Raw genomic sequence first — 113417 nt, 5'->3', positions numbered from 1 at the left:
TGATCGAAGAAGTACCCGTGCCTCGGCCAGGTCCGGGCGAAGTGCTGGTGAAGATCGAGGCATGCGGCGTGTGTCACACCGACCTGCACGCGGCCGAAGGCGATTGGCCGGTAAGGCCGGCGCCGCCATTCATCCCCGGCCACGAAGGCGTAGGCCACGTGGTGGCCGTCGGCGCCAACGTCAGCCACGTAAAGGAGGGCGATCGCGTCGGTGTCCCATGGCTGTATTCGGCCTGTGGCTGCTGCGAACACTGCCTCGGTGGCTGGGAGACGCTCTGCGAGCAGCAGCAGAACACCGGCTACTCGGTCAATGGCGGTTTCGCCGATTACGTCCTGGCCAATGCCGGTTATGTCGGACACTTGCCGAAGGGCATTGGTTTTGTCGAAATCGCGCCGGTTCTGTGCGCCGGCGTCACCGTCTACAAAGGCCTGAAGATGACCGACACCCGTCCCGGCGACTGGGTGGTGATCTCCGGCATTGGCGGTCTGGGCCACATGGCCGTGCAGTATGCGAAGGCGATGGGCCTGAACGTGGCCGCGGTTGACGTGGACGACGCCAAGCTCGATCTGGCGCGGCGGCTGGGCGCCACCGTCACGGTCAACGCACTCAAGACAGATCCAGCCGTGTTCCTGAAACAGGAGCTCGGCGGCGCGCATGGTGCGCTGGTCACCGCTGTCTCGCCGAAGGCTTTCGAGCAGGCTCTGGGAATGTTGCGTCGACGGGGCACGATGTCGCTGGTGGGCCTGCCGCCGGGAAGCTTCCCGCTGGACATCTTCGGCATGGTGCTCAACGGCATCACGGTGCGCGGCTCGATCGTCGGCACCCGCCTGGACCTGCAGGAATCGCTGGAGTTCGCCGCGCAGGGCAAGGTCTCCGCGACCGTGGCTGTCGACAAACTCGAAAACATCAACGGTGTTTTCGACCGCATGCGAAAGGGCGAGATCGAAGGCCGCATCGTTCTCGACATGGCGGCCTGAGGTGAGTCCGCAGGGACGCTGAAGCCTTCCGTCCACTCTGTCTTCACCGGAAGTCGCTTGTAGTGACCAGTCGTGGACGCACAAAATTCGCCTTGGTCGCCGGTCTGCAGCACGCCAGCTTTCCGCACGCTCGACGACCCCGTGCAGCACAATCCGCAAGCACCCATCGAGAGGCAGGCCCGTGGACAGCATCCGCAACCTACCCATCACCCGGCGCGACCTGCTCAAGGCGGGCGTGACCTCGGCCTCGGCCATGGCATTGCCCGCGCTCGCGGCTGAGGCCAGTGCAGTGGCGCCGGCGGCACCGCCCGTGCTGCACAAGGTCAAGCTCAACGTGAACGGCAAAGCGCACGAGCTCGAGCTCGATACGCGCACCACCTTGCTCGATGCGCTGCGTGAGCAGCTGCACCTGACCGGCACGAAGAAGGGTTGCGACCACGGTCAGTGCGGCGCCTGCACCGTCATCGTCGACGGCCGTCGCATCAATGCCTGCCTGACCCTGGCGGTGATGCACGAGGGCGACACCATCACGACGATCGAAGGTCTCGGCACGCCCGACAAGCTGCATCCGATGCAGGCGGCCTTCGTCAAACACGATGGCTACCAGTGCGGTTACTGCACGCCCGGGCAGATCTGTTCGGCCGTCGCCATGCTCGACGAGATCAAGGACGGGATTCCCAGCCTGGTCAGCGCTGACTTGACCGCGCGTCCGCGCCTGGGCACCGAGGAGATCCGCGAGCGCATGAGCGGCAACATCTGCCGCTGCGGCGCGTACTCCAACATCGTCGATGCCATCACCGAGGTGGCGGGGAGGTCGGCATGAAGGCCTTCGGTTACGAGCGCGCGAAGTCTCCCGCCGAGGCGGCCACTGCTGTCGCTCGCACGCCCGGCGCGAAGTTCATCGCCGGCGGCACCAATCTGCTCGACCTGATGAAGCTCGAAGTCGAAACGCCGGGCCACCTTGTCGATGTCAACGGCCTGGCGCTCGACAAGATCGAGAAGTCCCGCGACGGCGGGCTGCGTATCGGCGCGCTGGTGCGAAATACAGACCTCGCAGCCGACGCCCGCGTTCGCCGCGACTACGGCGTGCTCTCGCGTGCATTGCTGGCTGGAGCGTCCGGCCAATTGCGCAACAAGGCGACCACGGCAGGAAACCTGCTGCAGCGCACGCGTTGCCCATACTTCTATGACACCAACCAGCCCTGCAACAAACGCCTGCCCGGAAGCGGCTGTGCTGCGCTTGAAGGTTTCAGCCGCCAGCACGCGGTGATCGGCGCCAGCGATTCGTGCATCGCCACACATCCCAGCGACATGGCCGTGGCGATGCGCGCGCTCGACGCAACAGTGGAGACCGTGCGCGCCGATGGTTCGACTCGCAGCATGCCGCTCGACGAACTTTACCGGGCTCCGGGCGCTACGCCGCACCTGGAATACACGCTGGCCGCGGGCGAGTTGATCACCGCAGTGATGCTGCCCAAACCGGTCGGCGGGACGCAGATCTACCGCAAGGTTCGCGATCGGGCTTCCTACGCGTTCGCTCTCGTGTCGGTGGCGGCGATCGTGCAGCGTGATGGCACGGGCCGCGTCGCCATGGGCGGCGTGGCGCCACGACCGTGGCGGGTGGAGGCGGCCGACGCGGAACTGCCGCGTGGTGCCAAGGCTGTTACCGATCGCATGTTCGACGGTGCGCGTACGACCGCGCAGAACGAGTTCAAGACGCTGCTTGCCCAGCGCACGTTGAGTGCGGTGCTGGTCGAAGCGAAGGGATGAGCCATGAAATTCGATACCCCCGCCGGCACCAATCCCATCGACCAGCTCAAGGTCATCGGCCAGCCGCTCGATCGCATCGACGGACCGCGCAAGACCACGGGCACGGCAACCTACGCTCACGAGTGGCACGATGCATTTCCGAAGCCTGCGTACGGATACGTGATCGGCGCCGGCATCGGCAAGGGCCGGATCGCCTCGATGGACCTCACTGCCGCCGAGCACGCGCCCGGTGTGCTCGCCATAGTCACGGCAGCCAACGCGGGCCCGCTGGTCAAGGGTGACTTCAACACCGCCAAGCTGCTCGGTGGGCCGGACATCCAGCACTACCACCAGGCTGTCGCCGTCGTGGTCGCCGAGACGTTCGAGCAGGCACGCGCCGCCGCACAGCTGGTTCGCGTGCAGTACAACCGTGGCAGCGGCGCCTACGACCTGCACAAGGCCAAGGCCGGCGCGCAGGTGCCGAAGGAGCCCAAGCCCGACAGCGCGGTCGGTGACTTCGACGGTGCCTTCGCCAAGGCGCCGGTGACGATCGACGAGACCTACACCACGCCCGACCAGTCGCACGCGATGATGGAGCCGCACGCGTCGATCGCGGCGTGGGAAGGCGACAAGCTGACCGTGTGGACCGCCAACCAGATGATCAACTGGGGCCGCGGCGACGTCGCCAAGACCCTCGGCATTCCGCGCGAAAACGTACGTCTGATCTCGCCCTACATCGGCGGCGGTTTCGGCGGCAAGTTGTTCGTGCGTTGTGATGCGGTGCTGGCCGCGCTGGGCGCACGGGCCTGCGGCCGGCCGGTGAAGATCGCGCTGCCGCGACCGCTGATGGCCAACAACACCACCCATCGGCCGGCCACGATCCAGCGCATCCGGATCGGTGCGACGCGCGATGGCAAGATCACTGCGATCGGGCACGAGAGCTGGTCGGGCGACCTGCCCGGAGGAGGCCCCGAGAACGCGATCCAGCAGACGCGGTTGCTCTATGCCGGTGCGAACCGGATGACGCGCACGCGCCTGGCCGTGCTCGATCTGCCCGAGGGCAATGCCATGCGCGCGCCCGGCGAGGCACCGGGCCTGATGGCGCTTGAGATCGCGATGGACGAAATGGCCGCCAAGCTCGGCCTGGATCCGGTCGAGTTCCGCATCCTCAACGACACGCAGGTCGATCCGGAGAATCCCAAGCGCCCGTTCTCGCAGCGCCAGCTCAACGAATGCCTGCGCCAGGGCGCGCAGCGCTTCGGCTGGAGCCAGCGCCCCAAGGCGCCGGGCGAGCGGCGCGACGGACGCTGGCTGGTCGGCATGGGCGTGGCGGCCGGGTTCCGCAACAACCTGACGATGAAATCGGCCGCGCGCGTGCGCCTGGACCGCACCGGCCTGGTCACCGTCGAGACCGACATGACCGACATCGGCACCGGCACCTACACGATCATCGCGCAGACCGCGGCGGAGATGATGGGTGTGCCGATCGATCGCGTGGTCGTTCGCCTGGGTGATTCGTCGTTCCCGGTTTCGGCCGGATCCGGCGGCCAGTGGGGCGCCAACAGTTCGACGGCCGGCGTGTATGCGGCCTGCCAGAAGCTGCGCCAGACCATAGCCACGAAGCTGGGATTCAACGCCGACGAGGCGACGTTCGCCGATGGCCGCATCCAGGTCGGCGGGCGTGACATCCCGCTGGCGCAGGCGGGCGAGGGTGGGGATGTCGTCGCCGAGGACGTGATGGAGTTCGGTGATCTCGGCAAGAAGTATCAGCAATCCACCTTCGCCGCGCACTTCGCCGAAGTCGGCGTCGACATCGCCACCGGCGAGTCGCGGGTGCGGCGGATGCTCGCCGTGTGCGCGGCCGGGCGCATCCTCAATCCGAAGCAGGCGCGCAGCCAGGTGATCGGCGCGATGACGATGGGCATCGGCGCGGCACTGTCGGAGGAACTGGTCGTCGACAAGCGCCTTGGCTTCTTCGTCAACCATGACCTGGCCGGGTATGAAGTGCCGGTCCATGCCGATGTGCCGCACCAGGAAGTGATCTTCCTCGACGAGGCCGATCCCATGTCCTCCCCGATGAAGGCCAAGGGCGTGGGCGAACTGGGCATCTGCGGTGTCAGCGCCGCTATTGCCAACGCCATCCACAACGCCACCGGCATCCGCGTGCGCGAGTACCCGATCACGCTCGACAAGCTGCTCGCGAAATTGCCCATGCTGGCGTAATCGCGCAGTCGGCGGGGCGACGCTGGACGGGGCACCCGGCGATCGGCCTAGAATCGATCGCCAGCGGCGCGCAACGTAGGCGCGCCGCGACGAATCTCCAGGACCTGCATGACCCGAAGCACCTGGCTGTGGCTGGCCGTTGGCCTGACCGCGGCGGCGCTGGCCGCCACTTTCATCTTCGTGCCGACCCGTGAGGTCGCGATCGTGCCGACCGGGCCGGCGCCGACGCCGTTCGCGTGGAGGGCCAGGCTCGAACTGCTCGCCGGCGACGGTGTGGCGGGACTGCGCGAGGGCGCTGCGTTGCAGGCTCGCTTCGCCGATCCGTACGGCATTGCCCATGCCGCCGATGGATCGGTGTATGTCGCCGACGCCGGCGACAACAACCGCATCCGCAGGATCGCGCGCGATGGCTCGGTCACCACCGTGGCCGGGTCGGTGGAGGGCTTTGTCGATGGCGCGGGTGGTGCGGCAGCGTTCAACACGCCGTCCGGACTGGCCATCGATGGGGCGGGCAATCTCTATGTCGCCGACACCGGCAACCACGCGATCCGCAAGGTGTCGCCGCAGGGCATCGTTACGACCATCGCGGGCAACGGCAGCGCCGGCTTCCGCGATGGCCCGGCCGCGCAGGCGCAGTTCAACGGGCCCATCGGCATCGCGGTGGACAAGGACGGTCGCGTCTATGTCGCCGGCACTTACAACGATCGCATTCGCATGATCGCGCCCGATGGCATGGTCAGCACGCTGGCTGGTGGCGATCGTCCTGGTTACCAGGACGGGCTGGGTGCGCAGGCGCGTTTCGACACGCCGACGGGACTGGCGATTGATGCGTTCGGGCGGGTCTGGGTCGCCGATACGCGCAACAACGCGGTGCGACGCGTCACTCCGCGCGGCGATGTCGATACCGTGCTGCGTGGTGCGCCCGACGATGCCAATCCGGTCGTGCACCGCCCACTGAGCCTGGCCATCGCGCATGACGCCGTGGTGTATGTCGCCGAGAACAGCCGCGGCACGGTCCTGCAGTACACCCGCGACGGACGCTGGGCGGTGATCACCGGCGCCAGCCAGGACCAGCGTCTGTCGCGCCCGACCGGACTGGCGATCGATGGCGACGGTGCGCTGTATGTCGCCGATGCCGCCAGCCATCGCGTGCATCGCATCGTGCCCATCTCCACCGAAGCGACCACGCCGCCCGTGCTGACGGTTGGACCGGCCGCCGATGCGCCCCTGCCGGACACGCAGGGACGCTGGCCGCTGCGTCCGCAGGACGGCTGGCATGAAGTGGTCGGCACGCTTGGCGAGGTGCGGGGCAACTACCAGCACGAGAACCGCGATCACCTGCATGGCGGCCTCGACATCCGCGGTGACGTCGGCCAGGAGGTGCTCGCCATCGCCGACGGCAAGGTGTCCAGCCCGACCGCGAGTTGGGCCCTGGGCAAGCTCGGCGAAGGTCTCGAGCTGGACGGCATCGGCTACATCCACATGCGCGTGGGTCGTACCGCGCAGGGCAAGCCGATCGATCCCGCGCGCTTCAATCTGCTGCTCGACGAAGCCGGCCAGCCCGAACGCGTGCGCGTGATGCGTGGTACGCGCTTCAAGGCAGGCGACGTGCTTGGCACCATCAACGCCATGGCCCACGTGCATCTGAGCGTTGGCGCCCAGGGCTACGAGCGCAACGCGATTGCCCTGGGGTTCCGCGGCTACGCCGACAGTTACCCGCCGCGCATCGACCGGATCGAACTGTTCGACGTCGCCCAGCAGCCGCTGCTGCAGAAACAGGATGGCCGCGTGCTGCTGTCGCGATCGTTGCCTGGCGTGCAGATCGTGGTCGATGCCTGGGACCAGGTCGATCGCAACCTGCCGCGTCGCCGCCTTGGCCTGCATGCGCTGGGCTATCAGTGGCTGGATGCGACGGGGCAACCGTTGCCTGGCTACGAGGCGCCGCGCATGAACATCGCCTTCGATCGCATGCCCGCCGACAACGATGCGGTCAAGGTCGCCTATGCCCCAGGCAGCGGCATCACGGTCCACGGGAGCGCTATCACGCGCTTCCAGTATGTGGTGACCAACACCGTTCGCGACGGCGTGCTGGCCACCGGCCAGTGGAATCCGGCGGACTTCGCCGCCGGCGACTACATCCTGCGCATCACCGCCGAGGACTACATGGGCAACGCGGCAAGCACCGGTCGGGACCTGGCGGTGCGCGTGCAGTAGTGCCAGTGCACACCCTGAAACGTTGGCTGCATCACGTTTTCGTGGATCGAACATGACCAATGACGCGTGCCGCCGAACGAGCGCCGTCCCACAATTCACAGCTCATGCCTGGATCGTGCGAAGAACGACGTGAGGCAACAGGAGCGCCGATGTATCGCCATCTTCTGAAATCCACCCTGCTGATGGCAGGCCTGGCCGCGCAAGGCGGCCTCGCCGCCAGCGAGACAAGCCAACCGGCAACACTGCACGCACTGCTCGATGCGCAGACGCAGCGCACGGTCGTCCATGATCCCGAGCTGCGCAGCCTGCTCGGCATTTCCGGTGACGGCATCGACCTGTCGGCAAAGCTGACCGATGTCTCGCTGCCCAAGCGCGAAGAGCGCCGCGCCGAACTGCAGGCCAACCTCGATGCGATCCGTGCCTGGGATCGCAGCAAATTGGCCGGACAGGAGCGTTGGAACTACGACCTGGCCACTTGGTTCTACACCACCCAGATCGACCTGATGCGCTTCGACTGGGTACCGGCGTGGCTGCCCGTCGGCGCGACCACCTACGCCGTGGATCAGCTCTTCAGCATTCCGGTGACGTTGCCGCAGTTCCTCGACAACAACCACGCGGTCACCGACGAAACCAGCGCCCGCAATTACATCGCCCGCCTGGGCGCGGCGGCAACCAAGCTCGACCAGGTGCGCGCGAACTTCGACATGCAGGCCCGACAGGGCGTGGTGCCGCCGCAGATCGCGCTGGAAGGCGCGGCAACGCAGATCCGCGCATTGCTGAAACCTGCGCCGGCCGACAGCGTGTTCGTGCAGTCCCTGCGGCGCAAGCTCGGCAAGGTCGCCTCGATCGCGCCGGCGCAACGCGAGGCCTTGCTGGCCCAGGCCGCCAGCGCCGTCGGCGAGCAGACCAACCCGGCATACGCTCGACTGCTGGCGCGCCTGGACGAGGTGATCGCGACCCGGCCGGGCAATCGCGGGGTCTGGGCGCTCCCGGAGGGCAGGGCCTTCTACGACGCGGCGCTGCGCTGGAACACCAGCACCGACCTGGACGCGGACGCGATTCACCGCATCGGGCTGGAGGAAGTCGCACGAATCGACAAGGAGATGGACGCCTTGCTGGTGCGCCAGGGGCTGCGCGAGGGAACCGTGGGCGAACGCATGCGGGCGCTGAACAAGGACCCACGCTTCCTCTACGCCGACTCCGACGCCGGGCGGGCCGAACTGGTTGCCGACATCCAGCGCTCGCTCGACAAGCTGCAACCGCGCATACCCGACTACTTCGGCCGCGTGCCGACGCAGCGGCTGGAAGTGCGCACGGTGCCGGTGCAGGCGCAAGCCACCGCACCGGGCGGCTACTACTCACCGCCGGCCATGGACGGCTCGCGGCCGGGCGTGTTCTTCATCAATCTCGGCGACATGGCCGCCAATACGCGTTTCAGCCTGCCCACGCTGACCTACCACGAAGGCTCGCCGGGGCATCACTTCCAGATTTCGCTCGGTCAGACACTGACCGGCCTGCCGCTGTTGCGCCGCAGCCTCAATCCCAGCGCCTTCTCCGAAGGCTGGGCGCTGTACGCCGAACAGCTGGCAGCCGAGATGGGCCTGTACAAGGATGATCCCTGGGGCGACCTGGGGCGCCTGCGCGCCGAGATGTTCCGTTCGGTGCGGCTGGTGGTGGACACCGGGCTGCACCGCAAGCGCTGGACGCCAGAGCAGGCCATCGACTACATGCAGGCGAAAACCGGCATGACCGAAGCCGAAGTGCGCATCGAGGTCTACCGCTACCTGGTCCAGCCGGGGCAGGCCAGCTCCTACAAGATGGGGCACCTGAAGATGGTCGAACTGCGCCAGCGCGCACAGCAGCGGCTCGGCAAGCGCTTCGACATACGCGCCTTCCACGACCTGGTACTGGGCAACGGCGCGCTGCCGCTGTCGGTGCTGGAGAAAGCCGTGGACGAATGGGTGGCTACCACCGCTTCGGCTGGCTGATTCGACGGTGAACGTGGCGCGGGCCTGAACGTTTCATCAACCGGCAATCTGGATTTCACGAAGTATTCCCATTGCGATCGCCACCATGCCGCCTGTTTTTCCGGAAGAGGCGTCGACAAGGTGTTGACCATGCGGATGGATGTTTTCGTGGTGGGGAAGGACGACGGCTATGTAGTGGCGCCCAGCGGCGCGCCGTTGCCCGATGATGAGATGGCGGTCCTGGGCGAGGTCAGCTTCGGCTGGACGCTCGACAGCGAGATGGCGGCGCCGCGCCTGGACTGGCAGGGCATCGCCAGGGACATCGACGCGCGCGGCTACAGCATCGTGCCGCAGGGCGACGTCGACGGGTTGCTGGGCGCGCCTCAGCAGGAGCTGAGCGCGTTCTACCCGGAGTACCACCTGCGGTCCGCGGCCTAGCCCGCAACCGGCACGCAGCAGGGGCCAGTCTCGCTTGACGCGACGCCGCCCCGTAGAGTGGGCGGCATAACTCCCTCGCGTCGCCGCTCATGCCCAAGCCCGCTGCAAAATCCGCCTCCAAATCCCGCACCGCCTACGTCTGTTCCGAATGCGGCGCGGATTTCACCAAATGGCAGGGGCAGTGCGGCGAATGCGGCGGCTGGAACACGCTGAGCGAGTTCGTCGTCGAACCGGCGGCCAAGGCCGGCGCCAGCGTCGCCGCGAGCCGCCGCAGCAGCTGGGCCGGGCGCGCCGATGCGCCGGCGGTCACCGCGCTCAGCGACGTCCGCCATAGCGAGGAAGACCGCGTCAGCACCGGCATCGGCGAATTCGACCGTGTGCTGGGTGGCGGCCTGGTGCACTGCTCGGTGGTGCTGGTCGGTGGCGACCCGGGCATCGGCAAATCGACCCTGCTGTTGCAGGCCATCAGCAAGATGGCCGGGAGCCTGCCTGGGCTTTACGTCACCGGCGAGGAGTCACTGGCTCAGATCGCCGGCCGTGCCTCACGCCTGGGCGTACCCGTTGATGGCGTGCATGCGCTGGCCGAAACCGGCGTTGAGCGGGTGCTCGAGCATGCGGCGAAAATGCGGCCGGGCCTGATCATCGCCGACTCGATACAGACCCTGTGGACCGAGGAACTCAGCGCCGCGCCCGGTTCGGTCAGCCAGGTGCGCGAAAGCGCCGCGCGGCTGGTGCGTTACGCCAAGGAAACCGGAACCGCGGTGTTCCTGGTCGGCCACGTCACCAAGGAGGGCGGCATCGCCGGCCCGCGCGTGCTCGAACACATGGTCGATGCGGTGCTGTATTTCGAAGGCGAGAGCGGCAGCCGCTTCCGCGTGCTGCGCGCCTTCAAGAACCGCTTCGGTGCGGTCAATGAGCTGGGCGTGTTCGTGATGGGCGACAAGGGCCTGCGCGAAGTGCCCAACCCGTCGGCGATTTTCCTTTCCGGCAGCCACAGCCCGCAGCCGGGCAGCTGCGTGATGGTCACGCGCGAAGGCACGCGTCCGTTGCTGGTGGAAGTGCAGGCGCTGGTGGATGCCTCGCCGCTGTCCAATCCGCGCCGTGTCGCGGTGGGCATGGAAGGCAATCGCCTGGCGATGCTGCTGGCGGTGCTGCATCGTCACGGAGGGGTGGGTGTCGGCGACCAGGACGTGTTCGTCAACGTCGTCGGCGGCATCCGCGTGCAGGAGACCGCGGCCGACCTGCCAGTGCTGCTGGCGGTGCTGTCGTCGCTGCGCGACCGGCCGTTGCCAGAGCAGACGGTGGCCTTCGGTGAAGTTGGCCTGTCCGGCGAGATCCGGCCGGTGCCCAACGGCGAGGAGCGCCTGAAGGAAGCGGCCACGCACGGCTTCAAGCGCGCGATCGTGCCCAAGTCGAACGCGCCCAAGAGCGGGCGCGTCGGCGAGATGGAAGTGATCGCCGTGGAACGTCTGTCGGACGCGCTCGCGTCGGCGGTATGAGTCCGGGCGGATCGCCAGGCGAGGACGCCAGGGCGGTCTTAACGCCGTTGTCGTCGCGTGCCGGTTCGATGGCGCGATGGCTGTCGATCTTCCTGCATCCCTTCGTCGTCCTGACGACGCTGGCCTTGCTGGCAGCGTGGCGGCTGGATCCCGGTGGTTTGCTGCGCACTGCAAGCGTTGTCGCGACCATGGTCGCGGTGACCTGGGTATTCGTACTGTGGCGCAAGCGCAGCGGGCGCTGGTCGACGGTCGATGCGTCGCGGCGCCAGGAGCGTCCGGTGCTGTACGCGCTGCTGCTGGTGCTGGTCGCCGCCTGCTGGTGGTGGATGGGAGGCACGGCTTCGCCGATGGCGCGCGGTATCGCGATCATCGGCGCGATGCTCGCCACCGCGGCGGTCCTCAACCGCTGGATCAAACTCTCACTGCACATGGCCAGCCTGGCATTCGCCGGCGTCGCGTTGACCGCGCTCTTGCCGGTCGCCGGTGTGGTGGCGCTGTGCCTGCTGCCAATGCTTGCGTGGTCGCGCCTGCGCATGGCCCGGCACACTTTGCCGGAGGTCATTGCCGGTGCACTGCTCGGCGTCGCCTTCGGCGTTCTGACGCGGTGGCCGTGAATCGGCCTTACACCGCGAACACCACGGTGCGATGTCCGTTGAGCAGGATGCGATCGTCCAGCCAGTAGCGCAGCGCCTGCGCCAGCACGCGGCGTTCGATGTCGCGGCCGATGCGGATCAGATCGTTTGGCGTGTCGTGGTGGCTGACCCGCTGCGTGTCCTGCTCGATGATCGGACCTTCATCTAGGTCGGCGGTGATGAAGTGCGCGGTCGCGCCGATCAGCTTGACCCCGCGCGCGTGCGCGGCATGGTAAGGGCGCGCGCCCTTGAAGCCGGGCAGGAACGAGTGATGGATGTTGATGCAGCGCCCGGCCAGTCGCGTCGCCAGTGATTCCGACAGCACCTGCATGTAGCGCGCCAGCACGACCAGTTCGGTGCCGGTGCTCTCGATCAATGCCAGCAGCTGCGCTTCCTGCTCCTGCTTGCGGCCTTTGACGACCGGCAGGTAGTGGAACGGGATCCCGTCCAGTCCCAGGTACTGGTAGGTCTCGCGTGGGTGGTTGGAGACCACGGCGGTGATCTCCATCGGCAACTCGCCGATGCGCCAGCGATAGAGCACGTCGGCCAGGCAGTGGTCGAACCTGGAGGCGAGCAGCATCACCCGTCGCGGAACATCGCGGTCGCGCAGCGACCAGCGCATGCCGAAGCCGTCGGCCAGGGTCGAGAAGGTGTCGCGCAGCGCGTCGATCGCGCCGGGCTCCAGAGCGAACACCGTGCGCATGAAGAAGCGATCGGTTTCCAGATCGTTGTACTGCTGCGCGTCGAGGATGTTGCCCTCGAAGCGCAGCAGGTGCCCGGTCACGGCGTTGACGATGCCGGGCCGGTCGGGGCAGGAGAGGGTGAGAACGTAGTGGGAGGGCATCTGCGGGCCGCGAGGGAGGTCTACGCGATACAACGCGATCTGCGCTGCATTGCGGGCAACCTCGCCCGTCAGTGCCCGTCAGTGCCCGCCAGCCGCAGCCCCGCCGCCGATCTTCGCCGCGAACGGCGGCTTGGCGAACCACACGAACACGATCACCACCAGGAACAGGATCCCCAGCAGGTGGAAGATCTCGTTGAAGCCGATCTGCACCGCCTGCTGCGAGATCATCTGGTTCAGCGCCACCGCGCCGCGTTGCGGATCGCCCTGGCCCAGTGCCGTCACCGTCTGCTGCATCGCCGGGTCATAGGCGCTGATGCTTTCGGTCAGGCGCGCGTGGTGCACGGTACTTCGCTGGTTCCAGGCCCAGGTCGTCAGCGAGGCGGCGAAGCTGCCGCCCAGCGTGCGCACGAAGGTGGCCAGGCCGGAACCGGCGGCGATCTCGTGAGGCTCCAGGTCCGACAACAGGATCGTCAGTACCGGCATGAAGAACAGCGCCACGCCCAGGCCCTGCCACAACTGCACCTCGGCCACCCGTTCGAAGTTCACATCGAGGTTGAAACCGGCGCGTATGAAGCTGGTGCCGGCCATGACGATGAAGGCGAACGTGGCCAGGATTCGCAGGTCGAACTTCGGCGCGTACTTGCCCACCAGCGGCGTCAGCAACACCGGCAGGATGCCGATCGGCGCGCTGGCGTAGCCGGCCCAGATTGGCGTGTAGCCCAGGTTTCGCTGCAACCACAGCGGCACCAGCAGGCCGACGCTGAAGAACGCCGAATACGCCATCACCATCGCCAGCGTGCCGCTGGCGAAGTTGCGGTGGCGGAACAGGCGCAGGTTGACGATGGGGTCCTTCTCGGTCAGTTCCCAGATCACGAACACGACCAGCGCGACCGCCGCGACAATCGCCAGCCACACGATCTTGGTCGAGTTGAACCAGTCTTCGTCGTTGCCCAGGTCGAGCATGATCTGCAGCGCGCCGACGCCTAGCACCAGCATCGCCAGGCCCATGTAGTCCATCTTCGGCTTCTCGTGCCGCTCCGGCCGGCCCTTGAGCTGGCGGCCGACGACAATGCTGGAGAAGATGCCGATGGGAATGTTGATGAAGAAGATCCATTCCCAGCTGTAGTTGTCGGTGATCCAGCCGCCGAGGATCGGCCCTGCAATCGGCGCGACCACGGTCACCATCGCCAGCAACGCGATCGCCTGCCCGCGTTTGTGCGGTGGATAGATCGAGATCAGCAGCGCCTGCGTCACCGGGTACATCGGGCCGGCGACGAAGCCCTGCAGCGCACGCGCCGCGACCAGCAGGCCCATGCTGTTGGCCAGGCCGCACAGCAAGGATGCGATCACGAATGCCAGCGTGGCCCAGGTGAACAACGTGCGCTCGCCGAAGCGGCGCGTCATGAAGCCGGTCAGCGGCAGCGCGATCGCGTTGCTGACGGCGAACGACGTGATCACCCACGTCGCCTGGTTGGCGCTGGCGCCGAGGTTGCCTGAGATGGTCGGCAGCGAGACGTTGGCGATCGTGGTGTCGAGCACCTGCATGAACGACGCCAGCGCCAGGCCAATCGTCGTCAGCGCCATGTTGGGTGGGCGGAACGCCGCCGCCGCGGTGGCGGGCGGCGGCGTTACCGGCAACCCGGCGTTCTCTTCCTGTTGCGCAATGGTGGACATGGCGTGCTCAGGTTGCTCAGTTGCGAGCCGCGGTCGGCAGGTTCTGCTGGATGATCTTGCCGATCAGCGCGTTGGCGTTGTTGAGCTGCTCGTCGTAGGCGGCGGTCGTGAACAGCGTCTTGCCACCCTTGCGCGCGTCGGCCAGGACCGCGCCGTTCTGGTCGCGCACGGTGACGTCGACATGCATGCTCAGGCCCAGGCGAAGCGGGTGCTCGGCGAGCTGGCGCGGTTCGATCTCGATGCGCACCGGCACGCGCTGCACGATCTTGATCCAGTTGCCGCTGGCGTTCTGCGCCGGCAGCAGCGAGAACGCGCTGCCGGTGCCCATGCCGAGGCTGGTGACCTTGCCGTCGTACTCGACGCCACTGCCGTACAGGTCGGCATGTACCTTGACCGGCTGGCCGATGCGCATGCGCGAGAGCTGGGTTTCCTTGAAGTTGGCTTCGACCCAGATCTGCTCAAGCGGCACGATCGTCATCAGCGTCGTGCCCGGCTGCACGCGCTGGCCGAGCTGCACCTGGCGCTTGGCGACGTAGCCCGACACCGGTGCGACGATCGCGGTGCGCTGCAGGTTGAGGTAGGCCTGGCGGAGCTGCGAGGCGGCCGCTTCGACCTGCGGCTGGCTGCTGACCGTGGTCGAATCGACCAGGGCGCGGTTGCGCGACAGGTTGCCGTTGATCGAGCGCAGGCCGGCTTCGAGCACGGCCAGTTCGTTGCGGGCGTGGGCCAGTTCTTCAGCCGACACGGCGCCGTTGCCGACCAGGCCTTCGCGACGCTTGAGGTCGGCGCGTGCACGATCGACCGAGGCCTGGCGCGCGGCCAGGTCGGCGGCACCGGCATCGACCGCGCTGTACAGGCCGCGCACCTGGCGCACGGTGTTGGCGAGGTTGGCGACGGACTGATCGAAGGCGACGCGCGCATCGTTCGGATCCAGGTGCACCAGCGCCTGGCCGGCGACCACCTTCATGCCGTCGTCGGCGTCGATGCCGACCACCGTGCCGACCGTCTGCGGCACGATGCTGACGACATTGCCCTGCGCATACGCGTCATCGGTGTCTTCGTGCCAGCGTGCGACCAGCAGGTACCAGGTCGTCCACGACAGACCGGCCAGCACGACCACGGCGAGCAGGATCAGCAACGCGCGCTTGCGCTTGCCGTTGGACTTGGGCTCGGCACCGGCCTTGGCGTTGGGGGCGTTGGGATTGGGTTCGGTGGTCATGGCGTGGGGGCCTTGGCGAGATCGTTATTAGGGGCAGCGTTATTAGGGGCAGCGTTATTGGAGTCGGAGGAGCCGGGAGCGTTCAGAGCAAGACCGCCGCCGAGCGCGCGGTCGAGATCGATCGATGCGGCCAGTCGCTGGGCGCGCAGCACGGTCAGGATGCGGTCGGCTTCCAGCAGCGGACGCTGCGCTGCCAGCACGTCGAGTTGCGTGCCCAGGCCTGCGCGATAGCGCGCGGTGGCGATCTTCCACGCGTCCTGCGCAGCGTCACGCGCCTGCGTGGCCGAGACGATCTGGCCATCGAGCGAGCGCGCTGCATGCAGTGCATCGGCGACTTCGCGCAGCGCGCCGACCAAGGTCTGGTTGTAGGTGGCGGCGGCGAGATCGTAATCGGCATCGCTGCGTGCAAGCTGATTGCGCAGACGGCCGCCGTCGAAGATCGGCAAGGTCAGGGCAGGGCCGCCGCCATAGATCAGGGCATCGCTGGAGAACAGGTCGCCGAGATTGCCGGCAGCCACGCCTGCGATCGCGACCAGGTTGACGGTCGGGTAGAACGCCGCCTTGCTGGCCTTGATGCCCTGTTGCGTCGCTTCCACGCGCCAGCGCGCGGCGACGACGTCGGGACGATGGCCCAGCAGTTCGCTGGGCACCACCGACGGCACGCCCGGCGAGGCGGCAGTGAGCACGCCGGGCTGGGCGATGTCGCGACCGCGATCGGGACCCTTGCCCAGCAGGGCCGCCAACGCGTTGCGGGCAATTTCGATCTCGTGCTCGCTCGCCTGGATCTGCTGTTGCGCACTGGCTACGGCGCTCTCGGCCTGGCGGATCTGCAACTGGTTGTCGAGGCCGGCGGCGACACGCTGGCGACCCAGGTCAAGCAGTTCCGATGCACGCTCGTGATCGGCGAGCGCGACGTCGTGCGCGGCAAACGCCTGTGCCAGCGCGACATAGGTGCGGGCGATGCCGGACGACAGCGTCAGGCGCGCAGCCTGCGCATCGACTTCCGCCGCACGCGCCTGGCCGACGGCGGCCTGCCAGCGCGCGCGCTCGCCGCCCCACAGGTCGAAGGTGTAACTGAAGCTGAGGTTGAGCACGCCGACACCCTGGTAGCTGCCGCCAATCGGCGGTGGCGCGAGCGTCTCGGGCAACTGCACGCCCGAGTACTGCGCCGCGCCGCCGATAGTGGGCTTGCGCGCGGCATCGGCAAGGCCGGCCTGCGCGATGGCCTGGCGCACGCGCGCATCGGCGGCATCCAGGTTCGGCGTGCCGGCCAGTGCTTCGGCGATCAGCGCATTGAGCTGGGCGTCGCCGAGCGCGGTCCACCAGTCCTGTGCAGGGAATGCCGCATCGGACGCAGTGGCGCCGGACAGGCTGCGTTGCGCCTGCAGGCTGTCGGCATCGAGCGGTTTGCCTTCCGGTGCGAGACCGCGCGAACTCGCGCAGCCAGCGACGAGGACGGCAACGGCCAGTGCGGCGAGCACGGGCTTCAGCCCGCGATGCGGGCGCAGTGCAGTGGAAGTCATGGTCAGGTGTCGGAAAGGGAAAGGTTGTCGCGGACCTGCTCGAGCATCCGCATCAGCAGTTCGCGCTGGGCGTCGTCCATGCCGTCCATTGCGCGCTCGCGCACGCGCTGGCCGCACTGGTTGACGTCGAGCCACATGGCCTGGCCGGCTTCGGTCAGGTGGATGTTGATGCCGCGGCGATCGGCCGGGTCGGCCACGCGCGCAACGAAGCCGCGCGCCTCTAGCTTGTCGAGCAGGCGCGTCATCGCGCCGGGATTGAGCTCGGCATGACGGGCGAGGTCGGTTACCCCGGCGGAGCCGGAGGACAGCAGCTTGAGGGTGATGTACTGGCTGAAGGTCAGCTCATGGCCGGCCTTGGCCAGCTCGTACTCCATCCGGGCCCACATGGCGTCGCGGACCTGCCTGAACAGCAGTCCCAGGGTCGAACCGCTGCAGGCGGCAATCGGTAGCGTTTTCATGGGGCGAAATTTTCTTCGCCCGCGCAATAGTTGTCAATGCAAATATTGTTGCAGCAATGAAACGCCAGATTGCGTCAACTGAACAGGGTTCAGGCAAGGCGGCCGAGGACCAGCTCCAGGACGAACTTGCTGCCGAAGAAGGCCAGCACCAGCAGCCCCATGGCCGTCAGGGTCCAGCGCACGGCCGTGCCGCCGCGCCAGCCGTAGCGCCAGCGACCCAGCAGCAGGCCGCCGAAGACGAGCCACGACAGCACGCTCAGCACGGTTTTGTGGACGAGGTGCTGGGCGAACAGGTTCTCGACGAACAGCACGCCGGTCAGCAGGGTCGCGGTGAGCAGGACAAAGCCCACGGCGATCGTGCGGAACAGCAGGGTTTCCAGTTCCACCAGCGGCGGCAGGGCGCGCAGCCATTGGTGGAATTCGCGGCGGCGCAACGCGCGCTCCTGCAGCCACAGCATCACCGCCAGCAGCGCGGCGATCGCCAGCGTCGCGTAGGCGAGCAGGGCGAACCAGGCGTGCAGTTGCAGGCGCCAGTCCAGGCGCTCGGCGATGACGTGGCCGTGGTGCTGGTAGCCAAACAGGGTCAGGGCGGCGAGCGGGAACACGATTACGCCCAGCGCCGCCATGCGCCCGCCGGCGCCGACCAGTGCGGTCAGCGCGGCCATGCCCAGCCCGACCAGCGACAGCGCCGCATAGAAGTGCAGGTCGGCGCCACCGGCCTGGTGCCAGGCAATCACGTGGGCGAGGGCATGCAGCAGCACGCCGGCCACGGCCGGCAACAGCCACACGCGGGACTGTCGCGGCGGTTGCTGGCGCACTCCCGTGACGAGCAGGACGGTGGCCAGCAGGTACAGGGCGATGGCGATGAGAACGATTGTCATCGCCGCAGTGTCGCATAGCCGCGAGACGAACCGCAGCAGAGCTATACTTCGCGCCCCGCTTTGATCCATTCCGCGTCCGCGCGACCCGCAGGTATCCCCCGCATGTTCGAATCCCTGACCCAACGTCTCTCCGGCACCATCGAGCGCCTTCGCGGCCGTGGCCGGCTGACCGAGGAGAACATCCGCGAGTCGCTGCGCGAAGTCCGCATCGCCCTGCTCGAGGCCGACGTGGCCCTGCCGGTCGTGCAGGCCCTGATCGAGCGCATCAAGGTGCGCGCGGTCGGCCAGGAAGTGCTCAAGTCGCTGACCCCGGGCCAGGCGCTGATCAAGATCGTCCGCGACGAAATGTCGGCGGTGATGGGCTCGGCCGCGTCCGACCTCAACCTCAACGTGCCGGCGCCGGCCGTGATCCTGATGGCCGGCCTGCAGGGCGCGGGCAAGACCACCACGGTGGCCAAGCTCGCCAAGCACCTGAAGGAAAAGCGCAAGAAGAAGGTGATGGTGGTGTCGGCCGACGTCTACCGTCCGGCCGCGATCGAGCAGCTCAAGACGCTGGCACAGCAGGTCGACGTGCTGTTCTTCCCGTCCAGCGCCGATCAGAAACCCGAGGCGATTGTTCGCGCCGCCATCGACGATGCACGCAAGTCCTACGTCGACGTGCTGCTGGTCGACACCGCCGGCCGCACCAGCATCGACGAAGCGATGATGGCCGAGATCAAGGCGCTGCACGCCGCGGTCAAGCCGGTGGAAACGCTGTTCGTGGTCGACTCGATGACTGGCCAGGACGCCGCGGTCACCGCCAAGCATTTCGGTGAAGCCCTGCCGCTGACCGGCGTGGTGCTGACCAAGACCGACGGTGACGCCCGTGGCGGCGCCGCGCTGTCGGTGCGCTACATCACCCAGCGCCCGATCAAGTTCATCGGCACCGGCGAGAAGCCCGACGGCCTCGACGTGTTCCACCCGGACCGCATCGCCAGCCGCATCCTCGACATGGGCGACGTGCTGTCGCTGGTCGAGCAGGTCGAGCAGCAGGTCGACAAGGACAAGGCGCAGAAGCTCGCCGAGAAGGTCGCCAAGGGCAAGAAGTTCGACCTCAACGACATGAAGGACCAGCTCGAGCAGATGCAGAACATGGGCGGCATCCACGGCCTCATGGACAAGCTGCCGGGCATGGGCCAGATCCCGGACTCGGTGAAGAGCCAGGTCACCGGCAAGGAAGTGCCGCGGATGGTGGCCATCATCAATTCGATGACCAGGAAGGAGCGCCGCAACCCGGCGTTGCTGAACGGCTCGCGTCGCGCCCGCATCGCCAAGGGTGCCGGCCTGACCCCGGCCGACGTCAACAAGCTGATGAAGCAGTATCAGCAGATGGAAAAGATGATGAGCAAGCTGTCCGGCGGCGGCATGAAGGGCCTGATGCGGGGCATGAAGGGCATGATGGGCGCCCGCGGCGGCATGCCGTTCAGGTAGGCCGTTCACGTAAGTCCGGGGGGCTTTCCTGACCCGGATCAATGGCTTATACTTTTTCGCTTACCTCGCCATTCCGGCGACTGGGCAACACAGGAACTACCGAACCATGGTCAAGATTCGTCTCGCACGCGGCGGCGCCAAGAAGCGTCCGTTCTACCACGTCATCGTCACCGATAGCCGCAACGCCCGTGACGGCCGCAACATCGAGCGCGTCGGCTTCTACAACCCGGTCGCCCAGGGCGCCGAGAAGCGCGTCGAACTCAACGTCGAGCGCATCGCTCACTGGGTTGGCAATGGCGCGCAGCTGACCGACAAGGTCGCCGTGCTGTACAAGGAAGCGGCGAAGGCCGCGACCGCAGCCTGATCCGCCGGCCGCGCCTGACCGCGCGGCCGCTGCTTAGCGCAACTGCATGACTGGCTCCTCCGAGGAGCGCCCAGGGCGCCGCATCCTGCTAGGCAGGGTGTCCGGCGCCTTTGGCATTCGTGGCGAAGCAAAGCTCGAGTCCTGGACCGAGCCGCGCGCCGCGATTTTCAGCTACCAGCCGTGGATCCTGCGCGACCCGCAGGGCAACGAGCGCGAGCTGCGTGGCGTGCGCGGGAAGCAACAAGGCAAGTACACCGTTGCCAATTTCCCCGACGTCACCGACCGCGACGCCATCGAGGCGATGCGCGGCACCGAGATCTATGTTCCGCGTTCGGCGCTGCCGCCACCGAGCGAGGGCGAGTATTACTGGGTCGACCTGGAAGGCCTGCGCGTGGTCACTGTCGACGGCGTGTCGCTCGGCGTGGTCTCGCACATCTTCGCCACCGGCGCCAACGATGTCCTGGTCGCGCGCGACGACGAGCGCGAGCGGATGATTCCATTCGTGGTCCCGCAGTACGTCACGTCGGTGGATTTCGCCAACAACGTGGTCACCGTCGACTGGGATCCCGAGTTCTAGTTCGTGCGCATCGACGTCATCAGCCTGTTCCCCGAGTTCGTCGCCCAGTGCGCCGCGTTTGGCGTGGTCGGGCGTGCGGGCGAGCGCGGCCTGCTGTCGCTCCACGGCTGGAATCCGCGCGACTACGCCGAAGGCAACTACCGCCGGGTCGACGACCGTCCCTGCGGCGGCGGCCCCGGCATGGTCATGCTGATCGACCCGTTGCGGGCGAGCCTTCAGGCCGCGCGCGCGGCCGATCCGGCCCCGGCCAAGGTCGTCTACCTGAGCCCCCAGGGCGTGCCCCTGACCCAGGCCAAGGTCCGCGAGCTGGCCAGCCGTGAACGGCTGATCCTGCTGTGCGGGCGTTACGAGGGCATCGACGAGCGCCTGATCCAGGCCGAGGTCGACGAAGAGATTTCGATCGGCGACTACGTCCTGTCCGGCGGCGAGCTGGCCGCGGCGGTGGTCGTCGATGCGGTGGCCAGGCTGCGCGAGGGCGTGCTGGGCGATGCCGAGTCGGCCGTCCAGGACAGCTTCGAGGACGGGCTGCTGGACTGCCCGCACTACAGCCGGCCGATCGAGCACGAGCTGGGATCGGTCCCGGAGGTGCTGCTGTCGGGCAACCACGCCCACATCGCCGCCTGGCGACGGATGCAGGCGCTGGGGCGGACCTGGGAGCGGCGTCCGGACCTGCTGGACGAGGCCAGCCTGTCCAAGGCCGACCGCAAGCTGCTGGCGGCCTACAAGGCCGGGCTGGACGCCAAGTCCTAGCCACACAAGGAAAAAAGCCGTTATAATTCGCGGCTTCCATTAGCGTCACCCCTTAGTTCCGCCCTGCCAGACGCGGGTCCACGTGCACTCGCGCTATAACGAATCAAACAGGCCAAAGCCATGAACAATCCGTCGATCCACACGCTTCTCCAGAATTTCGAAGCCGAGCAGATCAAGCGTCAGCTGCCCGACTTCAGCCAGGGCGACACCGTCGTCGTCAACGTCAACGTCAAGGAAGGCACGCGTGAGCGCGTCCAGGCCTACGAAGGCGTGGTCATCGCGATCAAGAACGCCGGCCTGAACTCGTCCTTCACCGTCCGCAAGATCTCGCACGGCTTCGGCGTCGAGCGCGTCTTCCAGACCCACAGCGCCACGATCGCTTCGGTCGACGTGAAGCGCCGCGGCAAGGTCCGCGCCGGCAAGCTGTACTACCTGCGTGGCCTGAAGGGCAAGAAGGCGCGCATCAAGGAAGATCTCGCGGCTTACTCGAAGTCCGAGTAATCAGGTACGGGTAAATCCCGCGCAGGCCTCCAGCCTGCTGCGAACTGCAAACGGCCGCCCCAGGGCGGCCGTTTGCATTTGCGTCCCCGCATCGGCGTACGCTCGCAATCGCGACCGTTCGTTCCCATGGGAGGACACCTTGGCGAGCCTGCTTCGCCATTGCGAATTCCGCTTCTACGAGGAGCTCTGCGACTTCCTTGCGCCCGAGCGCAGGAAGCGCAGCTTCGTGCATGCCTTCGACGGCACGCCGACGGTCAAGGACCGCATCGAATCACTCGGCGTGCCGCACACCGAGGTCGACCTGATCCTGGTCGATGGCGCGCCGGTAGGCTTCGCCCACCGTCTGTACGGTGGCGAACGCGTGTCGGTGTATCCGATGTTCGAACGCTTCGAGCTCGGCGATGCCTGCAGGCTGCGCCCGAAACCCCTGCGCGAGCCGCGCTTCGTACTCGACGTGCACCTGGGGCGCCTGGCCGCCTACCTGCGACTGCTTGGCTTCGACACGCTTTACCGCAACGACTACGACGACGATGAGCTGCTGGCGATCTCGCGCGCACAGCGACGCACGCTGCTCAGTCGCGACAAGGGCCTGCTCAAGCGTTCGGCGCTGACGCATGGTGCCTTCCTGCATGCGACCGATCCGCGCCGGCAACTGCGCGAGGTCTGCGATCGCTTCCAGCTCGACGCGCGCATCGCGCCATTCACGCGCTGCGCGCGCTGCAACGGACCGGTGGAGTTGCTCGATGGCGACGCCGCCGAGCGCCTGCACGCGCGGATGGGTTGCCGGCACGACTCAATGAGCCAGTGCGCGCATTGCCACCAGGTGTATTGGCCGGGCAGCCATCTGCAGCGACTCCGGCAGCGACTGGCCGAAGTCGGCGTCGTGGTCTAGCAACGCTATGGCTTGGTGCCGGTGCCGGCACTGTCGGCTGTCGACAAGGCCAGGCCGGCGGCAACATCCTCGTCTGTTTCCGCGCTCGGGTCCGCCACCGGCGACGGCGGCGTGGCCGGCACTTCGGCCGGCACCGCGACCTCATGCGGATCCAGCGGCAGCATCCGCGCCTTGCGCCAGTTGCCCCAGCGGTAATACGACAGTGCCAACAGCATCGAGCACAGTGCGCTGACCGGAAAGCTCCACCAGATTGCATCCGGGCCAAACGTGGGTTGCAGCAGGTTGGCGAAGGGTACGCGGATGCCCCACAGCGCCAGCGCCAGGATCAGCAGCGGCGGTATCACCGCACCGGTCGAGCGCACCACGCCCGATACCACGAAGGTCACGCCGAAGAACAGGAACGACCACACCGAAATGTGGTTGAGATGACGAGCGACCTCGAGCGCGCTGCTGCCTTCGGGCAGGAACAGCGCCAGCGTCCAGCGGTCGAACACGATCAGCGGAATGATGATCGCGCCGGTCAGCAGGAAATTGAACAGCACGCCGGCCTTGGCGGTGGCTGACACACGGTCCCAGCGGTTCGCACCGACGTTCTGCGCGGCCATCGACGAACAGGCCGCGCCAATCGCCATCGCTGGCATCTGCACGTAGGTCCACAGTTGCAGTGCGGCGCCGTAGGCGGCCGTGGTGTCGGTGCCGTGGCGGTTGACCATGGACATCATTGCGATCATCGCCAGCGAGATCAGCACCATCTGCAGGCCCATCGGCACGCCCTTGACCACGAGCGCGCGCAGGATCGTCAGGTCGATCCGGAACATGTGGGCGTCGCGCCGACCGAGCCATAGCGGATGGCGCTTGTGGCGCAGGTACACCAGCAACGCGGTCAGGGTCAGCGCCTGCGCCAGCAGGGTCGACCATGCCGAGCCGGCAATGCCGAGCTTCGGGAATGGGCCCAGGCCGAAGATCAGCAGCGGGTTGAAGGCGATGTCGAGCAGCACCGACACCAGCAGGAAGCGGAATGGCGTGCGTGAATCGCCGGCACCGCGCAGTGCCGCGGTGATGAAGGCGAACGTGTACAGGATCGGCATCGCCAGGAAGATCACCTGCAGGTAATCCTCGGCAAGCTGCAGCGAGGCCGCCGGCGTGCCCATCGCCGCCAGCAGGTACCGCGACAGCCACCAGCCCAGTGCCGCGATCACGATCGACAGGCCGACGAAGAACGTCGCGCTGGTGCCCATCACGCGCCGCGCCTGGGTGATGTCGCGCGATCCGATCGCCTGTGCGATCAGGATGGTCGCCGCCATGCCGAAGCCGAACACCGACCCGAGCAGGAAGAACATGATGTTGTTGGCGTTGGCCGTGGCAGTCAGCGCTTCCTCGCCGAGGAAGCGCCCGACCCAGACCGCGTTCACCGACCCATTGAGGGACTGCGCGACGTTGCCGGCGAGGATCGGCAGCGAGAATGCCAGCAGGTTGCGACCGATCGGGCCCTCGGTGAGGTTGTGCTGTCTGGGCGGCATCGCGGCACCGGCGAAGGGAAGGGCGGCAAGGTAGCACCCGCGGCGCGACGTGGCTGTATGCCTTCGTACAGGCGCGTTTCAGGGGCGATTCGGTGATAATTGCTACAGGCCGGTGCAGTGGCCAGCCACGTTGGAAGATGCGGTGACACAACAACCCGATTCGATGCAGGCAGTGCGACTGGACGTGTGGCTGTGGGCCGCGCGTTTCTACAAGACCCGCAGCCTGGCCAAACAGGCGGTGGAGACCGGCAAGGTCGATGTCGGCGGCCAGCGGGCGAAGGCTTCCAGGGTGGTGCGCGTGGGCGACGCGTTGCGCGTGGCACGCGGTGAGGAAATCTTCGAGATCGCCGTGATCGCGCTCAGCGACACACGCGGCCCCGCCAGCGCCGCACAGAATCTCTACGCAGAGTCCGAAGCCTCACGGCTCGCGCGCGAGCAGCTTCGCGCCCAGCGCATCGCCGAGCGCAACGGCTACCGCGCGCCAGAGAGCAAGCCGGACAAGCGCGCACGCAGGTTGATCCGCGCACTGGGCGATATCGACGCGCTGTAGCCCGTCATGCCGCGCGCACAAACAAAAAAGGGCGCCAATCGGCGCCCTTTTGCACATCAGCCCTTCTTCAGCCTGCTGTGCCTGTAACCGTACATGAAGTAGATCAGGAACCCGACGGCGGTCCAGATCGTCATCAACATCCAGTTGTGCGCGGTCATCGTCGACAGCAAAGCCAGGCAGCTGAAAATACCGGCCAGGCAGACCACCCACGCGAACGGAATGCGGAACGGACGCGGCAGGTCCGGCTGGGTGCGGCGCAGGATCAGCACGCCGCCGCAGACCGCGGCGAACGCGATCAGCGTGCCCATCGAGGTCAGCTCGCCGAGCACGTCGAGCGGGAACAGCGCCGCCAGGATCGCGATGCCGATGCCCGTGATCACCGTATTGATGTGCGGCGTGCGGTACTCGGGATGGATCTTGGTGAACAGCGGTGGCAGCAGGCCGTCGCGCGCCATGATCATGAAGATGCGCGGCTGACCGATGATCATCACCAGCACCACCGACGACAGGCCGATCAGGGCGCCGATCTCGACCACCACGCGCAGCCAGCCCAGTTCCGGATGTGCCGCAACTGCCGTGACCACCGGCTCATCGGTGCCAAGCTGTGCGAACGGCACCAGGCCGGTCATGACCGCGGCCATGGCGATGTAGAGCACCGTGCAGATCGCGAGCGACAGCAACATGCCGATCGGCAGGTCGCGCTGCGGCTTGTGCGATTCCTGTGCCGCCACCGACACCGCCTCGAAGCCGATGTAGGCGAAGAACACCAGCGCCGCACCGCGCAGCACGCCCTCGAAGCCGTACTTGCCCGGGCCTTCGTTGGCGGGAATGAACGGGTGCCAGTTGGCCGGATCGATGTACTTCCAGCCGGCGAAGATCACCAGCAGGATCAGGCCGGTCTTGAGCACCACCATCGCCATGTTCATCGCCGACGACTTGCGGATGCCGACGTAGCACAGCCACGTCAGCAGCAGCACGATGCCGGCCGCGGGCAGGTTGGCGATGGCGCCGGTCGGCTTGAGCTGCGCGTCCAGCGGCGCACTCACGAGCGCGTGTGGCAGATGGATGCCGAAGTGGTCGAGCAGGCTGAGGAAGTAGCCGGTCCAGCTGACCGCCACCGCCGAGGCCGACACACCGTATTCAAGCACCAGCATCCAGCCGATGAACCACGCCGCCAGTTCGCCCAGCGTCGCGTAGGTGTAGGTGTAGGCGCTGCCGGAGACCGGCACCATCGCCGCGAACTCGGCGTAGGCCAGTGCGCAGAACGTGCAGCAGATCGCCGCCAGCACGAACGACAGCATGATGGCCGGGCCGGCGTGGTCCGCCGCGGCCTGGCCGGTGATGACGAAGATGCCGCCACCGATGACCGCGCCGATGCCCAGGGCCGTCAGGCCCCACGGGCCGAGCGTGCGATGCAGTTCCAGGCCTTGCGCGTCGGCATGGCTGGCGTGGGGGTGTTTGGTGGCCCAGAGTTGTCCGAACATCAGGCGATTCCCGAACCGGCAATAGGCCGGAATTGAAAAGAGTGCGAAACCTCAATGAACAAGGCCGACGGGGTCTCCGCCGGCCTTGAGTGGATCAGCGATCAGCGCTGAGCCTTGCGTACCTTGCTGTTGCGATAACCGTAGAAGAAGTAGATCGCCATGCCGATCGCGGTCCAGCCGGTCATCAGGTGCCAATGCTCGGAGAACGGCTGCCAGAACAGGTAAAGGCAGGCGGCCGCGCCGAGCGGGCAGATGATCGCTGCAGCCGGCACGCGGAACGGACGCGGCAGGTTCGGACGGCTCTTGCGCAGCACCAGCACGCCGATGGAGACGGTGGCGAAGGCGAGCAGGGTGCCCATCGAGACCAGCTCGCCGAGCAGGCCGATCGGCAGGAAGCCGGCCAGCAGGCAGGCGAACACGCCAACGATGATCGTGCCCATGTACGGCGTCTGGAACTTCGGGTGCACCTTGGCAAAGATCGGCGGCATCAGGCCGTCCTTCGCCATCGAGTAGAAGATGCGCGGCTGGCCCATCAGCATCACCAGGATCACCGAGCTCAGGCCGGCGATGGCGCCGATCTCGACGATCATCTTCAGCCAGCCCAGTGCCGGGTACGCTTCCAGCGCGGTCGCGACCGGCTTGGGCGTGCTCAGCAGGTGGTACGGCAGCAGGCCGGTCAGCACCAGGGCGACGATGATGTAGATGATGGTGCAGATGACCAGCGAGCCGAGGATGCCGATAGGCATGTCGCGCTGCGGGTTCTTGGCTTCACCGGCCGCGGTCGAGACCGCATCGAAGCCGATGTAGGCGAAGAACACCACGGCCGCACCGCGGATGACGCCCGACATACCGTACTTGCCCGGACCTTCGTTCTCCGGAATGAACGGCACCCAGTTGTCCGGGTTGATGTAGCTGGCCGCGAAGGCCACGAACATCACGATGACGACAACCTTGATGGCCACGATCACCGAGTTGACCATCGCCGACTGGGTGATGCCGACGTAGCACAGGCCGCTGAGCGCAGCGACGATGAACACCGCAGGCAAGTTGATCAGACCACCGGTGTACACGAGGCTGCCGTCGACCACGTTCAGCGGCGCCGCTGCCAGCGATGCCGGCAAGGCCATGCCGAAGTATTCGAGGAAGCTGTTGAGGTAGCCCGACCAGCCGACCGCGACGGTCGACGCGGCGAACATGTACTCGAGGACCAGGTTCCAGCCGATGAACCAGGCGACGAACTCGCCCAGCGTGGCGTAGGAGTAGGAGTAGGCGCTGCCCGAAACCGGCATCATCGCGGCGAACTCGGCGTAGCACAGGCCGGCGAGGGCGCAGGCGAAGCCGGCGATGATGAAGCTCAGGACGATGGCCGGGCCGGCATGCTCGGCGGCGGCGTGGCCGGACAATACGAAGATGCCGGCGCCGATGACTGCGCCGATACCCAGCATCACCAGTTGGGTGGCGGTCAACGATCGCTTGAGGACCGCCTCGCCTTCCAGGCTGCCTTCGACGGGCTCACCGGCATCGACGTGCCCGGCGGGCTCCACCGGCTTGGTGATGAAGAGGTTTTTGAACATCTGATTCCCCTGAAATGTGATCTGCCACCCATTCAGGCGGCGGGTGAAACGTATGGGCCGTGGGGGGCGGGCCACCTTAACCCACGTGGGAAAGAAGCGGCAAGCGTGAAAACCTCACGCCCCGGAGGCCTACGTCCATAGCGCCGACCCGCCCATGCCCGCTGCTGCGGTCGGGGGCGGGACGACGTGGTACCAGCTCAGAACGCCACGTTGACCGCCACTTGCGGCGACACCACTGCGGCACTGTTGCGGCCGTCGACGGAAACGAAGGCACCCAGGATCATGCCGGTATTGTCGGTCCAGTGATACTCGACTGCCGGCGCCAGCGACATGCGCCATGAGGAAGGCGAATCCCGGGTGACCGCGATCGCGCCCTTGGCGGTTTGTTGCTGGCCTCGCAGATGGGTGCTGCTTTCCTGTTCATAGACGATGTCCGATGCCAGGACCCAGGTGCGGTTGATGCTGTATTCCAGGCCAATGTTGGCCTGCGCGGCGCTGCCAAGCTCGGCGTGTCCCTGGAATCCGGCCGTGGTGCCGTAATCGCTCTGGCCGTGGATGCCGGCTTGCGCGCCCGGCAGCCGCCAGGAGAGTCCGGCGCGGCCACGCAGGTTGCGTCCGGGCAGGAAGTACGACTGCGCGATCAGCGCCAGGGTGGTCGACTCGGCGCCGCTGCCGGTGGCATTGGCGAGACGGCGCTGCTCGAGGCGGTCGTGCTGGCCGGTGGTGAGGTTGTGGAAGGCGGCCAGCGTCAGGCTCGGGGTGTGTTCGCCTTTGCCCATCGCGACCAGCCAATAGGCCGTCAGCGTGGTGTCACCGGCAGTGACGTGCCGCTGTGCGTCGTCGTCGGGAGCAAACACGGCATTGACGGTGGCACCGAGAGTCAGTCGATCGGTCACGCCGTACGTCATCGGCACCGTCAAGCGCCAGTCGTCGGCGACATCGTCGCTGTCACGGCGGTGGCCGTCGGCACCGTATTGGCCGACGACGTGGGTCTGGATCAGGTAGGGCTCGACGTTGAACAACCCTTTGGGCAGTGGCGGAGCGGGGCTGACCAGTGGACCGGTGAAGCGAGCTTCGTGGTTGGCATGGCCACTGTTGTCGGCATGGGCATTGCCGGCAATGATCGTCGCGAGTGCCAGCAGCGGGAGTCGATGCATCCATGAGAAGCGGGTGCTGCTTGCGAAACGGCGTTCGTGAAACGGCGGCGTGCCTTCCATTGCATCTCCAGCGTAGGGGCGAGCGCCGGAGAATGGTTGTACGCATCACGCGAGTACATCAGAAACGTCCGAAAATCAGCCGCCGCCTTCAGCAGTGATCAGTCGCATCAATGCAGGCGCGCGCGATTGGCAGCCGCACGTCAACAGATGCGCCGATGTATCACCCGCGCTTGCGGCGCACCTTGCGCATGCAGCTTCTGTCATTGAGCAGGTTCGACACGAGGATGAACCTCTGCGAGCAAGATCGGGACATGCCCGCGCCAAGCTTCGCAAGAAACTCCGGGTTCCTTTGACGAAGCTTCGGACACACGACGTCTGGCGAGGAAAATACAAGCGAGAGCAGACTTCCAGCGTTGCAGGCCGGCGTTGCCAACAGGTTCCAGCCTGTTGCATCGAACGGAGTCCTCCCCGGCCATCGGTGTCCAAACATGCAAGCGCTGGATCGCTCTCCTTCGAGCAACGCACTATCGTCTCGAACAGATGCCCTGTTCGATATCGCCGTCATTGGCGCGGGTGTTGTCGGTTGCGCCGTGACCAGGCGGTTCGCACTGGCCGGTGCAAAGGTCATCCTCATCGAGAAAGGGCCCGACATCCTGTCGGGCGCTTCCAAGGCAAACAGCGCCATCCTGCACACCGGATTCGATGCGCCGATCGGCAGCCTGGAGCGCGAGCTGGTCCAGGCCGGTCGTCAGGAGTACCTGGAGATCCACCGGTCGATGAACCTGCCGTTGGTGGAGACCGGCGCGTTCGTATGCGCGTGGAACGAGCTGGAGCACCAGGCGCTGCGACAGATCGCCGAAGAGGCCCGGTCGAACTCGGTCCTGAACTGCCGCATGGTCACACCAGCGGACGTCCGGCGCGCAATGCCCGGCATTTCGGACCGTCTCGTCGCAGCGCTGGAAGTGCCGGACGAGCACGTCATCGATCCCTGGTCGCCTTCCCTTGCTTACCTGACCCAGGCCACGGCTCTGGGTACCGTCTTTACGCGCGACACCGAGCTTGTGCAGGGTGCATTTGACGGCTGCCAATGGCTGCTCCGCACCAGCAAGGGCGTGATACGGGCCGCTGCGGTCGTCAACGCTGCCGGCTTGTACGGCGACGTGGTGGATGCCCGACTCGGATTCGAGCCGGAGTTCCAGATCCGCCCGCGCAAGGGCCAGTTCGTGGTGCTCGACAAGGCTGCCCGCGCCCACGTACCCCGCATCGTTCTTCCGGTGCCGACACAGGTCAGCAAAGGCATCGTGGTGTGCCCGACGGCGTTTGGAAATGTGCTGGTCGGGCCCACCGCTGAAGAGCAGGCGGATCGTACGCGGGCGCGGGTCGACCACGACACCCTGCAAGCGCTTCTCAAGCGAGCCGCGCAGATCGTCCCGGCGTTGGCGGACATGCCCGTGACTGCTGTCTATGCAGGTCTGCGACCGGCCACTGAGCAAAAGGCCTACCGCATCTTCTGCCGGCCTGGGCAACACGCGATCACCCTGGGTGGCATCCGCTCCACGGGTCTGAGTTCCGCGCTGGGACTGGCTCGTCATGCGCTGGAACTGTACGAAGGATTCGGCAGGACGCTGCAGGCGCCCGGTGCCATTCCCAGCGTGACCATGCCCAACCTGGCCGACGGCGCGGACCGGGACTGGCAGCGGCCAGATCACGGCGACATCGTCTGCCACTGTGAGCTGGTGACACGCCGGGAGATCGTGGCCGCGTTCGGCACGCAGGTGCCACCGGGTGATTTCGGTGGACTCAGGCGTCGCACTCGCGCCGGCATGGGCCGATGCCAGGGCTTCTACTGCAACGCCGAACTGGCAGCCATGACCCGCGGGCAGCTCGCAGCGCCGCTGACCAATGACCCGGTGACGCGGGAATGAGCGGCGCACAGATCGACGTCATCGTCATTGGCGGCGGCCCGTCGGGTGTGGCTGCGGCGGTCGAGCTGCGGCGACTTGGCGCGGGAAAGGTCGTTCTTCTGGAACGCGAGCAGGAGCTGGGTGGGGCAACCCGGCACTGCAGCCATTCGCCCTTTGGCATGGTCGAGTACAAGCGCATCTACTTCGGCTCCGCCTACGGCCGCAGGCTCACGCAGGAAGCGGTGGCTGCCGGCGTGGACATTCGCCTGGGCCACAGCGTGGTCACAGTGGGTGAGGACGCCCGCGTGCTGGTCAGCTCGGACAAAGGCGTCGAGCAACTTCGTGCGAAGCGGGTGTTGACCACCACAGGAGCGAGGGAAACGACCCGCTCTGCGAGACTGATCAGCGGCGATCGTCCATTGGGAGTCGTCACCACCGGCATGCTCCAATCCTGCGTCGCCTTTCATGGGCTCATGCCATTCCGACGGCCGCTCGTCGTGGGTTCGGAGCTTGTAACGCTCTCGGCGGTTCTGACCTGCCTTGTCCACGGAGCCAGGCCCGTGGCGATGATCGAACCGCAAGCGCAGGCGCTGGTTCGAGCGCCGTTGGCCTGGTTTCCGCGATTGATGGGGATTCCGTTCCATGCCGGCACGCGGATTGTCGACATCATCGGCTCGCCGCGGGTGTCGTCGGTAAAGATCGCCACGGGCGAGGTAACGCGCGAGATCGAGTGTGACGGCGTCCTGCTGACCGGTCAGTTCACGCCCGAAGCCTCGCTCCACATGCAGTCGCCTCTGGGCGTGCAGCGCGGCAGCGGTGGTCCTTGCATAGATCAGTTCGGACGACTGGAGAACTCCCTCTACTTTGCGGCCGGCAACGTCCTGCGCGGTGTCGAAACCGGGGGATGGGCCTACCGCGAGGGGCGGGCGGTGGCGCGCGCGTTGTCGAATGATCTGCAGCAAGTCGAACCTGCAGTGGGCGAGCGCGTGACTGTGGAGTTCGAGGCCCCGGTGAAGCTCGTCGTGCCCGGGGCGATCCGCACAGGCGTCGCCTTGGCCCCGGCAGCGTTCGAAGAATTCCAGCTGCGTGTTCAACGACGCGTGCAAGGCGAGCTTGTACTCGAGATCGACGGCGCTCCCGCATGGAAGCAGGCCGGTCATTGGCTGCCTGAGCGCCGGATCCTGGTGCCAATCCCTGCAAGTGCACTGAACGCGAAGAGCATCAGATTCCGTATTGCGGAGAGCGAAGGATGAAAGTAGCTGCAATCGATCAGGGAACGACGTCCACACGATGCCTGGTCGTGGACTCCGCAGGCACCTGGACTTTGGCTGGAAGCCGCCGGCATGCCCGGTATCACCCCGATGCCGGGTGGGTCGAGCATGATCCCGAAGAGCTGTTGGGGAACGTGCAGGCTGTTCTCGCTGCGGCCGGTCCGGTCGATGCGATCGCCATCGCCAATCAGGGCGAAAGCTGCCTGGCCTGGGATGCAAACACAGGGCGCGCGCTGTCTGCGGTGATTGTCTGGCAAGACTCGCGCACGGCCGAAGCGCTGGGCGCGTTGCCCGAACCCGATCACCGCAGGTCGAGGGAGGTCACGGGGCTTCCTTTGGACGCCTACTTCTCGGCGAGCAAGCTGGCTTGGTTGTTGAAGAACATACCGGCCGTTGCGCAGGCCCACGCCGACGGTCGGCTGCGGATGGGTACAACCGACGCATTCTTCCTCGATCGCTTGTGCGGACGCTTTCTCACCGATGTTGCCACCGCGTCCAGGACGGGTCTGCTGGACCTGCAGACCAGCCAATGGAGCGACGAGATGTGCTCGTTGCACGGCGTGCCACGCGAGTGCCTCCCCGAGATCGTCGATGTCGATGCGGGTTTTGGCGAGATCGCCGGCGTTCCGGTCAAGGTCTCCATCGTTGATCAACAGGCTGCACTCTTCGGCCACAGGTGTCATAAGCAGGGCGACTGCAAGATCACCTTCGGAACGGGGGCATTCCTGCTGGCCATCAGTGGAGAGCAGCCCATTGAAGCCGGGAGCCTGCTGCCAACGGTTGCGTGGCGCCGTCAGGGGCAAAGGATCACCTACGCGGTCGAAGGCGGTGTTTACGATGCAGGCGCTGCACTCGAGTGGGCCCATCACATTGGCCTGTACGCGGCGCTGGAGGAACTGGATACGTTCGAGGGGCCGTCGGCACTCAGTCGCGGGATCATCTTCGTGCCCGCGCTGTCCGGTCTCGCAGCTCCCTACTGGGACCGCGACGCTGCACCCTTGTTCATCGGAATGGGCCACTCGACGGATCGAAGGGACATGGTGAGGGCAGTGCTGGAGGGCATCGCCATGCTGACCGCCAGCCTGATAGAAGAAGCAACCCAGGTCGTAGAACTGGGCGACAGCGTCGCCATCGACGGTGGGCTCTCCCAGAGCACTTACTTCGCCCAGTACCTCGCGTCGGCTGCCGGACGAGCGGTGACGGTCCCGGCGATGTACGAGCTCAGCGCGCTTGGGTTGGCCGGATTGTGCGGCCAGGACGTCGACGCCATGCGCGGCGAGATGCGCCGATTCGAGCCCGATGGACTGGTCAGCGCGGAGGATCGCAAACGCTTCGCCAACGCCGTAGGTCGCGCACGCGGCTGGCGCGTGCAGCCCACCGGTGGCTGAGCAGCCCCGATTCTTTCCACTCCAGTCATTGAGGAATTGCAGATGCGCAGGATTTTCCTGGCCTGTCCCTACGGACACGCCGACAGCCAGGTCGTTGGCAGCCGGTTCGATTTTTCCAATGAGGTCGCGGCGATCATCGTCCGTAGCGGCAACGCGGTCTTCAGCCAGGTGTCGATGTCTCATCCGATCAACCAATGGTTGAATGACACCGACAACCGTCCCCTTGGCCAGCTCTGGGGGCCGATCGACGAGATCTTCATGGAGGCGATGGACGAGCTGATCGTCGCAGATGCGTCGGGATGGAAGGAAAGCGCGGGCGTCCAGCGCGAGATCGCGTTCTTCGAGCAACGCGGGCGGCGGGTCAGCCTCTGGAGCGAAGTAGCCGCCGAGTTCGTGCCCGGCGAAAGCCAGTCCGCAAACAATCGCCAAGGAAGGTAGATCATGTCCCAGTCAGTTCCGCACCGGACTGCTGACGATGTCGGTGGAGATGCAAAGTCTCTTCAACGAAGCGTCACCCCGTTCCAGTCATTCGCCGTTGCCTTCGGTTTCGTCTCCATCGCCACCGGCATCTTCTCCGCCTACGGGGCGATGCTGAAGACATCGGGTCCGATGGGAATCTGGACCTGGCCGGTGGTGGTGTTCGGGCAACTGATGGTGGCCCTGATCCTGGGGTGCCTTGCCGCGCGCATCCCGGTCACGGGATATGCCTATCAGTGGATGTCGCGCCTGGTGAATCCAGTGTTTGGCTGGGCCATGGGATGGATCAGCTTCTCCTTCCTCGTGGTCGTCCTTTGCGCCGTCGACTACACCATTGCCTCGGCTGTCCTGCCGGTTCTGGTCGGGTACGAGGGCACTCCGATGAACTGTTGGGCAATTACGAGTGTCGTCATCGCGATGCAGGCACTGATGATTGCAACGTCCACGAGGATCACCCAGCGGTTCAACTCCATCGCCGTCATGATCCAGCTCGTGGGCATGATTGGTCTGGTCGTCATGCTGTTCGGTGTGGGCTTCTACACCGACTCCCTGGACTTCTCCCTGCTTCGATCCACCGGATCACTGCCCGTCGACGGCTACTTCTCGCTGGGTGATCTGCAAACCGTAGGACCGTGGATGATGGGAATGCTCCTGGGGGCCTTCACCATTGTCGGCTTCGAGTCGGCCGCGAACCTGGCTGAGGAAACCCGCGACCCGGCCAGGGTGGTGCCCCGGGCGATGTGGCAGGCGGTGGTCAGCCTGGGCCTGATCGGCCTGCTGTTCCTGATCGCGGTCACCGCACTGCTGAAGGACCCCACAGCGGCAGCGCAGTCGGCTACGCCCATTGCCGATGTGATCACCCGCAACCTTGGCAATGCTGTCGGCAAAGCGTTGCTTGTGATGGTGGTCATATCGATTTACTCCTGCGGCCTGGTGATCCTGCTGAGCGGCAGTCGCCTGGTCTGGGCGATGTCGCGCGATGGCAGGTTCCCGGGTGGGTCCTTCTTCAAGCGCATCCACGGCACCCTCGGTACGCCGCTGAACTCCACCGTTCTGGTCGCCGTCGTCGGCCAGGTGATCCTGGCGGCCTTTTCCCGGCAAACCGACGCGCTCTTCACCTTGTTCTCCGCGGCAACGCTGCTTCCCGCGATCATCTATGCCGCTTGCGTCGTCGCATACGCGACCAGGCGTTCGAAGCTGCCGCCCACCCAGGGCTTCTCGCTGGGAGCGTGGGAATTGCCGGTGCTCGCCGTGGCGCTGGTCTGGCTTGCCTTTGAGCTCGCCATCTTCCGCGACAGCAGCTTCGTCAAGAGCTGGCTGTATGTGGCGGCGATGCTGGGCGTTGGCGGCGCCTACCTCACCTTCCTGCTGTTCACACGCGGCCGGTCGGCCATGCAGATGCCAGACCTGATCGCGATCGATTCGATCATGGATGCCAACGCGGGGCAGGCCCTGGTCGAATAGCGCCTATCGGGCCGATGCCCTGGGCGTCCTCGCATCAGGGCCGGTCCAGTGTCCCTCGGAAAAATCGGTTTGCCGGCCTAAAATGGTGACGCGACTTCTTCCAGGGCAAAACCGTTGAACATCGATCACCAGGCCAGCGCCACCATCGGCTCAATCGATTCGCTGCGTGCGGCACTGGCCGATTACGCCAGCCGTTGGCCGCGGGAAGCCGAAGCCGCGGGCGACTTCAGCCGCTTCCTGGAGTCGGCGGACACGGTCTTCGATCGCATCCACCTGATCGGCCACTTCACGGCCTCGTCGTGGCTGGTCGACCGCAGCGCGACGCGCGTACTGCTCACGCACCACCGCAAGCTCGAGCGCTGGCTGCAGCTCGGTGGTCATGCCGATGGCGACCGCGACCTGTCGCGCGTTGCACTGCGCGAGGCCGAGGAGGAGTCGGGATTGACCGGGCTGGACGTGGAGCCGGAGGTGTTCGATCTCGACCGCCACTGGATCCCGGAGCGCGGTGACGTCCCCGGCCATTGGCACTACGACGTGCGTTACGTCGTGCATGCGCGCGGAAGCGAGGACTACGTCGTCAGCGACGAGTCGCATGACCTGGCGTGGCGCGCGATCGACGAGATCCTCGCCGATCCGGGCAGCGACGAGTCGATGCGCCGCATGGCGCAAAAGTGGCTCGACCGCGAACGCTGACAATGCCGTCGTAGGAGCGAGCTTGCTCGCCATCAAGCGTCGCAGCACCTGCCAGGCCTGATCGCCAGCAAGCTGGCTCCTACAAATTCGATGGCCTCAATAGAGGATGCGCACCCGCAGCGTTCCCGGAATGCGCGCCAGCTCGTCGCGCACCAGTGCCGCCTGGGCCTGCGTCGCGGTGACGTCGATCACCACGTAGCCGACCTTGGGATGCGTGCGCAGGAACTGGCCGTCGATGTTGACGCCCAGCCGCGAGAACACGTCGTTGACCTGCGACAGCACGCCCGGCACGTTGCGGTGGATGTGCAGCAGTCGCAGGCTGCCGGTGTGCTCGGGCAGGGTCACTTCCGGGAAATTGACCGCCGACAGGGTCGAGCCGTTGTCGCTGTAGCGGATCAGCTTGGCCGCCACTTCCAGCCCGATGTTGTCCTGGGCTTCGAGCGTGCTGCCGCCGATGTGCGGGGTCAGGATCACGTTGTCGAGGCCGACCAGCGGCGAGACGAACGCGTCGGCATTGCCCTGCGGCTCGACCGGGAACACGTCGACCGCGGCGCCGCCAACCTGGCCCGAGGCGAGGCCCGCGGCGAGTGCATCGATGTCGACCACGGTGCCGCGCGAGGCATTGATCAGGTGCGCGCCCGGCTTCATCCGCGCCACCTGCGCGGCGCCGAACATGCCCTGCGTCGCGGCCGTCTCCGGCACGTGCAGGGTGACGATGTCGCTGCGCGACAGCAGGTCGTCGAGACTGGCGGCGGCACGGGCGTTGCCCAGCGACAGCTTGGTTTCGATGTCGTGGAAGATCACCTGCATGCCCAGCGCTTCGGCGATCACGCCGACCTGGGTGCCGATGTGGCCGTAGCCGACGATGCCCACCGTCTTGCCGCGCACTTCGTGGCTGCCGGCGGCCGACTTGGACCAGCCGCCGCGGTGGCATTGCGCGTTCTTCTGCGGGATGCCGCGCATCAGCATGATCGCCTCGGCCACGACCAGCTCGGCGACGCTGCGCGTGTTGGAGTAGGGCGCATTGAAGACCGGGATTCCGGCCAGTTCGGCGCTGTCGAGATCGACCTGGTTGGTGCCGATGCAGAAGCAGCCGATCGCGATCAGGCGGCGCGCGTGCGAGAGCACTTCGGCGTCCAGGTGCGTGCGCGAGCGGATGCCGATGATGTGCGCGGCGGCGATTTCCTGGCGCAGCAGTTCCGGCGGCAGTGATTTGTCGTACGTCTGGATCTGCGAGTACCCGGCGTTGCGGAAACTCTCCACCGCGGTCGGGGCGACCCCTTCCAGCAGCAGCACACGGATGTCGGACTTCGGGTACGAGGTCTGCAGGCTCACGGTGTGTCGGGGTGGTGGGGATGGGATTTGAATATGTCAGAAATCCGAGCGGTTTGCTGCGCTGCATCACTGGCGCCGGGGTGCCACTGCTGGCACGCTACCGGCTGACGCCTTTGTGACCGACTTCTCCATGACCGATCCGCTGAAGCGCCTTGCTGCCCGAGCCCCCGGCCTGCGCCTGAGCACCGACCCGGGCGACCTGGAGCACTACGGCCGCGACTGGACCCGGCGCTGGACGCCGGCGCCGCTGGCGGTGGCATTGCCGTCGTCGGTCGAGGAAGTGCAGATGATCCTGCGCTGGGCCAACGAAGAGGGCATTGCGGTGGTGCCGTCGGGCGGTCGCACCGGGCTTTCTGGCGGCGCGGTCGCGGCCAACGGCGAGCTGGTGCTGAGCCTGGAGCGGATGAACCGCGTGCTCGACTTCAATGCGGTCGACCGCACCCTGACCGTGCAGGCCGGCATTCCGCTGGAGGCGGTGCACAACGCCGCCCGCGAACAAGGCCTGGCCTACCCTGTGGACTTCGGTGCGCGCGGTTCGTGTTCGATCGGCGGCAACATCGCCACCAATGCCGGCGGCATCCGCGTGATCCGTTACGGCAACACGCGCGAGTGGATCGCAGGCCTGGCAGTGGTGACCGGCAAGGGCGACCTGCTCGAGCTCAATCGCGGGCTGATCAAGAATTCCAGCGGCTACGATCTGCGCCAGTTGATGATCGGGTCGGAGGGCACGCTCGGCATCGTCGTCGAGGCGACCCTGCGCCTGACCGATCCGCCGCCGCCGACCAACGTCATGCTGCTGGCGCTGCCGTCGTTCGAGATGCTGATGAAGGTGTTCGCGGCATTCCGTGAGCGGCTGGCGCTGGAGGCATTCGAGTTCTTCACCGACCGCGCGCTGCACCACGTGCTGGCGCAAGGCGCGCAGAAGCCGTTCGACGAGGTGCATCCGTACTACGTGGTCACCGAGTTCGCGGTTGGCGACGAGCAGCTCGAGGCCGCGGCGATGGCCGCGTTCGAGCATTGCCTGGAGCAGGGGCTGGTCAGCGACGGCGTCATCAGCCAGAGCGATGCCCAGGCCGCACAGCTGTGGCGCCTGCGCGAAGGCATCACGGAGAGCCTGGCGCGATGGCGCCCGTACAAGAACGACGTCTCGGTGCGCATCTCGGCGATGCCGGCGTTCCTGGCCCAGACCCAGGCCCTGCTCGGGCGCGAGTACCCGCAGTTCGACGTGGTCTGGTTTGGCCACATCGGCGACGGCAACCTGCACATCAACGTGCTCAAGCCCGACGGCATGGACGACGCTGAGTTCGTCGGCCATTGCGAACAGGTCACCAAGCTGCTGGCGCAGGCGCTGGAGCGCCACGGCGGCAGCATCTCCGCCGAGCACGGCATCGGCCTGGTCAAGAAGCCCTACCTGCTGGGCACGCGCAGCGAGGCCGAAGTGGAGGTGATGCGGGGTATCCGCCGCGTGCTGGACCCCAACGGCGTGCTCAATCCGGGCAAGCTGTTCGATCCGTGACAGCAGTGGGCGGATCGTGAATATCCGTTATCGCGACGGGGCCAGCCGTGCTTCAAACCCGGCGGCACCCGGTAATCTTTGCCGGTCCCACATTTCCTTCGGAGCCCCGATGAAATCCCCCGCCGTCCTGCTCTCCATCGCGTTCCTGGCCGCAGTACCCGCCGCCGCGCTTGCCTCCAGCTTCGCCGGCACGTCCGCGGGCGGCAGCTCCGCCTCCAGCGCCAGTTCGGACTCCTCGTCGGGCAACGACAAGGTGGTGCTGGCCGCACGCGATGACGCCGCCAGCTTCGTCGCCAGCGACGGCGCGATCCGTGGCGCCCAGCTCGAGGCCGCACTGCGCCACCTGCGCGAGAACGTGCCGCAGGCACGCCAGGCCAGCGACATCGAGCTGGCAAAGGCCATCCTGGCGCTGTGAACACCGGCCGCGGCCGCGGCCGGCGGGTCCGGTTGGCGGCCTGGCCTTTGCTGGTACTGGCCCTGTGGGTTGGACAGGCCCAGGCCGCACTGCAACTGCAGGCGGACGAAAGCGGCCTGGGGCCGGGCGAGATCGCCGCCACGGCGCAGTTGCTGGCGCAGGTGCAATCGCGACTGCCGCCGACGATGCAGGCCGCACTGGATCGGCCGATCGAGGTCCGCTGGAGCGAAGCGCTGGACGCCGGCGTAGTCGGGCATGCCAGCCGCAATCAAATCCTTCTGGACCGTGCGCTGCTGCCGGCCATCGCCGACGGTGACGATCCGGACGCTTGGAAACGGGCAGAAGCGACGCTGCTGCACGAGCTGGCGCACATATACGACCGCGTCGCGCCTGGCGACCCGATGTCGCGCGATCCGCGCCTGCTCGACCTGGCCGGATGGCAGGTCCGCGCGACCAGGCTGGGTACGAAACTCGCGGGCCGGCGCGAAAACCGCTTCGTCGATCGCAGCCCGGACCCATACGAGCTGACAGCGCCAGCGGAGTTTGTCGCGGTCAATCTCGAATACTTCCTGCTCGATCCGGGCTATGCGTGCCGGCGCCCGGCGCTGCATCGCTACTTTGCGCAGCGGTTGGGTTCGACGGGTAATACCGATCAGTGCGCGTCCGACTTCGTCTATGTCGATGCGGGCGATGGTGGCGACGAAGCTCTGGCCGCGCTCGATCCGCGTCGCGTGTATGAGGTCGACTACCTGCTGGCCGACAGCAACGACCAGGTGATGAGCCGTTGGGGCCACAGCATGCTGCGCCTGGTGGTGTGCGCGCCCGGGCGGGCGCCGGGGCCGGACTGCCGCCTCGATCTGCAATACCACCTGGTGCTGTCGTTCCGTGCGTTCGTCGACGACGTCCAGCTGTCGAGCTGGCGCGGGCTGACAGGACGTTATCCGTCGCGACTGTTCGTACTGCCGCTGACCCAGGTGGTCGACGAATACACCAAGGTCGAACTGCGCGGCCTGCGCTCGACGCCGCTGCGCCTTCAGCGCGACGAGATCGCGGGGCTGCTGGAGCGTGCCGCGCAACTGCACTGGAGCTACGACGGCCGCTATTACTTCGTCAGCAACAACTGTGCGGTGGAGACCTTCAAGTTGCTGCACGACGGCGTACCGCGGCTGGCGTCGGCCGGCATCGACAGCATCACACCGACCGGAGTGCTGCACCGGCTGGAGCGGGCCGGCGTCGCCGACCCCACGGTGTTCGACGATCCGGCCGAAGCGCTGCGCCTGGGCTACCACTTCGAATCGCTGCGCCCGCATTTCCAGCAGTTGTACGCGGTGGCGCGGGGGCAGCTGGATCTGCCGCAGTCAAAGGTCGAGGACTGGATGGCGCTCGATCCGTCGCAGCGGCGGCCGTGGATCGAACGCACCGATGTTCGCAGTGGCGCGGCATTGCTGCTGCTGGAACAGGCAGCGCAGCGCCGCCAGCGCCTGCAGGTGCAGGAGGCGTTGAAGCGGAAGTACCTCGGGGGCAATGCGAAGCCGGCGGAGGTCGCCGTGCTGCAGCGGCTGCTGAAGGAAGGCGCCTACCTGGGGCGGCCGGCGCAGTTGCTGGAAGGTACTGGTTACGGCCTGCCGCAAGCGCAGGAACGTGCGACGCTGGCAATCGAGAGCGGGCAGCGCCGCAGGCAGCTGAAGCAGTTGCGTGCGGACGTGGAAGAGGGCGCGCGCGAGTTGATGTCGCCGTCGCAGCGGGCATTGCTGGATGGCATTGCCGTCAATAGCGATCTGCTGGGACAACGGTTGCGTGCGCTGCACGCGGCCGAAGGTGGCGTTCGTCTGCCCTGACCAACGTCACCGTTCCCGTCACCGTTCCCGTCACCGTCATCCCGGCGAACGCCGGGATCCAGGCCCTCACGTCATCAGCACCATCACGTCATCCCGGCGAACGCCGGGATCCATTTTTGCTGTTGCTCGAGGCATCGAGCGCCAGCAGGAGCAGGAGCAAATGGATCCCGGCGTTCGCCGGGATGACGGTGAAGGGCGGTCAGGAACTGTTGCTGTCGGCGACTACGTCAGTCCGCGCGACCGGCAAACTCGCCCGTGGTGGTATTGACCAGCACGCGCTCGCCGTTGCCGATGTATTCCGGAACCATGATCTCGATGCCGGTCGACAGCTTGGCCGGCTTCGGACGCTTGGTCGCGGTGCCGCCCTTGAGTTCCGGCGGCGTCTCGATCACTTCGATCGCCACGCTCTGCGGCAGCTGCAGCGCCACCGGCGCGTCGTCGATGATCTGCACGTAGCAGCCGCTCAGGTCGGCGACGATGTAGCCGGCGAGGTCGCCGACGACATCGGCGTCGAGCGTGTACGGGGTGTAGTCCTCGTCGTCGAGGAACACGAACGCTTCGCCGTCCTTGTACGAGAACGTCGCCTGGCGGCGGCTGAGCTCGACTTCCTTCACTTCATCGTCGCCGCCCATGCTGACGTCGAGCTTGGTGCCGCCCGGGACGCTGTACATGCTGAAGCGGAACTTGACGTTGCCGCCGCGGCCCTGCGGCGAGCTGCGCTCGATGTCGCGGATCTGGTAGACGGCGTTGTTGTACTCGACAACGTTACCCTTCTTTACGTCGTAGGCTTTCATGCGTGACCTTTGATCTGTGCAGGATTACTTCGGCGCCAGGCGCGTGGCACCGTCGAGACGGATGGTCTCGCCGTTGAGGTAGGTGTTGCCAAGGATGTAGGCGACCAGGTCGGCGAACTCCTCCGGCTTGCCCAGGCGCGACGGGAACGGAATCGATGCGGCCAGCGACTGCTGCACCGAGTCGGGCATGCCGTCGACCATCGGCGTCCAGAAGATGCCCGGTGCCACCGTCATGACGCGGATGCCGAAGCGCGACAGTTCGCGCGCCATCGGCAGGGTCATGCCGACCACGCCACCCTTCGATGCGGAGTACGCAGCTTGGCCGATCTGGCCTTCGTAGGCAGCGACCGATGCGGTGTTGACGATAACGCCACGCTCGCCGTCGATGCCGGCCTCGTTGTGCTGCATCAGCGCGGCGGCGGCCTTGGCGACGTTGAAGCTGCCGACCAGGTTGACCATCACCGTTCCCTGGAACTGCGCCAGCGGCATCGCGCCTTCCTTGCCCAGCACGCGACCGGCGCCGAGGATGCCGGCGCAGTTGATGGTGGCGTTGAGGCCGCCAAGGAACTCGCTGGCTGCGGCGACATTGGCGGCGACGTCGGTCTCGCTGGTGACATCGGTCTTGAAGTAGCGCGCCTTGTCGGCGCCGAGCGCGGACACGGCGGCGGCGCCCTTGTCGTCGTTGACATCGAACAGGGCGACCTTGGCGCCATTGGCGACCAGGTGCTGGGCGACGGCGAGGCCAAGGCCGGAGACGCCGCCGGTGACGATGGCGCGGACAGTATCGAGTTGCATTGGGCTGGTCCAGGGACGCGGAAAGCGGGGATTTTACCGGACCGGCCCGCCCATCGCCGCCGTCCGGTAGACCAGCCTGAGCTCGTCGGGCATCAGCCCCGGCGCGAACAGGAAGCCCTGGCCGATGCTGACCCCCAATTGCAGCAGGAACTCCCGGTGTTCCTCGGTCTCAACGCCTTCGGCGACCAGGGTCAGGCCGAGGCTGCGGGCGATGCCGGCGACGGCCTGGCAGACCGCCACGTCGGACTGGTTGCCCGGTACGCCCTGGACGAACAGCTGGCTCAGCTTGAGGCCATGGATGGGCAGCCGGCGCAGGTAGTTGAGCGCGCTGTAACCCTCGCCGAAATCGTCGATCGTCAGCATCACGCCCATCTCGCGCAGCGCGGCGAAGGTGCGCAGTGTGTCGGGCGCATCCTCGATCAGCACGCGCTCGGTGAACTCCAGCTCCAGCGCGTTGCCGGGCAGGCCGTACTCGGCCAGGGCCGAGCTGACGCTGCTGGCGAGGTCTTCGCCGAGGAACTGCCGGTACGACACGTTCACCGCCACGCGCGGCACGGCCAGCCCGCCTTCCTGCCATTCGCGCAACTGCCGGCAAGCTTCCTGCAGCACCCAGTCGCCGATGCCGACGATGTCGCCGGTGGTTTCGGCGTGGTCGATGAACTTGTCCGGGCGGATCTCGCCCAGTGAGTGGTTGCGCCAGCGGATCAGCGCTTCCGCCGCGACCATCGCGCCGGTGGTGAGGTCGACCTGCGGCTGGTAGACCAGGTGGAACTCTTCGTTGTTGACCGCGCGGCGCAGGTGCGTCTCCAGCTGCAGCCGGTGCAGCTGCTGCTCGGCCAGCTCCGGCGTGAACGCCTGCCAGCCGTTGCGGCCACGACGCTTGCTGTCGTACATCGCCACGTCGGCGCTCTGGATCAGCTGCTGCGAGCGCACGCCATCGAGCGGCGCCTGGGCGATGCCGATGCTGGCGGTGATGCTGAACTCCTCGCCGTCGAGGCGGAAGCTGTCGCCGAAGATCTCCAGGATGGCATCGGCCAGACGCTCCGGCCGCGAGGGATCGCTGCCGGTGTCGCAGATGATCAGGAATTCGTCGCCGCCGAATCGCGCGATCAGGCCTTCGCTGCCGATCGCGCGCTGGATGCGGCGGCCGGCCGAGGCCAGCAACCGGTCGCCGGCAGCATGGCCGAGCACGTCGTTGACGACCTTGAAGCGATCGAGGTCGACATAGAGCACGGCCAGCGTGTCGCGCAGCGGATCGTCGAGGCGGCTTTCCAGCTCGGCCAGCACCGCATCGCGGTTGAGCAGGCCGGTCAGCGGATCGCTGCGCGCCTGCACGCGCAGCGTCTCCTCGTCGTGCTTGCGCTCGGTGATGTCCTGCAGCGTGCCGGTCAGGCGCGAGTTGAGCGGATCGGCCGCATCGGCCTCGCCGATCACGCGCAACCAGAAGCCGCGGCCGTCGGCGCGATGACCCTGGACTTCGAGTTCGAGCTTGCGCCCGAACGAGATCGCCTGGCCCAGCGCCGCGCGCAGGCGTTCGCGATCCTGCGTGCGCAGGCAGGCCAGCATGCCTTCGATGGTCGTGGGAGCCGGGCGATGGCCGAGGATGCGTTGCGCCTCGTCGGTCAGGTACAGCCGGTCCGGTCCGACCTCCCACTCCCAGCCGCCGATGTGCGCCATGGCCTGGGCGCGATCGAACAGCGTGCTGTCGCGCTTGAGGGTGGTGATGTCGGAGAACAGCGACAGAACCTGATGTGGCTTGTCGCCGCCGGGCGGGAACTGCGGCACCGCCGTCACCGACAGCCACATCAGCTGCTGCCTGGCGCGGTGGTACAGCCCCAGAACCGTGCTCTCGCAGATGCGTCCGGTCTTCAGGGCACGATGCGAAGGGTACATGTCGGGAGACAGTTGCCGGCCGCGATCGTCGACGACCATCCAGTTGTCCTCGCGCAGCGCGTCGTTGACCGATTCGTCCTCGCTGACGCCCAGGATCTTCATCGCCGCAACGTTGGTGTAGACGATCTGCAACTCGGCATCCTGGATCAGGATGCCGCGGTCCATCGCTTCCATCAGTTCGCGATACCGCAATTGCCCGGTGAGCCGGCTGCTGAGATCGCGCGCGACCGCGACCATCGCCTTGCGACCGTCGTACAGCAGTGGCCCGGTGTGGACCTCGACCGGAAAACGCGTGCCGTCGCTGCGCATGTTGGTGACCTCGACCATGTAGCTGCCGCCGCGGTTGAGCGTCTCCAGCACCGGAACCATGTGGTCCTGCGGCAGGTCGGGGTTGATGGTCTCGATCGGTTGGCCGATCAGCTCCTCGCGCGGGCGCCGATATGACTCCACCCCGGAGCGATTGAGGTCGAGCACGGTGCCGTCGTAGGCAATGATGCTGATCGGGTCGGGCAGGGCGTCGAACAGGTCGCGATAGCGCTGGCGTTCGGCATCGGCTTCGGCACAGGACTCCAGCAACGCCTGGCGCGCCTGTTGCAGGAGCGACCGAGTGTCTTCGGAAAGTTCACCCTCGCGGGCGAGCGCATGGTCGATTGCTGCCAGCGTGGCTCCCGCATCCACCGTTTCCGGTGATGTCGAAGGCCCTTCCGCTGGCGCCTTTGCCGTCATGAGGCCGCGAGTGCCTTGCCGACCCGGCTGCCGGTTTCGCGCCCCAGCAGGGCGGCGAGCCAGCGGCCGGTTTCCGCCAGCGCCGGCAGGTCGATGCCGGTCTCGATACCGAGCCCGTGCAGCATGTAGACGACGTCCTCGCTGGCGACGTTGCCGCTGGCGCCCTTGGCGTACGGGCAGCCACCGGTGCCGGAGACGGCGGAATCGACCACCGCGACGCCCTCTTCCAGGCAGGCGAGGATGTTGGCCAGCGCCTGGCCGTAGGTGTCGTGGAAATGCACGGCGAGCGCGCTGATGGGTACTTCCTGCGCCACCGCCAGCAACATCGCGCGCGCCTTGCCGGGCGTGCCAATGCCAATCGTGTCGCCGAGCGAGACTTCGTAGCAGCCCATGTCATGCAACGCACGCGCAACGCGGACCACGTCGGCCAGCGGCACTTCGCCCTGGTACGGGCAACCGAGTACGGTGGAGACATAGCCGCGCACCGCCACGCCGTCGGCGCGTGCGCGCTCCATCACCGGGATGAAGCGCTGCAGCGATTCGTCGATGCTGGCGTTGATGTTGCGGCGGTTGAACTCCTCGGACGCGGCGGTGAACACCGCGATCTCGTCGACGCCTGCGCTGCGGGCGCGGGCGTAACCCTGTTCGTTGGGCACCAGCACCGGATAGCGCACGCCGGGGCGGCGATGGATGCCGGCCAGCACTTCGGCGGCATCGGCCAGCTGCGGCACCCACTTGGGGCTGACGAAACTGGTCGCCTCGATGCTGCGCAGGCCAGTGGCCGAAAGACGATCGATCAGTTCGATCTTGTCGGCGGTGGCGACGTTGGTTTTCTCGTTCTGCAGGCCGTCGCGCGGGCCCACTTCGACGATGCGGACCGAGCGCTTCATGACGCCAGCGCCACCAGCACGGTGTCGGCCTCGACGAAGTCGCCGGCGGCCGCGCGCACTTCGGCGACCGTACCCGCACGCGGCGCCTTCAGGCTCAACTCCATCTTCATCGCCTCGATCACCATCAGCTCCTGTCCTGCTTCGACCTCATCGCCTGGCGCGGCCTTGACCAACACGACCCGGCCGGGCATCGGCGCGAGCAACCGGTTGCCGGTACCGACCGCGCTGCTTCGTTCCGGACGATACATCGGCACCGCCTGAAGACGGAGTCGACGCCCGCCGTCATGCACGACGATCCGCCCCTCTCCCGCGCTGTTCCCGGGGCCCACATCCATAGCCAACGTAAAGCGGCGGCCGCGGCCGTCAATGCGCAGGCTGAGACCGTCGCCGGCCTCGTTGCGGGCGCCTTCGATGCTGTGGATCCGGTCCGCGTGCTCGATGCGGTAGCTGCCGTTGCTGCCCTGCGCGTGCAGCTCCAGACGCCGTTCGCCGTGCAGGAAGGCCAGGCTGCGGCGGCTGCCGTGGCCCAGGCGCCAGCCATCGGTGATCGCCCACGGCGAGGAGGGGTCGGTGGATGTGCCGGCGCGTTCGAGGGACTGGCGCTCCTGGACCAGCAGTTGCGCCGTGGCGGCTGCCAGCACCAGGTTCTGCTCGGTGTCATCGCTGGCGGCGTCGCCGGCCTGGATGAATTCGTCCAGGTGACGATCGAGATAACCGGTATCGATGCGGCCTTCGACGACCGCCGGATGGCGGACCAGGCGCTCGAGGAACTCGATGTTGGACTTGGGCCCGGCGATGTCGCACTGCGCCAGCGCCGCGCGCAGGCGGGCGAGGGCGCGCGGGCGGTCGGCATCATGGACGATGAGCTTGGCGATCATCGGGTCGTAGAAGATGGTGACCGTGTCGCCCTCGATCACGCCCGAGTCGATGCGCACGTGCTGGTCGGTCGCCGGCAAACGCAGCCGCTCCAGTCGCCCGGAACCGGGCAGGAACCCGGCATCCGGGTCTTCGGCGTACAGGCGCACCTCGATGGCGTGGCCCTGCTGGGCGATCTGGTCCTGCGCCAGCGGCAGCGCTTCGCCGGCGGCGACCCGCAATTGCCATTCGACCAGGTCCAGGCCCGTGACGAACTCGGTGACCGGGTGCTCGACCTGCAGGCGGGTGTTGATCTCCATGAAGTAGAAACCACCGTCCTGACCGACGATGAATTCGACCGTGCCGGCGTTGACGTAGTCGATCGCGCGTGCGGCCAGCACCGCGGCCGAGCCCATCGCATCGCGCAACTGCGCCGAGAGGAACGGCGAGGGCGATTCCTCGAGCAACTTCTGGTAGCGGCGCTGCGCCGAGCATTCGCGCTCGTTCAGATGGAGGGTGTTGCCGTGACTGTCGCCGAATACCTGGATTTCGATGTGGCGCGGGCGCTCGACATAACGCTCCAGCAACACGCGATCGCGACCGAAGGCATTGCGCGCCTCGCGCTGGCAGCTTTCCAGGTTGGCGGCGAACTCGCCGCTGTCGCGGACAATGCGCATGCCCTTGCCGCCGCCGCCATGCGCGGCCTTGATCATCAGCGGGTAACCGATCGCATCGGCCTCGCGCTGGAGCACGTCGGGCGACTGGTCCTCGCCGGTGTAGCCGGGGACGACCGGCACGCCGGCGGCATGCATCAGTTCCTTGGCACCGGCCTTGCTGCCCATCTTGCGCATCGAGGCCGCCTTGGGCCCGATGAAGACGACGCCGGCTGCTTCGACCGCGTCGGCGAAGTCGGCGTTCTCGCTGAGGAAACCGTAGCCGGGATGGATTGCCTGTGCGCCGGACTTCAGCGCGACTTCGAGGATCGCATCGCCACGCAAATAGCTTTCGGCCGGACGCGGCCCACCGATCGGCCACGCCTCATCGGCCAGGCGCACATGCTGTGCATCGGCGTCGGCCTGCGAGTACACCGCGACGGTGGCGATGCCGAGACGGCGGCAGGTGCGGATCACGCGGCAGGCGATCTCGCCTCGGTTGGCAATCAGGATCTTGTCGAACATGGCTTGCTTCAAACGCTCCTGTTTATAAGCCCTCCCCTTCAAGGGGAGGGTTGGGAGGGGATGGGTTCCAGTCGCCGCAGCGCATCCAGAATCACCTCGACCACACCCTCGACATTCTCGATTACTTCGTTGTTCCAGAACCTCAGTACCACGAATCCCGCTTGTTCCAGCCGCTGTGTCCGCGTCAGATCGTAAGCCGTCTCATCGGCGTGCTGGCCGCCGTCGAGTTCGATGACCAACTTCCGTTCCAGGCAGGCGAAATCGAGTATGAAGCCGCCGAACGGATGCTGCCTTCTGAACTTGCAGCCCTGCAGCTGACGATTCCGCAAATGCCGCCATAGATGGCGTTCGGCATCGGTGGAATCGTTGCGCAACCTGCGCGGACGTTGCTCGCGTGCGATCTGCTTGTTTGTCTGTCCTTTCATGGGGGCTCCTCCTTGAGCCTGTTGCTTGACGGGATCCAACCCATCCCCTCCCAACCCTCCCCTTGAAGGGGAGGGCTCAGGACCAGTGCGGTTTGCGCTTTTCCAGGAAGGCGCCCAGGCCTTCCTGGCCTTCGGCCGATACTCGCAGACCGGCGATGAGCGCGGCATTGTCGGCGTCGAGGCGATCGCGGTCGCGTTCGCCGGTGACCCGGCGGACCAGGGCCTTGGCGGTTGCCGAGGCCACCGGGCCGGCCTTCAGCAGCAGGTCGATCTGGCGCTGCACCGCCTGGTCCAGCTCGTCGGCCGGAACGACCTGATGGACCAGACCGATCTGCAGCGCGGTGTCCGCAGCGAAGATCTCGGCCGTGGCGAACCAGCGCCGTGCCTGGCGCGGTCCGATGGCCTCGATCACGTAGGGCGAGATCACTGCCGGCAGCAGCCCGAGCTTGCTCTCGGTCAGGCCGAACTTCGCCTCGGGCGCGGCGATGGCGATATCGCAGCAGGCGACCAGGCCGACGCCGCCGCCGAAGGCAGCTCCGTGCACGCGGGCGATCGTCGGCTTGGGCAACTCGTCCAGGGTGCGCATCAGGCGGGCGAGGGCAAGCGAATCCTCCCGGTTCGCCGCCTCGCTGGCGGCGGCCATGCCGCGCATCCAGTTGAGGTCGGCGCCGGCCGAGAAAGAGGCGCCTTCACCCTCCAGCACCACCACCCGTACGCTGTCGTCGGCGGCCACCGCTTCCAGTGCGCCGGTCAGCGCGGCGATCACCATCGCGTCGAAGGCGTTGTGCAGGTCCGGTCGGTTCAGGCGCAGGCGGGCCACGGCCCCTTCGCGCACGTTCAGCAGGGGATGGGTCATCGGCCTGGGCTTGTTGGACTGTGGCGAATCATAGCCGCTGGCCCGCTGGACCCGTGCGTCCGCGGGCTGTGGTGTAGAATTGAGAACAATTCCCATTTGGCGCCTTGGCCCGAATTCGCCCCCGGGCCGGCTTGCAGGTGAACCTTGAAGCTGTCCGAATTGCCCCGCCGTACCGCCGCCACCGTTGAAAGCGTCGAGGACCACGCGCCGAACGATTCGATCGCGCGTCGCCTGCGCGAGCTCGGCTTCGTCCATGGCGAGCGCGTGGAAGTGATGGCGGCCGGTCCGGTGTCCGCGGAACCGCTGCTGGTGCAGATCGGCTTTACCCGCTTTGCCTTGCGTCGCAGCGAGGCCGCGCGCGTTCGCGTGCAGTCCGCCGGAGACGGCAAGCGCATCAACGGCTTCGACCCCGAAGAGGGCCAGGCATGAGCACTGCCGAAGCCATCCGCGTCGCCCTGGTCGGCAACCCGAACTGCGGCAAGACCGCGCTGTTCAACCAGCTCACCGGCAGCCGGCAGAAGGTCGCCAACTACGCCGGCGTCACCGTCGAGCGCAAGGAAGGCCGCTTCCATGCGCCGTCCGGCCGCCACTACGCAGTGCTCGACCTGCCCGGTGCCTACAGCCTGCACGCCGCCAGCCTCGACGAGGCGGTGACGCGCGACCTGTGCCGCGGTTTCTATCCGGGCGAGCCCGCGCCGGACGTGCTGGTGTGCGTGGTCGATGCGACCAACCTGCGCCTGCACCTGCGCTTTGCCCTGGAAGTGCGCGAGCTGGGCCGGCCGATGGTGGTCGCGGTCAACATGATGGACGCGGCCAAGCGCCGCGGCATCGACATCGACCTGGCCGTGCTCGAGCGCGAGCTCGGCGTGCCGGTGGTGCCGACGGTGGCCGTGCGCAGCGGCGGCGCGCGCGAGCTGGTGGCGATGCTCGACAGCGTTTCCGAAAAGCTGCACGAGCCGCGCGTGCACCTGCCGGCCAACCTCGCCGACGATGCCGACGCGCTGCACGCCGAAACCCGGCGCCTGCTCGAGCTGGCCGTGACCATGCCGCGCCGCACCGCCGAGATCGACGACGCACTCGATCGCTGGCTGCTGCACCCTGTGCTCGGCCTGTTGTCGCTGGCGGTGGTGATGTTCCTGATCTTCCAGGCGGTCTACGCCTGGGCGACGCCACTGATGGACCTGATCGAGGTCGGCACCGCCGCGACCGGCGACTTCGTCGGCGCGATGCTGCCTGACGGTCCACTGCGCAGCCTGCTGGTCGACGGCATCATCGCCGGCCTGGGCAGCGTGATCGTGTTCCTGCCGCAGATCCTGATCCTGTTCGCCTTCATCCTCGCGCTGGAGGAATCGGGCTACCTGCCGCGTGCGGCGTTCCTGCTCGACCGGATGATGGCGTCGGCGGGTCTGTCCGGTCGTTCTTTCATTCCGCTGCTTTCGAGCTTCGCCTGCGCGGTGCCCGGCATCATGGCCACGCGCTCGATCCAGGACCCGCGCGACCGTCTTGCGACGATCCTGGTGTCGCCGCTGATGACCTGCTCGGCGCGGCTGCCGGTGTACGCACTGCTGATCGGCGCCTTCATTCCGCAGAAGCAGGTGCTGGGTGTGCTCAACCAGCAGGGCCTGGTGCTGTTCGGCCTGTACGCGGCCGGCATCATCAGTGCGCTGGCGGTGTCGTGGGTGATGAAGAAATGGCGCCGCGACAAGAGCGAGCACGCGCTGCTGCTGGAGCTGCCGTCGTATCGCATCCCGCACCCGCGCGATCTGCTGATCGGCTTGTGGGAGCGCGCCTGGATCTTCCTGCGTCGCGTCGGCGGCATCATCCTGGCGCTGACGATCCTGCTGTGGTTCCTGCTGTCGTTCCCGGGTGCACCGGCGGGTGCCACCGGCCCGGCCATCGACTACAGCTTCGCCGGCCGCATCGGCCACGCGATGACGACGGTGTTCGCACCGCTGGGCTTCAACTGGCAGATCTGCATCGCGCTGATCCCGGGCATGGCCGCGCGCGAAGTCGTGGTGTCGTCGCTGGCCACGGTGTATGCGCTGTCGGCTGCCAATGACGATGCGGCCACGCAGGCGCTGACGCCGCTGATCAGTAGCGGCTGGTCGCTGGCGACTGCGCTGTCGCTGCTGGTGTGGTTCATCTATGCGCCGCAGTGCATCTCCACGCTGGCCACGATCAAGCGCGAGACCAACTCGTGGAAGCAGGTCGGCATCAGCGCCGGCTACCTGTTCGCGCTGGCCTACCTGGCCTCGATGCTGACCTACCAGATCGCCGTGGCGCTGGGGGCAGGGTGAGCATGGACGCCGGCCTGCTCGCGCAGTACCTGGTCATCGCCGTGGCGGTGGTGATCAGTGCGGGCTTCGTGGCGCGGCGGCAGTTTCCCAACGCGGTGCGCCGGTTGCGCATCGCGCTGGCGATACCGATGGTGCGTGAGGGGCAGCCTGCCTGGTTGCGCGCGCTGGGGCGCCGCATCGCGCCGCCGGCGAGCCTGGGCGACGCCAGTTGCGGTGGCTGCGATAACTGCGGGCCGACGCCGCCGCGAAAGCATCACTGATCGTCATCCCCGCACAGTCACGGCGTCATCCCCGCGTAGGCGGGGATCCATGGACGTTGGCTTCTGGTCGAAGGTCAACAGCAAGATGGATCCCGGCGTTCGCCGGGATGACGTGAGTTTGCTGGTAGGTTACGGGCCTGGGTCCCGGCGTTCGCCGGGACGACGTGATTGGCCGGGACGACGCTCTCAGTGGCGCCCGCGGCCGCGTCCGGCCCGATAGCCCTTTACTTCGACCGCCTCGACTTCCAGCGTAAAGGAGCGCTCTTCGCCGGCGAAGAGCGCCCCAACCCCCATGACCTGGCGATCGATCTCGACGCCCTCGTCATTGCGGATGGTCAATACCACCGAATACTCCAGGGCGTTGTCGCCCGGCGGTGGCTTGATCGTTCCTTCCACGCGCAGCGGCACCGACCGCTGCTTGGCGGACTCCACGGCATCGGGGTCGAAGCGCAAATGGTGCCGGCAAGACGGACAGACGGTGGCGCTGTCGAGGATCTTCGTCTTGCAGTGCGGACAGATGCGCGTCGCACCGGGTGTACCGGGGCGAACGGCACTCATGCGGCGGTGCTCGCCTCCGCCTTGCTGAAGTCGGCCTTGTCAGCCTTGTCGGCCTTGCCATTGGCCTTGGCCGCTTCCTTCTCGTCCCAGCCGAACTCGACCTGGCCGCGCATGCGCGCACCGGCCGCGACCGTGACCGTGCCGGCCTTGACGTCGCCGACGACCACGCCGCCTTCAAGCAGCTCGACGCGTGCAGCCGATTCGATGTTGCCTTCGAGCTCGCCGGCGATGACAACCTTGCGCGCACGCACGCCGCCGGTGACCTTGGCGCCGACTTCGACCGTCAGGTCTCCTTCGACCTGCACGTCGCCCTTGAAGCGACCGGCGATGCGGATATGGCCCGCGCCCTGGATCTTGCCTTCGATGGACAGGTCAGCGGCGATCAGAGACTCCTTGCCCTCGCGCTCGACCGGGCGCGGTGCTGCCGCGACGGCGGGCTTGGGCGTGGTGGAACCGAATGAAATTTCATTGCGCACGTCCGGCTCCTTGCCCAGTGCGGATTCGGGTTGCCCCGGCTGGGTCGGCGGCGGGTTTTGCTTCGGGGTGGACGACGGGGGGGAATTGAAGATCGCCATGGGGACTTCCTGATGTTGGGCAAGACACACTGAGCAGTGATGGAGTGCAACCAGTCGAGGCTACTGGCCGCTCTCCATCATCGGTGTGACGCGCCTCACCCAATCATCACGTCGGCACAGCCGTTTATCTGACGATCACCTGTCTGACTGCGCCAAGCATGCACTCAGACGCAAAAACGGCAACTGTGCCGTGCACTACATGCGGAACACGCCGAAGCGCGTGCGTTCCTCGATCGGTGCATTGAGGCTGGCCGACAGGCCCAGGCCCAGCACGCGGCGAGTATCTGCCGGATCGATGATCCCGTCGTCCCAGAGGCGGGCAGAGGCGTAGTAGGGATTGCCCTGGCTTTCGTACTGGTCGCGAATCGGCGACTTGAACGCTTCTTCCTCTTCGGCCGTCCAGACCTTGCCGGCGGCTTCGATGCCGTCGCGCTTGACGGTTGCGAGCACGCTGGCCGCCTGCTCGCCGCCCATGACCGAGATGCGCGCGTTGGGCCACATCCACAGGAAGCGTGCGCCGTAGGAGCGGCCGCACATGGCGTAGTTGCCGGCGCCGAAGCTGCCGCCGATGACGACGGTGAACTTGGGCACGTGCGAGCACGCAACCGCCGTCACCATCTTCGCTCCGTCCTTGGCGATGCCGGCGTTCTCGTACTTGCGACCGACCATGAAGCCGGTGATGTTCTGCAGGAACACCAGCGGTATCCCGCGCTGGTTGCACAGCTCGATGAAGTGCGCGCCCTTGAGCGCGCTCTCGGCGAACAGGATGCCGTTGTTGGCGACGATGCCGACCGGGTAACCGTGCAGGTGGGCGAAGCCGGTGACCAGCGTCTTGCCGTAGCGCGCCTTGAACTCCTGGAACTCGCTGCCATCGACGACGCGGGCAATGACCTCGCGGATGTCGAACGGACGGCGCGTGTCCTTGGGCACGATGCCGTACAGCTCGCTGGACGGATACAACGGCTCGCGCGCGGCCTGCACCGCAACCGGCAGCGTCTTGCGACGGTTGAACGTGGCGATGATGTCGCGGGCGATCTGCAGCGCGTGGCGGTCGTCCTCGGCGAAATGATCGGCCACGCCGGACACGCTGGTATGCACGTCGGCGCCGCCAAGCGTTTCGGCGTCGACGATCTCGCCGGTGGCGGCCTTCACCAGCGGCGGACCGCCGAGGAAGATCGTGCCCTGTTCGCGCACGATGATCGACTCGTCGCACATCGCCGGGACGTAGGCGCCGCCGGCGGTGCACGAGCCCATGACCACGGCGACCTGCGGGATGTTCTCCGCGCTCAGCCGTGCCTGGTTGTAGAAGATGCGGCCGAAGTGTTCCTTGTCCGGGAACACCTCGTCCTGCAGCGGCAGGAACGCGCCGCCGGAGTCGACCAGGTAGACGCAGGGCAGGTGGTTCTCGCGCGCGATTTCCTGCGCGCGCAGATGCTTCTTCACCGTCATCGGGAAGTAGGTGCCGCCCTTGACGGTGGCGTCGTTGGCGACGATCACCACTTCCTGTCCCATCACCCGGCCGATGCCGCAGACCATGCCGGCCGCCGGCGCGGCGTCGTCGTACATGCCTTCGGCAGCGAGTGGTGCGATCTCCAGGAACGGCGAGCCCGGGTCGAGCAGGGCCGTGATGCGATCGCGCGCCAGCAGCTTGCCGCGCTCGGTGTGGCGGGCCCGTGCCTTGTCGCCACCGCCCTCTGCGGCGCGGGCAAGTCGGGCGTCGAGCTCATCGACCAGGGCGCGGTGGTAGGCGACGTTGTCCTGGAAATCCTGGGAGCGCGGATCGATGTTGGAAGTCAGTGCGGGCATCGATGCAAGGGGTGCGGAAGATCCGGCATCAGACCACAAAGGCGCCAGACCGTCATCCCGGTGAAAGCCGGGATCCATTTGCCCTTGCCGCGAGAGCAAAAGAAAGGCCCGCTTGCGCGGGCCTCTCGAAATCGTTGCAGCAAACAGATTGCGCTTACTTCTTCACTTCTTCCGCGGCCTTGTCGGCCTTGTCGGCAACCTTCTCCGCAGCGTCGGCCGTGGCCTGGGCGGCATCGGCGGTGGCAGCGGCGGCGCCGGCGGCGGCATCGGATGCAGCGGCGGCAGTCTTGTCGGCAGCCTGGTCGACAGCGGCACCGGCCTGGGCGGCGGCGGCGTCAGTGGCGGCGGCAGCGGCTTCGGCGCTTTCGGTCGCGGCGGTGGAAGCAGCATCGGCAGCCTGCGAAGCGGCGTTGGCGGCTTCGGCGGCTTCGGTCTGCGTGGTTTCGGTCTTTTGGCAGGCCGAGAGGGCCAGGACGGCGGCGGCCAGGGCTACATAGAGCTTGGTGTTCATGAGTCTCTCCGTTGGGTTGTCCGAGAAGTGCCAGGTAAAAATTCACCATCAACAAGATCAGGCAACGCCGGCGCTCATTGCGATCCGGCCGGGCCAGTCCGATCGTTCACTGATCGGGTGTGGAGCTTACTGCGAACCACGTGAATTGGTATGGGGGCCCCGAAGCGCGTGACGTCGTAGCCGGCCCCACTACGGAAAAAGCCGCCGGGAAACCCCGGCGGCCTTTCCTGTGAGAGCAACACCTGGGCAGTTACCTGCCCAAAGTGATTACTTCTTCACTTCTTCCTTGGCAGCGTCGGCAGCCTGGGTAGCAGCGTCAGCAGCCTGGGTGGCGGCGTCAGCAGCCTGGCCAGCGGCGTCAGCAGCAGCGTCGGCAGCGGCCGGAGCAGCAGCGGCGGCGGTGGCGTCAGCCGAAGCGGCGGCAGCGTCAGCAGCCTGGGCAGCGGTGTCGGCAGCAGCCTGGGCAGCGTCGGCAGCAGCGGCGTCGCCGGTAGCAGCAGCGGTGTCAGCAGCAGCAGCGGCTTCGGTCGAAGCAGCGGCGGCGTCCGTGGCAGCTTCGTCAGCCTGCTTCTGGTTCGAGCAAGCAGCCAGGGCCAGGCCCATAGCCAGGGCGAGCAGCGCCTTGTTGAAAGTCATGGTTTATATCCTCGTCGTTTAGTTAGGCAACGCGCAATTGCGCGTCTATAACATGATGACAAGCCGGTGACGCGTGTCAAGCGGCTTGTCCGGTTTTTTTTAAGTAATACGTTTTTAACGTCTTATAGCACTTCTACAGCAATCGCCGTGGCTTCGCCACCGCCAATGCACAGGGAAGCGACGCCGCGCTTGACGCCGCGTGCACGCAGGGCATGCACCAGGGTCACGACCAGACGGGCGCCGCTGGCACCAATCGGGTGGCCCAGGGCGACCGCACCACCGTTGACGTTCAGCTTTTCGTGGGGGATCCCGAGGTCTTTCATCGGTGCCATGGCCACACAGGCAAACGCTTCATTGACCTCGAACAGGTCGACGTCGCCGACCTGCCAGCCGGCCTTGGCCAGCACGTTTGAAATCGCTTTCACCGGTGCGGTGGTGAACCATTCCGGTGCCTGCGCATGGCCGGCATGGGCGACGATGCGGGCCAGCGGGGTGAGGCCGCGCTTGCCGGCTTCTTCCGCGCTCATCAGCACGGTGGCAGCGGCGCCATCGGAAATCTTCGACGACGACGCGGCGGTCAGCACGCCTTCCTTGCCGAAGGCCGCGCGCAGCGTCGGGATCTTGGCCAAGTCGATCTTGCCCGGCTCTTCGTCGCCGTCGATGACGACATCGCCCTTGCGACCCTTGACGGTCACCGGAACGATTTCACCCTTGAACGCGCCACCGCTGACGGCAGCCTGCGCGCGACGCGCGCTTTCGGTCGAGAAGGCATCAAGCGATTCGCGGTCGAAGCCGTATTTCTCGCACGCCATGTCGCCGAATACACCCATCGCCTTGCCGTCGTACGGACTGGTCAGGCCGTCGAACGCCATGTGGTCGAGGAACTCGGCGCTGCCGTAGCGGATGCCGGTGCGCGAGTTGTTGAGCAGGTGCGGGGCATTGGTCATCGACTCCATGCCGCCGGCGACCACGACGTTCGCCGAGCCGGCCTTGATCAGGTCGGTGGCCAGCATGATTGCCTTCATGCCCGAGCCGCAGACCTTGTTGATCGTGGTGGCACCGGCCGAGGTCGGCAGGCCCGCGGCGAGCGCGGCCTGGCGCGCCGGTGCCTGGCCCAGGCCAGCCGGCAGGACGCAACCCATGATGACTTCGTCGACCTGGTCGGCGGCGACGTTGGCGTGCTCGAGCGCGCCGGTGATGGCGGCCGTGCCCAGCACTGGCGTCGGGACGCCGGTGAACTGACCGAGGAAGGAACCGATGGCGGTGCGCTTGGCACCGACGATGACGACGTCACTCATGGGGAACTCCAGGACAAAATCGGGCCAGCTCGAGGCCGGAACTCCCGGATTATGCGGCTGCATGCTGCACCGCCGCAAACCACCCGGGCGGCTCGCCCGTTCAGCCCGCGGGAGGGGTGGCAGGGGCCCGAAGCCAAATGGCGGATGAAGGGTGGGTGCCCGGTCCGGGCATGCGAGCCGTGCAAACCCGGCCGATCCGGGCGCGGCGACGGTGCCCGGCCGGCTCCTCGACGGATCGCCGCCGCGCAGTCCGGCGGACACCACTCGAGCGGTTACCGAATCTGCGGCATGTCGCGTGCGCGAGAAGCGACTTCGCGGTTGAAAGCGCATGGCGCAATTGCGACTGCTTCCGATTGTGGTGCGCTGCAGGTTGGATTAAAACAACCCTTGGACGCGCGCAGGATTCGCTGGGGAGCGAACGCGCCGTAGTCGAGGGCAACATGGCTTATCGCGAACGAGGACTGGTCACCGCGTTGCGCAGCGCACTGCTGCTGTCGGCGGTATGCGGGCTGGCGGCCTGTGGTGGTGGCGGTGGTGGTGGCAACGTCCGGGCTGGTCCGCCGCCGGCAACCGTGACGCCGCCCACGCCGCCTGCGCCACCTCCGCCGGCGCCGCCAGTGGTGTCCACGCCGGATCCACAGTTCAGCCAGCACCTGGTCTCGACGAATGCCGCCGCTGCGCGACAGGCCGGCATCACCGGCGCGGGTGTGCGCATCGGCGTGGTCGACAGCGGCGTGATGCGCAACCACCCGGCGTTGTCGCCTCGCGTGCTGGAAAACCTCAACTACATCTCGTCGCCGCCCAACAACCTGACCATCGACGACGTCGACGGTCACGGCACCGCGGTGTCGCAGATCATGGCCGGTACGCCCTTCGGTGCCTGGCCCGGCGGCATCGCGCCCGGCGCACAGATCGTCTCGGCACGCATCATCAGCGACCAACCCCCCAAGGACGACGGGTCCGGTTCGGGTAACGAGGTCAGTGGCGCGCTCGGACTGAAGGGCATCCACCAGGACCTGATCAACCGCGGCGTGCGGGTGATGAACAACTCCTGGGGCGGCCTGTACTGGACCAATCCGGCAGCGACCGCCGCGATCGCCGACGAGTACCGTCCCTTCATCATCGGCAACGGCGGTCTGGTGGTGTTCGCCACCGGCAACGAGTCCAAGCCCAACCCGTCGAGCATGGCCGCGCTGCCCAGCCAGCCCGGTAACGGCGGTAGCCTGCCGGCGGCAGACCTCGAGCGCGGCTGGATCGCGGCGACTGCGCTGGAAGGCACCAATGCACTGGCCAGCTACGCCAACGCCTGTGGCCAGGCGATGCGCTATTGCATGGGTGCGCTGGGCGAAGTGGTGGTGACCGGCAAGGACGACTCGCCGACGTCCCCGAGCTACTGGCGTTACCGGGGCACCTCGCTGGCAGCGCCGCAGATATCCGGCGCGGCCGCGCTGGTGTGGCAGGCATTTCCGTTCTTCAGCAACGACAACGTCCGGCAGACGCTGCTGGGCACGGCGACGGACCTGGGCGCGAGCGGCATCGATGCCACCTTCGGCAACGGCATGCTCAACATCGCCAATGCGATCCGCGGTCCGCAGCGGCTGGAGTTCGGCGACTTCGCGGTCCGCTTCGACAACAACTCCATCATCTTCGGCAACCAGCTGACCGGGCCGGGGCGGCTGATCAAGGAAGGCAACGGCACACTGCGGCTGGCCCAGAGCGGATTCCACAGCGGCGGCACGGTGGTCAACGGCGGCGTGCTCATCAGCAACCAGCTGTCCGGTCCGACCACCATCGGCGCGCAAGGCGAAGCGCGCATCGGCGCCAGCAGCGGTTCCTTCGAGAACCAGGGGCGCCTGGTCGCCGATGGCGACAACATCACCATCCAGGGCACCTACCACCAGACCGCGGGCGCCGAACTCGCGTACCGGGTCGGTGCGCCGGTGACGATCACCGGCGCCACCGCCATCGACGGCGGCGACGTCCACGTGCTCGGCGTGAAGTCTGGCTACACGTGGCAGGCGCAGGAGCGCGTGCTGTTTGCGATGGCCGGCTATACCGGCAGGTTCGACGCACTGACGGCCGCGCCCGGCGTGTTCCTGCAGGCGTCGCTGCGATACGAACCGCTGCTGGTGATGCTCGACATCACCCGACTGGATGTCACCGCTGCCGCGCAGAGCATGGGCCTGAGTCCGGCTTCCGTCGGCAGTGCCGAACGCGTGGAAGGCGCGTTCGACCAGATCGACGGGGGTGGACAGTCCGCAGTCGATGGCGAGTTCCTCGGCGCGGCCGGGGCCATCCAGCAGACCGCCAGTGCGGCCGCCGCCGAACGCACCCTGTCGAGCCTCTCGGGTGAATTGCACGGTGCCGACACCGCGTTCGCACTGATGGCAATCGAAGGCAACCGGCGCGCGCTGGAATCACGCGTGGATGCGTTGCAGGCGGCGCCCGTGGCGGGCGCATGGGCCGATGACCTGGATGCGCAGCGTGCGGTGTCGCGATTCGACATCGATGCCGATGGCTGGATGCTCGGCCAGGACCACCGCCTCGGAGATCGCCTGACCGTCGGCATGGCGCTGTCGGAGACCGAGGGTTACGCCCACCACGACCTGCGCGCCGACCACGAGCACAACCGCCAGGCAGAAGCGCAGCTTTACGGCGCCTACGACCTCGGCCGCGGCTACCTCCTGGGCAGCGTCGCGCTGGGCCGCATGCAACGCTGGACGCAACGCGACATCCTGCTCGGCGCCGAGTCGTTCCGCGTCGACGCCGACTATGCCCATCGTTATGCAACGTTCGGCCTGCAGGCCGGATTGCCGATTACCGTGGGCAGGGGCCGCATCACGCCGTATGCCGGCGTGCAGTCATTGCAGCTCGATCGCGACGGCTTCAGCGAAGCCGGTGCCGCAGGTTTCGGCCTGAGTACCGCCGCATCGACGATGAATTTGAGCCAGGCTTTGCTCGGTGCGCGCTTCGCCTACGATTGGTCGGTAGGGGCATCGCTGTGGAGCCTGCAGGGCCGCGCCGAATGGCAAGGACTGCTATCGCAGTCCGGTGGCGACATCGATGCGCGATTCACAGCGCTGGATGTGTGGACGCCGATCGTCGGCGACGCCCTGGACCGCGATGTCGGCGTGGTCGGCTTCAGCATCGGCACGCAGTTGCGCCGCGCCGGGCGCCTGTCGTTCGACATCGACACCCAGTACATGCAGGACCAGGCCTGGACGCGCGCGATGGCGACCTGGTCGGTGGGGTTCTGAAGCCAGGGAAGTGCCACAGACGGCAAGGTTGCTCCGCGCCGGCCATGTTTGAATAGGATCGTCATGACGGCCCCGCCGAGCCTGCTGGGGAGCAGGGGGGAGGCTGTCCGGGGAGAGTTGCATGCGTCGCAAGGAACTGACACGCGGGCCTCTGGCACGTGGCGTGATGCTGGGTTTGTGCGTCATTGGACTGGTCGGCTGTGGCGGAGGTGGTGGCGGCGGCAACGTCCGCAGCGATCCGCCACCGGTAGGCCCGTCCACGCCAAATCCGCCGGTTACGCCGCCGGTCACGCCGCCGGTCGATCCTCCAGTCACTCCTCCGGTGACTCCGCCAGTCACTCCCCCGGTTGAGCCGCCGGTTACGCCGCCGGTAGACCCGCCCGTGGTGCCGCCGCCGCAGCCGGCCGCCGATGCGCATCTTTACTGGATCCACGCCGATCGGGCGAGCAGCAACGGATACCGCGGCGATGGCGTGACACTGGCGTTCCTGGACTCGGGTATCAACTTCGCTCATCCCGCCCTGGATGACGACGTTTCGAGCACTTCGATCCTGATCGACGACACCGCCAAGGACACCACTGTCGCCGACAAGAACGGTCATGGCACGGCCGTTGCGCAGATCGCCGCCGGCACCTGGGTGGACCGGTTCCCCGGTGGTGTCGCCCAGGGCAACCTCAACCTGCACTCCTTGCGTGTCCTGGACGATGTCACGGCCGCACCAGGCACCAAAGCATTCAACGCCGACGCCATGGCGTTCCTGGTCTCGTCGCTGGGCAATGCACCGCGAACCATCCTCAACGTCTCCAGCGACGCGCTTGGTTGGGACCCCAGCACCACCGGGTACGTCGCATTCGCCAACGTGGCCAATCCCGCCGGGCGTGGTGCGCTGGTCGTCGTCGAATCCGGAAACTCGGGGACGGACCAGCCATCGATGCTGGCACGGCTGCCGTTCGATACCAGCGGCGACCCCGCCGGGCTGGGCAACGGTTGGCTGGTGGTGGGCGCTGTCGACGGTCTGGAACCGCAGACGATCGCCGCGTACTCCAACCATTGCGGCGTCGCAAAGCAAAGCTGCCTGGTGGCGCCCGGCGACGTGATCGTCAGTGGTGCCAACGACACGGCGACTTCGCATACCTACCAAGTCGTGCACGGAACGGACTACGCCGCGGCGCAGGCATCGGGCGTTGCCGCGATGGTCTGGTCCGAGTTCCCGTACTTCGACAACAACCTGGTCAGGCAGACCTTGTTGGGCACCGCGACCGATCTCGGTGCGGCGGGCGTGGATGACGTATACGGCTGGGGCTTGCTGAATGCCGAAAAGGCCGTGCAGGGTCCGGCCCGTTTCGCATGGGGCGACGTGCACGTCACCCTTGATGGTTCCCAGGACTCGGTATGGGGCAATGACATCAGTGGCGATGGCGGTCTGGTCGTCGACGGCGGCGGTGTATTCAGCACCCTGTCCTTGTTTGGCGACAACACCTATACCGGCAAGACGGTGTTGCGCAACAACGCGACCCTGGCCGTGTATGGCGACCTTGCTTCGTCGGTGGAGGTGCAAAGCCGCGGCTCGCTTGGGGCGATACAGGGAGAGCTTGGCGGCGACATCGACATCAAACAGAGCGGCCAGCTCTTCTTTGGCAACCACGAGAACGTGCAGCTCACGTTCGCTGGCGATATACGCAATGCCGGGTTCCTTAGCGTGGGGCAGTACCAGGATGCAGCTTTCCGCGGCAACTTCACGCAGGAGTCGACGGGAAATCTCATGATCCCGCTGGGCACCAAGCCGCTGCATTTCGAGGGGACGGCGAGCATCGACGGTGCACTGTCTGTGATGGGCATCGCCAATGGTTATACCGCGCGATACCGAACCGAAATCCTGATAGCCGACGAGGGCGTAACCGGCGTGTTCTCGTCGGTGTCGTGGCCCTCGTCCATGACGTTGAACGCGCAGGTCGGCTACGACGCCAATACGGTCTGGCTTGACGTGGTGCGTGCCGAGATGACCCTGGTCGCCAGCAGCCTTGGCCTGACGACGGCAGCACTGGGCAGTGCCGAGCGCGTGGAAGGCGCTTTCGACGCGATCGACCAGGGCCTTGGCGACTCCGTGAAACCGGATGCGGATGTCCTGGCAGGGGCCGCGGCAATCCAGCAGGTGACCAGCGCGCAGGAATACGAGCGCACGTTGTCGAGTCTTTCGGGCGAGCTGCACGATGCCGACGGTGCCATGGCGATGATGGCCATCGAGGGCAGCCGCCGTGCGCTGGAATCGCGTCTGGACGACCTGCACGGCAACCAGGCGCCGACCGGTGCCTGGTCGCAGCAGACAGGGGGCAGGCGCGGCTGGTCCTCGTACGATGTCGATGCGACGGGTTGGATGCTGGGCCTGGACCAGCGCCACGGCAACGGCGTCACCTTCGGCGCCGCATTGGCCGAAACCAACGGCAATGCCTGGCACTCGCAGCGTTACGATCGCGAGCGCAATCGCCAGGTCGAGGGCCAGCTCTACGCGTCGTGGAATGTGGACGAGGGCTACCTGCTGGGCAGTGCCGCTTTCGGTCATATGCAGCGCTGGCTGCAACGCGAGATCGTGCTCGGCGGCGATGAGTACCGCGTATCGAGCGACTATGCGCACCGCTACGGCAACGTGTCATTGCAGGGTGGCCGCCGGTACGTCTTCGGTGCGACCACCATTACGCCGTACGTCGGCGCACAGCTCCTCCAGCTCGATCGCGATGCCTTCAGCGAGCAGGGTGCGTCCGGCTTTGGCCTGACCAGTGAAGCGACAACGATGACCGCATCGCAGGCATTGCTCGGTGCGCGCATGGCGCATGCCTGGCGCGGGGCATCGATTCGCTGGGATCTGCAGGCGCGCGCCGAATGGCAGCACCTGTTGTCGCAGTCCGGCCAGGATGTCCAGGCCCGCTTCACCGGGTTGGACGCGTGGGCGCCGATCGTGGGCTACGGCCTGGACCAGGACGTCGGCGTGCTTGGCTTGAGCCTCGGCGCAGACGTGGGGCGCGACAGCCGCATCAGCTTCGACGTCGACAGCCGCTACAGCAATGGCGAGGCCTGGACCGGTGCGCAGGCGAAGTGGTCGACAGGTTGGTGATGCGGTTCGATTGACCCAGCCGCTCCCTCCCCCGCACGGCGGGGGAGGGAAGGTCTTCAGTGCTTGTCGTTGAACAGCTCGCGGCCGATCAGCATGCGGCGGATCTCGTTGGTGCCGGCGCCGATCGCATAGAGCTTGGCGTCGCGCAGGATCCGGCCGGTGGCGAACTCGTTGATGTAGCCGTTGCCGCCCAGTGCCTGGATGCCTTCCAGCGCGACCTGCACCGCCGCTTCCGAGGCATGCAGCAGGCAGGAGGCCGCATCAACGCGGCTGCTGTGGCCGCTGTCGAAGTCGCGCGCCACCTGGTAGGCGAAGGCGCGGCTGGACTGCAGCGAGGTGTACATGTCGGCGATCTTGCCCTGCATCAGGCCGAACGTGCCGATGGCGGCATTGAACTGCTTGCGCTCGCGCACGTAGGGCAGGGCGATGTCGAGGGCGGCCTGCATCAGGCCGATGGGACCACCGGTCAGCACCAGGCGCTCGGTGTTGAGTCCGCGCATCAGCACCTTGACGCCCTTGTGCACTTCGCCGAGCACGTTCTCGTGCGGGATCTCGCAATCCTCGAACACCAGCTCGCAGGTGTTGGAGCCGCGCATGCCCAGCTTGTCGAGCTTCTGCGCGGTGGAGAAACCCTTCATGCCCTTCTCGACGATGAAGGCGGTCATGCACTGGCTGCCCGCGTCCTTGCCGGCGGTGCGCATGTAGACGATCAGCACATCGGCCTCGGGGCCGTTGGTGATCCACATCTTGTTGCCGTTGGCGACCCACACGTCGCCCTTGCGCTCGGCGCGGCAGATCATCGAGCCGACCACGTCGGAACCGGCGCCCGGTTCGCTCATCGCCAGCGCGCCCTTCCATTCGCCGCTGCACAGCCTGGGCAGGTACTTGTTGCGCTGCGCCTCGTTGCCGTTGGCGTACAGGTTGCTGACGCACAGGTTGGAGTGCGCGCCGTAGCTCAGGCCGACCGAACCGGAGGCGCGGGAGATTTCCTCCATGGCCACCAGATGGGCCAGATAGCCCATCTCGCTGCCGCCGTACTGGCCGGGGACGGTGATGCCCAGCAGGCCCAGTTCGCCCAGCTTGGGCCACAGGTCCTGCGGGAACCAGTTGTCCTCGTCGATGTTCGCGGCCCGCGGTGCGATCTCCGCGTCGGCGAAGCGGCGGACCGCATCGCGCAGTGCATCGATATCGTCACCTAGTGAAAAACTGCGCATGCGGGCCTCGTTGTCGATTGCGGCGAATGGATCAGGTCAAATGAATCATTGGAAATGGACCAGCGGCCGCCCGTTGAGCGGCTGGATGTTGCGGTTGTTGCGGCGGTAGTGCGCCAGGAACGCGTCGATCTGCTGCTGCGACATTGTCACCGGTGCGGGCAGCACATACCACTCCACATTCTCGGTCAGCGGCGGCGTGGTCAGCGAACCCAGGTAGTGGTAATAGCCGCGCTGGCGGGGCAGCAGCCCGGCGATATCGATTTCAGGCTCCGCAGGCGCCGGCGTCTTGTGCGAAAGGTCATCCAGCAGGGTCTGGACCTGCGGATTGGCCGCGCCGGCCTGGTACATGACGCCGACCACGGCCAGGCGACCGTCCTGGGCCTTGAAGACGAAATGGCCCTCCAGCGGGTAGTGGCGGCCGTCGATGGTGTGCTCGCTCTGCGCGTGGAAGTGGAACTGCGCGAGCATGAAGTGGCGGCCGCGGATGGTCGCCTGCGTGGCGTGTGTCTCCACTTCCACGGCGTGGCCGTTGTCGACGACCGCCTCGACCGGTGCGCGGGTGTGGGTGAACGTCAGCGCGCCGGGCTCGTTGCCGGCGGCGGGGACGGCGTCATGGGTGACGATGTCGATCGGCGACTGCGCCTTGTCGTGCGCGGCCTGCCATTGTTCCTGGTGGTCGTAATCGATCTTGCCGTCGCCGGCGTGGGCCGCGATGGCGCACGTGAGTGCAAGGGCGAGAAGGACGATCGTGGCGCGCATGGCGATGACTCCGGGGGTGGGGCCGGTAGCTTGAACCGACGCATGCGCCGACACCCTAGGAGTCGTCTGAAACTGCAGATACGACGACGGGGCCAGCGGCCCCGTCGAAGTGCGTGCGTCTTAGTGACCGCCGCGGATGCGACCCTGGAAGCGCGGGGCGCTGCGGCCCAGCGGCAGCTTCAGCTTGCCGATGGCGTTGATGCGCTCTTCGGCCAGGCGGTCGGCGGCGCGGTAGGTCGGGATCGCGTCACGCTCGGCGATCTCGAAGATGCGCGCGAGGTTGTGGTAGATCGTGCGCATCATGCGCATGGCGCGCTCGCGGTTGTAGCCGTCGAGTTCCAGCGCCACGTTCATCACGCCGCCCGCGTTCACCGCATAGTCCGGTGCGTACAGGATGCCGCGCTTGGCCACTTCGTCGCCGATGGCGTTGTTGGCCAGCTGGTTGTTGGCGGCGCCGCAGATGACCTTCATCTTCAGGCGCGGCAGGGTGTTCTCGTTGACGGTGCCACCGAGCGCGCACGGCGAGTAGACATCGGCCGGCACGTCGTAGATCTCGTCCAGGCCGACGGCTTCTGCGCCGTACTCGGACACGGCCTTGTCGACCAGGCCCTTGTTGATGTCGGTGACGAAGATCTTCGCGCCGCGCTCCTTGAGCAGCTTCACGAACTCCATGCCGACATGGCCCAGGCCCTGCACGGCGTAGGAGTACTTGCCCACTTCCTCATCGCCGAAGCGCTTGTTCAGCGTCGCCATCAGGCCCTGCAGGGTGCCGTAGGCGGTGAACGGCGACGGGTCGCCCGAACCGCCGTGGACCTGGTGCACGCCGGTGACGTACTCGGTCTCGCGGTAGACATATTCCATGTCGTTGACGTCGATGCCGACGTCTTCGGCGGTGATGTAACGGCCGCCCAGGGCTTCGACGAACTGGCCGAACGCGCGGAACAGCGCTTCGGACTTGTCGGCCGCCGGGTCGCCGATGATCACGGCCTTGCCGCCGCCGATGTTGAGGCCGGCGACCGCGTTCTTGTAGGTCATGCCGCGCGACAGGCGCAGCACGTCATTGAGCGCGTCCTGCTCGGTCTTGTACGGCCACATGCGGGTGCCACCCAGGGCCGGACCGAGCACGGTGTTGTGGATCGCGATGATGGCCTTCAGGCCCGCGTCCTTGTTATGGCAAAACACGACCTGCTCGTGGCCGAAAGTGTCCAGAGTTTCGAAAATCATCGGGTGCTCCGCTGCTGGCGTCAGGATTCGCGCGTCGCGCTATACGCCAACTGTGATGTGTAAGTAGTTGAATCGAAAAGGATTCGCCTCCGCAGCAGAGGGGAACCCCTCGCCACAGGCGCGACAGTCTAATCCAATCGACGGATACGCATACGTACGCGCCATGACCGGCAAAATGGCGACGTCGCCCGGATGCCTGTTCAGAAATTGCGGTAGGGCGCCTGCCGCAGCCACAGCGTGGCCAGCCACTTCACCCCGCGTTCCACGGGCAGGCCGGCGTGCAGCGAATCGACGTCGGGCGTGCCGTCGGACTGCAGGTTGTCGAAGATGACCGCGCGGCCCGGGCGCGGGGCCACCTTGAGCCCGGACACCGGGAAATGCGTTTCGCCGCCGGCTTCGACCTCGTTGAGGTAGACGCAGATCGTGCGCAGGCGATTGCCGGCCTGCGGGCCGTCTCGTTCGATCGAGCCGGCCGGGCGATAGTCGCGGTGCGGGCGGTATTCCTGGCCGGGTTCGTAGCGCAGTACGGTCAGGTGTTCGGCATGCGACAGCGGCACGCCGGCGGCACTGGCCATGCGCAATTGCACGCTGCGCAGCGCCACGTCTTCAAGGATCGGATCGAGCGCGGCGTCGCTGCTGGTGCGGATCTGCATGGCCAGCGGCAGGCCTGTCTCGGGATCGACCGTCTGCGAGCGCTGCAGGCGCGACTCGGCATTGGCGACCAGCAGGCGGCATTCGTCGGCGCTGAGCAGGCCGTCGATCGTCGACACCCGCGGCCGCAATGACTGCCGCTTCGGCGCGACCGGGACGAGCACTTCTTCCAGCGACAGCGCGCCGGTATGGGTGCCTTCCGCGGCGTACTCGGGCACGGTGATCTCGGGCAGCGCGCCGATGCCGATGGCCGACAGCTGCGACCAGATGTCGCGCGCCGCCAGCGGCTGGCGGGCGCAGCCTTCGCCGCGCGCCAGTCGTTCGGCCAGCAGCCGTGCCGCCACCGCGTCGCCATGGCCGGCGGCCAGCTCCAGCATCTGAATGCAGCGGACCTGGTCGGCCTCGCCGGGCTTGCGGCCGAAGTGGATGGCAGCGGCGCGCAGCGCCGGTGGATAGTTGGCGCGAATCGCCCGCAACAGGCGTTCGTTGATGCGGCCATCGCGCGGCAGGGCGAAACCGCCCAGTGCCACCAGCGCCAGGAAGTAACTGGCGATCGGGCTGCCCGCGTGTTCGGCGCGCAGCAACCAGGCGCTGGCCAGTTCGGCATCGGCTTCGCAGCCGACGCCGTACAGCAGCATGCGCGCGCATTCGATCTGGGCATTGGCCAGGCCGGCTTCGGCGGCGCGGCGGTGCAGGACGAACGCCTCTTCGAGCTCATGCCGCATCACCAGCGCCGTCGCAAGCTGGTAAAGCGCTTGCGGCGAACCGTGGTGGGCCTGGCGGCGCAGCTCTAGGAGGACGGTGTCGTCTGACATGTTGGCAATGGCTTGGGAGTTGAGTGTAGCCATAACCCGTGGCGCCGCGCAGGGGTGGTCTGGGGGATGACGGGGGATGCGTGGAGGGTCGGCCAGTCATCTCACCCCGTCATTCCCGCGAAGGCGGGAACCCGGCGTCGTCGGGTTGCGGACGGCTCCAAAAGCCAACGTCACTGGGTTCCCGCCTGCGCGGGAATGACGGGACGTGGGGGGCCGAATGCCCGACGCGCTACAATCCGCATTCGATCGTTTCCGTATTGAGCGCGTCATGAGCACTCCTGCCAGCCCCCTCCCCGAAACCGCCGTCGAGACCAGCCCGCTGCGTTTCGTCACCGCCGCCAGCCTGTTCGACGGCCACGACGCCGCCATCAACATCATGCGCAGGCTGATCCAGGGGCAGGGCGCCGAGGTCATCCACCTGGGCCATAACCGTTCCGTCGAGGACGTGGTCCGCGCCGCGCTGCAGGAAGATGCCGATGGCATCGCCCTGTCGTCCTACCAGGGCGGCCACGTCGAGTACTTCAAGTACATGGTCGACATGCTCGCCGAGCGTGGCGCCTCGCACATCCGCGTGTTCGGTGGCGGTGGCGGCACAATCACGCCGGAGGAAATCCGCGAGCTGCAGGGCTACGGCGTCGAGCGCATCTACCACCCCAATGACGGCATGCACATGGGCCTGGTGGCGATGATCGAGGACGTGATCCGTCGCGCCAACGATGCCCGCAAGGGCGCCAAGACGCCCGAGCACGCGCCCGACAAGGACGATGAAATCAGCATCGGCCACATGCTCTCGGCGATCGAGGAAGGCCTGCTCGACGAATCGCAGCTCTCGCACCTGCGCAAGCAGTGGCAGCTGGCCGGCGGCAAGACCCCGGTGATCGGCATCACCGGCACCGGCGGCGCCGGCAAGTCGTCGGTGACCGACGAACTGCTCAACCGCTTCCTCGCCAGCTTCCCCGAGATGCGCATCGCCGTGATCTCGGTTGACCCGACCCGTCGCCGCACCGGTGGCGCGCTGCTGGGCGACCGCATCCGCATGAACTCGCTGCGCTCCAAGCGCGTGTACATGCGTTCGATGGCCACGCGTCGCCAGCACGCGGCGACCAACACCGTGCTCAAGGATTGCATCGGCTTCCTCAAGGGCCTGGGCTACGACCTGGTGATCGTCGAGACCGCCGGCATCGGCCAGTCGGACTCGGAGATCGTCGACCTGGTCGACTTCCCGATGTACGTGATGACCAGCGACTTCGGCGCGCCGAGCCAGCTGGAGAAGATCGACATGCTCGACTTCGCCGAGCTCGTCGTGCTCAACAAGTTCGACAAGCGCGGCGCCGAGGATGCGCTGCGCGACGTGCGCAAGCAGTGGAAGCGCAATCGCGTGGCCTTCCAGACCAAGGACGAGGACGTCCCGGTCTACCCGACCATCGCCAGCCAGTTCAACGACCCTGGCATCAGCTGGATGTTCGCCAACCTGTGCCGCCTGCTGCGCGAGAAGCTGTCGCTGCCGGCAGAGAAGTGGACGCCGGAAATCGACACCTCGCTGAAGGAGCCGCGCGCGACCGTGCTGATCCCGGGCGCGCGCGTGCGCTACCTGGCCGAGATCGCCGAGCAGGGCCGCGGCATCAACGCGCAGATCGAAACGCAGGCGGAAGTGGCCGACCGCGCGCAGAGCTATTGGCAGTCGCTGCATGACCTGGGCGACGAGAGCCTGCCCAAGGCGCTGGACCTGTTCGCCGCCGATGCCCTCACCGACGGTGGCGACAAGACCCTGCTGACGCTGCGCCAGCGCTACAACGACGCCATCCAGTCGCTCAGCTCCGACGCCCTCAAGCTGCTGCGCGGCTGGCCGGCGCGCCTGAAGTCGATCACCGACGAGGTCAACGAGTACCAGGTCCGCGACAAGACCATCCGCGTCGAGAACTACCGCGAATCGCTCAGCCACCAGAAGATCCCGAAGATCGCCGCGCCCACGTACAAGAGCTGGGGCGAGCTGCTGGTCTTCCTGCAGAAGGAGAACCTGCCGGGCTATTACCCGTACACCGGCGGCGTCTACCCGTACCGCCGCACCGGCGAAGACCCGATCCGCATGTTCGCGGGCGAGGGCACGCCCGAGCGCACCAACCGCCGCTTCCACTACCTGTCGGTCGGCCAGCCGGCCGCGCGCCTGTCCACCGCCTTCGACAGCGTCACGCTGTACGGCGAAGACCCGGCCGTGCGCCCGGACATCTACGGCAAGATCGGCAACTCCGGCGTCAATATCGCCACGCTGGACGACATGAAGAAGCTGTACTCCGGCTTCGACCTGTGTGCGCCCAGCACCTCGGTGTCGATGACGATCAACGGCCCGGCGCCGATCATCCTGGCGATGTTCATGAACACCGCCATCGACCAGCAGGTCGAGAAGTACCTGCGCGCAGACCAGTCGCGCTGGGACGTGGCGCACGACAAGATCGAGGCGATGTTCGCCGGCCGCCAGCGCCCGACCTACAGCGGCATGCTGCCGGAGACCAACGACGGCCTCGGCCTGGGCCTGCTGGGCGTGACCGGCGACCAGGTCGTCGACGCCGAGACCTACGAGAAGATCAAGGCGCACACGCTGGCGACCGTGCGCGGCACCGTGCAGGCCGACATCCTCAAGGAAGACCAGGCACAGAACACCTGCATCTTCAGCACCGAGTTCGCCCTGCGCATGATGGGCGACATCCAGCAGTACTTCGTCGACCGCAGCGTGCGCAACTTCTACTCGGTGTCGATCTCCGGGTATCACATTGCCGAGGCCGGCGCGAACCCTATCAGCCAGCTTGCCTTCACCCTGAGCAACGGCTTCACGATCGTCGAGTACTACCTTGCGCGCGGCATGAAGATCGACGACTTCGCGCCGAACCTGTCGTTCTTCTTCTCCAACGGCATGGACCCGGAGTACACCGTCATCGGCCGCGTCGCCCGCCGCATCTGGGCGCGCGCGATGCGCGAGCGCTACGGCGCCAGCGCCCGCAGCCAGATGATGAAGTACCACATCCAGACCAGCGGCCGCTCCCTGCACGCGCAGGAGATCCAGTTCAACGACATCCGCACCACGCTGCAGGCGCTGTACGCGCTGTTCGACAACTGCAACAGCCTGCACACCAACGCCTACGACGAAGCGATCACCACGCCGACCGAGGAAAGCGTGCGCCGCGCCGTGGCGATCCAGATGATCATCAACAAGGAACTGGGCCTCAACTTCAACGAGAACCCCTGGCAGGGCAGCTTCATCGTCGACAAGCTCACCGACATCGTCGAGGAAGCCGTCTACAAGGAGTTCGAGGCGATCAGCGAGCGCGGCGGTGTGCTCGGCGCGATGGACACCATGTACCAGCGCGGCAAGATCCAGGAAGAGAGCCTGTACTACGAGCACAAGAAGCACGACGGCTCGCTGCCGCTGATCGGCGTGAATACCTTCCTGCCGAAGGACCACGGCGGCGACATCGTCACGGAGATCGAGCTGATCCGCAGCACCGAAGGGGAGAAGGGGCAGCAGATCGAGAACGTGGCCGGGTATCAGGGCAACCGGAATGGTTATGCGGCGGATGGGTTGAAGTCGCTACAGGCTACGGCCCGCGAAAGGCGGAATGTGTTTGCCAGCCTGATGGAGGCGGTCAAGACGCATAGCCTGGGGCAGATCAGTCATGCGTTGTATGACGTGGGTGGCGAGTACCGCCGCAACATGTAAGTCAGGAAAGCCCGCTTCGGCGGGCTTTTTCTTGCGAGCCACCCGCGTGACCCGTTGCGAGCATCGAGGCCTTCCGGCTAAATAGCCTCGGGGAGAAAATGGAGTAGGGGATGGAGATTCAGCAGAAGCGGAATTCGAACCGCACCAGGTTCGAGTTCGGGGAAGAGGAACTGCGGTATCAAGTACAGGACAGCTCGGGCGGTCGGTCCTTCTCGGTGGCCTATACGGACATCAGTCGCGACCGCCAGACGCTGCAGGAACGCAATGCTGGCTGCGCAATGCCGGGTTGCTCTGGCTTGCGCTGGGTGCGCTGGTGACCGTCATGAGGTGGTTCGAAAGCCATACGGTTTCGCCGTCGATCTGGTTGCTGGTGGGTGCAGTCGCCTATGCGGCTTACCGGCTGCGAACGACCAGTTTCACCCTCGTGCCGTCCGGCAAGGGCAATCTGCTTGTGATTTCCGGTGTGGACGGCGAGCGGATTCTCACGGAGATCGACACGCGCCGCGCCAAGCAGTTCCGCGCCGAGTACGACTTCATGCCCGACGGCGACACCGCCGAGCAGCATCGCCGCCGGTTCCAGTGGTTGCACCGGGAAGGTGCCCTGTCTGACGAGGAACTCAAGCAGCGGCTGGCGTTGGTGGATACCACCGATCCTGCCCGGTTCGATGAGATCGCACCGGCTGCGGGTTCGCGGTTGAACTGACACGGCCGGCGCCAGGTTCCATGACAACTGACGCGATTGATTCGGGCACGGTGGATGCCGGCTCGGGCCTGGGTTGGCGACCTCCGCGCTGGGTCTTGCGGTCAAGCATGGTTGCGCAGTCCTGCCTGTGGATCGCGGGGTGGGCGGTTGCCGCTGGGTGCTTGATCACCGCGTCGAAGGCGTGGTGGTCGCTCATTGGTCCCGGGGCGCTGCTCGCGTTGCTGACGTGGCCGATTGCGGTCCTTTTCCATGAGCTGGGGCATGTGGCTGGCGCACGCATCGCCGGCATGACGGTCTGCTCGATGCAGGTGAGCCGGGTCTTCCTCCTGGCGCAGCGGCGTGGCTGGCGGATGCGGCTGCAGCGACCGCCACCGGGTACGTCCGGCTTCGTGAGGGCGTTCCCTGATCCATCGCGTCCTTTGAAGGACCAGATCCTGCTGATGATCGCCGGTGGGCCCGTCGCGAGCCTGTCGGTTGCACTTTGCACCGGCGCGGCTGGTGTCTGGTTCGTGCCGAGCGCAGCGGGGTTTGCGCTCATCGGCCTTGCGGCAATGAATCTCGCCACGGCGCTGATTGCGCTGATGCCTGCCGAGCGGTCGAGTCCGAGTGATGGCCTGATGCTTCTGTGCTGGTTGCGGGGGATCGACGAGACGTCGCCTGAGTTCTACATGCCGTACTTGAACGGCCTGGCAATCGCCGGAACACCAGCCGATGAGTTACCCGCCGACACAGTGGCTGCCTTGGCCACGCAACCACAGCCCGCGCCGTTGTTCGGTATCTGGCTCCGGTTGAAGGCGTATCAGAATCGTGGCGAATGGGCGCGAGCGTCTGCACTGGACTCGGAGATCCAATCGGCCGTTTCGGAGTTGCCGCCGAAGATGGCCGATGCGTTGAAGGACTTTGTCTCCATGCTTCGCTGCGAGGTCAGGTTTTCGTTGGCGATGATGGCCTGGTCAGCTGAGCATTCGCCGGCTGAATTGCTTTCGCCGTTTGCGGCGTGGTGCTCGCCATCGCTGACTGCCCGGTGCGATTCGCTGATGGCCGCAATGGCGGGGGACAGGACCGGGACGGTCAAGCACCTGGACGAAGCGGAGCTCTGGGCCTCCAGGTCGCTGGACAGGGCGCTGGCGATATCCGAAGCGAGGATCCGTAGCGCCGTGCTTTTGCGGTTGGATGGGAGCCAGACATGATTCCGAGGAAAGCGGCTGGACGGAAATGGCACTGAAGCCGGTAAGTCGCCGTCACTACGATGCGCTCGCGCGGGTCGACTGGGAACAGTTCGAAGTGCTTGTTGCCGGCTTTTACCGAAGCCAGGGGTACGAGGTCGAGCATGTAGGGACAGGAGGCACCCGTCGTGACTGCGATGGTGGCGTTGACCTGAAGCTCAGGCGCGACGACAGTTTCATTCTGGTCCAGTGCAAGCGATGGACGGCGATGAAGGTTCCGCACAACGCGGTACATGAGTTGCTCGGGATCATGGTCAATCAGGGCGCTACTGGCGCAATTCTGATCACCAGTGGCGAGTTCACGAAGGCCGCGATCGAGGCCGGGACCCGACAGCGGAATTTCCAGCTGATCGATGGGCATGAGCTCCGGGCCATGCTCGGGCCGGTACCGGATTCGGCGCTCGACTCGTTGGCGCGGCTGCGCGGCCCTGCGACAAAACTGGCAGCAAAGGCTTCGTCGGGTCTGGGGCAGGCGATAGTGGTGAAGCTGGTCATCGCGGGCCTGTTTCTGATCTTCGTGATTCTGGTGGCCCGGCATCTGCAGGGCGTCATTCAGTCGCTTCCGACGGCCGCTTCGTCTCGTTCAAATGCTGCCGCTCAAGGGAGAGGGCAACCTGCTCCGGTCGCTGCGCCTGCTGTGGGCGTGGCGGCGGATCCATGCCAGGAACTGATCGACAAACCGTCTGGTACGTACATCGATCACTGTGCCGGCGGCAAGGCACCGCAGCCGTTGACAGCAGCGCAGAGTCGCCAGCAACAACGCGGGGCCGACGAAGCCATTAAAGTCATTTCAGACGGCACACCGGAGCTTTGACCCTGTTACCTGCTATGACGGCTTGCGTTATATGACGCATGGCGTTATGGTGCGCCCGTGATCCGGACCTTCGCCGACAAGGAAGCGGAGAGGCTCTGGGACGGCATCCCGTCCCGGCGATTGCCGGCTGACATCCAGGCAGTGGCCCGGCGCAAATTGCGAATGCTGAACAACGCGTTCGTGCTGGAGGACCTGCGGATTCCGCCGGCCAACCGCCTGGAAGCGCTCAAGGGCGGCCGGAAGGGCCAACACAGCATCCGGATCAACGATCAATGGCGCATCTGCTTCCGATGGGCGGCGGGTGACGCGCATGACGTCGAGATCGTCGATTACCACTGAGGTTTCTTCCATGAAGACCCTGGCCAACGTTCACCCCGGTGAAGTCCTCCTTGAGGAGTTCCTTGTTCCGCTGGGAATAAGCCAGAACGCCCTCGCGCGCGCAGCTGGTGTACCACCGCGTCGCATCAATGAGATCGTGCTCGGGAAGCGCAGCGTGACCGCGGATACTGCCGTGCGCCTGGCCGCCGCGCTGGGCACCAGTGAGCGGTTCTGGTTGGGACTGCAGGCTGACTTCGATCTCGAAGAAGCCCATCGTGCGCTGGGCAAGGTTTTGGCGAAGATCGAGCGCATTGCTGCTTGATTCCCTCTCCCCAACCCCACTCCCGCAAAGGGGAGAGGGGCTTTGGCTTGATCGGGGTTATTGCTTCGCGTGCTGCTTCACCCACTCTTCGCCGCGACGTTTCATCTCGTCGTCGCTGATGTCCTCGACGTGGGTGCCCAGCATCCACTTGTGGCCAAACGGATCTTCGACCGTGCCGACACGGTCCCCCCAGAATTGATTCTCGACCGGCTGGATCACCTTGGCGCCGGCCTTCACCGCTTTCTCGACAGCGGCATCGGCATCAGGCACATAGATCATGAAGCTGCCAGTCGCGCCGCCGCGCGTCTTCGGGCCGAGGGCGTCCCATTCGGGCCATTCGTCCGAGAGCATCAGGCGGGAGTCGCCGATCTGCAGTTCGGCGTGGCCGATCTTGCCGTTCATCGGCAGGCGATAGGTTTCTTTGGCGTCGAAAGCGTTGTGGTAGAACTCGAGCGCCTTGGCGGCGTCGTTCACCACTACCGAAGGCGTGATGCTGTGGTAGCCGCGCGGAGTGGGGTTGGTGGTTGCCATCTCTCATGCTCCTGGGAATGACGATGCTCGAACATGCATCGCCCACCATTAGGCCGCGATGGCCGTAAACCCGGCGCATAAGTTCGGTTGCAGAAATCTAAACGGCGCGAACCGCGCATGACTGCGAGCAATAAAAGAAAACCGCCCGCTGTCAGGCGGGCGGTTCCCAGTTCATCGAAGCGCTGAATGGCGACTACTTGGTGCCGCCTTGTACGCCCTTGTCGACCACCAGCTTCACATCGACCTTGCGCGCGTTTGCATTGCTGCCCGAGCCTGCATCCGCTGCAACGCCCATGCCGGCCGGCGCGCGGACGCGTCCGGGCTGCAGGCCTCCCTGCTGACGCAGGTAGTTGGCGACTGCGGCGCCGCGCGCGGTGCTCAGGCGCTGGTTCGCTTCCGGGTTGCCGGTCGAGTCGGTGAAGCCCTGCATCACGATTTGGTAGTTCTTGGTCTCCTTGGCCTTGGCGGCCAGGGCATCGAGGTCTGCCTTGCCTTTCGCCGAGATCTTCGAGCTGCCGGATGCGAACAACACTTCGGCGGTGGCGAGGGCCTCGTACGTGCCGAAGTCGTCGATGCGCTGCGCGTTGGCGTTGGCCAGGGCGCTGGTCGGGGCCACGCCGGCCTCCACCTGCTGCGCGGTCTTGAAGTCTTCGGACTTGAACGAGATCTCGGTGGCGTTGAAGCCGCTGCCAGAGGCGACGACGTCGGCATTGATCGGCAGGCCGGGGATCAGCGCGCCGGGTTCGACCTTGGAATGGATCACGCCGGTCAGGCCTTTGGTCTTCTTCAACTTGGTGTCGGGCGAGACGGTGATGGTCTGCACGGCGTTGTTGCCGTCCTTGACGGTGAGGGTGTTGCCGTCGACGGCGGTGATCAGGCCCTTGATCTTGCTCTTGTCGCCGTCGGCGGCGAACGCCGAGGTGGCGGCAAGGATGGTCACCAGGGCGGTGGCGAGCATCATTCTTTGTGGCTTGCTGGTGTTCATGGACATTCCCTTTGAGTTGGATTGCGGCTGACGCCAAATCACCGTCCTTGCCTTGAATGCCGCCGGTTCCGCAGGGCCCGCGTCGGGAGCCCGATCGGCCGGGTCCGGGGCCCGGAAGGGCCCCAATCGGGAGCGGCGCGTCATTAGCTCCCTTGGGGGGTAAAGGGGGTGTGAGGTCTGGAATGCGAGGTTTGCGGGCGGGCCCATGTCGGAGCGGTGTTAAAGTTGCGGCCCCATTTGTGATTACTCCAGCGAGCCGCGCATGACTGTCCAGGCCTTCTATCCCATCGGCACTCCCGGGCAACCCTGGGGCGACGCGGAGCGGGGCGAATGGTTGTCGCGACAGGTGCGCCATCGCAGCTTCGACGCCGAAGTGCGCGGCAAGATCGAAGGCCTGGGTTCGCGTTTCGACGTGGTGCAGTACGGCGAGCTGAACTACGGCGCTGACAGCTACCCGCTGCTCGCGATCAAGAGCCGCAACTGGAACGGGGAGCTGCCAACCGTGCTCGTCACCGGTGGCGTGCACGGCTACGAAACCAGTGGCGTGCACGGTGCGCTGGAGTTCGTTGACCTGCATGCCGCCCATTACGCGAGCAAGGTCAATCTGCTGGTCGCGCCCTGCATCAGCCCCTGGGCTTACGAGCGCATCCACCGCTGGAATGCGAACGCCATCGACCCAAATCGTTCGTTCCGCGACGACAGCCCGGCGCACGAATCGGCCGCGCTGATGCAACTGGTTGCGCCTGTGCGCGAAAGCGTGCTGGTGCATATCGACCTGCACGAAACCACCGACAGCGACGAGACCGAGTTCCGTCCGGCATTGTCGGCGCGCGATGGCAAGCCGTTCGAGCCGGGCGAGATCCCCGACGGCTTCTATCTGGTCGACGACAGCGAGCACCCGCAGCCGGGCTTCCAGCAGGCGGTGATCGCGGCGGTGGAGAAGGTCACCCACATTGCGCCGGCCGACGACAAGGGCGAGATCATCGGTTCGACCGTGGTCGCGCACGGCGTCATCGAATACCCGCTGCGCAAGCTCGGCCTGTGCGCGGGCGTCACCGACGCGCGCTACAAGACCACCACCGAGGTCTACCCCGACAGCCCGCGGGCCACACCGGAACAGTGCAATGCCGCACAGGCGGCGGCAGTGTGCGCGGCGATCGACTACGCCCTGGCGCATCCGGCGGGGTAAAGGGCTCCTTCCGGTGGATCTGTGCCGGAACCTGCTGTCGGCGACTCAATCCCCGCGCTATCCTCCGGCCGGGGACGGGCCCTTGGCCCGGAGCAGTGCAACAGGGGGATGTCGCATGCAGCAGGGCATGTCTGGCGGGCGCCGCCACGGACTGATCGGTAAATGGCGGGCGCTGCTCGCTTTGGCGCTGTTGCTGCTGGCGCTGGACTGCGCCGCGATGCGCAAGATCGATCCGGGCGAGGATCCGAAGCTGGCCGCCGATGAAGGCCTGGTGGTGCTGTCGGTCGATGCCAGCGCGCCGATCCTGGCCGTGCGCGTGCGCGACAACGATGGCGTCGTCGCGGTGCTCAACTACATCGGCCTCGGTCGCAATGTCAGCCTGTATGCCGCCAAGGCCGGCGAGTACCGCTGGGCAGAGATGGACCTGGGGAGCTGGCGCTGGCGAATGCGCTACACCCTCACCTCCGACGAATACCGGTTCAAGGTCACCCCCGGCAAGATCGTCTACCCGGGCGACCTGATCCTGCGTCCCATGAGCTGGTCGTCGACGCGGTTCCATATCGCCAACCGCTCGTTGCCGATCATCGACTGGCTGGAGAAGGAACACGCCGCGCTGTACCCGCGCATGAAGTTCGAATACTCCGGCCTGTACCCGGATCCTTTCCCCGAGTTCTACCGCACCGCGCGCGCCGGCAATACCACGCCGTCCGACAAGCTCAATGGTGGCCGCGAACCGCCCAAGCCCATCGCCGTGCCGATTCCGGCCGAGGTGATGTGGAAGCCGAACCGCGTGAGCGAAGTCGCCCTCAATCCGGTCGGTGACCTGCTGGCCGAGTCGGTTTACGACGATGACGGCAAGTGGGGTGTCAACCTGATCGACCTGACCGAGGGCGTCGTGCAGCGCCTGACCACGTCGACCTTCGAGGCCGACGAACTGGTGTGGAAGGACAGCCGCACCTTGATCGCCGGCACCGGCGAAGACGAAACCAGCTACACCGTGTTCCGCGTGGGGGCCAGCAGCAACGGCAAGCGCAGCTTCAAGCGCCTGCCCATCGGCGGCACGGGCAACATCGTCGACCTGCTGCCGGGTGAGCCGGACTTCGTCCTGATGGAGGGCTATGACAGCCGCGGCGAGCTGGTCGTGCACCGGGTCGAGCTGGCCGGCGACCGGGAAATCTCCGGCTTCCGCACCGCCAAGAGTCGCGACCGCCTCAATGTCGGCGTCAGCAAGGACGTGGCGTGGTTTACCGACGGCAGGGGCCAGTTGCGCGCGGCCGTGGTCATCCGTGACGACACCGCCACGCTGGTGCACGGTGGCAACGGCACTTACCAGGAAGTGCTGCGTTCCCAGGCCGATGGCGGCTTCACGCCCGCCGGCCTGTCGTTCGACGGCAACACGATCTATGGCTATACCGATGACGAGCGTGGGCAGCGCGACCTGGTGGCGTTCGATCCTGCCACGCGCAAGGTCTCGCGCACGGTCTTCAGCAAGCCCGGCGTGGATATCCGCAGCGCGGTCTTCAACGAGAAGCGCGAGCCGGTGGCGGTGCGCTACTACCAGTCCGGTCGCCTGGTCACCGAGTACTTCGACGAGGCCAATCGCAACCTCGACAAGACCCTGCAGGCGGCGTTCCCTGGGCGCAACGTCGCGGTACTGAACCGAAACCGCGACAACCAGCAGCTGATCCTGTGGGTGGACGCGACCGACCATCCGCCGGAGCTCTATCACCTCGACATGGCGCACAAGCGTGCTTCGCTGCTGGAGGCGGTGGCGCCGCAGCTGAGCGAGCTGACGTTCGCGCCGGCGCACGTGCTCAACGTCAAAAGCAGCGACGGCCTGCAGGTCGAAGCCTTCCTGACGCTTCCGCCGGGCAGCGGCAAGCGCCCGCTGGTGGTGTTCCCGCACGGCGGCCCGATCGGCGTCAGCGATCGCCTGACGTTCAATCGCGAAGTGCAGTTCGTCGCCGCCCAGGGCTATGCGGTGCTGCAGGTGAATTACCGCGGCTCCGATGGCTACGGCAAGGCCTTCCGCGAGGCCGGGCACCGCAACTACGGTCGCCTGATCGAAGACGACATCGACGCGGCGATCCGTGCCGCGGTCGCGGCGTATCCGCTGGACGAGTCGCGCATGTGCACGCTGGGTGCCAGCTACGGCGGCTACTCGGCGATGGTCTCGGCCGTGCGCTGGCCGGGCCGCTTCCGCTGCGCGATCTCGCTGTCGGGGCTGAGCGACCGCGCGTTGTTCTTCACCGCCAGCGATGGCGCGCGTTCGGCAAAGGTACGGCCGATGCTGGAACGCATCATGGGCGATCCGCGCACCGACATGGCCGAGATGCAGGCCACCTCACCGCTGTACCACTTCCGCGAACTGACGCTGCCGGTGATGCTGCTGCACGGCCGCGAGGACGAACGCGTGGACTTCGAGCACACCCGTCGCCTGGTGCGCATGTTCAACCTCGAGCAGCATCCGCCGGTGTTGCTGGCGTTCCCGGACATGGGCCACGGATTCTCCGATCGCGTCGCCATCGACATCGCCTGGACTGGCATCGCCGGCTTCCTGCAGCAGAACCTGGGCAGTACGCCGGCCATTGCCGATGCCGAGGCAAAGGCCAAGGCGGCGCCGGTCGTAGCCGCACCCGCGGTCACGGTGTCAGGGCAGGGCGGCGGCAAGTAGCCCGCAGCGCATGCGGCAAGGGCCGGGGCGCGAACCCGGCACGTGGGCGCCCCGGCTGTCCGTGCAGGCGAACGCAGCACGTTGGCCGGGGAGTACCAGTCCCACGGGAGCGAGGCCAATGAGCGACACATACAGCGGAACCTGCTTTTGCGGAGCGGTCGGCCTCGAGGTGAGCGGGGCGCCGGAGGCGATGGGCTACTGCCACTGCGCGTCCTGCCGCAGCTGGTCGGCCGGGCCGGTCAACGCGTTCAGCCTGTGGAAGCCGGGCAACGTCAAAGTCACCCGTGGCGCCGAGCTGATCGGCCACTACGCCAGGACGCCGGTCAGCGATCGCCAATTCTGCACGCGCTGTGGCGGCCACCTGATGACCCACCACCCGTCGTTCGACCTGACCGACGTCTACGCCGCAACCATCCCGACCCTGGCTTTTTTGCCGACAGTGCACGTGAACTACGGCGAGACCGTGCTGCCGATGAAGGACGGGCTGCCGAAGCTGCAGGACTTTCCGTCCGAGCTGGGCGGTTCCGGGGTGATGCTGCCGGAGTAGGCGGTCGCGCACCAGGAGGGCCTGGGAGAGGGCTGCCGGGCACAGGGGCGAGGCGGAGCCGTCGTGGCGGATGAACGGGGCGACGCGCGGAGCGGCCGGAGGGCGCCCCGGGCCCTCGCGCATGCGAGAATGCCGCCCCATCGCGCCGCGCCCCCACCTGCGGCCACTCCACGGATTCCATGAAGACCCCCACCGCGCTGCAGGCGCTCATTGACGACGGCGTTATCGACGAGGTCCTGCGTCCGCTCAAGAGCGGCAAGGAAGCGGCGGTGTTCGTGGTCCGCAGTGGCGACGACGTGCGCTGCGCGAAGGTCTACAAGGACATGGCACAGCGCAGCTTCCAGCAGCGCGTGCAGTACCAGGAAGGACGCAAGGTGCGTAGCAGCCGCGAGGCGCGCGCGATCGGCAAGGCCAGCAAGTACGGCCGCAAGCAGCAGGAAACCGCCTGGAAGAACACCGAGGTCGACGCGCTGTACCAGTTGCGCGAGGCCGGCGTGCGCGTGCCCGAGCCGCACGGCTACTTCCATGGCGTGCTGGTGATGGAGCTGGTCACCGATGCGGAAGGGTTCTCGGCACCGCGACTGGGCGAGGTCGAGCTGAGCCCGGAGCAGGCGCGCGAGTTCCACGCGGTGCTGGTGCGCCAGGTCGTGCTGATGCTGTGCTGCGGCCTGATCCACGGCGACCTGTCGCCGTACAACGTGCTGGTCGGACCGGAGGGCCCGGTGGTGATCGACTTCCCGCAGGTGGTCAGTGCCGCGGGCAACAATGCCGCGCGGCAGATGCTGCTGCGCGACGTCAACAACCTCACCGCCTACCTGGGGCGCTGGGCGCCGGAGTTGTTCGACACCTGGTACGGCGAGGAGATGTGGGCGCTGTTCGAGGCCGGTGACTTGCACACCGATTCGGCACTCACCGGCAAGTTCACGCATGACGAGCGCCGCGTCGACCTCGACAGCGTCCGCGACGCGATCAACGAGGCCCGCGACGAGGCGCTGATCCGCCAGCAGGGCCGCGAAGCCGCGGCGCTGGCCGACTGAGGGCACGAGAATGATCAACAACGACGTACTGCGCAGCATCCGCTACATGCTCGACCTGAGCGACATCAAGGTCGTGGAGATCACCAAGCTGGCCGATCCGGATTTCCCGATCGAGAAGGCCGACGTGCTGGCGTTCCTGCGCCGCGAGGACGATCCGGAGTACGTGGAGTGCAGCGGCAAGGTGCTGGCGCACTTCCTCGACGGGCTGGTGATCTACCAGCGCGGACGTGACGAGAGCCTTCCGCCGCGCCCGGTCGAGAAGCGGGTGACCAACAACGTGGTGCTCAAGAAGCTGCGCGTGGCCTTCGAGATGAAGGACACGGACATGCATGAGACGTTTGCTGCGGCCGGTTTCCCGGTGTCCAAACCGGAGCTGACGGCGCTGTTCCGGCAGAGCACGCACAAGAACTTCCGCCTGTGCGGCGACCAGATGCTGCGCAACTTCCTCAAGGGCTTGACGCTGCGCGTGCGCGGCGGCTGACATGCCGCCATCCCGGCGAATGCCGGGATCCAGGCCGACAAGGCGTCAGTTCCGTCACGTCATTGCCGACAAGGTGTCAGTTTCATCACGTCATTCCCGCGAAGGCGGGAATCCAGGGACGTTGCTTTTGGCTGGAAAGGGTACGGGCCTGGATCCCGGCGTTCGCCGGGATGACGGTGCTGGGGGGATGACGGTGCTGGGGGGATGACGGTGCTGCGGGGATGACGGTGCTGGGGGGATGACGGTGCTGGGGGATGCGGTGCTGCGGGGATGACGGTGCTGCGGGGATGACGGTGAGGGCTAGAACTTCTCGCCGACCGGCAGGTAGCGCCATTCGCCCACCGGCATCTTCGCCAGCGGGATCTTGCCGATGCGGATGCGGCGGATCGCCACGACATCGAGCCCCACCTGCGCGCACATGTCCTGCAGCTGCCCGGGCCGCACGGCCTTGATCGCGAAGCGCAGGCGGATCTCGTTCTGCCAGCTGACCTTGCACGGTGCCAGTTCGCGGCCCTGGAAACGCAGGCCGCCATTGTTTAAACGATGCAGCCCGTAGGGCGCGATCTCGCCGGACACCTCGACCACGTACTCCTGCTCGATCTGGTCGGCGTCCTCGGTCAGGCGCCGCCACACGCGGCCGTCCTGGCTCAGCACCATCAGGCCACTGGCGTCGCGGTCGAGCGGCACCAGTGGCGTCAGGCGGATGAAGTGCCGCTGCAGCAGGCGCACGCCGCTCGGATCGTCGGCCCAGCGCGTGGCCGGCGTGACCAGCCCGACGGCTTCCGTGCGACCGCTGATCGCGTCCACGCCAACAGGCTTGTGAAACAGGATCGTGGCCGGTTGCGGTGGCTCCAGGACCGCGTCCGGGTCCAGCTCCACGTGCTCGCCCGACACCATGTGCTGTGGCGCTTCGATCACCACGCCGTTGACCAGCACCCAGCCGCCCTCGATGTAGCTTTCGGCGTCGGCGCGCGAACAGCCGGTCAATTCGGCGACGCGGCGGGAGAGGCGGACAGGTTCGGACACGGGACGGCCAGGCGGGACGGGTGCGTAGTGTAGGGACTTAGGCGCCGGGCAGGGGTGAGCGTTCATGCACTCCACGCGGGGATCACGCCGGGCTTCCAAGACTGCGCATTCATCCAGACCCATTGGAGCCGAGCCATGGAACCCAGCGCCATTACCAATGCCGCCTACACCGGCAGTACCTTCCTGTGGACTTGCGTGTTCATTTTCGCCCTGATCCTGTCGGTGCTGTGGATCCTGGTGCCGTTCGCGGTGTTCGGCATCAAGGGCCTGCTGCGCCGCATCGCCCGCAGCCTGGAAGTGATCGAGCAGCAGAACATCGACCTGCTCGCGCAGTCGCGGCTGCCGCCGCGGGCGGCGGAAACGGTGGTGTATCGCGATGTTCGCCCCGATGGAACGGTCGTGGTGCGGGAAGAGCGTACGGTCCCGCCGGTCTGAGCCTCAGAAGAACTCGATCCCGGGCCGCAGCAGCAGCTGGAAAACGAGCAGCAAGGCGACGACGGCCAACAGCAGCCAGCGCGCCGTTCCTGCGCCGGTGCCGCGCGCCTCGATCCCTTGCAGGCGCCATGCACTGGCCTGCATCCAGACCACGCCGATCCACGCCACCAGCACGGGCAGCAGCACGACCTCAAGTGCTTCGCGCGGCACGCGGAAGGGGATGATCAGCGCCGTGCCCACGATCACCGGCAGCGTTGCCACCTGGAACATGAAGCGCGTGCGTGAGCGCGGTGTGGCGATTTGCGTTGGCTCCTGCGCCATGGCGAGCAGCGGCCGCGCGAGCCACATCGCCGCCAGCGGCATTGCGACCAGCGCGACCAGCGCGGAGGCTGTTCTCGCCGCCTGGCCCATCTGCAGATAGTCCATCGCCATGCCAACGTCGCTGCCGGAACTGAGTGCGCCGATGACAACCTGCGGCAGCGCCATGAACAAGCCGCAATAAGCCATCCACACCAGGAACAGACGCAATGTCATTCCGCGCGCATGCCGCAGCAGGGCGATGCAGATCAACGCGGCCAGGACGGTCGCCAGCGCTCCGGTTCCCTGGAACAGGCTCGCCAGCGGGCTCTGGCCGACCCATTTATGGTTGTTGTGGAACAGCGTTGGTTCCAGCCCGGGCGTCAGTGCCTTGGGCAGCACCAGGAACAGTTCCTGGATGAAGAAGGTGAGGTTGAAGGCGAGGGTGTAGAGCAACGCCGAGGCGACGGTGAGTGACCGGTCCCAGGCGGGAACCGGTGCAGACGCCGCCGCCTCACGCGAAGACTTCAACAGGCCCGTCGATGCCAGCACCAGCGGGCCGACGAGCAGGACGATTGCCACTGCGACGACGATGACTGCCATGTTCTTCCCGTTCTGAGTGTCACTGGGCATTGCAGCATGGCGTCGCCGCCATCGGCGTGACCTCAGTCGCGGTCGGGCGCACCCAACGGGAAGAAGGAGCGATAAGGCCGGGCTTCATCGACTGCGCGCGCGAACGACGGCCGCGCCAGCAGGCGTCGACGGTAGGCATGCACCGTCGGGAACGCATCGCCGATCGCATGCGTCCAGTCGGCATAGAACAGGAACGGCGCCGCACCGCAGTCGGCCAGGGTGAAGTGCTCGCCTGCGGCCCATTGCCGGCCCTGCATCTTTTCCTCCAGCCACGCGTAGGAGGTTTCGAGCATGGCGCGGGCTTCGGCAACGCCGTATGGGTCGCGATCCTGCGGCTGGCGGATCGCGTCGAAGACGATCTTCTGCTGCGGCGTGGAGACGTAGTTGTCGAAGAAGCGGTCCATCGTCCGCACTTCCAGCGCTTCGCGCGGATCGTCGGGGATCAACTTCACGGGGCCGGGATGGTAGAGCGCAAGGTGTTCGATGATGCAGCTGGCTTCGATGACGGAGCGGTCGCCGTCGACCAGCACGGGGAAGCGACGCATCGGCCAGATCTGCGCCAGCTCGCGCATCGCCGGACCTTCCGGATCGTCGAGCAGGCGGAACTCGAAGGGCGTGCCGTTCTCGTAAAGCGCGGTCAGGACCTTCTGGCAATATGACGAGAACGGGTGGGCGTAGAGCTGGAGAGGCATCGAACGGGCTCCTGGGGCAGGGTGTTGATTGTGCGACGAATGAGCGGGGCCCAATTCGACAACTCGATCCGACAGCGCAAATCGACACTGCCGACGTCCTGGGCGCACTATGCACGCGCAAGCCATCCGAAGAGAGCATCGCCATGTGCCGACTCCTTGGGTTCCTGCTCGCTGGCGCGGTGCTGTACCCGGGCACGCCATTGCTGGCGCATGCCAACGATTCCGCTGCGCCGCCGGGTCGCCAGCTCATCGATCCGCTGACCACACGCGATCATCTGCCCCTGCGCCTGGACTGGGACACGCAGATCGGTGGCTTCGACGAGGGCAAACGGCAGACGCTTGCCATCGAGCCGGTGTTTTCGTTCGGCCAGGGCGGCGGACGCTGGGTGTCGCGGACATTGCTGCCGCTGGTCCGTCTGGAAGGCGTCGATCCGGACGATCGCATCCAGACCGGTATAGGTGACCTGCTGCAGACGCTCTACTACGTGCCTGCGTCGGTGGCGCGCGATGAGGGTCTTCATTGGGGATTCGGAGCCGTGCTGCGCGCGCCGACCGCCAGCGACAACGCCTTGGGCAAAGACGCATGGGCATTGGGACCGGCGTTGGCGGCGACGTGGGTTGGCCGACGCTGGAGCTGGGGTGCCCAGGTGCAGCATCTGCAGGCGTTCGGCGGGGATTCCGATGACGATCCCGATGACGACTCCGATGGCGACTACACCCTGCTGGCGCCTTTCGTCGCGCGTGACCTGTCAGACGACTGGAGCGTGGGCGTGCAGGTCGATGCGGCCTACGATTGGCAGCGCGACCGCATCAAGGGACCGTTGACGTTGTACGCGCGACGGGCTGGCAACGCTTTCGCCTTCGATGCGGGTTTCCGCTACTGGATCGACGGTCCAACCGAAGAACCCGAGTGGGGCGTGCGGCTGGGATTGACCTGGATCCTGGACTGACCGCAGCAGCGGGACTTCTCACGTCCGCTTGAAATAGAACCCGCTGTAGTGGTCGATCGTGCAGCCCGGTTCGAACGGCACCTTCAGGTGGCGCTCCCGCGATTGCCACTGATCGGTGACGACATAGCCCAGCTTGGCCATCGCCTCGATCAGTTCGGGCTTGGCCATCACCCGGTACGGCAGCACCGCCTTGCCGATGTTCTGCAAGGTGATGTAACCCTGCCTGGGATGCAGCGGCGTGAGGTTCACGAGCACGTGCGGTGGCGGGTTTTCCAGACGCGACAGCAGTTCTGGCAGCGTGTAATCCAGGTACTGCAGCGCGCCGCTGCTGATCAGCACATCGTGACCATCGGCGGCGTCGGGCGCGTCGGCAAAACGGAGCAGGCGTTCCGGGTCGTACTGCTCCGCCCACGCGCGGCCGGCGTCGATCACGGCCGGTACGTCGTGGACGCACCACTGCAGCGTCTGCGGGTAGGTCAGGTAGCGCCGGAAGCCGTAGTAGCTCACGCCGATGTGGCCACCGAGGTCGAAGATGCGGTGCCGGCCTTCGGCCAGCAGTCGCGCCAGCCAGTGCACCACGGGGTAGTCGCTGACGCGGATGGCGTCGTGGCGATCGAGGTACATGCCGCCGGCGGAGGGCTGGTCGTAGGTGGTGGGCAGCGCAGGTGCGGCGGCCAAGGCCTGGGCGCGCGTATCGAAGGCGCCGAAGTAGGCGTTGCCGCCACGATAGGGACGGCTGAACATGCGCCGGTAGAGGGGCTTGGCCAGGGTGCGCAGACCGGGTAGTTCCGCGCTCTCAGAGGCGATGCGGACAAGCTTGTTTTTCATCCATGCCAGGTCGTGCACCATTGTCTTCCCCGCGAGTCCCCGTCAGACAAGGCAAACGCAAAGGACCTGGAGAAAGGGACGCGCGCGCGGCCCAGGACGCCGGCATGACTACTGCCGCAGGCTGTCGAGCTGCCGCAGGTCGTCGAGCCTGGATCGGTTGGCGGCACGGGTGTCGCCGTCACTGAGGGCCTGCGCGCGGGCCAGGGCCTTGGCGGCACGCCGGGTATCGCCGGCGCCCACATAGGCGCGCGCCAATGCTAGGTGGAAGCGGGGCTCGTCGCCGTACAGGCGGATCGCCTTGCGGTAATGGCGTATCGCCAGCGGGTACTCGCCGGCACGCTCATGGTTCACCGCCAGCAGGAAGTGGTGGAACGGGTCCTTCTCCTGGATACGGGCGAGCCGTCGCCGGTACTCCGCTTCACGCTTGGCATCGCCACGGCGGTGGGCCAGGCCGGCCAGGTTGAACAGCGCGTTGGTGTTGTCCGGGTCGAGCGACAAGGCTTTGACGTAGTAGCGTTCCGCCTCCTCGGTTTCACCGTTGCGCACCGCGATCACGCCGGCGTTGCTCCAGTGGTTGGCGTATCCGGGGTCGAGTGCGATGGCCTGGTCGATGTCGCGCTTGGCGACGATCAGGTCCCCGCGCTCCATCGCGGCGATGCCAAGGTTGTTGTAGAAGTGGCCGTACAAGCGTGCCCGGCTTATTGGCCGTGGAGGAAAGCGGCCCATCACTGCATCGCGGGCAACGTCGACGCTGTACTGGCGTCCGGCAATCCGCACGACTGCGTTCACGTGGTTGCTTCTGTAGAGCGTGCCTTCCGCCTGGCGCCAGGAGAGTGTCTGAACCATCTCCTGCGGAGTCGCATCGAGTCCGGCTTCGTGGGCCAGTGCGAGGAACAACAGGGTGAAGGTCAGGCAGTTCGCCTCACGAGTGGCATAGGCCTCGGCGACGGTGGAGGTCGCACTTTCCCTGTAGGTCATGCCCAGGCCCTGCTCGCCGAACAGGAATTCGACGGTGCGTTCCAGTCGCGCGTGCTGCGAGGGGTGGCCGCTCAGGACTTCGGCTTGATAGCGCGATTGCAGTTCCGCGGGCAGAGCCATGATCTGCGCCGGCGGCGTTGCGTCGGCGACGGTGGGCGCCGGTGCGGCAAGTGCCAGCGTCGCGGCGATGACCCAGGTGAACATGGCCAGACCCTTCGCGCCAGACGGCGCAGGATGGGCTGGGGGCAGTGTAGACCCGGTCCGGTGGGGTGGCGTGAGTGCACAACGTCATGCTTGTTTGGGCACATTGGCGGGGCAGGCCTCCTCACCGCAGCCGTCGCCCCTCGTCACTGTCGCGGTAGCCGGACGGCACCGGCTGTGCCAGGTAATCCATCGTGAACTCGCTTCCGGCCGCCACGGCCTCGCAGGTGCGCATCGTGCGCCCGTCGGCGTCGATGGCGACATTGGGTCTGGCGCTGTGGTTGATGTAGCCGTAGCTGGTGCGGATGGCGCGCACGAGCAGCCGGGACGGATCCAGCGCGTTCCACTCGAGCGCGTCCACGACATGGGGGAAGGCGGCCACATCGACGGTCTGGCCGTCGAGCACGCACAGCACCTCGCCGGCACCGCGTGCGCGGGTCGAGAACAGGCCGCGGCCGTGGATGGCGCTGGCGCCCACCACCGCGCCCGTCACGGTAGGCAGGCATGGCGCGCCGCCAAGCAGCCGTGTCGCCAGCAGGTCGATGTCGTCAATCGTCATGGCTTCTCCGCGGCCGGATCGTTGTTTTCGGGAATTCAGGTCGCCGGCGCTATGCTCGCCCCTCGATCCACAGGAGACGATCCCATGGCCACCGGTTGGGCAGGCGACGGCGCCGTTCAGGACCAGATCGACGCCACCATCAAGGACGCCATCGAGCGCGCCCGCAGCCAGCTTCCACAAGGCCCCGGCCTGGTGCATTGCGAGGAGTGCGGGAAGAAGATCCCGGAAGCGCGGCGCAAGGCCGTGCCCGGTGTTCGCCTGTGCGTCGACTGCCAGCAGGCGCACGACGAGGATCAGTCCGCACACAGCGGTTACAACCGCCGCGGCAGCAAGGACAGCCAGTTGCGCTGAGGCGTCACTTCATCGAGTGAAGTCCGAACATGTTGCCCTCGGTGTCGATGGCAAGGGCGATGAATCCGTACTCGCCGATCGAGAACTTCTCCTTGAACACCTGGCCACCGGCAGCGGCCACGCGCGCGGCTTCGACCGCGCAGTCCTCGCTGATGAAATACACCAGCGTGCTGTTGCCGCCGGACGGGACACCTTCCATGTGCACCAGCGAACCGCCGGCGCCCGGCTGGTCGGGTGCCATCGGGAATGCCCACATCTCGATGCCGGGGCTTTCCAGCCGCTCCAGTTTTCTCGCCAGCACCGTTTCGTAGAACGCGCGGGCGCGGGGCATGTCCTGTACGTAGATTTCGAACCAGCCGACGGGATTGTTCATGCTGTGCTCTCCACGGAAGTCCGGCAATTTTGTCGGAGGCTGCGTAGGGCGGCGTGAACCCGCGTCGCGGGCGGCGTCGTCAGGCGTCGACGAGCACGCGCGAGTAGAAGCGAGTGCCGGGGATGTGCGTTGTGTTGTACGGCGCGATCTCGAGGAACCCCAGTTGCCGATAAAGCGCCTGGGCCGATTCCATGCTCGCCAGCGTGTCGAGCCGGAGCTCGCGATAGCCGGCGTCGCGCGCGGTTTCGATCACCGCTTCGACCAGTCGCCTGCCAAGACCCATGCCCTGGAATCCCGGGCGGACGTAGAGCCGCTTCATCTCGCCGGTTGCTGCGTCCAACGGCCGCAACGCGACGCAGCCGGCAACGTCATCACCGATGCTCGCGATAAGCAGCGCGCCGCCCGGCGGCATATAAGGGGCAGGCAGTGCCGCAAGTTCGGACGAGAACCCCTGGTACTCCAGGTCGGTCCCGATCGCCTCGGCATATTCGCGGAACAACATGCGCGCGGTGGCGACGAGTTCGGGACCTTGCACCTGCGCGAATGTCGGAGGAGGAGCTGGTGGTTCGCGCCGTTCCATCTGCCTGCATGGGTCGCGTGGTCGCCCACCGTCGGACGCGACGCTAGCACCTGCGCCGCAGGCCGGACAAGAACCACTGGTGTCCTCAGCCCAGCAGGGGCGCAGCCTGTTCCATGCGTTGCCGCAGCTGTTCGGCCAGGCGCAGGCTCAGGGCGATGATGGTGAAGGTCGGGAATGCCCAGCTGCCGGTCGGGAACACCGAGCTTCCGGCGATGTGCAGGTTGCCGATGCCGTGCACCTGGCAGTTGCGGTCGACCACGCCCAGCTCAGGCGCATCGGCCATGCGCGTGGTGCCCATGTGGTGCGAGGTGCCGAACACTTGCGGCACGCCGTTTTCTTCGTCCAGCCACGGCTCGGGCCGGAACTCGCCCTTGCTCACCCGCGCCAGTTCGTCACCGAACAGCCGGGCGGCGGTGCGGTAGGTGTGGCGGTCCAGTTCGGTCAGGCGCCAGTCGACGCTGACCTTGCGCAGTCCGAGTGCGTCGCGCTCCTCGCCCAGTGTGATCCGGCTGTCGCGGTTGGGAACCTGTTCGAAGTAACCGACCAGGTCGACGCGTTCGGTTTTCACCGTCGGCTTGCGGGTGAGCTTGCGGCCGAAGGCCTTGGCGATGTCGGCCGCGCCGAGGCCGGCGCGCAATGTCAGCGAGGCGATGTCGTCGTCGCTGGGACGCGATCTTGCGATGTAGTCGGGTTCGCCATTCTTGCGACCGCAGACGCGGGCCTTGATCGCCCAGTTCTCGTGGCGCCGGCGCGCGCGCATGATCGCGCGCAGGTCGCGCAATGCCTGCAGGCCCTCGGGCACGGGTTCTTCGAAGGCGTACGGCCGGACCCGGCCGCTGAGGATGCGGTGCTGGCGCTGCGCTTCGTCGGAGAGGCAGATCTCCGGATGCGCCTGCGGCTTGCCCTTGGGGACGTTGCGGTCGTATGGGCGGATCACCGAGTCCGGATCGCGGGTGTAGAGCGCGCCGAGCTTGCCGCTGGGGTGGTCCATGAAATAGCGGCCAACCAGATCGTGGTCGTTGCCCAGCCCGCCGGGTTTTACCGAGTTGGACGACAGCAGCAGGCGCGCATTCTCGATGCCGCCGCAGGCCAGCACGAAGTGACGGGCACGGACCACGCCGCGGTGGCCGTCGAGCGTGCCGATGCGCGCCTGCCGCACCGCCGCCCCAGACGGCAGTGTCTCGAGCTCGAGCAGGTTGGCGTGCAGCAGCACCGTGATGTTGAGAGCGCGTTCGAACTCGGTGCGGTAGGCCTCGCCGAAGATCATCGGGCTGCTGGCGAAGGTCTTGTGCACCAGTGCATCGGCGTCGAACGCCAGCGTCTGCCGCGAGGACGGCGTCAGGAAGGTGTCTTCGCCGAAGTCATGCGACTCCAGGCCACAGAACGTGCGGGCTTTCAGGTAGTGCGGCTCCAGGTCGGCGAAACCGATCGGCCAGCCGCTGTGCGGCACCCAGTCGCGCGCTTCCAGGTTGGCCAGCGGAATGCAGCCGCGCCCCCACAAATTGCAGGTGCCGCCAAAGGCGCGAAGTCGCGATGCGCCTGGGTCGAACTCGGGTATGCCAACCGAGGAGCCTTCGAACAGCTCCTGGTTGCGCTCGTCCGCATCGAGGCCGCCGCCTTCGACGATGCATACGTTCACGCTGGTGCCCAGGAACGCCCAGGCAATGGCGAGGCCAGCCGCACCTGCACCGACGATGCAGATGTCGGCCTCAACGTCGGCGGGCGACGCAGCTTTCCTGTAATCGAAGATCAACTGGAGCCCCTTGAGCGGATTGACGCCGGCGCAAGAAGACACGCTTGCCCCCGGCCTGCTGTAGCTAACCAACGCAGCGCGGGGCGGGGAGGGGACAGTGCGGGCACCGTTGGCGGCCGTCCCGCTCATGCCAAAGCGTTATGTCCCGCGACAAAAAGGACGGGGGCGGGCATGCATTGCCCGCCCCCGAGTCGCGAGGAATTACTGTGCGCTGTAGCCGGGAGCCGGCAGGGCCAGGCCCTTGTCGATGGCTTCGCTGATCAGCTTGCGCGTCTCGGCTTCGGCCTTGGCGACGACCTTTTCGTGCTGTGCGCCCAGCACTTCCATCTGCGCGCCCAGCGCTTCCATCGGCTTGCCCGCCTCTTCCATCTGGCGGCCCAGGGCCTCCATCGGTCCGGTGTTGGCATCGAGGCGGCGGGCCTCGGCGTCCATCACTTTGGACTGGTCTTCCATCTGTTGCGCCAATGCATCCTGTTGTTCCGATAGGGCGTCCATCTTGGCCGAGAGCCTGTCCATTTCCGCCCCACTGGCATCGTGCATGTCGTCGGCAATCCTCGACTGGCGGTCACCCAGGTCGGACTGCTGCCTGGCAAGGGCTTCCAACTTCCGCGTAGCCGCATCCATCGCAGGGGTCGGCGTGGTGCGCTCGCTCAGCTTCTCCATCTGGTCGCCGAGCGCCTCCATCTTGTTGCCATGCACTTCCATCTGGTCGCCAAGCACTTCCATCTGCTTGCCCAGCTTTGCGCTGTCGCGCCACGCCTCGTTCGCGCGGGCTACCGTCGGCGCGTCGACGATGACGTAGGACTTGCCGCCGCGACGGAACCAGACGAAGTCGCCCTGCAGGCTGTGCCTGGCCGCCTCGATCTGCGGAAGGTCGTCGGTCGAGCCGGACATGGTCACGCCGTCGCGGTCCTTGCTGATCAGCGCATAGGCGTCGCGGGTCTTGCCGGTGTGCAGTTGCAGGGTGTGGCCGCCACCGGAGAGTGTCGGCGCAGGCTTCGTTGCCGGCGCCGGTTTCGATGCCTGAGCAGCCGCGGCCGGTTGCGAGGCGACAGGCTTGGCGGGGGTGTCGCTCTTGGTGATCTGGGCGTGGGCGTAGAACGCCATGCACGCGGCGGCGATGCCGATCAGCGGGAAGGCGACGCGGCCGCTGGCGGCGCGGTGGCCGGGACGGACGAGTTGTTCGATGCGGGACATCAGGTGGCCTCCATGGGCGGCTTGGGCAAGGTGCGGATGTGCGGAGAACGAATGTGCGCAGTGCGCACGATCGAGGTGGCGCTGCTTGTGGCAGTGTTCGGAAAGTTCGGACAGGGCGAGGGCGAGGCGACGCGGCTCGCCCGTCACCTGCGCGGCCAGCTGATCGGCGATGTGTTCGCGTTCGATGCGGATCCGGCGTGACAGCCACCAGGTGACCGGGTGGTAGAACAGCAGCGCTTCGACCACGCCCTGCAGCAGGTTGACCAGGTAGTCGTGGCGGCGGATGTGGGCCAGCTCATGGGCCAGCAGTGCTTCGATCAGGTCGACCGGCATCCGCGTCAGCAGGGCCGAAGGCAGAAGCACCACCGGACGCAGCCAGCCGGCCGAGGCAGGGGAGTCGAGCGAGTCGACCAGGCGCAGGGCAACCCGCGGGCCCATTCCAAAACGGAAGGCGAGGGCATCCAGCCGTGCCTGCCAGGCGGCATGGCCGGCGCCTTGCGGCAGGCCGCGCAGGCGTTCGATCCAGATCAGTCCAGTCGCCATCCGCAGCGACAGCGTGCAGGCACCGGCCGACCAGATCACCACGATCCACGGCATCGCCGCGTCGATGCGTGCCGGCCATGCCGACAGTGCGGGCACGATGGCGACATCGCTCGCCGCCGGCTGCATGGACGCAGCGGCCATGGCGAACGGCGTGGCCGGTTCGAGCGCGGCTGCGACCATCATGGCCAGGTGAATCGCCGGCACCAGGACGCAGGCCAGCAACGCCATGCATGCCAGCGCGTAACGCGCTTGCGGTCGCGCGCCCTGCATCAACTGCAGCGCCAGCGCTGCGACCAGGCCGATCAATGCGCCCTGCCAGATGAAGTGCAGCAGTGCGCGCCCGAGCAGCGGTACCACTTCGGACGGATCAAGCATCGGGGTTCTCCTTGAGGAAGCGCTTGATCTCTTCGCGTTCCTTGTCGGTGACGTGGTCGCTCAGGGCGGCCATCACCAGGTCCTTGCCGGAACCGGCGAAGGCTTTCTGGATCAGGTCCTTGAGCAGGTTGGTCTGCAATGCGTCGCGCGCATGGGCGGCGGCGTAGACGTGCGAGCGCTGGCTTTCGTCGCGGGTCAGCAGGCCTTTGCCGTGCATGATCTGCATCAGCCGCAGCACGGTGGCGTAGGTGAGTTCGGGGCGTTCGGCGATCCGCTCCTGGTGGACGTCCTTCACCGTCGACGGACCCAGGCGCCAGATCGACCGCAGCAGGTCGAGTTCGGCGGCGGTGGGCTTGGGCGGTTTCGTGGGCTTGCGGGTCATCGGCGGCTGGTCGGTGATGTGGCTGGGAAAGAACGTATTCCAACTAGACCGGTTTGTCTAGACAGTTCTGTCTAGGTCATAAGTCATGGTGCCGGCCGTCCCGTGTGGCCATGGCGCGGTCGATTGGGCCTAGGATCTGCGGGGCCGAAACCTTCACCCACGAGGGAGTTCCGTGATGTCCTTGCATTCGCATCGCTCCGTTGAATGGCTGCAGGTGGTGATCGGGGGGCTGATCGTCGCCATCGGCGACATCTGCTTCGCGACCACGGTCTGGTTCTCCTGGGATGCAGCCGGGATCGAAAAGGTTTTCCAGACGATCGCGGTCGGCGTACTCGGGAAAGCCAGCTACGACGGTGGCATGCAGTCGGCGCTGCTGGGGGCCGGGCTGCATGTGTTGATGGCCACGTCGTTCGTGGTGATCTACACGCTGGTGGCGCGGCGTGTGCCGGCCCTGCTGCGCCATCCCGTCATGCTCGGCGCTGCGTACGGCGTGGTGCTGTACGTGGTGATGAACTTCGTGGTGATGCCTTTGTCCCGGGTGGGCCGCTCGCCGTCGTTCGAGCATCTGGACTGGATCATCGCCAGCGTGATCGCGCACATGGTGTTTGGCGTGGTGTGCGTGCTGTTCGCGCGGCGGGCTTTGGCGCGGCGGTAAGGTTCCGTCTGCGGACGACGCTCCGGCAATTCGTTGCCCAGTCTTCGGCGTTCGCAACCCGTCATTCCCGCGAGGGCGGGAACCCAGTGACGTTGCACTGATGCCCGTCATTCCCGCGCAGGCGGGAATCCATGGACGTTGCTCTCACTGGACGCAAGCGACGACGCTGGGTTCCCGCCTTCGCGGGAATGACGGCGCCTGGAGGGCGAGGGAGGGAACTGCAACCGTTGGTCCCCTGCGCGTCTCCCTGTCAGGCGATGGGCGATTCTCCGCCCCGCCAACGGAGTCCGCGATGAAGTCGTCACTGTGTGTATTTCTGCTTTCCGTTCTGTTCCTGTCGCCGATGGCCGCAGCGCAGGCGCCGGTCACCGTGCAGGGTCCGGAGGCATTCATAGCCGACTACGCCGGCAAGCACCGGTTCAATGGCACCGTGCTGGTGAAGCAGAAGGGCGAAGTGATCTATTCGCACAGCTTCGGCGAAGCCAACATCGCCCTCGCCGTGCCCAACACGCGCCAGACCCGCTACCGCATCGCGTCCATCACCAAGCTCTTCACCGCCACGCTGGTGATGCAGTTGCACGAGGAAGGGAAGCTGGATCCGGCCGGCACCATCGCCACCTACCTGCCGGACTACTCCGGGCCGGCCGCGCAGCGAGTGACCGTGCACCAGCTGCTCAACCACACCTCCGGCATCGACAACATGGACAAGGTGGCCAGCGCAGAGCAGGCCCTCACCGAGGGAATCCCGGCCTACCAGCACCCGTGGACCAGCGACCAGCTGCTGGCGCGCTTCGCCAGCGGGCCGCTGGTACATGAGCCGGGCAAGGTGTTCGACTACAACAACGGCGACTACATCATCCTCGGCAAGATCATCGAGCGACTGCGTGGCAAGCGCTTCGACGAGGTGCTCGACGAGCGCATCCTCAAGCCGCTCGGCATGGCCGACAGCGGCATGCTGCGCCAGTCCGACATCGTCGAGGGCCTGGCCAGCACCTACTTCATGCGTGACGACCTCGGGCGGCTGGTCAACGACCTGCCGGTGTATCCGGAGAACTGGTACGCCGCCGGCGCGATGTATTCCACCGTCGACGACGTGCTCAGGTTCTCCGATGCACTGTTCGCAGATCGCCTGCTCAAGCAGGCGACCCTGGCGAAGATGTTCACCCCAGGCCTGGACGACTACGGCTACGGCCTGTGGTCGTACACGACCAGGGTGGACGGCAAGCCGTACCGCGTGGTCAAGCGGCCGGGGCAGATCATGGGCGCGCAGGCGCAGTTGTACCGCTTCCTCGATGCGGACCTGACGGTCGTGATCCTCAGCAACACCGGCACCACCGATCTCGACGAATTCGTCGCCGCGATCGGCAAGCGCTACGTCGCTGTCCCGGCGGCGCGACGCTAGGCGTCCATCGCCCGGCGCAATTCGTTCACGTCGAGCTTCTTCATCTGCATCATCGCCTTCATCGCCTTGCCGGCGCGAACCGGGTCCGGGTCGGCGATCAGGTCGAGCATCTCGATGGGCACCACCTGCCATGACACGCCGTACTTGTCCTTCAGCCAGCCGCATTGCTGCGCGGCCGGATCGCCGCCCGCGGTCAGGTGCTTCCAGAAATGCTCGACCTCGTCCTGCGACCTGCAGTTGACGACCAGCGACACGGCCTCGTTGAACTTGAAGTGCGAACCGCCGTTGAGAGCGGTCATGTCGCAGCCATCAAGCTTGAAGTCGACGGTCAGCACCGAGCCGACCGGCTGACCGGAGCCCTGCGATGAGGCTTCGTCGTAGCGCAGGATCTTGCCGACGGATGAATCCGGGAAGATCGAGGCGTAGTAGTGGGCGGCCTCTTCGGCCTGCGAGTCGAACCAGAGGAACGGGGTGATTCGCTGGAAACGCTGGGTCATGATCGGCTCCTGTCGGGGCGGTGGGCGGACCGGCGCAGTGAGCGCCAGTCTCCTGTGTCGACGATTGGGCAAGCGTGAAATCGACATCACGGCATCACGTCGATTCAGGGCATTGACTCGGGGCGGGGCGGGGCGTAAGACCGGGCTTTCGTGTGCAGTCCCCACCCATGCGGGAGAGCCGGTCATGCTCAAGAAGGTCGCCTACACGATGTATCCCGTCGCCGACGTGGCGCGTGCGCGGGAGTTCTACGAGAACGCGCTCGGCCTCAAGGCCGGGTCGGTCGGCAACCAGGGCGACAAGTACTGGGTCGAGTACGACCTGCCCGGCGGTGGCTGCTTCGCCCTGACCAATTTCATCGCCGACGCTCCGAGCGAATCCGCGGGCGGCACGATTGCCTTCGAAGTCGAGGACCTCGACAAGCTGGTCGCCGACCTCAAGGGGCGAGGCGTCACCTTCCGCGGCGACATGATCCACAGTCCGGTGTGCCGCATGGCGGTGTGCCTGGACAGCGAAGGCAACTCGATCCTGCTGCACCAGCTCAAGGCCGCCTGAGCGCGCCGCGATGCGACAGACGGTGGACACACAGACACGCACGCGGCCACGCAGGACCGCGGTGGCTGCAACTGCGCGAGCGGCCACGCTCGAGCAGCGCCTGGACGATGCGATGCAGCAACTGCACAAGCGTGCGACCAAAGCCACGCTCGACGGCATGGCTCGCTACGCCATTCCTTCCGATCACGCGATCGGTGTGGCGATGAAAGACATCCAGGCCGTGGCCAAGGCAATCGGCCACGACCATGAACTGGCATTGGCGCTGTGGGGCACCGGCGTCTACGAGGCGCGCACGCTGGCGGCCTACGTCGACGATCCGGCACGGGTGACGGCGGCGCAGATGGACCGCTGGTGCCGTGAGTTCGACAACTGGGCCATCGTCGACACGATCTGCTTTGTGCTGTTCGATCGTTCGCCGCATGCCTGGGGCAAGGTCGTGCAGTGGGCTGGCCGGCGCGACGAACTCGGCAAGCGCGCCGCATTCGCCTTGCTGGCGAGCCTGGCCCTGCACGGCAGACTCGAGGATGCCAACGCCGTCGAAGGCCTGGACCTGATTGAACGCGCTGCCGGTGACGACCGCAATTTTGTGATCAAGGGCGCAAGTTGGGCGCTGCGTTCAATCGGCCGGCGCAATGCACGGCTGCACGCGCGGGCGATTGCGCTGGCTACGCGCCTGGCCGCGTCGGAGGTGGCGTGCGAACGTTGGCTCGGCAAGGACGCGCTGCGCGATCTGCGCAAACCGGCCGTGGTGGAGAAACTCGCCAAGGGCGGTCGAAAGAAATAGCCGGAATCGTGCCTCCCGGCCTTTGCTGCCGCGCCTGCGACCCGACTACACTCGGCCAAACCGACCGCCGAGACCCGCCTGATGAAGCTTCGTGCTGCAGTTGCCCTGATCGCACTGTCCGGCCTGTACGGCCACGCCATGCCTGCCGCCGCGGCGACGCCCAAGGTCGATGCGAAGACTCACGACAAGGCGGTGGAACTGCTCGGCAAGGGCGTCGGCTTCCGCACGGTGATGGGGCAGGGCCAGGTGCCGGCCTATGCGCAGTACCTGGCCGACCAGCTCAAGGCCGGTGGCTTCGCCGCTGAGGACGTGCAGGTGCAAACGTATGGCGACACCGCGGCGCTGGTCGCGCGCTATCGCGGCACCGGCGGCAAGAAGCCGATGCTGCTGTCGGCGCACATGGACGTGGTCGAGGCCAAGCCGGCGGACTGGACCCGCGATCCGTTCAAGCTGATCACCGAAGGCGGCTACTTCTACGGCCGTGGCGTGCTGGACAACAAGTTCGATGTCTCGGTGATCGTCGCCACGCTGCTGCGCCTGAAGGCCGAAGGCTTCAAGCCGTCGCGCGACATCGTCCTGGCGCTGTCCGGCGACGAGGAAACCGCGATGGTGACCACGCGCGCGCTGAGCAAGCAGTTCCCGGATGCCGAGCTGCTGCTCAACGGCGACGCCGGCGGCGGCACCCTGGCCGCGAACGACAAGCCGGTCGCCTACAACCTGCAGGCCGCCGAAAAGACCTATGGCACGGTCACCATCGAGGTGACCAATCCCGGTGGCCATAGCAGCCGGCCGCACGCCGAGAACGCCATCTACGACCTGGCCAAGGCGCTGGACAAGCTGGCGGCATACCAGTTCCCGGCCCAGGCCGATGAGCTGACGCGCGCCTTCTTCGCCGCCACCGGCAAGCAGACCTCCGGTGCGCTGGGCCAGGCGATGCTGCGCTTCGCCAAAGACCCCAAGGATGTCGAGGCGATCAAGGTCATTGCTGCTGATCCCGAGTACGTCGGCATGATCCGCACCACCTGCGTGGCGACCATGTTGTCGGGTGGCCATGCCGAGAACGCGCTGCCGCAGCGCGCCACGGCGACGGTCAACTGCCGCATCTTCCCGGGCGTCGCGGTCGAGGACGTGCGTCGCCAGATCGCAGACGTGGTGATCGATCCGGCGGCCAAGTACCCGGCCAAGGTGGAGATCATTGGCGATCCGACGCAGAGCCCGGCCTCGCCGCTGCGCGAGGACGTGATGGCAGCCGTGCGCAAAGCAGTCGATCGCCGCCAGCCGGGTCTGCCGATCGTGCCGCAGATGTCGCCGGGCGCGACCGACAGCCTGCATTTCCGCGCCGAGGGCATTCCGTCCTATGGCGTGTCCGGTCTGTACATGCGGCCGACCGATGACTTCGCGCACGGCCTCAACGAGCGGGTTCCGGTGTCGGCGCTCGATCCGGATCTCGATCACTGGCACACGCTGCTGACCGAGCTCGGCCGCTGACCTGCTGATGCTTGACGGCGTGCCCATGTGCAGTTGATGCACCGGGCACGCGCATAGCGATCGGCTATCGAATTCATTCGATCAAACGATTTCTCCTCTGGTTGAGCGAGGGCTAGCCTCGCGCCGGGACGCCGTGTCCGGCGTCCTGGCAGCAGCGTCAATCAACCAGTCAAGGGAGAATGACCATGAGGCAAACACCATTACCGCGGCTGTGGCCGCTGTGGTTGATCAGCATCAGCGTGCTCGGCATTTCGTGCATGGCGCTGGCGGACGATCCGCCCGCCACCAGCTATGCACCGGTGACGCCGAGCGACAGCTTCGCCAACGTCAAGAAACGCATGGAAGGCGACAAGGGCGGCGTGATGAAGCGCCACAACAGCCTGCTTGCAGAGCGCTACGACCTGTCCAACAAAGCCGCGCAGGGCGTGACGATGTCCGGTGGCAAGGCCGTGCAGGCCGGCGTGCGGGCCAAGCTGCCATCGGGCGTCAGCTGGGACCAGCTCGGTGGCATGAGCGCGGAGCAGATCAAGGAGCGCGGCGCGTTCCCGCTTGGCTTCCTGCCGCTGCCGCATCCCAACCATCCCGAAGGCGGCATGCTGTTCCCGCAGTTCCACATCGATGCGATCAAGAAAGCCGAACAGCGCGACCTGACCCGCTTCGATCTCGACTACGACCTGCCGGCGCATTTCCTCCCGGACTTTCCCGCGCCGATCTTCCTGACCACGCGGCCGGACCTGGGCGATGTGTCGAAGGGGCAGCTGGTCACCATCAACAACTACTACGAGCTGTTCAACGGCCTGCTCAACCCCAAGCAGCTCGAAGGCCTGCGCCTGCTGGTCACGCCGTTCCCGCAGCAGCAGTTCAACCAGACCGAGGATCGCCGTTCGGCGCAGCCCAGCCGTGGCGTGGCCTGCCTGGACTGCCACGCCAACGGCCACACCAACGCCGCCACGCACCTGGTCGGCGACATCCGGCCGCAGCAGTTCCGCCACCGCATCGACACCCCGCCGCTGCGCGGCGTCAACATCCAGCGACTGTTCGGTTCGCAGCGCGCCCTCAAGACTGTCGAAGACTTCACCGAGTTCGAGCAGCGTGCGGCGTACTTCGATGGTGATCCGGTGATTGCCACCAAGAAGGGCATCAACATCCTCGACCGCGGCCACCAGGTGCATGCGATGGGCGAGTTCCAGGCGATCCTGGACTTCCCGCCGGCGCCGAAGCTGGACGTGTTCGGGCGCCTGGATCCGGCCAAGGCCACCGAACCGGAGAAGCGCGGCGAGGCGCTGTTCTTCGGCAAGGCCAGGTGTTCGGGTTGCCACACGCCGCCGTACTACACCGACAATTCGATGCACAACCTGCAGGTCGAGCGCTTCTTCAAGCCGCAGATGATCAACGGCCGCTTCGCCAGCGCCGATGGCCCGATCAAGACCTTCCCGCTGCGCGGCATCAAGGACTCGCCGCCGTACCTGCACGACGGCCGCCTGCTGACGCTGGAGGACAGCGTGGAGTTCTTCAACATCGTCCTGCAGACGCGCCTGCAGCAGCAGGAGAAGGATGACCTGGTGGCCTTCCTGCGCCAGCTGTAATCGTCGACGCGCGTCGCGGGCGACCGCGGCGCGCGTTCTTCACGCGAACCGCCAGACGCGGTCAAGTAACACCATCGCCTCCACGCCATCACGGGTCATTCACTGCGCGGACACGACCATCGACCGCGTTGCATCCGTGGACGCGCCCCATTCAACTTGCGCCGGAATTCGCGGCGAACGTCCCCACGCCTGTCCGGCGCAAACGCTGCGCAGGACGGTCCTCATGTCGCCAGAGCAGGAGCGGGATGGACGGATTCTTGAACGATGTGGTGCGCTTCTATACCGACCTGATCGGGCGCACGCAGGGGCCGATGACGTTCCGGTTGTTCCTGCAGCCCGGCATGGCGCTGCTGCTGGCGTTCCGCGACGGCTTCAAGGACGCGAAGATCGGCCGGCATCCGTACTTCTGGACCATCATGCACGACCCGATCCGCCGCGAAGCCTCGCTGCGCGAAGGGTTCAAGGCCACCGCCAGGATCCTGGTGCTCGGCCTGGTGATGGACACGATCTACCAGTACAAGGTGTTCGGCACGTTCCACGTGCTCGAAGCGCTGAACGTCGCGCTGATCCTCGGCTTCATTCCCTACTTCCTGTTCCGCGGCCCGGCTGACCGGATCGCGCACTGGTGGTTGAAGCGCAAGGCCGGAGCCCTCTGAGCCATGTCACCGATCCTGCCCGAAGAACGCGATCCCGAACTGAAGCTGTCGGCCAACCTGCCCAGGCCGCCGTACGACACCACCGACGAGAAGTCGGTGGAACTGTCCTCGCGCCGTACCGGGATGTCGTTCCAGCGCACGCGCATGAGCGCAGACCGCACGCTGATGTCGATCATCCGCACGGCGCTGTCGCTGATCAGCTTCGGCTTCACCATCTTCCAGGTGTTCCAGAAGATGCAGGAATCGAAGCTCGTAGAGGGCAGCGGGCGCGAGCCGCGCAACTTCGGCATCGCCCTGGTCGTGCTGGGCATGGTGATGCTGACGCTAGGCATCGTCTACCACATCAACTACATGCGCGAGCTGCGCGCCGAGCGCGTGCGCATGATCGAGCAGGGCCTGGTCCACGGCGAGAGCAGGTACCCGGTTTCGCTGACCCTGATCACCGCAGCGCTGTTGTGGCTGCTGGGCCTGCTGGCCGCGGCCAGCATGGCGTTCAACGTTCCATTGCTGGGCTGAGCGGGCCCGCCTGGCGATCCCCATCCAGCGATTCGCCGACTGCAGGTGGCGTGTTGCTGCGACGCGATGTCCCCACTGGTTACTGGAGGAGTAGCAATGGCAACAGCAAAGAAGGCCGCGAGCAAGGCTGCGGCGAAACCGGCAGCCAAGCCTGCCAAGGCGCCGGCCAGCGGCAAGAAGCCGCCCAACATCCTCGTGATCTGGGGCGACGACATTGGCATCGCCAACCTGAGCTGCTACACCCGCGGCCTGATGGGCTACCAGACGCCCAACATCGACCGCATCGCCAGTGAAGGCATGTTGTTCACCGATTCCTACGGCGAGCAGTCCTGCACGGCAGGCCGCTCGTCGTTCATTACCGGCCAGAGCGTGTACCGCACCGGCCTGTCCAAGGTCGGCATCCCGGCCGCGCCGCAGGGCCTGCAGCCTGAGACGGTGACCACCGCCGACCTGCTCAAGGATCGCGGCTACGCCACCGGCCAGTTTGGCAAGAACCACCTGGGCGACCTCAACAAGTTCCTGCCCACGGTCCACGGATTCGACGAGTTCTTCGGCAACCTCTACCACCTCAATGCCGAGGAAGAGCCGGAGATGGCCAACTACCCGAAGGACCCGCGCTTCCGCGAGCACTTCGGCCCGCGCGGCGTGCTGCACTGCTGGGCCACCGACAAGGACGACGCCACGGTGCAGGAGCGCTGGGGCAAGGTCGGCAAGCAGAAGATCAAGGACACCGGCCCGCTCACCAAGAAGCGCATGGAAACCTGCGACGACGAGTTCGTCGAGGCCGCCACCGATTTCATCAAGCGCCAGCACAAGGCCGACAAGCCGTTCTTCGTGTGGCTCAACACCACCCACATGCACCTGTTCACCCACACCAAGAAGGAAAGCCTGGGGCAGGCCGGTCGCTGGCAGTCGCCGTACCACGACACGATGATCGACCACGACCGGAACGTCGGCCAGATGCTCGACCTTCTCGACGAGCTCGGCATCGCCGACGACACGATCGTGATGTATTCGTCCGATAACGGCCCGCATATGAACAGCTGGCCGGACGGTGGCATGACGCCGTTCCGCAGCGAGAAGAACACCAATTGGGAAGGCGCCTTCCGCGTGCCGTTGCTGGTGCGCTGGCCGGGCCACATCAAGGCCGGTTCGGTATCCAACGAAATCGTGCAGCACCACGACTGGCTGCCGACGTTCCTGGAGGCGGCCGGTGATACCGGTGCGAGCGACCGCCTGAAGAAGGGCGCGACCGTCAACGGCAAGAAGTTCAAGAACCACATCGACGGTTACAGCTTCCTGCCGTACCTGACCGGCCAGGCCAAGGAAGGACCACGCAAGTTCTTCTTCTACTTCAGCGATGACGGTGACGTTCTGGCGGTGCGCTACGACCACTGGAAACTGGTCTTCATCGAGCAGCGCTGCAAGGGAACGATGCAGATATGGGCCGAGCCGTTCACCAAGTTGCGATTGCCCAAGCTGTTCAACCTGAGGATGGATCCGTACGAACGGGCAGACGTCACTTCGAACACCTACTACGACTGGTGTCTGAACAATATGTACTTCCTGTACGCGGCGCAGGCGGCGGCAGCGCAGTTCGCCGCCACGTTCAAGGATTTCCCGCCGGCGCAGAGGCCAGGCAGCTTCACCATCGACGACGCCCTGTCGAAGATGGCCGAGGTTCCGTCCGGCGCAAGCTGACCAGCAACGCGTATCGAACCCCTCTCCCGTCCACGGGGGAGGGGTGAGGCATCGACAACGAGGACCCAGATGAACGACCCATTGCCGTCCTGGAACGAAGGCGCCAACAAAGCCGCGATCAAGTCCTTCGTCGAGCGGGTGACGACCGAAGGCGGACCCGACTTCGTTCCCGCCAGCGACCGCATCGCCGTGTTCGATAACGACGGCACGCTGTGGTGCGAGTATCCGTTGCAGGTGCAGGTGTTCTTCGCATTGGCGCAGGTAAAGCTGCTCGCAAGGCAGGACCCGAAGCTGCTTGAGAAACCCGCGTTCAAGGCGATGCTGGATTGCGACCTGCACGCGCTGGCCGCACTGCCGAAGAAGGAAGCCTTCGAGCCGGCCTTCGCCACGCACGCCGGCATGACCGTCGACGAGTTCCGCGCCAGTGCCTCCGAATGGCTCGCCGAGGCGAAGCACCCGACGCTGATGCAGCTGTTCACCCAGGGCGCCTACGTGCCGCAGCGCGAACTGCTGGACTATCTGCGGGCGAACGGTTTCAAGACCTACATCGTCACCGGTGGCGGCATCGAGTTCGTGCGGGTGGTTGCCGAGAAGCTGTACGGGATTCCGCCCGAGCAGGTCATCGGCTCCAGCATGCGCATGAAGGTCGAAACCGTCGAAGGAGCGCCGGTGTTGCGCAAGCTGCCGGAACTTGGCAGCTTCGATGACCGCGAGGAGAAGGTGGTCAATATCGCCCTGCATCTGGGGCGACGGCCCATGTTCGCCTTCGGCAACTCCGACGGTGACCTGGCGATGATTCGTTACACGCTGGCCGGCGACGGTCCGCGCATGGCCTGGTACCTGCACCACGATGATGCGGACCGGGAATTCGCCTACGACCGCGACTTCAAGCTCAGTGCATTGAGGGACGGGCTCGACCACGCCAAGGAGTACGGCATTGGCCTGGTCAGCATGAAGAACGACTGGAACCGGGTCTTCGCACAATGAGCATTCACGCTAAGCTCGGTCCGGCATTCGCGGCAGACGAGGAAAGCATGGGCCTGGAAGGCAGGACGTTCGACGACATGGTGCACATCCCCGGTGGCACCTTCCTGATGGGGTCGGATCACCATTACCCGGAGGAGGCGCCGGCACACAAGGTGTCGGTGCCTGCATTCCGGATCGATCGCACGGCGGTCACCAACGACCAGTTCGCGCGCTTCATCAACGCCACCGGTTACGTCACCCTGGCCGAGCGGCCGGCCGACCCGGCCGACTACCCGGGCGCCGATCCGGCGTTGCTGGTGCCTTCCTCGGTGGTGTTCATGCCTGCGCAGGGGCCGGTGGACCTGCGCAATCACTACAACTGGTGGGCGTATATCGCCGGTGCCGACTGGCGGCATCCGCGCGGGCCGAAGTCCTCGGTCGAGGGACTGGGCGACCACCCGGTCGTGCATGTCGCTTTCGAGGACGCGCAGGCTTACGCCGACTGGGCAGGCAAATCGTTGCCGACCGAGGCGGAATGGGAATTCGCCGCGCGCGGGGGGCTAGAGGCTGCCGAGTTCAGCTGGGGCGAGGAGTTCACGCCCGACGGCAAGTACATGGCCAACACCTGGCAGGGCGAGTTCCCCTGGCAGAACCTGCAGCAGGACGGTCACCTGTGGACTGCCCCGGTGGGTTCGTACCCGGCCAACGGCTACGGGCTGCATGACATGGCCGGCAATGTCTGGGAGTGGACCACCGACTGGTACCAGGACCACAACCGGATCCAGCAGCATTCGTGCTGCACGCTGGAGAATCCGCGCGGCGGTGAGCGCGATGCCAGTTTCGATCCGCGCCAGCCGCAGGTGAAGATCCCGCGCCGGGTGATGAAGGGCGGTTCGCACCTGTGCGCGCCGAACTACTGCCGGCGTTACCGTCCGGCGGCGCGGATGGCGCAGCCGATCGATACCTCGACCTGCCATCTGGGGTTCCGCTGCGTGGTACGCGAGTGACCGGCCCACCGTAAGGAGGAGGGCGCCATGAAGGAGTGGCTGATTACGATCACCGAGCCGGTGGTGGTGATGATCGACATCATCGCGCTGCTGGTCGTGCTCGTCGGCACGTTGCAGGCCCTGGTCGGCGTGATCCGGATGATCTGGCGTCACGACCACGACAATCACGCTCGTCGCCAGATCTGGATGGACTTTTCGCGCTGGCTGGTTGCCGGTCTGACCTTCCAGCTGGCGGCGGACATCCTGGAGTCGTCGATCACGCCCGACTGGGACGGGATCGGCCGCCTGGCGGCGGTGGCGGTGATTCGGACGTTCCTCAATTACTTCCTGGAGCGCGATGTCGAGGAGATGCGCAAGCGCGAGCAGGAAGCGCGCGAGCGGGCTGGCGTAAAATGACGGGCCCCCTCGGAACCCCAGACCAATGCCCAACGCTCCCGCCTGCCCGCAGTGCACCCTTGAGAACACCTACGTAGACGGTGGCAATTTTGTCTGCGCCGATTGCGGCTTCGAATGGTCCGCGTCCGGCGACACCGGCGCCGCCACCGGCACGGTCGTCCGCGACAGCAACGGCAACGCGCTCGCCAACGGCGATACCGTGGTGGTGATCAAGGACCTGAAGGTGAAGGGTTCCTCGATCCCGCTCAAGCAGGGCACCGTGATCAAGAACATCCGCCTGGTCGAAGACGACGCCGAGCACATCGAAGGCAACTCCGACAAGATCAAGGGACTGGTGCTGAAGACCATCTTCCTGCGCAAGGCCTGACGACACGACACCGTCACGGGCTGGTCACGTCGACGCTCCAAAAGTAGGCGGCGGACAATAACCCGTGGAGCCCGTTATGAGCCATTACCGCATCGCCGTGTTGATCGGCAGCCTGCGTCGTGAGTCGATCAACCGCCAGCTCGCGCATGGGCTGTTCAAGCTGGGGCCGGCGGATTTCGAGTTCCACGAGTGCCGCATCGACGACCTCCCGCTGTACAACCAGGACGACGACAGCCATCAGGCGGCGCCGGTGAAGCGGCTCAAGCAGGAGATCTCGGGTGCGAAGGGCGTGATGTTCGTGACCCCCGAGTACAACCGCTCCGTGCCCGGTGTGCTGAAGAATGCAATCGACCACGCCTCGCGGCCGTATGGCCAAAGCGCCTTCGCCGGTAAGCCGGCCGGCGTGATCGGCGCGTCGGTCGGTTCGATCGGCAGCGCGATGGCGCAGCAGCACCTGCGCAATACGCTGGCTTACCTCGACATGCCGACGATGGGCCAGCCGGAGGTGTTCATCCACGCCAAGGAAGGGCTGTTCGGCGATGACGGCCAGATCGGCGAGGGCAGCCGCAAGTTCCTGCAGGAATGGATGGACCGTTACGTCGAATGGGTGAAGTCGCACTCGTAGCGCCGTATCGCCATCACGAGCGCGGCTGGCACGAATGTGCGTTGCGCCTGCGTCGCGCACGGGTTCTGCTGCCGAGCCTAGAATCACCGGCAACGAGCCTGGAGTTGCCGCATGAACCTGGATGCCTACCTGCGCCGTATCGGTTACGACGGGCCGCTGCAGCCGACCGTGGACGTGCTCGATGCGCTGGCCTACCGCCATGCCACGACCATCGCCTTCGAGAACCTCGATCCCTTCGCTGGGCGTCCCGTCGAACTTTCGCCGCAGGCGCTGGAGCGCAAGCTGGTGGAGGAGGGGCGCGGTGGTTACTGCTTCGAACACAACCTGCTGCTGGCCCAGGTGCTGCAGGCCGTCGGATTCGAGGTGAGTGGCCTGGCCGCCCGCGTGCTGTGGACCCAGCCGGACGATGCGATCACTGCGCGCAGCCACATGCTGTTGCGGGTCGAGCTTGATGGGGATACGCGCCTGGTCGACGTCGGCTTCGGCGGCCTCACCCCGACCGCCAGCCTGGCCCTGCGCGAGGGTGACGAGCAGGCCACGCCGCACGAAACATTCCGCCTGCAGCTGCGCGATGGCGACTGGTGGATGCAGGGCAGGCTGCCGGATCGCTGGGCAACGCTTTACCGCTTCGACCTGCAGCGCCAGTACCCGATCGACTACGAATCGAGCAATTACTTCCTGTCGACCCATCCGACCTCGCATTTCGTCACCGGCCTGCGCGTGGCACGCCCCGTCGACGGTGGGCGCCATGCGCTGCGTGACCGCGAGCTGGGCTTCCATCGCCTCGACGGCACCAGCGAACGACGCACACTGGCCGACATCGACGAATTGCGGGCCACGCTGGAAGGCACGTTCGGCATCCGCCTGCCGCAGTCGCCACAGCTGCAGGCGCGGTTGGCCGGATTGTTCGCCACGTGAGTCACAATGGCGTGGCCCCCGCGAACCAAGACCCGTGCCGATGACCGTCGCGCTTCCACTGGACCTGCCGCCCGAGCAGCTCGACGCGCTGCAGGCCGCCTATGCTTCGCCGCCGCGTGCTTATCACAACTTCCAGCACGTGCAGGAAGTGCTGCGGCACTACCACGAGGTCGCCGCGGGCCCGGGCTGGCGGCAGCCCGCGGAAGTCGGACTGGCGGTGCTGTACCACGACGCCATCTATGAAGCCGGCCGACGCGACAACGAGACCCGCTCGGCCGAGCTGGCGGTGGCCCACGTCGCGCAGTGGTGGTCGAGCGCCGGCATCGATGCGCAGCGCGTGGTCGACCTGATCGAACTGACCGCGCGGCACGGCACCCTGCAGCCGGCGGATGTCGACGACGAAGCGGCGTTGTTCCTCGATTGCGACATGGCCATCCTCGGTGCCGAGCCGGCGCTGTTCGATGCCTACGACCGCGGTATCGCCGCCGAGTACCGCGGGCACGTGCCGGCGTGGTTGTTCAAGCTCAATCGGCGACGCTTCCTGAAGGCGCTGCTGGCGCGCCCGCGTATCTATCTCAGCGACTTCTTCCATCAGCGCTATGACACTCAGGCGCGACGCAACCTGCGCCGCGCGGTCACCGAGAAGCGTTGATGCGTGGCGCCAGCACGGCGCCAAGCAAGGCCAGCAGCGCCGAGAACGCGAATCCGGACAGATAGGCCCAGGACGGAGCCCGCACCAGCAGGGCGGCGAAGATCGACCCGCCCACGGCCAGCACGGTCGCGGTGAACAGCGAGTCGCACAGCTGCAGCGCCGATGCGTTGAGGCCTTGCTGCGTCGACGGCGACAGTTCCAGCGTCAGCACCGACAGCGTCGGGAACAGCGCGCCCATGCCGAAGCCGGCGGCGATCCAGCCGGCGATGCCGACGGCCACCGGCACCGACGGCGCGATCGACATCGCCACGCCGCTGACGCCGATCAGGATCAGGCACATGCCGATGCGCAGAAGCTGCGATGGCGTGAATGGCTGCGATGGCCGGCTGCGCCACCACGAACCCACCGACCAGCCGATCGCGCCGGCGGTGAGCACGGCGCCGGCGGCGGTCGGCGACAGGCCGCGCTCGCGCGACAGCAGCAAAGGCACGAACACTTCGGTGCCGAAGAACGCCGACGAGGCGATGCCGCGCATCGCGATCACCGTCGGCAGGCCGCGTGCGGCACGCAGCGTGCCGCGTGGCAGTAGTTGCCAGGCGCACGCGATCACACCGGCGACCGCCAGCACGAGCAGTGGCAGGGCTCCGGCATGGTGCTGCTGGCCGGCGTAGTGCAGCACCAGCGCGCTGGCGGCGGCGCCGACCGCCCAGGCGATGCGGTGTGGCTGCCCGGTCGTGACGTCATGACCTGCGCCTGGCGGCGCGCCCAGGCCACGCAGGGCCGGCAGCACGCACCAGGCCGCGACAGCTGCGATCAGCGGCACCGAAAGGAACACCCAGCGCCAGCCCAGGTGCTCGACCAGCAATCCGCTGATCGCCGGGCCGATCACTGCCGGCAACACCCAGGCCGCGGCGAACGAGGCGAAGATGCGTTGATGCAGCCGCGGCGGATACACGCGTCCAACGGCGACGTACAACGCCACCGACATCAAGCCGCCGCCGAAGCCCTGGACGATGCGGCCGAGAATCAGCACCGGCATCGACGGCGCCAGGCCGGCGATCACCAGGCCCAGGCAGAACCAGGCGATGCCCTGGCGCAGTGGTCGTGCCGGGCCATGCCGGTCGCCCCAGCGCCCGGCGACGACCATGCCGACGACCGAGGCGGCGAGGGTGCCGCCAAAGGCGAGTGCGTACAGCGGCAGGCCATCGAGCGCCTGCGCCACGGTCGGCATCGCGGTGGCGACGGCCAGGGCTTCGAATGCATACAGCGCGACGAGCGCGACCGCGCCCAGCGTGACACTTCGATAGCGGCGGTCGAGCAGGCCGCCGTCTTCCGCGCCGGTCGGGGAATCAGTTGCCGTGTCACCCGGATCGGCATGATCCGGCGGCAGGCGATCGGATGCGTCATTCACAGCGCATGCCCGAACGTGCTGTAGACCATCAGCACGACCTTGCCGCGCCCGTGCCCGTTCTCGACATCGCGATGCGCGACCACGGCATGCGACAACGGATAGATGTCGCGCACGTGCACGCGCAGGCGGCCGACGTCATGCAGGTCCACCAGCTCCTGCAGGCGCGCGCGGCTGCGCTCGCTGCGCACGCCGCGCACGCCCAGGCGCTGCACGTCCTCGAACGCCACTAGCGTGGCGATGCGGGAAGGTTCGACGCCCAGTGCGATGGACGCGTCCAGCGCACCGCGCCCGGCGGCATCCAGTGCCGCCTGCACGCCACCGGGGGAAAGTTCGCGCACGCGTTCGGCCAGGCCCGGGCCGTACAGCACCGGCTCGGCGCCGAGTGAGCGCAGGTAGTCGTGGTTCTCGCGGCTGGAGGTGCCGATCACGCGCGCACCGCGCAGGCGCGCCAGTTGCACGGCAATCGTGCCGACGCCGCCGGCCGCGCCGTGCACCAGCACGGTGTCGCCGGGAACGATGTCCAGCGCCTGCACCGCGGTATGCGCGGTCTGCCCGGATGCCGACAGCGACCCGGCTACGGCCCACGTCATCAAGACGGGCTTGGCGACCAGTTGGTCCGCAGGCACCACCACCGCCTCGGCGTAGGCGCTGGCCGTGGTCCAGCCCAGCACTTCGTCACCGGCGACGAGTCCGTCGACCTCGGCGCCAACGTGCTCGACGACACCAGCGAACTCGTTGCCGAGCTGGCGCGGGAACGGCGCCTGGCCGATGCCGCGCTGCGCGAACCAGCCGCTGCGGGTCGAACAGTCGGCCGGCTGCACGCCCGCTGCGCGTACGCGCACGCGGACCTCGCCCCGGGCCGGCTGTGGCAGTGGCAATTCGGCCAAGCGCAGGACATCAGGCGGGCCGTAGCTGTCGAACACCACCGCCTGCATCGTGGCCGCGGCCGGAACGGATCGGGCGACATAGCCGTCGCGCGCGTTGCGGGTATCCATGACTTGACCGGAATTGAACACGACGAGCAGGATAGAACCTCAACTTAAGTTGAGGTCAAGGGCAATGGCATCCCACGACGAGCTCACCGTCGGCGAAATGGCGCAACGCAGCGGGACGACGGTCTCGGCACTGCACTTCTACGAGACCAAGGGTCTGATCCACAGTCAGCGCACCGCCGGCAACCAGCGCCGCTACTCACGCGACATGCTGCGCCGGATCGCGATCATCCGCGCCGCCCAGCGCGTGGGCATGCCGCTGGCCAGCATCCGTGAAGCCCTGGCGAGCCTGCCGGAGGCGCGCACGCCGACGCGACGCGACTGGACGCGGTTGTCGGCGAAGTGGCGCGAGGAGCTCGATATCCGCATCCAGCAGCTGATCCAGATGCGCGACACGCTCGACGACTGCATCGGCTGCGGCTGCCTGTCGCTGGAGCGCTGCCGCCTGGCCAATCCGGGCGACGTACTGGGCGAGCATGGCGCCGGACCGCAGCGCTGGACCGACGTCCAGGAGGGCTGACCGCAGTTCCGGAACCCCCGTCCTGCAAAGGAACCGCGACTTTGTGACAAAACGGTAACGTTGAGCCTGTGGAATCGTCATGGCGCGGGCACGGGCCCAGGCGAGACCGGCATGAACATCCTGATGTTGTCCGACGTGTACTTCCCGCGCATCAATGGCGTCTCCACCTCGATCCGCACCTTCGCCCAGGGCCTGGCGCGGATGGGGCACGCG

The 113417-nt window shown here is 66.5% G+C and carries 107 protein-coding genes (2 of these 107 cut by a window edge); 63 read left to right on the top strand and 44 right to left on the bottom strand.

Translation table 11 applies throughout. The features are described from left to right. The 9 genes from adhP to AC3A3Q_RS08765 form a co-directional block, all read left to right on the top strand. Positions 1-977: the 3' portion of an alcohol dehydrogenase AdhP gene (gene adhP, locus AC3A3Q_RS08805; RefSeq protein ID WP_487585886.1), read on the top strand. Its footprint begins 52 nt before the window's first position; only the last 977 of its 1029 coding nucleotides appear in the window; its start codon lies beyond the left edge, outside the window; its stop codon occupies positions 975-977. A gap of 190 nt (positions 978-1167) precedes the next feature. Further along, complete coding sequence (gene paoA / locus AC3A3Q_RS08800; protein ID WP_487585978.1) at positions 1168-1800, top strand: aldehyde dehydrogenase iron-sulfur subunit PaoA; 633 nt, start codon at positions 1168-1170, stop codon at positions 1798-1800. Next, positions 1797-2747, top strand: a complete 951-nt coding sequence (locus tag AC3A3Q_RS08795) for an FAD binding domain-containing protein (RefSeq protein ID WP_487585885.1) — start codon at positions 1797-1799, stop codon at positions 2745-2747. The genes paoA and AC3A3Q_RS08795 overlap by 4 nt, the downstream gene beginning before the upstream one ends. A 3-nt stretch (positions 2748-2750) precedes the next feature. After that, a complete protein-coding gene (paoC, locus tag AC3A3Q_RS08790; protein WP_487585884.1) occupies positions 2751-4949 on the top strand; it encodes an aldehyde oxidoreductase molybdenum-binding subunit PaoC in 2199 nt (732 codons plus the stop codon). 108 nt (positions 4950-5057) lie between these two features. Further along, positions 5058-7163: a gluconolaconase gene (locus tag AC3A3Q_RS08785; RefSeq protein WP_487585883.1), complete on the top strand. Its 2106-nt coding sequence runs from the start codon at positions 5058-5060 to the stop codon at positions 7161-7163. Between the two features lie 149 nt (positions 7164-7312). Further along, entirely contained in the window at positions 7313-9151 is a 1839-nt protein-coding gene (locus AC3A3Q_RS08780; protein ID WP_487585882.1) for a DUF885 domain-containing protein, read from the top strand. Between the two features lie 129 nt (positions 9152-9280). Next, positions 9281-9568, top strand: a complete 288-nt coding sequence (locus AC3A3Q_RS08775) for a hypothetical protein (protein WP_487585881.1) — start codon at positions 9281-9283, stop codon at positions 9566-9568. Between the two features lie 89 nt (positions 9569-9657). Next, positions 9658-11067, top strand: a complete 1410-nt coding sequence (gene radA / locus AC3A3Q_RS08770; RefSeq protein ID WP_487585880.1) for a DNA repair protein RadA — start codon at positions 9658-9660, stop codon at positions 11065-11067. Continuing rightward, positions 11064-11681, top strand: a complete 618-nt coding sequence (locus AC3A3Q_RS08765) for a hypothetical protein (protein WP_487585879.1) — start codon at positions 11064-11066, stop codon at positions 11679-11681. The genes radA and AC3A3Q_RS08765 overlap by 4 nt, the downstream gene beginning before the upstream one ends. Positions 11682-11688: 7 nt before the next feature. Here AC3A3Q_RS08765 and purU read toward each other — a convergent pair whose 3' ends face one another. The 6 genes from purU to AC3A3Q_RS08735 form a co-directional block, all read right to left on the bottom strand. Then, positions 11689-12543, bottom strand: a complete 855-nt coding sequence (gene purU, locus AC3A3Q_RS08760; RefSeq protein ID WP_487585878.1) for a formyltetrahydrofolate deformylase — start codon at positions 12541-12543, stop codon at positions 11689-11691. A 78-nt stretch (positions 12544-12621) separates the two neighbouring features. Then, the gene (locus AC3A3Q_RS08755) at positions 12622-14217 is read right to left on the bottom strand and encodes a DHA2 family efflux MFS transporter permease subunit (RefSeq protein WP_487585877.1); all 1596 of its coding nucleotides are present in this window, start codon (positions 14215-14217) and stop codon (positions 12622-12624) included. Between the two features lie 16 nt (positions 14218-14233). Next, entirely contained in the window at positions 14234-15436 is a 1203-nt protein-coding gene (locus tag AC3A3Q_RS08750; protein WP_487585876.1) for an EmrA/EmrK family multidrug efflux transporter periplasmic adaptor subunit, read from the bottom strand. Continuing rightward, positions 15433-16959, bottom strand: coding sequence for an efflux transporter outer membrane subunit (locus AC3A3Q_RS08745; protein ID WP_487585875.1), 1527 nt, complete (start codon positions 16957-16959; stop codon positions 15433-15435). Before AC3A3Q_RS08745 ends, AC3A3Q_RS08750 begins: the two co-directional genes overlap by 4 nt. A 2-nt stretch (positions 16960-16961) precedes the next feature. Then, positions 16962-17417 carry a MarR family winged helix-turn-helix transcriptional regulator gene (locus AC3A3Q_RS08740; protein ID WP_487585874.1) on the bottom strand — a complete coding sequence of 152 codons (456 nt, stop codon included), beginning with the start codon at positions 17415-17417 and terminating at the stop codon, positions 16962-16964. Between the two features lie 89 nt (positions 17418-17506). Further along, positions 17507-18298, bottom strand: coding sequence for a cytochrome C assembly family protein (locus tag AC3A3Q_RS08735; protein WP_487585873.1), 792 nt, complete (start codon positions 18296-18298; stop codon positions 17507-17509). Positions 18299-18400: 102 nt separating this feature from the next. Between AC3A3Q_RS08735 and ffh the strand changes: the two genes are divergently transcribed. From ffh to AC3A3Q_RS08705, 6 genes are all read left to right on the top strand, one after another. Then, positions 18401-19768 (top strand): signal recognition particle protein, encoded by a 1368-nt coding sequence (ffh, locus tag AC3A3Q_RS08730; RefSeq protein ID WP_487585872.1) that lies wholly within the window; start codon positions 18401-18403, stop codon positions 19766-19768. Positions 19769-19874: 106 nt separating this feature from the next. Continuing rightward, the gene (gene rpsP, locus AC3A3Q_RS08725) at positions 19875-20132 is read left to right on the top strand and encodes a 30S ribosomal protein S16 (protein ID WP_158731452.1); all 258 of its coding nucleotides are present in this window, start codon (positions 19875-19877) and stop codon (positions 20130-20132) included. Positions 20133-20178: 46 nt separating this feature from the next. Next, entirely contained in the window at positions 20179-20709 is a 531-nt protein-coding gene (gene rimM / locus AC3A3Q_RS08720; RefSeq protein ID WP_487585871.1) for a ribosome maturation factor RimM, read from the top strand. Positions 20710-20712: 3 nt separating this feature from the next. After that, complete coding sequence (trmD, locus tag AC3A3Q_RS08715) at positions 20713-21459, top strand: tRNA (guanosine(37)-N1)-methyltransferase TrmD (protein ID WP_487585870.1); 747 nt, start codon at positions 20713-20715, stop codon at positions 21457-21459. A gap of 120 nt (positions 21460-21579) precedes the next feature. Beyond that, positions 21580-21960, top strand: coding sequence for a 50S ribosomal protein L19 (gene rplS / locus AC3A3Q_RS08710; RefSeq protein WP_487585869.1), 381 nt, complete (start codon positions 21580-21582; stop codon positions 21958-21960). 139 nt (positions 21961-22099) lie between these two features. Then, positions 22100-22852 (top strand): Mut7-C RNAse domain-containing protein, encoded by a 753-nt coding sequence (locus AC3A3Q_RS08705; protein ID WP_487585868.1) that lies wholly within the window; start codon positions 22100-22102, stop codon positions 22850-22852. Between the two features lie 5 nt (positions 22853-22857). Here the strand turns inward: AC3A3Q_RS08705 and AC3A3Q_RS08700 are convergent, their stop codons facing one another. Next, positions 22858-24372 carry an MATE family efflux transporter gene (locus tag AC3A3Q_RS08700; RefSeq protein WP_487585867.1) on the bottom strand — a complete coding sequence of 505 codons (1515 nt, stop codon included), beginning with the start codon at positions 24370-24372 and terminating at the stop codon, positions 22858-22860. A 163-nt stretch (positions 24373-24535) separates the two neighbouring features. On the opposite strand from AC3A3Q_RS08700, the gene AC3A3Q_RS08695 reads away from it, so the two are divergent. Further along, complete coding sequence (locus AC3A3Q_RS08695) at positions 24536-24922, top strand: RNA-binding S4 domain-containing protein (RefSeq protein WP_487585977.1); 387 nt, start codon at positions 24536-24538, stop codon at positions 24920-24922. Positions 24923-24978: 56 nt separating this feature from the next. Here AC3A3Q_RS08695 and AC3A3Q_RS08690 read toward each other — a convergent pair whose 3' ends face one another. The 3 genes from AC3A3Q_RS08690 to AC3A3Q_RS08680 all read right to left on the bottom strand — a co-directional run bounded on the left by AC3A3Q_RS08690 (position 24979) and on the right by AC3A3Q_RS08680 (position 29137). Next, the gene (locus AC3A3Q_RS08690; protein ID WP_487585866.1) at positions 24979-26406 is read right to left on the bottom strand and encodes an amino acid permease; all 1428 of its coding nucleotides are present in this window, start codon (positions 26404-26406) and stop codon (positions 24979-24981) included. A gap of 101 nt (positions 26407-26507) precedes the next feature. Beyond that, a complete protein-coding gene (locus AC3A3Q_RS08685; RefSeq protein WP_487585865.1) occupies positions 26508-27980 on the bottom strand; it encodes an amino acid permease in 1473 nt (490 codons plus the stop codon). Between the two features lie 197 nt (positions 27981-28177). Further along, on the bottom strand, positions 28178-29137 hold the full coding sequence (locus AC3A3Q_RS08680; RefSeq protein ID WP_487585864.1) for a hypothetical protein: 960 nt from the start codon (positions 29135-29137) through the stop codon (positions 28178-28180). A gap of 488 nt (positions 29138-29625) precedes the next feature. Here AC3A3Q_RS08680 and AC3A3Q_RS08675 point away from each other — a divergent pair, with 488 nt between their 5' ends. The 6 genes from AC3A3Q_RS08675 to AC3A3Q_RS08650 all read left to right on the top strand — a co-directional run bounded on the left by AC3A3Q_RS08675 (position 29626) and on the right by AC3A3Q_RS08650 (position 36334). Beyond that, the gene (locus AC3A3Q_RS08675; protein ID WP_487585863.1) at positions 29626-31062 is read left to right on the top strand and encodes an NAD(P)/FAD-dependent oxidoreductase; all 1437 of its coding nucleotides are present in this window, start codon (positions 29626-29628) and stop codon (positions 31060-31062) included. Then, complete coding sequence (locus AC3A3Q_RS08670) at positions 31059-32294, top strand: NAD(P)/FAD-dependent oxidoreductase (protein ID WP_487585862.1); 1236 nt, start codon at positions 31059-31061, stop codon at positions 32292-32294. The genes AC3A3Q_RS08675 and AC3A3Q_RS08670 overlap by 4 nt, the downstream gene beginning before the upstream one ends. Next, positions 32291-33700 carry an FGGY family carbohydrate kinase gene (locus AC3A3Q_RS08665; RefSeq protein WP_487585861.1) on the top strand — a complete coding sequence of 470 codons (1410 nt, stop codon included), beginning with the start codon at positions 32291-32293 and terminating at the stop codon, positions 33698-33700. Before AC3A3Q_RS08670 ends, AC3A3Q_RS08665 begins: the two co-directional genes overlap by 4 nt. Positions 33701-33742: 42 nt before the next feature. Beyond that, entirely contained in the window at positions 33743-34138 is a 396-nt protein-coding gene (locus tag AC3A3Q_RS08660; protein ID WP_487585860.1) for a DUF1937 family protein, read from the top strand. A gap of 3 nt (positions 34139-34141) precedes the next feature. Then, positions 34142-35641 carry an amino acid permease gene (locus AC3A3Q_RS08655; RefSeq protein ID WP_487585859.1) on the top strand — a complete coding sequence of 500 codons (1500 nt, stop codon included), beginning with the start codon at positions 34142-34144 and terminating at the stop codon, positions 35639-35641. A gap of 114 nt (positions 35642-35755) precedes the next feature. Next, complete coding sequence (locus AC3A3Q_RS08650) at positions 35756-36334, top strand: NUDIX hydrolase (protein WP_487585858.1); 579 nt, start codon at positions 35756-35758, stop codon at positions 36332-36334. Between the two features lie 96 nt (positions 36335-36430). Here the strand turns inward: AC3A3Q_RS08650 and serA are convergent, their stop codons facing one another. Beyond that, positions 36431-37669 (bottom strand): phosphoglycerate dehydrogenase, encoded by a 1239-nt coding sequence (gene serA / locus AC3A3Q_RS08645; protein ID WP_487585857.1) that lies wholly within the window; start codon positions 37667-37669, stop codon positions 36431-36433. A 130-nt stretch (positions 37670-37799) separates the two neighbouring features. Between serA and AC3A3Q_RS08640 the strand changes: the two genes are divergently transcribed. From AC3A3Q_RS08640 to AC3A3Q_RS08630, 3 genes are all read left to right on the top strand, one after another. Continuing rightward, the gene (locus tag AC3A3Q_RS08640) at positions 37800-39185 is read left to right on the top strand and encodes an FAD-binding oxidoreductase (RefSeq protein WP_487585856.1); all 1386 of its coding nucleotides are present in this window, start codon (positions 37800-37802) and stop codon (positions 39183-39185) included. 109 nt (positions 39186-39294) lie between these two features. After that, positions 39295-39600, top strand: coding sequence for a DUF2388 domain-containing protein (locus AC3A3Q_RS08635; RefSeq protein ID WP_487585855.1), 306 nt, complete (start codon positions 39295-39297; stop codon positions 39598-39600). Beyond that, entirely contained in the window at positions 39597-41438 is a 1842-nt protein-coding gene (locus AC3A3Q_RS08630; RefSeq protein ID WP_487585854.1) for a DUF7844 domain-containing protein, read from the top strand. Before AC3A3Q_RS08635 ends, AC3A3Q_RS08630 begins: the two co-directional genes overlap by 4 nt. Before the next feature lie 227 nt (positions 41439-41665). Here AC3A3Q_RS08630 and yeiP read toward each other — a convergent pair whose 3' ends face one another. From yeiP to AC3A3Q_RS08595, 7 genes are all read right to left on the bottom strand, one after another. After that, complete coding sequence (yeiP, locus tag AC3A3Q_RS08625) at positions 41666-42232, bottom strand: elongation factor P-like protein YeiP (protein ID WP_487585853.1); 567 nt, start codon at positions 42230-42232, stop codon at positions 41666-41668. Between the two features lie 24 nt (positions 42233-42256). Next, on the bottom strand, positions 42257-43027 hold the full coding sequence (locus AC3A3Q_RS08620; RefSeq protein WP_487585852.1) for an SDR family NAD(P)-dependent oxidoreductase: 771 nt from the start codon (positions 43025-43027) through the stop codon (positions 42257-42259). 33 nt (positions 43028-43060) lie between these two features. Then, positions 43061-45598 carry a sensor domain-containing protein gene (locus AC3A3Q_RS08615; RefSeq protein ID WP_487585851.1) on the bottom strand — a complete coding sequence of 846 codons (2538 nt, stop codon included), beginning with the start codon at positions 45596-45598 and terminating at the stop codon, positions 43061-43063. Between the two features lie 44 nt (positions 45599-45642). Continuing rightward, positions 45643-46536 (bottom strand): hydroxymethylglutaryl-CoA lyase, encoded by an 894-nt coding sequence (locus AC3A3Q_RS08610; protein WP_487585850.1) that lies wholly within the window; start codon positions 46534-46536, stop codon positions 45643-45645. Further along, positions 46533-48569 (bottom strand): acetyl/propionyl/methylcrotonyl-CoA carboxylase subunit alpha, encoded by a 2037-nt coding sequence (locus AC3A3Q_RS08605; RefSeq protein ID WP_487585849.1) that lies wholly within the window; start codon positions 48567-48569, stop codon positions 46533-46535. Before AC3A3Q_RS08605 ends, AC3A3Q_RS08610 begins: the two co-directional genes overlap by 4 nt. Before the next feature lie 38 nt (positions 48570-48607). Next, positions 48608-48994, bottom strand: a complete 387-nt coding sequence (locus AC3A3Q_RS08600) for an endonuclease domain-containing protein (protein WP_487585848.1) — start codon at positions 48992-48994, stop codon at positions 48608-48610. 76 nt (positions 48995-49070) lie between these two features. Continuing rightward, the gene (locus tag AC3A3Q_RS08595; protein ID WP_487585847.1) at positions 49071-49850 is read right to left on the bottom strand and encodes an enoyl-CoA hydratase-related protein; all 780 of its coding nucleotides are present in this window, start codon (positions 49848-49850) and stop codon (positions 49071-49073) included. A gap of 144 nt (positions 49851-49994) precedes the next feature. Between AC3A3Q_RS08595 and AC3A3Q_RS08590 the strand changes: the two genes are divergently transcribed. Genes AC3A3Q_RS08590 through AC3A3Q_RS08580 form a run of 3 tightly spaced genes read left to right on the top strand, consistent with a single transcriptional unit; the run spans position 49995 to position 52407 of the window. Then, positions 49995-50279 carry a FeoA family protein gene (locus AC3A3Q_RS08590; RefSeq protein WP_487585846.1) on the top strand — a complete coding sequence of 95 codons (285 nt, stop codon included), beginning with the start codon at positions 49995-49997 and terminating at the stop codon, positions 50277-50279. Further along, on the top strand, positions 50276-52147 hold the full coding sequence (gene feoB / locus AC3A3Q_RS08585) for a ferrous iron transport protein B (protein ID WP_487585845.1): 1872 nt from the start codon (positions 50276-50278) through the stop codon (positions 52145-52147). The genes AC3A3Q_RS08590 and feoB overlap by 4 nt, the downstream gene beginning before the upstream one ends. A gap of 2 nt (positions 52148-52149) precedes the next feature. Next, the gene (locus tag AC3A3Q_RS08580) at positions 52150-52407 is read left to right on the top strand and encodes a DUF6587 family protein (protein WP_487585844.1); all 258 of its coding nucleotides are present in this window, start codon (positions 52150-52152) and stop codon (positions 52405-52407) included. Between the two features lie 186 nt (positions 52408-52593). Here the strand turns inward: AC3A3Q_RS08580 and AC3A3Q_RS08575 are convergent, their stop codons facing one another. The 6 genes from AC3A3Q_RS08575 to AC3A3Q_RS08550 form a co-directional block, all read right to left on the bottom strand. Next, the gene (locus tag AC3A3Q_RS08575; protein WP_200605677.1) at positions 52594-52965 is read right to left on the bottom strand and encodes an FYVE zinc finger domain-containing protein; all 372 of its coding nucleotides are present in this window, start codon (positions 52963-52965) and stop codon (positions 52594-52596) included. Continuing rightward, the gene (locus tag AC3A3Q_RS08570; protein WP_487585843.1) at positions 52962-53540 is read right to left on the bottom strand and encodes a bactofilin family protein; all 579 of its coding nucleotides are present in this window, start codon (positions 53538-53540) and stop codon (positions 52962-52964) included. The genes AC3A3Q_RS08575 and AC3A3Q_RS08570 overlap by 4 nt, the downstream gene beginning before the upstream one ends. Positions 53541-53735: 195 nt before the next feature. Continuing rightward, a complete protein-coding gene (locus AC3A3Q_RS08565; protein WP_487585842.1) occupies positions 53736-55346 on the bottom strand; it encodes a carboxyl transferase domain-containing protein in 1611 nt (536 codons plus the stop codon). A 154-nt stretch (positions 55347-55500) separates the two neighbouring features. Continuing rightward, entirely contained in the window at positions 55501-55857 is a 357-nt protein-coding gene (locus AC3A3Q_RS08560; RefSeq protein WP_487585841.1) for a hypothetical protein, read from the bottom strand. Positions 55858-56124: 267 nt separating this feature from the next. Next, entirely contained in the window at positions 56125-56493 is a 369-nt protein-coding gene (locus tag AC3A3Q_RS08555; protein WP_200605673.1) for a hypothetical protein, read from the bottom strand. Positions 56494-56615: 122 nt separating this feature from the next. Beyond that, positions 56616-57791, bottom strand: coding sequence for a thiolase family protein (locus AC3A3Q_RS08550; RefSeq protein WP_487585840.1), 1176 nt, complete (start codon positions 57789-57791; stop codon positions 56616-56618). A 440-nt stretch (positions 57792-58231) separates the two neighbouring features. Between AC3A3Q_RS08550 and AC3A3Q_RS08545 the strand changes: the two genes are divergently transcribed. Together AC3A3Q_RS08545 and AC3A3Q_RS08540 are read left to right on the top strand one after the other, a co-directional pair. Then, positions 58232-61048, top strand: a complete 2817-nt coding sequence (locus AC3A3Q_RS08545) for a S8 family serine peptidase (RefSeq protein WP_487585839.1) — start codon at positions 58232-58234, stop codon at positions 61046-61048. A 121-nt stretch (positions 61049-61169) separates the two neighbouring features. Further along, positions 61170-64157 carry an autotransporter domain-containing protein gene (locus AC3A3Q_RS08540; RefSeq protein ID WP_487585838.1) on the top strand — a complete coding sequence of 996 codons (2988 nt, stop codon included), beginning with the start codon at positions 61170-61172 and terminating at the stop codon, positions 64155-64157. A gap of 56 nt (positions 64158-64213) precedes the next feature. On the opposite strand, the gene AC3A3Q_RS08535 is transcribed toward AC3A3Q_RS08540, so the two are convergent. The 4 genes from AC3A3Q_RS08535 to AC3A3Q_RS08520 form a co-directional block, all read right to left on the bottom strand. After that, positions 64214-65371: an isovaleryl-CoA dehydrogenase gene (locus tag AC3A3Q_RS08535; RefSeq protein ID WP_487585837.1), complete on the bottom strand. Its 1158-nt coding sequence runs from the start codon at positions 65369-65371 to the stop codon at positions 64214-64216. Positions 65372-65416: 45 nt separating this feature from the next. After that, a complete protein-coding gene (locus tag AC3A3Q_RS08530) occupies positions 65417-66130 on the bottom strand; it encodes a carbonic anhydrase (RefSeq protein WP_487585836.1) in 714 nt (237 codons plus the stop codon). 120 nt (positions 66131-66250) lie between these two features. Then, the gene (locus AC3A3Q_RS08525; protein WP_200605657.1) at positions 66251-67354 is read right to left on the bottom strand and encodes a Glu/Leu/Phe/Val dehydrogenase dimerization domain-containing protein; all 1104 of its coding nucleotides are present in this window, start codon (positions 67352-67354) and stop codon (positions 66251-66253) included. Between the two features lie 200 nt (positions 67355-67554). Beyond that, positions 67555-68820, bottom strand: a complete 1266-nt coding sequence (locus AC3A3Q_RS08520; RefSeq protein ID WP_487585835.1) for a 2OG-Fe(II) oxygenase — start codon at positions 68818-68820, stop codon at positions 67555-67557. 268 nt (positions 68821-69088) lie between these two features. On the opposite strand from AC3A3Q_RS08520, the gene AC3A3Q_RS08515 reads away from it, so the two are divergent. From AC3A3Q_RS08515 to AC3A3Q_RS08485, 7 genes are all read left to right on the top strand, one after another. Further along, a complete protein-coding gene (locus tag AC3A3Q_RS08515) occupies positions 69089-72532 on the top strand; it encodes a methylmalonyl-CoA mutase family protein (RefSeq protein WP_487585834.1) in 3444 nt (1147 codons plus the stop codon). A gap of 110 nt (positions 72533-72642) precedes the next feature. Further along, positions 72643-72849 carry a hypothetical protein gene (locus AC3A3Q_RS08510; RefSeq protein ID WP_487585833.1) on the top strand — a complete coding sequence of 69 codons (207 nt, stop codon included), beginning with the start codon at positions 72643-72645 and terminating at the stop codon, positions 72847-72849. 5 nt (positions 72850-72854) lie between these two features. Continuing rightward, positions 72855-73235, top strand: coding sequence for a hypothetical protein (locus AC3A3Q_RS08505; protein ID WP_487585832.1), 381 nt, complete (start codon positions 72855-72857; stop codon positions 73233-73235). Positions 73236-73396: 161 nt separating this feature from the next. Continuing rightward, positions 73397-74425 (top strand): zinc metalloprotease, encoded by a 1029-nt coding sequence (locus AC3A3Q_RS08500; protein WP_487585831.1) that lies wholly within the window; start codon positions 73397-73399, stop codon positions 74423-74425. 25 nt (positions 74426-74450) lie between these two features. Then, the gene (locus AC3A3Q_RS08495; RefSeq protein WP_487585830.1) at positions 74451-75275 is read left to right on the top strand and encodes a restriction endonuclease; all 825 of its coding nucleotides are present in this window, start codon (positions 74451-74453) and stop codon (positions 75273-75275) included. Between the two features lie 57 nt (positions 75276-75332). Then, complete coding sequence (locus AC3A3Q_RS08490) at positions 75333-75614, top strand: type II toxin-antitoxin system RelE/ParE family toxin (protein ID WP_487585829.1); 282 nt, start codon at positions 75333-75335, stop codon at positions 75612-75614. Positions 75615-75624: 10 nt separating this feature from the next. Then, the gene (locus tag AC3A3Q_RS08485; protein ID WP_487585828.1) at positions 75625-75915 is read left to right on the top strand and encodes a HigA family addiction module antitoxin; all 291 of its coding nucleotides are present in this window, start codon (positions 75625-75627) and stop codon (positions 75913-75915) included. A gap of 57 nt (positions 75916-75972) precedes the next feature. On the opposite strand, the gene AC3A3Q_RS08480 is transcribed toward AC3A3Q_RS08485, so the two are convergent. Further along, the gene (locus AC3A3Q_RS08480) at positions 75973-76446 is read right to left on the bottom strand and encodes a VOC family protein (protein WP_487585827.1); all 474 of its coding nucleotides are present in this window, start codon (positions 76444-76446) and stop codon (positions 75973-75975) included. Between the two features lie 193 nt (positions 76447-76639). Further along, positions 76640-77431 (bottom strand): OmpA family protein, encoded by a 792-nt coding sequence (locus AC3A3Q_RS08475; RefSeq protein WP_487585826.1) that lies wholly within the window; start codon positions 77429-77431, stop codon positions 76640-76642. A gap of 262 nt (positions 77432-77693) precedes the next feature. Between AC3A3Q_RS08475 and AC3A3Q_RS08470 the strand changes: the two genes are divergently transcribed. From AC3A3Q_RS08470 to AC3A3Q_RS08450, 5 genes are all read left to right on the top strand, one after another. Then, the gene (locus AC3A3Q_RS08470; protein WP_487585825.1) at positions 77694-78620 is read left to right on the top strand and encodes a M14 family metallopeptidase; all 927 of its coding nucleotides are present in this window, start codon (positions 77694-77696) and stop codon (positions 78618-78620) included. Positions 78621-78735: 115 nt separating this feature from the next. Continuing rightward, positions 78736-81294 (top strand): alpha/beta hydrolase family protein, encoded by a 2559-nt coding sequence (locus tag AC3A3Q_RS08465; RefSeq protein ID WP_487585824.1) that lies wholly within the window; start codon positions 78736-78738, stop codon positions 81292-81294. 118 nt (positions 81295-81412) lie between these two features. Beyond that, positions 81413-81841 (top strand): GFA family protein, encoded by a 429-nt coding sequence (locus AC3A3Q_RS08460; RefSeq protein ID WP_487585823.1) that lies wholly within the window; start codon positions 81413-81415, stop codon positions 81839-81841. 179 nt (positions 81842-82020) lie between these two features. Then, entirely contained in the window at positions 82021-82878 is an 858-nt protein-coding gene (locus tag AC3A3Q_RS08455; protein WP_487585822.1) for a PA4780 family RIO1-like protein kinase, read from the top strand. Positions 82879-82888: 10 nt separating this feature from the next. Then, the gene (locus AC3A3Q_RS08450) at positions 82889-83359 is read left to right on the top strand and encodes a YehS family protein (protein ID WP_487585821.1); all 471 of its coding nucleotides are present in this window, start codon (positions 82889-82891) and stop codon (positions 83357-83359) included. Positions 83360-83659: 300 nt separating this feature from the next. On the opposite strand, the gene AC3A3Q_RS08445 is transcribed toward AC3A3Q_RS08450, so the two are convergent. Then, positions 83660-84385, bottom strand: coding sequence for an rRNA pseudouridine synthase (locus tag AC3A3Q_RS08445; protein WP_487585820.1), 726 nt, complete (start codon positions 84383-84385; stop codon positions 83660-83662). A gap of 135 nt (positions 84386-84520) precedes the next feature. Here AC3A3Q_RS08445 and AC3A3Q_RS08440 point away from each other — a divergent pair, with 135 nt between their 5' ends. Continuing rightward, positions 84521-84820, top strand: coding sequence for a hypothetical protein (locus AC3A3Q_RS08440; protein ID WP_487585819.1), 300 nt, complete (start codon positions 84521-84523; stop codon positions 84818-84820). A gap of 3 nt (positions 84821-84823) precedes the next feature. On the opposite strand, the gene AC3A3Q_RS08435 is transcribed toward AC3A3Q_RS08440, so the two are convergent. Continuing rightward, positions 84824-85750: a hypothetical protein gene (locus AC3A3Q_RS08435; RefSeq protein WP_487585818.1), complete on the bottom strand. Its 927-nt coding sequence runs from the start codon at positions 85748-85750 to the stop codon at positions 84824-84826. Positions 85751-85782: 32 nt separating this feature from the next. Beyond that, complete coding sequence (locus AC3A3Q_RS08430) at positions 85783-86442, bottom strand: glutathione S-transferase family protein (RefSeq protein ID WP_487585817.1); 660 nt, start codon at positions 86440-86442, stop codon at positions 85783-85785. Positions 86443-86585: 143 nt separating this feature from the next. Here AC3A3Q_RS08430 and AC3A3Q_RS08425 point away from each other — a divergent pair, with 143 nt between their 5' ends. Further along, a complete protein-coding gene (locus AC3A3Q_RS08425; RefSeq protein ID WP_487585816.1) occupies positions 86586-87392 on the top strand; it encodes a hypothetical protein in 807 nt (268 codons plus the stop codon). Positions 87393-87410: 18 nt separating this feature from the next. Here the strand turns inward: AC3A3Q_RS08425 and AC3A3Q_RS08420 are convergent, their stop codons facing one another. From AC3A3Q_RS08420 to AC3A3Q_RS08410, 3 genes are all read right to left on the bottom strand, one after another. Next, on the bottom strand, positions 87411-88220 hold the full coding sequence (locus AC3A3Q_RS08420) for a methyltransferase, TIGR04325 family (protein ID WP_487585815.1): 810 nt from the start codon (positions 88218-88220) through the stop codon (positions 87411-87413). Between the two features lie 108 nt (positions 88221-88328). After that, positions 88329-89402, bottom strand: a complete 1074-nt coding sequence (locus AC3A3Q_RS08415; protein WP_487585814.1) for a tetratricopeptide repeat protein — start codon at positions 89400-89402, stop codon at positions 88329-88331. 121 nt (positions 89403-89523) lie between these two features. Further along, positions 89524-89958 (bottom strand): SET domain-containing protein-lysine N-methyltransferase, encoded by a 435-nt coding sequence (locus AC3A3Q_RS08410; protein ID WP_487585813.1) that lies wholly within the window; start codon positions 89956-89958, stop codon positions 89524-89526. Positions 89959-90042: 84 nt separating this feature from the next. Here AC3A3Q_RS08410 and AC3A3Q_RS08405 point away from each other — a divergent pair, with 84 nt between their 5' ends. Continuing rightward, positions 90043-90309 carry a DksA/TraR family C4-type zinc finger protein gene (locus tag AC3A3Q_RS08405; protein WP_200605624.1) on the top strand — a complete coding sequence of 89 codons (267 nt, stop codon included), beginning with the start codon at positions 90043-90045 and terminating at the stop codon, positions 90307-90309. A gap of 4 nt (positions 90310-90313) precedes the next feature. On the opposite strand, the gene AC3A3Q_RS08400 is transcribed toward AC3A3Q_RS08405, so the two are convergent. The 5 genes from AC3A3Q_RS08400 to AC3A3Q_RS08380 form a co-directional block, all read right to left on the bottom strand. After that, entirely contained in the window at positions 90314-90682 is a 369-nt protein-coding gene (locus AC3A3Q_RS08400; protein ID WP_487585812.1) for a VOC family protein, read from the bottom strand. 79 nt (positions 90683-90761) lie between these two features. Continuing rightward, a complete protein-coding gene (locus AC3A3Q_RS08395; RefSeq protein WP_487585811.1) occupies positions 90762-91217 on the bottom strand; it encodes a GNAT family N-acetyltransferase in 456 nt (151 codons plus the stop codon). Between the two features lie 130 nt (positions 91218-91347). After that, on the bottom strand, positions 91348-93057 hold the full coding sequence (locus AC3A3Q_RS08390) for a GMC oxidoreductase (protein WP_487585810.1): 1710 nt from the start codon (positions 93055-93057) through the stop codon (positions 91348-91350). Between the two features lie 159 nt (positions 93058-93216). Then, a complete protein-coding gene (locus AC3A3Q_RS08385) occupies positions 93217-95130 on the bottom strand; it encodes a M56 family metallopeptidase (RefSeq protein WP_487585809.1) in 1914 nt (637 codons plus the stop codon). Continuing rightward, entirely contained in the window at positions 95123-95512 is a 390-nt protein-coding gene (locus AC3A3Q_RS08380; protein WP_487585808.1) for a BlaI/MecI/CopY family transcriptional regulator, read from the bottom strand. The genes AC3A3Q_RS08385 and AC3A3Q_RS08380 overlap by 8 nt, the downstream gene beginning before the upstream one ends. A 175-nt stretch (positions 95513-95687) precedes the next feature. Between AC3A3Q_RS08380 and AC3A3Q_RS08375 the strand changes: the two genes are divergently transcribed. Both AC3A3Q_RS08375 and AC3A3Q_RS08370 read left to right on the top strand, forming a co-directional pair. Next, on the top strand, positions 95688-96167 hold the full coding sequence (locus tag AC3A3Q_RS08375; RefSeq protein ID WP_487585807.1) for a hypothetical protein: 480 nt from the start codon (positions 95688-95690) through the stop codon (positions 96165-96167). 292 nt (positions 96168-96459) lie between these two features. Next, positions 96460-97569 (top strand): serine hydrolase domain-containing protein, encoded by a 1110-nt coding sequence (locus AC3A3Q_RS08370; RefSeq protein WP_487585806.1) that lies wholly within the window; start codon positions 96460-96462, stop codon positions 97567-97569. On the opposite strand, the gene AC3A3Q_RS08365 is transcribed toward AC3A3Q_RS08370, so the two are convergent. Further along, positions 97566-98066 carry a VOC family protein gene (locus AC3A3Q_RS08365; protein WP_487585805.1) on the bottom strand — a complete coding sequence of 167 codons (501 nt, stop codon included), beginning with the start codon at positions 98064-98066 and terminating at the stop codon, positions 97566-97568. The genes AC3A3Q_RS08370 and AC3A3Q_RS08365 overlap by 4 nt on opposite strands. Before the next feature lie 184 nt (positions 98067-98250). Here AC3A3Q_RS08365 and AC3A3Q_RS08360 point away from each other — a divergent pair, with 184 nt between their 5' ends. From AC3A3Q_RS08360 to AC3A3Q_RS08295, 14 genes are all read left to right on the top strand, one after another. Continuing rightward, positions 98251-98619: a VOC family protein gene (locus tag AC3A3Q_RS08360; RefSeq protein ID WP_386701140.1), complete on the top strand. Its 369-nt coding sequence runs from the start codon at positions 98251-98253 to the stop codon at positions 98617-98619. Positions 98620-98680: 61 nt separating this feature from the next. Further along, on the top strand, positions 98681-99403 hold the full coding sequence (locus AC3A3Q_RS08355) for a DNA alkylation repair protein (RefSeq protein WP_487585804.1): 723 nt from the start codon (positions 98681-98683) through the stop codon (positions 99401-99403). An 81-nt stretch (positions 99404-99484) separates the two neighbouring features. Then, a complete protein-coding gene (locus AC3A3Q_RS08350) occupies positions 99485-100891 on the top strand; it encodes a M20/M25/M40 family metallo-hydrolase (RefSeq protein WP_487585803.1) in 1407 nt (468 codons plus the stop codon). A gap of 185 nt (positions 100892-101076) precedes the next feature. After that, positions 101077-102477, top strand: coding sequence for a hypothetical protein (locus tag AC3A3Q_RS08345; RefSeq protein WP_487585802.1), 1401 nt, complete (start codon positions 101077-101079; stop codon positions 102475-102477). A gap of 245 nt (positions 102478-102722) precedes the next feature. After that, on the top strand, positions 102723-103133 hold the full coding sequence (locus AC3A3Q_RS08340; protein ID WP_487585801.1) for a hypothetical protein: 411 nt from the start codon (positions 102723-102725) through the stop codon (positions 103131-103133). 3 nt (positions 103134-103136) lie between these two features. Next, the gene (locus AC3A3Q_RS08335; protein WP_487585800.1) at positions 103137-103649 is read left to right on the top strand and encodes a YidH family protein; all 513 of its coding nucleotides are present in this window, start codon (positions 103137-103139) and stop codon (positions 103647-103649) included. 96 nt (positions 103650-103745) lie between these two features. Then, positions 103746-105350 (top strand): arylsulfatase, encoded by a 1605-nt coding sequence (locus tag AC3A3Q_RS08330; RefSeq protein WP_487585799.1) that lies wholly within the window; start codon positions 103746-103748, stop codon positions 105348-105350. 69 nt (positions 105351-105419) lie between these two features. Next, positions 105420-106337 carry an HAD family hydrolase gene (locus tag AC3A3Q_RS08325; protein ID WP_487585798.1) on the top strand — a complete coding sequence of 306 codons (918 nt, stop codon included), beginning with the start codon at positions 105420-105422 and terminating at the stop codon, positions 106335-106337. Beyond that, positions 106334-107323: a formylglycine-generating enzyme family protein gene (locus AC3A3Q_RS08320; RefSeq protein WP_487585797.1), complete on the top strand. Its 990-nt coding sequence runs from the start codon at positions 106334-106336 to the stop codon at positions 107321-107323. Before AC3A3Q_RS08325 ends, AC3A3Q_RS08320 begins: the two co-directional genes overlap by 4 nt. A gap of 27 nt (positions 107324-107350) precedes the next feature. After that, a complete protein-coding gene (locus AC3A3Q_RS08315) occupies positions 107351-107719 on the top strand; it encodes a DUF1622 domain-containing protein (protein WP_487585796.1) in 369 nt (122 codons plus the stop codon). Positions 107720-107744: 25 nt separating this feature from the next. Further along, on the top strand, positions 107745-108086 hold the full coding sequence (locus tag AC3A3Q_RS08310) for a zinc ribbon domain-containing protein YjdM (protein WP_487585795.1): 342 nt from the start codon (positions 107745-107747) through the stop codon (positions 108084-108086). Positions 108087-108162: 76 nt separating this feature from the next. Next, positions 108163-108711: an NADPH-dependent FMN reductase gene (locus AC3A3Q_RS08305; protein ID WP_487585794.1), complete on the top strand. Its 549-nt coding sequence runs from the start codon at positions 108163-108165 to the stop codon at positions 108709-108711. A 111-nt stretch (positions 108712-108822) separates the two neighbouring features. Continuing rightward, a complete protein-coding gene (locus tag AC3A3Q_RS08300; protein ID WP_487585793.1) occupies positions 108823-109629 on the top strand; it encodes an arylamine N-acetyltransferase family protein in 807 nt (268 codons plus the stop codon). 40 nt (positions 109630-109669) lie between these two features. After that, positions 109670-110281: an HD domain-containing protein gene (locus AC3A3Q_RS08295; protein WP_487585792.1), complete on the top strand. Its 612-nt coding sequence runs from the start codon at positions 109670-109672 to the stop codon at positions 110279-110281. Here AC3A3Q_RS08295 and AC3A3Q_RS08290 read toward each other — a convergent pair. Then, positions 110265-111692 (bottom strand): MFS transporter, encoded by a 1428-nt coding sequence (locus AC3A3Q_RS08290; RefSeq protein ID WP_487585791.1) that lies wholly within the window; start codon positions 111690-111692, stop codon positions 110265-110267. The genes AC3A3Q_RS08295 and AC3A3Q_RS08290 overlap by 17 nt on opposite strands. Next, positions 111689-112687, bottom strand: coding sequence for an NADP-dependent oxidoreductase (locus AC3A3Q_RS08285; protein ID WP_487585790.1), 999 nt, complete (start codon positions 112685-112687; stop codon positions 111689-111691). Before AC3A3Q_RS08285 ends, AC3A3Q_RS08290 begins: the two co-directional genes overlap by 4 nt. Before the next feature lie 64 nt (positions 112688-112751). On the opposite strand from AC3A3Q_RS08285, the gene soxR reads away from it, so the two are divergent. Then, the gene (gene soxR / locus AC3A3Q_RS08280) at positions 112752-113204 is read left to right on the top strand and encodes a redox-sensitive transcriptional activator SoxR (RefSeq protein ID WP_487585789.1); all 453 of its coding nucleotides are present in this window, start codon (positions 112752-112754) and stop codon (positions 113202-113204) included. Between the two features lie 111 nt (positions 113205-113315). Beyond that, positions 113316-113417 carry the beginning of a glycosyltransferase gene (locus tag AC3A3Q_RS08275; protein ID WP_487585788.1) on the top strand. It continues 1089 nt past the right edge of the window, so only the first 102 of its 1191 coding nucleotides appear in the window; the start codon lies at positions 113316-113318; the stop codon falls past the right edge of the window.

The sequence above is a fragment of the Lysobacter sp. Soil_C_59 genome, assembly GCF_057656415.1.
This window is presented reverse-complemented; position numbering and strand designations above follow the sequence as displayed.

Coding starts and splice junctions, on each gene's coding strand:
- AC3A3Q_RS08795 (WP_487585885.1), top strand. CDS start 1,797: ATGAAGGCCTTCGGTTACGAGCGCGCGAAGTCTCCCGCCGAGGCGGCC.
- paoC (WP_487585884.1), top strand. CDS start 2,751: ATGAAATTCGATACCCCCGCCGGCACCAATCCCATCGACCAGCTCAAG.
- AC3A3Q_RS08785 (WP_487585883.1), top strand. CDS start 5,058: ATGACCCGAAGCACCTGGCTGTGGCTGGCCGTTGGCCTGACCGCGGCG.
- AC3A3Q_RS08780 (WP_487585882.1), top strand. CDS start 7,313: ATGTATCGCCATCTTCTGAAATCCACCCTGCTGATGGCAGGCCTGGCC.
- AC3A3Q_RS08775 (WP_487585881.1), top strand. CDS start 9,281: ATGCGGATGGATGTTTTCGTGGTGGGGAAGGACGACGGCTATGTAGTG.
- radA (WP_487585880.1), top strand. CDS start 9,658: ATGCCCAAGCCCGCTGCAAAATCCGCCTCCAAATCCCGCACCGCCTAC.
- AC3A3Q_RS08765 (WP_487585879.1), top strand. CDS start 11,064: ATGAGTCCGGGCGGATCGCCAGGCGAGGACGCCAGGGCGGTCTTAACG.
- purU (WP_487585878.1), bottom strand. CDS start 12,543: ATGCCCTCCCACTACGTTCTCACCCTCTCCTGCCCCGACCGGCCCGGC.
- AC3A3Q_RS08755 (WP_487585877.1), bottom strand. CDS start 14,217: ATGTCCACCATTGCGCAACAGGAAGAGAACGCCGGGTTGCCGGTAACG.
- AC3A3Q_RS08750 (WP_487585876.1), bottom strand. CDS start 15,436: ATGACCACCGAACCCAATCCCAACGCCCCCAACGCCAAGGCCGGTGCC.
- AC3A3Q_RS08745 (WP_487585875.1), bottom strand. CDS start 16,959: ATGACTTCCACTGCACTGCGCCCGCATCGCGGGCTGAAGCCCGTGCTC.
- AC3A3Q_RS08740 (WP_487585874.1), bottom strand. CDS start 17,417: ATGAAAACGCTACCGATTGCCGCCTGCAGCGGTTCGACCCTGGGACTG.
- AC3A3Q_RS08735 (WP_487585873.1), bottom strand. CDS start 18,298: ATGACAATCGTTCTCATCGCCATCGCCCTGTACCTGCTGGCCACCGTC.
- ffh (WP_487585872.1), top strand. CDS start 18,401: ATGTTCGAATCCCTGACCCAACGTCTCTCCGGCACCATCGAGCGCCTT.
- rpsP (WP_158731452.1), top strand. CDS start 19,875: ATGGTCAAGATTCGTCTCGCACGCGGCGGCGCCAAGAAGCGTCCGTTC.
- rimM (WP_487585871.1), top strand. CDS start 20,179: ATGACTGGCTCCTCCGAGGAGCGCCCAGGGCGCCGCATCCTGCTAGGC.
- rplS (WP_487585869.1), top strand. CDS start 21,580: ATGAACAATCCGTCGATCCACACGCTTCTCCAGAATTTCGAAGCCGAG.
- AC3A3Q_RS08700 (WP_487585867.1), bottom strand. CDS start 24,372: ATGCCGCCCAGACAGCACAACCTCACCGAGGGCCCGATCGGTCGCAAC.
- AC3A3Q_RS08695 (WP_487585977.1), top strand. CDS start 24,536: ATGCAGGCAGTGCGACTGGACGTGTGGCTGTGGGCCGCGCGTTTCTAC.
- AC3A3Q_RS08690 (WP_487585866.1), bottom strand. CDS start 26,406: ATGTTCGGACAACTCTGGGCCACCAAACACCCCCACGCCAGCCATGCC.
- AC3A3Q_RS08685 (WP_487585865.1), bottom strand. CDS start 27,980: ATGTTCAAAAACCTCTTCATCACCAAGCCGGTGGAGCCCGCCGGGCAC.
- AC3A3Q_RS08680 (WP_487585864.1), bottom strand. CDS start 29,137: ATGCATCGACTCCCGCTGCTGGCACTCGCGACGATCATTGCCGGCAAT.
- AC3A3Q_RS08675 (WP_487585863.1), top strand. CDS start 29,626: ATGCAAGCGCTGGATCGCTCTCCTTCGAGCAACGCACTATCGTCTCGA.
- AC3A3Q_RS08670 (WP_487585862.1), top strand. CDS start 31,059: ATGAGCGGCGCACAGATCGACGTCATCGTCATTGGCGGCGGCCCGTCG.
- AC3A3Q_RS08665 (WP_487585861.1), top strand. CDS start 32,291: ATGAAAGTAGCTGCAATCGATCAGGGAACGACGTCCACACGATGCCTG.
- AC3A3Q_RS08660 (WP_487585860.1), top strand. CDS start 33,743: ATGCGCAGGATTTTCCTGGCCTGTCCCTACGGACACGCCGACAGCCAG.
- AC3A3Q_RS08655 (WP_487585859.1), top strand. CDS start 34,142: ATGTCCCAGTCAGTTCCGCACCGGACTGCTGACGATGTCGGTGGAGAT.
- AC3A3Q_RS08640 (WP_487585856.1), top strand. CDS start 37,800: ATGACCGATCCGCTGAAGCGCCTTGCTGCCCGAGCCCCCGGCCTGCGC.
- AC3A3Q_RS08635 (WP_487585855.1), top strand. CDS start 39,295: ATGAAATCCCCCGCCGTCCTGCTCTCCATCGCGTTCCTGGCCGCAGTA.
- yeiP (WP_487585853.1), bottom strand. CDS start 42,232: ATGAAAGCCTACGACGTAAAGAAGGGTAACGTTGTCGAGTACAACAAC.
- AC3A3Q_RS08620 (WP_487585852.1), bottom strand. CDS start 43,027: ATGCAACTCGATACTGTCCGCGCCATCGTCACCGGCGGCGTCTCCGGC.
- AC3A3Q_RS08610 (WP_487585850.1), bottom strand. CDS start 46,536: ATGAAGCGCTCGGTCCGCATCGTCGAAGTGGGCCCGCGCGACGGCCTG.
- AC3A3Q_RS08605 (WP_487585849.1), bottom strand. CDS start 48,569: ATGTTCGACAAGATCCTGATTGCCAACCGAGGCGAGATCGCCTGCCGC.
- AC3A3Q_RS08600 (WP_487585848.1), bottom strand. CDS start 48,994: ATGAAAGGACAGACAAACAAGCAGATCGCACGCGAGCAACGTCCGCGC.
- AC3A3Q_RS08595 (WP_487585847.1), bottom strand. CDS start 49,850: ATGACCCATCCCCTGCTGAACGTGCGCGAAGGGGCCGTGGCCCGCCTG.
- feoB (WP_487585845.1), top strand. CDS start 50,276: ATGAGCACTGCCGAAGCCATCCGCGTCGCCCTGGTCGGCAACCCGAAC.
- AC3A3Q_RS08580 (WP_487585844.1), top strand. CDS start 52,150: ATGGACGCCGGCCTGCTCGCGCAGTACCTGGTCATCGCCGTGGCGGTG.
- AC3A3Q_RS08575 (WP_200605677.1), bottom strand. CDS start 52,965: ATGAGTGCCGTTCGCCCCGGTACACCCGGTGCGACGCGCATCTGTCCG.
- AC3A3Q_RS08570 (WP_487585843.1), bottom strand. CDS start 53,540: ATGGCGATCTTCAATTCCCCCCCGTCGTCCACCCCGAAGCAAAACCCG.
- AC3A3Q_RS08565 (WP_487585842.1), bottom strand. CDS start 55,346: ATGCCCGCACTGACTTCCAACATCGATCCGCGCTCCCAGGATTTCCAG.
- AC3A3Q_RS08560 (WP_487585841.1), bottom strand. CDS start 55,857: ATGAACACCAAGCTCTATGTAGCCCTGGCCGCCGCCGTCCTGGCCCTC.
- AC3A3Q_RS08555 (WP_200605673.1), bottom strand. CDS start 56,493: ATGACTTTCAACAAGGCGCTGCTCGCCCTGGCTATGGGCCTGGCCCTG.
- AC3A3Q_RS08550 (WP_487585840.1), bottom strand. CDS start 57,791: ATGAGTGACGTCGTCATCGTCGGTGCCAAGCGCACCGCCATCGGTTCC.
- AC3A3Q_RS08545 (WP_487585839.1), top strand. CDS start 58,232: ATGGCTTATCGCGAACGAGGACTGGTCACCGCGTTGCGCAGCGCACTG.
- AC3A3Q_RS08540 (WP_487585838.1), top strand. CDS start 61,170: ATGCGTCGCAAGGAACTGACACGCGGGCCTCTGGCACGTGGCGTGATG.
- AC3A3Q_RS08535 (WP_487585837.1), bottom strand. CDS start 65,371: ATGCGCAGTTTTTCACTAGGTGACGATATCGATGCACTGCGCGATGCG.
- AC3A3Q_RS08530 (WP_487585836.1), bottom strand. CDS start 66,130: ATGCGCGCCACGATCGTCCTTCTCGCCCTTGCACTCACGTGCGCCATC.
- AC3A3Q_RS08525 (WP_200605657.1), bottom strand. CDS start 67,354: ATGATTTTCGAAACTCTGGACACTTTCGGCCACGAGCAGGTCGTGTTT.
- AC3A3Q_RS08520 (WP_487585835.1), bottom strand. CDS start 68,820: ATGTCAGACGACACCGTCCTCCTAGAGCTGCGCCGCCAGGCCCACCAC.
- AC3A3Q_RS08515 (WP_487585834.1), top strand. CDS start 69,089: ATGAGCACTCCTGCCAGCCCCCTCCCCGAAACCGCCGTCGAGACCAGC.
- AC3A3Q_RS08510 (WP_487585833.1), top strand. CDS start 72,643: ATGGAGATTCAGCAGAAGCGGAATTCGAACCGCACCAGGTTCGAGTTC.
- AC3A3Q_RS08505 (WP_487585832.1), top strand. CDS start 72,855: ATGAGGTGGTTCGAAAGCCATACGGTTTCGCCGTCGATCTGGTTGCTG.
- AC3A3Q_RS08495 (WP_487585830.1), top strand. CDS start 74,451: ATGGCACTGAAGCCGGTAAGTCGCCGTCACTACGATGCGCTCGCGCGG.
- AC3A3Q_RS08485 (WP_487585828.1), top strand. CDS start 75,625: ATGAAGACCCTGGCCAACGTTCACCCCGGTGAAGTCCTCCTTGAGGAG.
- AC3A3Q_RS08480 (WP_487585827.1), bottom strand. CDS start 76,446: ATGGCAACCACCAACCCCACTCCGCGCGGCTACCACAGCATCACGCCT.
- AC3A3Q_RS08475 (WP_487585826.1), bottom strand. CDS start 77,431: ATGAACACCAGCAAGCCACAAAGAATGATGCTCGCCACCGCCCTGGTG.
- AC3A3Q_RS08470 (WP_487585825.1), top strand. CDS start 77,694: ATGACTGTCCAGGCCTTCTATCCCATCGGCACTCCCGGGCAACCCTGG.
- AC3A3Q_RS08465 (WP_487585824.1), top strand. CDS start 78,736: ATGCAGCAGGGCATGTCTGGCGGGCGCCGCCACGGACTGATCGGTAAA.
- AC3A3Q_RS08460 (WP_487585823.1), top strand. CDS start 81,413: ATGAGCGACACATACAGCGGAACCTGCTTTTGCGGAGCGGTCGGCCTC.
- AC3A3Q_RS08455 (WP_487585822.1), top strand. CDS start 82,021: ATGAAGACCCCCACCGCGCTGCAGGCGCTCATTGACGACGGCGTTATC.
- AC3A3Q_RS08450 (WP_487585821.1), top strand. CDS start 82,889: ATGATCAACAACGACGTACTGCGCAGCATCCGCTACATGCTCGACCTG.
- AC3A3Q_RS08440 (WP_487585819.1), top strand. CDS start 84,521: ATGGAACCCAGCGCCATTACCAATGCCGCCTACACCGGCAGTACCTTC.
- AC3A3Q_RS08435 (WP_487585818.1), bottom strand. CDS start 85,750: ATGCCCAGTGACACTCAGAACGGGAAGAACATGGCAGTCATCGTCGTC.
- AC3A3Q_RS08430 (WP_487585817.1), bottom strand. CDS start 86,442: ATGCCTCTCCAGCTCTACGCCCACCCGTTCTCGTCATATTGCCAGAAG.
- AC3A3Q_RS08425 (WP_487585816.1), top strand. CDS start 86,586: ATGTGCCGACTCCTTGGGTTCCTGCTCGCTGGCGCGGTGCTGTACCCG.
- AC3A3Q_RS08420 (WP_487585815.1), bottom strand. CDS start 88,220: ATGAAAAACAAGCTTGTCCGCATCGCCTCTGAGAGCGCGGAACTACCC.
- AC3A3Q_RS08415 (WP_487585814.1), bottom strand. CDS start 89,402: ATGTTCACCTGGGTCATCGCCGCGACGCTGGCACTTGCCGCACCGGCG.
- AC3A3Q_RS08410 (WP_487585813.1), bottom strand. CDS start 89,958: ATGACGATTGACGACATCGACCTGCTGGCGACACGGCTGCTTGGCGGC.
- AC3A3Q_RS08405 (WP_200605624.1), top strand. CDS start 90,043: ATGGCCACCGGTTGGGCAGGCGACGGCGCCGTTCAGGACCAGATCGAC.
- AC3A3Q_RS08400 (WP_487585812.1), bottom strand. CDS start 90,682: ATGAACAATCCCGTCGGCTGGTTCGAAATCTACGTACAGGACATGCCC.
- AC3A3Q_RS08385 (WP_487585809.1), bottom strand. CDS start 95,130: ATGCTTGATCCGTCCGAAGTGGTACCGCTGCTCGGGCGCGCACTGCTG.
- AC3A3Q_RS08380 (WP_487585808.1), bottom strand. CDS start 95,512: ATGACCCGCAAGCCCACGAAACCGCCCAAGCCCACCGCCGCCGAACTC.
- AC3A3Q_RS08375 (WP_487585807.1), top strand. CDS start 95,688: ATGTCCTTGCATTCGCATCGCTCCGTTGAATGGCTGCAGGTGGTGATC.
- AC3A3Q_RS08370 (WP_487585806.1), top strand. CDS start 96,460: ATGAAGTCGTCACTGTGTGTATTTCTGCTTTCCGTTCTGTTCCTGTCG.
- AC3A3Q_RS08365 (WP_487585805.1), bottom strand. CDS start 98,066: ATGACCCAGCGTTTCCAGCGAATCACCCCGTTCCTCTGGTTCGACTCG.
- AC3A3Q_RS08360 (WP_386701140.1), top strand. CDS start 98,251: ATGCTCAAGAAGGTCGCCTACACGATGTATCCCGTCGCCGACGTGGCG.
- AC3A3Q_RS08350 (WP_487585803.1), top strand. CDS start 99,485: ATGAAGCTTCGTGCTGCAGTTGCCCTGATCGCACTGTCCGGCCTGTAC.
- AC3A3Q_RS08345 (WP_487585802.1), top strand. CDS start 101,077: ATGAGGCAAACACCATTACCGCGGCTGTGGCCGCTGTGGTTGATCAGC.
- AC3A3Q_RS08340 (WP_487585801.1), top strand. CDS start 102,723: ATGGACGGATTCTTGAACGATGTGGTGCGCTTCTATACCGACCTGATC.
- AC3A3Q_RS08335 (WP_487585800.1), top strand. CDS start 103,137: ATGTCACCGATCCTGCCCGAAGAACGCGATCCCGAACTGAAGCTGTCG.
- AC3A3Q_RS08330 (WP_487585799.1), top strand. CDS start 103,746: ATGGCAACAGCAAAGAAGGCCGCGAGCAAGGCTGCGGCGAAACCGGCA.
- AC3A3Q_RS08325 (WP_487585798.1), top strand. CDS start 105,420: ATGAACGACCCATTGCCGTCCTGGAACGAAGGCGCCAACAAAGCCGCG.
- AC3A3Q_RS08320 (WP_487585797.1), top strand. CDS start 106,334: ATGAGCATTCACGCTAAGCTCGGTCCGGCATTCGCGGCAGACGAGGAA.
- AC3A3Q_RS08315 (WP_487585796.1), top strand. CDS start 107,351: ATGAAGGAGTGGCTGATTACGATCACCGAGCCGGTGGTGGTGATGATC.
- AC3A3Q_RS08310 (WP_487585795.1), top strand. CDS start 107,745: ATGCCCAACGCTCCCGCCTGCCCGCAGTGCACCCTTGAGAACACCTAC.
- AC3A3Q_RS08305 (WP_487585794.1), top strand. CDS start 108,163: ATGAGCCATTACCGCATCGCCGTGTTGATCGGCAGCCTGCGTCGTGAG.
- AC3A3Q_RS08300 (WP_487585793.1), top strand. CDS start 108,823: ATGAACCTGGATGCCTACCTGCGCCGTATCGGTTACGACGGGCCGCTG.
- AC3A3Q_RS08295 (WP_487585792.1), top strand. CDS start 109,670: ATGACCGTCGCGCTTCCACTGGACCTGCCGCCCGAGCAGCTCGACGCG.
- AC3A3Q_RS08285 (WP_487585790.1), bottom strand. CDS start 112,687: ATGGATACCCGCAACGCGCGCGACGGCTATGTCGCCCGATCCGTTCCG.
- soxR (WP_487585789.1), top strand. CDS start 112,752: ATGGCATCCCACGACGAGCTCACCGTCGGCGAAATGGCGCAACGCAGC.